Source organism: Paracoccus sp. JM45 (assembly GCF_003590715.1).
Classification (GTDB): Bacteria; Pseudomonadota; Alphaproteobacteria; order Rhodobacterales; family Rhodobacteraceae; genus Paracoccus.
This window is the reverse complement of record NZ_QQVY01000003.1, coordinates 111,487-222,892: the sequence shown is the minus strand read 5'-3', so window position 1 is coordinate 222,892 and position 111,406 is coordinate 111,487. Positions and strand designations below refer to the sequence as shown.

Sequence of the window (111,406 nt, the reverse complement as noted above, 5' to 3'; positions counted from 1 at the left end):
TCTGCGCGGGCAATTGGCACCCTTACAGACCGGCATCAACTGGCAGGGCCACCGCGTTCTGGCCTTTGCAGGTATCGGCCACCCCGAGAAATTCTTTACCACCCTGCGCGACCTTGGTGCCGATCTGATCCGCGCCGAACCGCTAGAGGATCACCAGCCTTTTACCCAATCCCTGCTGACGCGGCTGGAAACGGAATCGCGGATGCTGGGTGCGCAGCTGGTCACCACCGAAAAGGATGCCGCCCGTCTGCCGCGATCCTTCCGCATGAAGGTCATGGCACTGCCGGTGCGTCTGTCGCTGGACGATCCGGCGCCCTTGGACATTGCGCTGGACCGCTTGTTTCCGCCGAAGGTTTGAAATTCGCAGCGAAATGCCGATATAGGCAATCAGGACTTCCCGCCGAAAGGACCACATATGTCGCGCAATGCCCAAGCAAGGCTAAGCTTCTATCTGCTGCTGGTGCTGACGCTTTACGCCTCGGTTGTGGGGGTGGGATAAGGTTATGGCACAACGCTTTACGGGGCAGTTCTCGCCCAAGAACATCCTGCGCAACAATCTGCCAGACAGCGGGCCGGTTGTGCCGCCAACCCCGCGCCACCCGCATGAAAGCCGCCCCAAGTGGATCACGCTTGCGGCCTCGCCCTTTCTGCTGGGCGCGTTTTTTCAGGGCGCGACAGGGCTTGTCACCGATCTGGCCGCATTCGGCCTGATTGCCAGCGGCATGTGGATGACCCGCGAAGGACTGGTTGCACAGGCGATGTACGACGCCCGCCGCGTTGCCCGCCGCCCCGCCATCCCGCGCAAGCTGTTCGGCGGCGTTCTGGGTGGTCTGGGTCTGGGGCTTGGGGCGGCTGATCCCGGACTTTGGGCGCAGGCAGGGCTGATCGGCGGGGCGGGTCTGGTCCTGCACCAGATCAGCTTTGGGCTGGACCCTATGCGTGACAAGGGCCGTGAAGGCGTGGACAGCTTCCAGCAGGATCGCGCCCAACGTATGATCGACGAAGGCGAAAGCTATCTCGAACAGATGACCGATGCCATCGCCCGCGCGGGCGACCGTCGGGTTCAGGCACGTGTCGATATGTTTGCCGCCACCGTGCAGCATCTGTTCGACCGTGTCAGGGATAACCCCGGCGGACTGTCTTCGGCACGCCGCTATCTGGGTGTCTATCTGATGGGCGCGCGGGATGCGACGATCCGCTTTGCGGACCTTTATTCCCGAACACAGGATAAGGCAGCGCGTGCCAAATATACCGAATTTCTGGATGATCTGGAAAAAGATTTCATCGCACGTTCGGACCGCCTGCTTGATGGTGATCGTGACGCGCTGGACATCGAAATGTCGGTGCTGCGCGACCGTCTGGCCCGCGAAGGGCTGACAGGTGCCGCCACCTCGGTCACGCCTGACGATCCCCCTGCCCTGCAAAGCCAAGAGGCGCAGACGCTGGATGACCTGTTGAAAACCCCACAGAAAGCGCCACGCGACTGATGCCACGTTTTGCCCTGAAGATCGAATATGACGGCGCACCCTTTGCCGGTTGGCAGGCACAAGCCCGGCAAGTCACCGTCCAAGGCGCGATCGAGGCTGCCTTGGCCAAGCTGGACCCCGGCTTTGCGGCGGGCGCACGCATTGCCGCTGCGGGTCGCACAGACGCAGGCGTCCACGCCACCGGACAGGTCGCCCATGCCGAACTGATGCGCGACTGGGACCCCTTCCGCCTGTCCGAGGCGCTGAACTGGCATCTGAAACCCGCACCCGTTGTCGTGCTGCACGCGGCCAAAGTCGATGACGACTTCCATGCCCGTTTTTCCGCACTGGAACGTCGCTATACCTTCCGCCTGGTCAGCCGCCGTGCGCCAATGACCCATCAGCGTGGCAATGTCTGGCAGGTACTTTTGCCTTTGGATATCGACGCCATGCGCGAAGGTGCGGCGCATCTGATCGGGCTGCATGATTTCACGACGTTCCGGTCCTCGATCTGTCAGGCGAAAAGTCCTGTCAAAACGATGGATGAAATCTCGATCGAGGAACTGCCCATGCCTTATGGGACGGAATACCGGTTCTTTTTGCGGGCGCGGTCTTTCCTGCACAATCAGGTCAGGTCGATCGTTGGCACTCTGGAACGGGTCGGCGCCGGATCATGGCATCCTGATCGTGTGGCACAGGCGCTGGCTGATTGTAGCCGCGCCGCCTGCGGGCCGGTATGCCCGCCGCAGGGCCTGTATCTGTCAGGTGTGGGTTATCCCTTTGACCCGTTCGAAGGCGATTTGACCGGACGCGGCGAAGGGCCGATCGGCAAATAGGATTTTCCGCGGCGGCGGCGTCGCGGGCGTTCATCCTTGCGGGCGATGACGATGGCCAGCGTCCTCCACAAAATCCACAGATCCAGCCGCAAGGTGCGGTGGCGCTGATAGATCAGATCGATCTTCAGCTTGGCTGGCAGGCAGCGGCGGTAATAGGCAGCCTCGGTCGCGCGGGCGGATTTGCAGCGGGCCAGAATACGGTCTTCGTGGCGATGATAGATCAGCGTTGCCAGACCTGTGACCCCGGGGCGGCTGTGCAGCACCTGCGCATAAACAGCGGGGAAGCGTTCGACATATTCACGCAAGGGCGGACGCGGTCCGACAAAGCTCATGTCGCCGATCAGAATGTTGAACAGTTGCGGCAGTTCATCGATTCGCGACCGGCGCAGGAACCTGCCCATAGGGGTAATCCGCCACGCTTTATGCGCACCGGTCGCCCCGAAATCGCCTTCCTTGCACAGCATGGTGCGGAATTTCCACTGGGTGAACGGCGTGTCGGGGGTCTTCATGCGGTGGGCCGCATAAAAGATCGGACGACCCTGAAGGATCAGCAGAACCAGCGCGACAGCCAGCATCACGAATGACAAGGGGATCAGCAGGAACAGCGCAAAACAGATATCGAAGGCACGTTTGGACAGCGGCATAGGGTTCACGCCGGGTGCTTTCGCCTCGCCGATGAACCACGCCATTTTGGGCGCGGTCAGTTTTGCGGCGTCGGCCTTATCCCAGTCATGGTGGATCGTCACGATACCGTCCGCTTCCAAAGTTACATGCACAAGCACCCTATTTCCGCTAACACGGCTTGCATACAATGAAAACGGGGGCGGCGGTTTCCTGCGCAATCACTTGCACCAGCATGGCAGTTCGGCCACTGTTCAGGGGAAACAGAACAAGGCACATCCGAGAAGATGCGTAAATTTCTGGTCCTTCTGGACGACAGCAGAGAATGTCTGAACGCCATGCGGTTCGCGGCGATGCGGGCTGCCAACACCGGCGGTGCGGTGGTGATCATGTCGGTCATTGCCGCCGATGATATCCAGCACGGCTTTGGTGTCGCCGATGTCATGCGCGCCGAGGCCCGCGAAAGGATCGAGGCCCATTTCGAGGTTTTCGCCAAATGGATGCGGTCGCGTCCCAAGATAGAACCCGAACTGGTGATCCGCGAAGGCGACCCCGCCGAGGAGTTGCTGGCACAGATCGAGCAGGACGGAGAGATCGGCGTTGTCGTTTTGGGGTTGAACGGCGAAAAGGGCGGGCAGAATCCGGTCCTGTCGCGCCTGCTGCGCGATCCGACCTATCTGCCCTGCGCGATCACATTGGTGCCGGGCGATCTGTCGAAAGAACGGCTCGAGGCGATTACCTGACGGCTTGACCCGCGCCCTGCCCATAGCCATATCAGCTTCAAAGGAGCTGCCCCATGTTTATCCAGACCGAGACCACCCCGAATCCAGCCACGCTGAAATTCCTGCCCGGCGAAACGGTGCTGGGCAGTGGCACGGCCGATTTTCCCAATCCTGATACCGGCGCCAGTTCGCCCCTGGCGCGGCGCATCTTTGCCGTCGAAGGCGTGACCGGCGTATTCCTTGGCCGCGATTTTGTGACCGTCACGAAATCCGACGACCAGTTGTGGGACCACCTGAAACCTTCGGTTCTGGGCGCGATCATGGAACACTTCCAATCGGGTGCACCCGCCATCGAAGGGGCCGCGCCCGAAAGCGCAGGCCATGCTGCCCATGATGGTCCGGATGAAGAAATTGTCGGCCAGATCAAGGAATTGCTGGATACGCGTGTGCGCCCTGCCGTGGCACAGGATGGCGGCGACATCACGTTCCACGGTTTCGATCGCGGTATCGTCTATCTGCATATGCAGGGGGCCTGTGCAGGCTGCCCCTCGTCGACGCTGACGTTGAAGATGGGGATCGAGAACCTGCTTCGCCACTATATTCCCGAGGTGATCGAGGTCCGTCCCGTTGCCTGATCCGCTGATTCTTGGATTTGACACATCGGCCGCGCATTGCGCGGCCGCTTTGTTGCGTGGGCCGGATGTTCTGGTGCAGCGACAGGAAGACATGACTAAAGGACAGGCCGAACGCCTGATGCCCTTGCTGGAGGAGCTTCTGGCCGAGGCTGGTGTGACATGGAAAGATCTGACGGCATTGGGCGTCGGCATCGGGCCGGGAAATTTTACCGGCGTCAGGATTGCGGTATCAGCGGCACGCGCCCTGTCCTTGGCCCTGAAAATTCCAGCGATCGGCATCAGCGCGACCGAGGCGGCGGCATATGACCTGCCCCGCCCGTGTCGTATCATCATCCCCACGCGGGCCGATCAGGTCATCTGGCAGGATTTCACCATTGAACCGCAAGAAGGCAGCCGTCCGCAGCAAGCTGCGACCGGCGCGCTGCCGCCCGGCCCCGCGCCGGCTGCGCCGGCGGTTCCACCAGCCGTTGCCATCGCGCGGTTGGCGGCCTTGCGTGCAGGCGCCCCCGCTTTGCGTCCGGCGCCTTTGTATATGCGTCCTGCCGATGCGGCACCTGCGCGGGATGCACCGCCGTTGATCCTGCCATGAACTGCCCCGACAGGCTGGCCGACCTGCACGCCCGTTGCTTCACAACTCCGCGCCCGTGGTCCGCATCGGAATTCGCATCACTGATCATGACCAAGGGCGTCTTCCTTCTGGAGGAAAACGGCGGCTTCCTTCTAGGCCGCGCCATCGCCGGAGAAGCCGAGCTGTTGACCATTGCGGTTGACCCCGAACGGCAACGTGGCGGAATTGGCCGGCATCTTGTTGCCCGCTTTAGCAGCACGGCCCGCGATATGGATGCAACAGATGCCTTTCTTGAGGTCGCATCCGACAACCATGCAGCCAAGGCGCTTTATTTAGCCACAGGCTGGCTGGAAGCCGGTGTCAGACGCGGTTATTACGGTCCGCGAACGGATGCCATCGTGATGCGTCTGACGCTGCGTAGCGGCCAATAAGGCGGTTGACCGGCCCAGACTGATGCGCCCTAATCATGCTTATCGAACGGGCCTGCTGAATCGCCCGCAAAAACAGGATGAGGTTATTAATGTCTCTGATCAAATCGCTTCTAGCTGGTACGGCACTGACAGCACTGACAGCACTGACGACGGGCGTTGCCCTTGCCGAACCGGCGCTGATCTATGATCTGGGCGGAAAATTCGACAAATCCTTCAACGAGGCGGCATTTGCGGGCGCCACGCGTTGGGTCGAAGAAACCGGCGGCACCTATCGCGAACTGGAAATGCAATCCGAAGCACAGCGTGAACAGGCGCTGCGCCGTCTGGCCGAAGTCGGTGCAAACCCGATTGTCATGACCGGTTTTGCCTTCGGTGACGTTCTGACCCAGATCGCAGGCGATTATCCCGACACGAAATTTGCCATTATCGACATGGTGGTCGAGGCCCCGAACGTTCAATCCATTGTCTTCACCGAAGAACAGGGCAGCTATCTGGCCGGTGTTATGGCGGGCATGAAATCCGAAAGCGGCACGGTCGGATTTATTGGCGGTATGGATATTCCGCTGATCCATAAGTTCGAATGCGGCTTTGCGCAGGGTTTCAAATCGACCCAGCCCGAAGGCAACGTCCTAGTCAATTATACCGGCACCACGCCTGCTGCATGGAACGACCCGGTCAAAGGCGGCGAATTGGCCCGCGCGCAGAAATCGCAAGGCGCTGACGTGATCTATGCAGCGGCTGGCGGCACCGGCATCGGTATTTTGCAAGCTGCAGCCGACGAAGGCATCCTGTCGATCGGCGTGGACAGCAACCAGAACCACCTGCATCCCGGACAGGTTCTGACCTCGATGGTCAAGCGCGTGGACAATGCTGTTTTTGACGCATTCACCGCAGGCGACCAGCTGATGCCCGGCATCAAGGTCATGGATCTGGCCGCAGGTGGCGTCGATATTGTTGTCGATGATTCCAACCGCGATCTGGTGGATGCCGAAATGCAGACTGCCGTCGATGAAGCCAAGGCCGGCATTTCCGGCGGCGAAATTGCCGTCCACGACTATATGTCCGACAACGCCTGCCCGGCTTCGTAATGACAGCCGCAAGTGACATGATGGGGGGGCGGTCGGCCACGACCGCCCCCGCTGCAATCGAGCTGCGCGGCATCTCGAAGGCATTCGGGCCGGTTCAGGCAAATCGCAATATTAATCTTAATGTCCCCAAGGGCACCATTCACGGCATTATTGGCGAAAATGGTGCAGGTAAATCGACTTTGATGTCGATCCTTTACGGCTTTTACAAACCTGACAGCGGTCAGGTGCTGGTGAATGGCCAACCGATCAGCATCGCGGACAGCCAGACGGCGATCCGCGCAGGCATCGGCATGGTCTTCCAGCATTTCAAGCTGGTGCAGAATTTCACGGTGTTGGAAAACATCATCCTTGGCGTCGAAGACGGTGCGCTGCTGCGCCCCTCGCTGTCCAAGGCACGCGGCGTGCTGAAACAGCTAGCCGCCGAATACCAGCTGAACGTCGACCCCGACGAGGTGATCGAGAACCTCTCGGTCGGTCACCAGCAGCGGGTCGAGATCCTGAAGGCGCTGTATCGTCAGGCCGATATCCTAATTCTTGACGAACCGACCGGCGTGCTGACCCCCGCCGAGGCCGATCACCTGTTCCGCATTCTTGAAGGGCTGCGCGACGAGGGCAAGACCATCATCCTGATCACGCATAAACTGCGCGAAATCATGGATATCACCGACGACGTCAGCGTCATGCGGCGCGGGGAAATGGTCGCCTCGGTCAAGACATCCGAAACCAGCCCCGAACATCTGGCCGAGCTGATGGTCGGTCGCAAGGTGCTGCTGAACGTCGAAAAGACCCCTGCCGCCCCTGCCGCCCCTGCCGCCCCCGTGCTCGAGGTGCGCAACCTGACCATGACCGACGACGAGGGCGTCCAGCGCCTGCGCGGCATCGATCTGGACATCCGCGCGGGCGAAATTCTGGGCATCGCCGGTGTCAGTGGCAACGGTCAGACCATGCTGCTGGAAATCCTTGGTGGCTATCCCCCAAAAGGCAGCAAGGTCGCGGGCGAAATCCGCATGAACGGCCAGCCCCTGCCCATCGGCGGTCGCGGCTGCGACGCGGCACAGCGCCGCCGCGCAGGCATCGGCCACATCCCCGAGGATCGTCAGGTCGAAGGCCTGATTATGGATTTCGCCGCTTGGGAAAATGTCGCCTTCGGTTATCAGGATGCACCTGAATTCACCAAGGGCATGCTGATGGACAATGCCGCCATCAAGGCCGATGCGGAAGCCAAGATGGAACGCTTCGACGTCCGCCCGCGCAACGCCAATCTGGCAGCACGCAACTTTTCGGGCGGCAACCAGCAAAAGATCGTCGTGGCCCGCGAAATCGAGCGGAACCCCGACCTGCTGCTGATCGGCCAGCCGACGCGCGGCGTCGATATCGGCGCGATCGAATTTATCCACAAACGCATCATCGAATTGCGGGACGCGGGCAAAGCCATTCTTCTGGTCAGTGTCGAACTGGACGAGATTCTGGCCCTGTCGGACCGTATCACCGTCATGTTCGATGGCCGCATTATGGGCGAACGCCTGCCCGAAAACACCACCACCGGCGAATTGGGCCTGCTGATGGCGGGCGTTACCGATACCGCACATACCCCCGACGACGCAGGCATTCCCCCCGAATCCGCCCACGTCGAGACACTGCCGCAGGAGCCCGCATAATGGACAAGATGCCAAAATGGGCTGACGTGATCCTGACCCCGCTGATATCGCTGGTGCTTGCCATGGCGATATCGGCGCTGGTCATTCTGGCCATCGGGGAAAGCCCCGTCATGGCCATGAAAACCATGGTCGAGGGGGCGCTTGGTTCCAGCTATGGCTGGGGCTTCACGCTTTATTACGCCACGAATTTCATCTTTACCGGACTGGCCGTGATGGTCGCCTATCACGCCAGTCTGTTCAACATCGGTGGCGAAGGTCAGGCCGCCATGGGTGGCCTTGGGGTCGCGCTGGTACTGCTGTACCTGCCGCTGCCGCATTGGGCCATCGCCCTGCCGGTCGCGATGATTGGGGCGGCGGCTTTTGGCGCGGCATGGGCGTTTATTCCTGCCTATTTGCAGGCCAAACGCGGCAGCCACATCGTGATTACCACGATCATGTTCAACTTTATCGCCGCCGCGGCGCTGAACTATGTTCTGGTTAACAAGCTGCGCCCCGTGGGCAGCATGGACCCCGCCTCGGCCCGCTTTCCCGAATCGACCCATCTTCCCGCGCTGACCGATATTTTCGCCGGTCTGGGAATGGAATGGGGCAAGAACACGCCGGTCAATGTGACCTTCCTGATCGCCGTTCTTGCCTGCCTGCTGGTTTGGCTGCTGATCTGGCGCACCAAACTGGGGTACGAGATTCGCGTTCTAGGCAAATCCGAACCTGGTGCTGTCTATGCAGGCATCAGCCCCGTCAAGATCACCGTCATCGCGATGCTGATTTCTGGCGGGTTAGCCGGTTTGATGGCGATCAACAACGTCATGGGCGAATCCGAGCGTCTGGTTCTGAACGCGGTCGAGGGTGCGGGCTTTATCGGCATCGCTGTTGCCCTGATGGGCCGCAACCACCCCTTCGGCATCCTGCTGGCGGCGCTGCTGTTCGGCTTTCTGTATCAAGGGGGCGGGGAACTGGCGCTCTGGACCAGTATCCCGCGTGAATTGATCGTCGTCATTCAGGCGCTGGTCATCCTGTTTACCGGTGCGCTGGACAATATGGTCCGCATGCCGTTGGAGCGGTTGTTCCTGTCGATGCGACGCACGAACGGGGGCGCGAAATGAAACTGAAAGATTCACTGATTGCGCTGATTGTTCTGGCCATTTGCCTGATCTGGGCGTTTGTCGATGGCAATGCGGCATCCCAAGGCATCGGCAGCGCGATGCGCCTGATGACGCCCTTGCTGCTGGCCTGTCTGGCGGGACTTTATTCCGAACGCGCCGGCGTCTTCGACATCGGACTTGAGGGAAAGATGCTGATGGCGGCCTTTTCCGCCGCCTCGGTCGCTTATCTGACCGGCAGCGCGTGGTTGGGCCTGTTGGCGGGTATCGGCGGGTCGCTGGCCCTGTCGCTGGTCCATGGCCTTGCCTCGATCACCTTCCGCGGCAACCAGTTGATTGCCGGTGTGGCGATCAACTTCCTTGCCTCGGGGCTGACGGTGCTGGTGGGGCAGAACGCCTTCGGTCTGGGCGGGCGCACGCCTGCGCTGACGGGCGCGGGACGTTTTCAGCCCATCAACCTGCCGTTTGCGGAAACGCTGCGCGACGTGCCGGTGATCGGGCCGATCTATTCCGGGCTGATTTCGGGCAATACCATTCTGGTCTATGTGGCGCTGCTGATGGTGCCGGTGACGTGGTGGGTGCTGTTCCGCACCCGCTTTGGTCTGCGTCTGCGCGCCGTGGGGGAAAACCCTGCATCGGTCGATACGGCGGGTGTTTCGGTGACACGGCTGCGCTATGCCGCGGTGGCCATTTGCGGCATCCTGTGCGGCATTGCCGGTGCCTATCTGGCGACCGGCCTGTCGGCGGGCTTCGTCAAGGAAATGACTGCAGGTCGCGGCTTTATCGCCCTCGCGGCGCTGATCTTTGCCAAATGGCGCCCGTGGCAGGCGCTGTTCGCCACCTTCCTTTTCGGCCTGCTAGAGGCGATCGCCAACCTCTATCCGAACCTCGATCTGGGGATCATCACCATCCCGTCGATGTTCATGAACGCCCTGCCCTATATCCTGACCGTCATCATTCTGGCTGGCTTTGTGGGTCGCGCTGTCCCCCCCCGCGCCGGAGGAGAACCCTATGTCAAAGAGCGTTGAACTGGCCAATCTGATCCGCGAACGCGCCGGATCAGAGGCGCCCGAATTCGGTCTGATCCTTGGATCGGGGCTGGGACATCTGTCGGACACCGTAGACGGTGTTGCAATCCCCTATGACGACCTGCCCGGCTTTCCCCATGCAGGCGTATCGGGCCATGTCCCCAAGCTGGTCATAGGCCAGCTTGAGGGACGGCGCGTGGCCGTCTTTGGTGGCCGGTCGCATTACTATGAAGCAGGTCGCGCAGATGCCATGCGCCTGCCGCTTGAGGTGCTGCGCGATTTGGGCTGCGACAAACTGATCCTGACCAATGCCGCCGGTTCGTTGCGTTCCGACATCCAGCCCGGCGGGCTGATGCTGTTGAACGACCACATTGCTTTTGCGGGCACCAACCCGCTGATCGGCGAAAAGACCGATGCCCGCTTTGTTCCCCTGACCGAGGCGCATGATACCGTCATGCGTAGTGCCCTGTCCGCCGCTGCCAAGGCCGAAGGTGTCGAATTGAATGAAGGGGTCTACTGCTGGTTCTCGGGGCCCAGCTTTGAAACCCCTGCCGAAATTCGGGCAGCAAAGGTTCTGGGTGCCGATGCGGTCGGCATGTCCACCGTACCGGAAATCATTCTGGGACGTTTTCTGGGCATCCGCTGCGCCGCCATTTCGGTCATCACCAATATGGGCGCTGGCCTGTCGGACGAATCGATCAGTCACGACCATACAAAGGCCATGGCCCCCTTGGGCGCTGCCAAGCTGGAAAAGCTGTTACGACATTTCCTGCGCGACGCTGCCAACATTTAAGCAAAAACGCCGCCAAGAACCTTGGCGGCGTTTTTTACATACGGGCCAACGCTGCCTCGACCGCGCCTGCCGCGGCATCCAGATCGGACAGCCCTTGCAGCATAATTGTCCGGCCACAGCCATCATCGTGACGCGCCCGATGGCTGTTATAACGTGGGTCGTAATGGTCGCGCAGCAAGCCCTCGGACAGGCCTTGCCAGTCGCGTTCGAACAACATTCCGCGCCAGCTTTCGATGCGTTCTGCGGGATGCAGCGGCGCCATCAGGTCCAGAATACGTGACACACGGTCAGGGTCTTCGACCATATCCTCGTATGTCTTGGCGGTGAAGGCAGCGCGGGCCTGAACCGGAACCTGCAAATGCAGGCGCGGGGCGGTGCAGATCCCCTGCCACATGGCCTTGGGAACGGCGATCGAGCCGATACGGCTGCTTTCCGCCTCGACCAATACAGGGCGGGCGGGGTCCAACGCATCCAGCGCCACGGCCAGACGACCTTCGAACATCTTCTGGCTGGGTTGGCCACCCAGCATTGCGCCAAACAGGCTGCCGCGATGATTCGCCAGACCTTCAAGATCGATGACCTGATGCCCCAAAGCTGCCAGCCTGGAAAGGATCGCGGTTTTGGCGCTGCCGGTATTGCCGTCCAGCACGATGACAGGTGACAGGATCGGGCCGTTCTGGACCCGCTCGACCACCAACCGTCGCCACGATTTATAACCGCCTTGAATGCGGCTGACCCGCCAGCCGATCTGGCCCAGAATCTCGGCAAAGCTGCCAGAACGCTGTCCACCGCGCCAGCAATAGACCAAAGGACGCCAGCCACCCCGCTTGTCAGCCAACGCGCCCGAGATATGCCTGGCCGCATTCGCAGCCACCAAAGCAGCGCCGATTTTGCGGGCATCAAAGGGCGAGACCTGTTTATAGATTGTGCCGACACGTGCCCGTTCGGCATCATCCAGCACCGGCAGGTTGATGGCACCAGGCAGGTGGTCTTCGGCAAATTCCGCAGGGGCGCGGACATCGATAATGTCGTCGAACCCGTCAAAGCGCGGGTCCGACACGCCGTTCAATTCTACGGTCAAATCAGAAGACGTAGACGGGGGTACCGACGGGCACCTGATTGAAAAGGCTGATCACAGCTTCATTGCGCATCCGCAGACAACCGTTCGACACAGCCGATCCGATTGATCCGGGGTTGGTCGTGCCGTGGATACGGATCGCCGTGTCCTGACCGCGGTCGTTATACAGATACAGCGCACGGGCCCCCAAGGGGTTCTTGGGACCACCGGGCATGCCGTCTTCGTATTTCTTGTAAGCCTCGGGGTTGCGTTTGATCATATCCTGCGTTGGACGCCAGCTTGGCCATTCGACCTTGCGACCGATGGTGGCTTTGCCCTTCCAAACCAGTTCGGCCGAACCGACAGCAACGCCGTAACGGGTGGCGCGACCGGGGGCGGTAACGTGATACAGGAAGAAGTCCTTGCTGACGACAACGATGCTGCCAACCTCGAAATCGTCGCGGATCGCGACTTCGGTCGGCACATAGGGATCGGCAGCGGCAGGTGCTGCGGGCGCAGTTTGCGCCATCACAAGCGACGGCGCGGCGATCAGTGGCAGTGCCAGCGAGATCATCTGACGGCGGTTCATGGCGTTATTCCTCGTCCGGTGGTTTTTTTCTGGATACAGGGAAAACAGGTCCTGCCGCAACTGATACCCGTGTCATCAGTCGTGCATCCCTTGACCTGATGTCCCTTCCTTCACACATAACAGGCAAGGCGCACCGACGGTTCCTTGCCCGTTACGGGCACGACCCTCCGCCAGCGCGCGGTTTCCGACATGATGGTCGGACCATGAACTGAACGCCGAATTGGACATCCTATGACAAAAACTGCCGATCTTGATCTGTCTGTTCCGGACATCAATTGCGCGGCTTGTGCGGGCACGGTCGAACGCGCCCTGTCCGCATTGCCCGGCATCAGCAAGCTGTCGGTCAACCCTGCAACCAAGCGCGTTCATATGCGGGCCGAAGATACGCCTCTGCGCGACATCAGCGATGTCATGGAAAAGGCCGGCTATCCCGCACAACTGGCGACGACGCGGCTAGAAATCGACGGCATGCATTGCGCGTCCTGCCAAGGACGGATCGAGCGTGCCCTGACCGGAAACCCGCAGGTGGCCAGCGCACAGGTCAATCTTGCCACCCAGCAGGCACAAATCACCCATGCCCCTGCCCTTTCGGCGCAGGCACTAGCGCAAGTGGTCACTGATACGGGCTATCCTGCGACAGTCATCGAACCGAACGCCGCCCCGACCGCCCCAAAGAACGAGGCATCCGCCCTGCGCCGCCGCTTCCTGACCGCGTTGGTTCTGACCGTGCCCCTGTTCCTGACCGAGATGGGAGGCCATATAATTCCAGGCCTGCATGACCGTCTTTATGCCTTGGTGCCGATGCAGGTGGTCTGGATCGTGCAGATGCTGCTGGCACTGGTGGTTCTGGCCGGTCCGGGTCGCAAGTTCTTTACCACCGGCCTGTCCGCCCTGATGCGCGGCGCACCAGAGATGAACAGCCTTGTGGCTTTGGGATCGGGCGCGGCCTTTCTGTTCTCTGCCGTTGCAACCTTGGCGCCATCGCTGCTGCCCCCCGAATCCCGCCATGTCTATTTCGAGGCCGCTGCCGTGATCGTGACCCTGATCCTGATGGGGCGCTGGCTGGAAGCACGTGCCAAAGGTCAGGCCGGTGCCGCCATCCATAAGCTGATGGATCTGGCACCCGATACGGCAACCGTCCTGCGAAACGGCAAGGCGGTTAGAATTCCGACAGATAAGATTGTGACCGGCGACTTGTTGCTGCTTGCCGCTGGCGAACGCGTCGCATTGGACGGGGTCATTACAGAGGGATCTGGCCATATCGACGAATCGATGCTGACGGGAGAACCCGTCGCCGTCGTGAAATCCTCCGGTGACAGTGTCACGGGTGGCACTTTGAACGGTGCCTCGGCCCTGACCTATCGGGTGACGGCCACAGGCGCGGATACCGTTCTGTCGCGCATTGTCACGCTGGTCGAACAGGCACAGGCCGCACGTCTGCCTGTGCAGGCGCTGGTCGATAAGGTCACCCGCGTTTTTGTGCCGGTGATTATGGCGTTGTCGGTGCTGACTTTGATGCTGTGGCTGGCCTTCGGGCCGGGGCTTGCACAGGCCATTGTCGCAGCGGTTGCCGTGCTGATCATCGCCTGCCCCTGCGCCATGGGTCTGGCCGTGCCGGTCTCGATCATGGTTGGCACCGGACGCGGGGCGCAACTGGGCGTTCTTTTCCGTCAGGGCGACGCGCTGCAAAAACTGGCCAGCGCCAGAATCGTCGCCTTTGACAAGACCGGCACGCTGACCGAAGGCCGCCCCACGGTGACAGACATCCGGACCGCCGGGATCACCGAAGATCAGGCCCTGCGCCTGACCGCCGCCGCCGAGGTGCGGTCCGAACACCCCCTCGCCGCCGCCTTTCTGGCCCGCGCACAGAATATGGACCTGCCTGCAGCGCAGGATGTCACCGCCCAGGCAGGGCGCGGGATGACGGCACGGGTCGAAGGCCACAACCTGCTGATCGGCAACCTGAAAGCGCTTGAGGCTGCGGGGATTACGCCCGATGCGGGTCTGGTTGCCCATGCGACTGCCGCCGCCAATCAGGGGGCAACGCCTGTGCATCTGGTGATCGATGGCCGCCATAGCGCCAGCTTTGCCTTGGCAGACGCAGAACGCCCCGAGGCTGCTGACACCATTGCCGCCCTGCATGATATGGGCCTGAAAACCGCCATGCTGTCCGGCGATATGCCCGCAACCGCCAAAGCCGTCGGTACACGTCTTGGCATCGACCAGATCCAGGGTGGCCTAACCCCCGAGGACAAGCTGACCGTCATCGGACAGATGGGTGCAGATAACGTCTTTGTCGGTGACGGGATAAACGATGCCCCCGCATTGGCCGCCGCCGGAACCGGCATTGCAATCGGCACTGGCACCGATATTGCCATCCAGACCGCCGATGCGGTGTTGATGTCGGGCGATCCGCGCGGTGTTGTGCGCGCGATCACGCTGTCACGCGCAGTCATGCGGAACATCTACCAGAACCTTTTCTGGGCATTCGCCTATAATGTTGCGCTGGTTCCGGTTGCCATGGGGGTGCTGGTGCCTTTTGGTGGTCCACAGATGTCACCGATGCTGGGGGCCGGGGCAATGGCGTTTTCCTCGGTCTTTGTGGTCGGCAATGCCCTGAGACTAAGGAAAGCCGGATGAACCTGAACCGACGTCACCTGCTGGCCATGGGGGCGGCTTTGGCCACCACCGGGCCCGCCCGTGCCCAAAGCCTGCCCCGCCTGATGTGTTTCGGGGACAGCTTGATGGCAGGCTATGGGTTGCCATCCGCAAGGGGGCTGGTGCCGCAACTGGCGGATTACCTGCGGGATGCGGGTCAGAATACACAACTGATTAATGCAGGGATTTCGGGTGATACGACTTATGGCGGGCGGGTGCGAATCGGTTTGTCGATCGAACGCCATCAACCGGATGCGATTATCGTCGAATTGGGTGGCAATGACATGCTGCGGCAATTCGATCCCGTCAAATCGGGCAGGAATCTGGATGCGATCCTGACCACCGCAACGGAAGGCGGTCGCCCTGTCCTGCTGGTGGGCATCAATGCACCGGCAGGTGATGCCGACTGGCGACGCGCGTGGTCGCGGCTATGGCCGGCATTGGCCAATAAGCATCAGACATTGCTGTTGCAGGACCTCTATGCGCCGCTGGTCGAGGTAGCACCCGAAGATCGCGGGCCTTTGATGCAGCACGACGGCATCCATCCGTCTGATCTGGGGGTGCAGCGAATCGTCCAGCATCTGGGACCGGTGGCCGCCCAGCTGATGCAAAGGCTGGGCTGACCACCGGTTGCCTGTCAGTGATCGGCGTGTTCGTCAGCCGAGGTACCGCCATCTTCCGCACCGTGGCCGTCAGTGCGTTCGTTATCCAAGACTGCCGATACCGTTTCGGAACCACAATCACCAAAATCCAGCGTCAGATCGAAGGTGTCGCCATCTTTCAAAGGTCGCGTCAGTCCCAGCAGCATGACATGGTCAGAGCCGCGCTTCAGCATATGCGCCTCATGCGGGGGGATATCGATGCCGCCCTCGATCTTGCCCATCTTCATCACACCGTCTTCTTCGGTATGTGTGTGCAGCTCGACCCGCTCGGCCACGTCCGAGGATACGCCTTGCAGGGTGCACATGACATCGCGGTGGTTTTCCAACTGCATAAACACGGCGCCGGTCATCGGATTGGCGCTTCGGGCATAGATGTCGTTCACATGCATGCCGTCATGGGCAAAGGCAGCTAATGGTAACATGGTCGCAAAAGCAGTCAGGGTTATAGTCTTCATCGTCTTGATCCTTGATATCTGTCCTGAAATTCCGTGATCACGCGCCAAATACCGGAGGATCGCGCGCCCGCGTCATGGTCAGAACCGTCGGGACAGACAGTCGGAAGGCCGATGGCTGATACGTCGCGGCCATAGCTGATTGCTGGGGCGGAATCACGGCAGGCGCCGCAACGACAGCCAGCAGCGAAAGGGCCATATCGGGACAAAGATGTACCGTTGTCTGGCCCGTATCGGGCAGACGGGTCACGACAACACCGTGACCGGTACATAAAACCACCTCGGTTCCCAGCCGAACGGTGCCGCGGGCCGTGCCAAGGCCGATGCTGGTCAGCATCAGGACAAGGATCAGGGCAAGGCGGAGCGGTTTGAACATGCCCGCACGCTAGGGGATTGCGATCCAAACGTCAGCAGCCAATTTCTGCTGCCGCGTCACCGGGTCACAGACATGCAAAAGCCCCGCCAATGGCGGGGCTGTGCAGATCGGAACAGCTTGAAGCCTTCCCGGAAATCAGGCCGTCAGGACGGCTGCGTCAGCAGCATCATCCAGCTTCGAGATTTCGCGCTTGATCTTCAGCGCGCGATCCGAAAGCTCGGTGTCTTTTGCTTTTGCCAGGAACGCGTCCAGGCCGCCACGGTGATCGACCGAACGCAGCGCTGCTGCCGAAATGCGCAGCGAATAACCGCGGCCCATTTTTTCCGACATCAGGGTCAGCTGGTTCAGGTTCGGCAGGAACCGGCGACGGGTACGGTTTTTGGCATGGCTGACGTTATTACCGCTCATCGGGCCTTTGCCGGTCAGTTCGCAGACGCGCGACATGGTGTTTTCCTTTGTCTCAACTACGCGGGCGTTCCCGGCAAGGGGTCCGTCCCAATGTGAAAGGACGCCGCAAGGCAGCGCCCGAAATTCGTTTTGGGGTGATTACAGCGAGGGGCCGACTGCGTCAACCCTTGCTGGACAGATTCCCCGTGAAATCACGGTATCCACCTTCCAGCGCGATCAGTTTTTCCTTGCGCCACAGACCGCCCGCATATCCGGTCAATGTGCCGTCGGACCCGATCACCCGATGGCAGGGTACGACCAGCGCCAATCGGTTCGCACCATTCGCCCCCGCCACCGCGCGGACCGCATTGGGCTGTCCGATGGCTGTGGCCAGTTGACGGTAACTGCGGGTCTGCCCTGCAGGTATGTTGCGCAATTCCTGCCAGACACGTTGCTGGAATGCTGTGCCTGCCAGCAAGACCGGAATGTCTAACTGTCCATTTTCACCTGCAAAAAACGCGGTCAATGCGGCCTCGGTCAGGTCGGTAACCGGCGTGCGGCCCAGACCGATGCGGCCACCTGCCAACAGGGACAGCTTTCGCAGACCGGCAGGCAGCGCCTTGCGGTCTACAAACTCTAACAGGTGCAAGGCCGCGCTGTCGGCAATGACAATCATGCCCCCCAGCGGCGTCTGGATCCAGTCGGCCCGCAAGTCGGCATCCGATGCCATTTGATGGGGCGGATGACCGAACAATTGCGCGAAGGCCCGTCGAAACCCCGAGGCCGAATCAAACCCCGAATCCAGTTGTGCGTCGATCATCCGACCTCCCTTGTTCAATCTGGTGATTCCCTGACGCAGCCGTGCCGCCCGCGCCATCTGCAAAAAGCTTTGCCCGAAGTGATGCCGGAACAACCGCCGCACAGTGGACGGGTCATGCCCCCGCGCCGCTATGCCGTTTTCCGACCAGCGATGGTCGGGATTGTCGGACAATGCATCCATCAGATCGCGGATCACCGGATGTGCATCGGCCTGTGCACCCTGCGGCTTGCATCGCAGACAGGGGCGAAAACCGGCCTGACGGGCCGCGGCGGCGCTGTCAAACCACTGGCAATTGCGGGCCAGCGGCTTGCGGGCCGGACAGGTCAGCCGACAATAGATCCCGGTCGAGGTCACGCCAACCAGCGCCACCCCTTCATAGGCAGGATCACGCGCCAGCAGCGCCGCGTAAAGATGATCATGATCAGGCAAATCGCGCATCGGCTGTCCTTTCGCCCCTGATCATAAGTGATTCGCCGCGCGCATGGGGCGCGAAATCGGGCAGCTATTCGCGATGATCATCCAGCCAGTCCAGAATGTCCTGCGCGGCGCGGGCCGGTGGCAGATCCCCCTGCGCCACCTTTTGGCCCAAAGTATCGACGCGGGCCTTGACGTTCGGGCGGTCCAGCTTGGCCAGCAAACCGCCGCGCAATTCGGACCAGAACCACTGACGGGCCTGTTCGGCGCGGTTGCGATCAAGATGGCCATGGTCGCGTCGCCAGCCGGCCAGATGCAGCATTTGTGACCATGCTGCGTCCAGACCCGCCCCCGTCGTGGCCGAAACCGGCAGCGCCTTGGGAAAACCTTCGGGGTCCTGCGGGCGCTTTCGCAGTAACCGCAAGGCACCGGCATAATCAGCGACGGTTCGTGTGGCGGGCGACAGCAGATCACCATCCGCTTTGTTTACCAGTATCAGATCGGCCATTTCCATAATGCCGCGCTTGACGCCCTGCAATTCATCCCCCCCCGCCGGGGCCAGCAACAGGATGAACAGGTCCGACATATCGGCAACCAGCGTTTCGGATTGCCCCACTCCGACCGTTTCGATGATGACAATGTCATAGCCCGCAGCCTCGCACAGGCGGATGGCTTCGCGTGTGCGGCGCGCCACCCCGCCCAGATGCGTGTTCGAGGGCGAGGGCCGGATAAACGCGCGCGGGTTGCGGGCAAGGGTTTCCATCCGCGTTTTATCGCCAAGGATCGACCCGCCCGAACGGGTCGAGGACGGATCGACCGCCAGAACTGCGACGTTCAGACCCTGTTCGGTCAATTTGGTCCCGAACGCCTCGATAAAGGTGGATTTCCCGACACCGGGCGTGCCGGACAACCCGATCCGCAGGGCCTGCCGGTCGGGCAAACCTGCAATTAGGTCCTGTGCCATCTGCCGATGATCGGCACGAGTTGATTCGACCAAGGTAATCGCCCGTGATAAGGCACGACGGTCACCTGTGATCAGCGGTGTCAGAAGGTCTTGCATCACCTTACCCCAAGGCCCGGAAATCATTCCCGCCAGAGTGGACCACCCGGGCATAGGCGACAATCCCCACTGCGCCTTGTCATACTAGTCGACAAGAGGTAAAATTCTCTCCTTCGAAAGCCCGAGGGAACCGGCAATGTCCAGACTGTCCCGGCGCACTGTCTTTGCGATACTTGCCGCGCTGGCTTTGCCACGCAGTGGCGCAGCGGCGCAATTTAACCCCGACTGGAACGCAACACCATTGCGGCTGATGATGATAACCGAACCCGCTTGCCTGTTCTGCCGTGCGTGGCGCGCCGAAATCGGGCCCGGATTTGCGGCATCACCCATAGGTCGTGCCGCCCCGTTGTTCGAGGTTGATCTGAACGGTCCCTATCCCGATGGCCTTGCACTTGCACGCAGACCACGGCTGACACCAAGTTTTATCCTGCTGCACAAGGGTACCGAAGTCGGGCGCATCGAAGGCTATGTCGGGCAGCAACATTTTTATCCGGCACTGGAACAGATGATGTCGCAGGCAGGCTTTGATTCGACCGGCAAGGAAATTCAACGATGACACAGACAAATCATGTGATCACCCTCCGCCATCAGGTAGAAGGCGAACCGACGCCCCGGAAACCCAACGACGTTCAGGATATGATGCAGCGGGTCAATCAGGCCAGCGGACTGATGAAGGCCCTGGCGCATGAGGGACGGTTGATGATTCTGTGCCATCTGTCGGCGGGGGAAAAGACGGTTGGCGAATTGGAACGCCTGCTGGGACAACGACAGGCTGCGGTCAGCCAACAACTGGCACGACTGCGGACCGAAGGGCTGGTGCAGTCGCGTCGTGTCGGCAAGGCGCGGCTTTATTCGGTATCGGACCCCCGCGCAGCCGAGGTTGTGGCCCTGATGTACCGGCTGTTCTGCGCGGATTAGCTGGCCGCCTGACACCACAAGTGACAGATATTTATGCCCCCAAGCGGGCAGCAGGCTTTTGTCGGCGCGCGGCTTGGGCTAGTCAGTCCTTCATTCAATTTCCGCGAAGGTGGCCGACATGCATGACATCCGTGCGATCCGAGAAAACCCCGAAGCATTCGAAGCGGCGCTGAACAAGCGCGGTCTGGAAGGGCTGACCTCGCAGATCCTCTCGCTGGACAGCGAAAGACGCGCGCGCATTCTGGCCGCTGAAACCGCGCAGGCCGAACAGAACAAAGCCAGCAAGGAAGTCGGCGCGGCAAAAGCCAAGGGCGACGAGGATGAATTCCAGCGCCTGCGCGGTCTTGTGGCCGAAAAGAAAGCCGCCATCGCCCAGATGCAGTCCGAGGCGGACGATCTGGACACCCAACTGCGCGACCTGCTGCTGGGCATCCCGAACCTGCCCTTGGACAGCGTGCCCGTGGGCCGCGACGAAGATGACAATGTCGAATTGCACCGCTGGGGCACCCCGCGCACGCTGGACTTCAAACCGGTCGAGCATTTCGAAATTGCAGGCGTCGTCCCCGGCATGGATTTCAAGACCGGTGCCAAACTGTCCGGCAGCCGTTTTGTCGTGCTGAAAGGTGCCATTGCGCGTCTGCACCGCGCCTTGGCCCAATTCATGCTGGACCTGCATGTCACCAAGCACGGGTTGGAAGAAACATGGACGCCGGTTCTGGTTCTGGAAGACATGATGCTGGGCACCGGCCAGCTGCCGAAATTCGGCGAGGACAGCTATAAGACCCGCGAAGGGTATTGGCTGATCCCGACATCGGAAGTCACGCTGACTAATACCGTCAACGGCGATTTGATGGATCAATCCACCCTGCCCCGCCGCATGGTGGCCCACAGCCAATGCTTCCGCTCCGAGGCGGGTAGTGCAGGTCGCGATACCACCGGCATGTTGCGCCAGCACCAGTTCGAAAAGGTCGAGATGGTGTCGATCACCGATGCCCAAAACGGTCTGGACGAACACGCCCGCATGACCCGCTGCGCCGAATCCGTCCTAGAGGCGCTGGAACTGCCCTATCGCACCATGATTCTGTGCACCGGTGATATGGGTGCGGGTGCGCGCGTGACGCATGACCTTGAAGTCTGGCTGCCCGGTCAAAACCGCTATCGCGAGATTTCCAGCGTCAGCTATTGCGGCGATTATCAAGGCCGCCGCATGAACGCGCGCTATCGCCCGGACGGTGGTGGCAAGACCGAATTTGTCCATACGCTGAACGGTTCGGGTCTGGCTGTCGGCCGCACGCTGATTGCCGTGCTGGAAAACGGCCAGCAGGCAGATGGTTCGGTTACATTCCCCGCAGCACTGCATCCTTATCTGGCAGGTGCCACGACACTGACTGCTGACGGGCAGTTGATATAATAAAGACAAGGCCGCGCTTTCTGCGCGGCCTTCGCGAAACTGCCGACACGTGGCGCGCGTTGGACTGGATGAATAGAACAGGCCCCATAATCCAGCTTCTGACATCCATCGTTCTTATTATTTCAGGAACCATGTTTGCAACGCGCGCAGTGCAGATGCCATTGCTGACCTTGCGGGCCCCGCGCCTGTCAGGGCCCATCCTGCCGCCGCCCCTTCAGATCGATCTGGATGCGGCAACAAAAATCCCGCAGATGTATCTGGACCCGCTTAACCTGCTGATGTGGGGGCTGTTGATTGCCCTTTGGGCCATGCTTTTGCTGGATGGAATCGGGCAGATCATCGATCCCAGCGAAACCTCGGTGGCGCGTCAGGTCCACGGTGCGGTCTGGCCGTTTTTCAGTGCGGCCATACTGACGGGTGCCATCTGGCCATGGCTGCTGGATTCCGCCCCCGAGGTGATGTTGCTGGGCAGTGCTGCCACCGCCGGTCTGGCCATTGCTGCAGCGCGACGATCGGCAGGGCGCAAACGCCCCGCCATCAGCTTTTTTGCGGGTTGGGCGACAGCAGTGCTGTCGGCCGGTCTGGCAGGTTTCGGATCAGCCCGTTTCGGCCTGCCGGTGCAGGCGTTATCGGCTTTGGCCATTCTGCCCGGTGCCGCCATCGGTATGGCCGCCCAGATGTGGATCGGACCCAGCATCGGATATTGCAGCGCGATGATCTGGGCCTTTTGCGCGTTCACTATCACCACCATGGGCAGCGATCCGGTGGTTGCTGTGGCCGCAGTCATGGGCATATCCGCGATGGCCGCCGTATTAGTCCGCGCTGCGACCTGAACGTAAAAAAGGGGCCCGCAACGGACCCCCTTTTTTTCAGCTGTCTTTCGGCTTTTGCCGGTTCTTGTGTTTGGACAAGGCGCCGGATTGGCTCATCTTTGCGTTCTGGGCTTTCGCCTTGAAGGGGTTATCGCCCCCCTGATCGCGGAAGAAGATCCGGATCGGCGTTCCCGGCATATCGAAATCAACCCGCAGACCATTGACTAGATAGCGCTGATAGCTGGTCGGAATCTTGTCGGTATGGGTCGCCTTGACAACGAATGCAGGCGGACGTGTTTTGACCTGCGTCATATAGCGCAAACGGATGCGACGGCCACCCGGCGCGGGGGGCGGATGGCTTTCGGTCATTGCACCCAGCCATTGGTTCAGACGCGCGGTCGAAACGCGACGGTTCCAGACCTCATGCGCCTTGACCACGGCGTTGTGCAAACGATCAAATCCCTTCCCCGTGCGGGCCGAGACTGTGACAAGCGGCGCACCACGCAGCTGCGGCAGCAGCTTTTCGAAATTGGCGCGCAATTCGTTCAGCTTATGGGGTTTGTCTTCTTCAAGGTCCCATTTATTCGCAGCAATAACAACAGCACGACCTTCGGTTTCGGCAAAATCCGCGATCCGCAGATCCTGCTGTTCAAAGGGGATATCGACGTCCAGCAGAACAACCACAACCTCGGCAAAGCGGACGGCACGCAGGCCGTCGGCAACCGACAGCTTTTCGACCTTATCCGTCACCTTGGCACGCTTGCGCATGCCTGCGGTGTCGAAAATCCGCATCGGTGTGTCCATGAACGTCGTGGTCACACTGATCGAATCGCGAGTAATGCCAGCCTCGGGGCCGGTCAGCAGGCGGTCTTCGCCGATGATCTTATTGATCAGCGTAGACTTACCAGCATTCGGACGTCCGATCACGGCCAGCTGCAAGGGACGGCTTTCCGAAGGACGCCATTCCTCTTCGCCTTCGCCGCTTTCGGCATCTTCATCCGACAGGGCAATATCGACCACAGCCTCGATCGGCGCGGGACGTTCCGCGTCGATCCGGTCGGCCAGCGGCATCAGGACACGGTACAGATCGTCCATGCCTTCGCCGTGTTCGGCTGAAATCATCAGCGGTTCGCCAAGGCCCAAAGCATAGGCCTCCATTGCGCCGGCTTCACCGGCCTTGCCTTCGGATTTATTGGCCGCGACGATGACATGCTTGGCACGACGGCGCAGGATTTCGGCGAAATATTCATCCGCTGCTGTGACGCCAACGCGGGCATCGACCACGAACAGACAGATATCAGCCTCATCCACGGCACGTTCCGTCAGGCGGCGCATACGGCCCTGAAGGCTGTCATCTTCGGCGATTTCAAGACCGGCGCTGTCGATGACGATGAACCGCAGGTCGCCTAGACGGCCCGCGCCTTCGCGCAGGTCGCGGGTGACGCCTGGTTGATCGTCAACCAGCGCCAGCTTTTTGCCGACAAGACGGTTGAACAGAGTGGATTTGCCCACATTGGGCCTGCCGACGATGGCGAGTGTAAATGTCATTTCAACGCATGCAACTGGCCGTTGCGTGCAACGACGTAAAGGGTTTGACCGGCAACGACGGGGGCAGAGGCAGCGCCTCCGGGGATTTCACCCTGACCGACCAACGCACCGGACGCGGGATCGAAGGCACGCAACATGCCATCACTGGAGGCAACATACAACCGCCCACCTGCAAGGACAGGTCCGTAATGTGCATAGATCTTTTGCTGCTTCTTGGCCCGGTCATCGGTGTAATAGGGCATCGTCTTGCGCCAGATCACTGCGCCGGTGGCAGCATCCAGACGCACAAGTTCGGCCTGATCATTGACTGCAAAGACGGAACCGCCGGCCACAATAACCGGACTGTTGGCACCTTCGGCTGTGGTCCAGTCCTGCAAGCCGCTGGCCATATCAACAGCCTCGATCCGCCCCGAGGACGTACCGGCATAGACGCGGCTGCCCGAAATAACCGGATCGCCGGTGATATCGCGGATCACGGCAATACTGCGGCCATTGCGCGTGCCGCCGATCTGGGTGGCCCAATTGTTCAGGCCGGTGTTGCGATCAACCGCCAGCATCTGTCCCGAGGAGAAGGGGAAGATCACCGTATTGCCCTGCACCGCAGGCACAGCAACGCCCATAACCCCCGATCCGGAGGCCGTGCCCGATGTCTGCCACAGCACCTTGCCATCGCTGGCCCGCACAGCCCAGCCGACCGAATTTCGTGCCGCAACGTAAACAACACCGTTCTGCACCGCAGGACCGCCACTGATTGCGGCATCCACGCGCTGGCGCCACTGGATGGCACCGGTTCCGGCATCAAGCGCGACCAGTTCACCAAAGCCGGTGGTCACGAAAATCTGGCCACCTTCATAGGCAAGACCACCACCCGATGCGCTGTCGGGATTTTCCTGCACAGGGGTAACATCCGTGCTCCAGGCGCGACCGCCGTTCAGGGCGGTGGCGGTCACGGTGGCGCGGCTGTCCAGCGTAAAGACGCGACCTGCGGCAACAACGGGATCCGCGGTGATACGGTGGCCGCGGTTGTCGCCTTCGCCGATGGTGGCCGACCAGATGCGGTTCGTCCCCGCCCCCAATTGCACATGACCCGGCGCATGGGCGACATTGCCACCACGATGCGTCCATTCGCCATTCGTCACAGGGGCCGCAAGCGACAGCGCCGTGCTGGAGACACCCGCAGGTCCCTGAACCGCCGGTCCATCCGGAGAGATCACGGCCAGCGGATCAAGCCGTTCGCCCGGCAAGATGTCGTCTTTGCCGCAGGCGGCCAGTCCAAGTCCTGCGGCAATCGCCAAGGTCAGTCGCAGCGTGGCGGTCATCCTCGCCTCTCCCCTCGTCCAGTCGTGTTTCCGGCCCCTCAGTTGGGGGCGGTCATCGCATCAATCTGTTCAGGCTCGACGCCCAAGGCAATCATCATCTCGGACAGGCGGCGACGCAAGCTTTCGCTTAGGCCGTCTTTCTGCTGGATCTGACGGATCAGGGTAATGGCATCCTCGGACCGGCCTGCCCCCACAAGGGCGACGGCCTTTTGTTCCAATGCCAGCAGTTCGAAAGGTGCCCCCGGACGCGAGATGCGCGTCAGTGTGGCGTCACGTTCGGCAGGGTCCATGTCCTGCCCTTCCAGCATCACCAGCTTTAGCTGGGCCAGATCACGCAGGGTCGTTCCGGCAGCGTCATCAGCCGCCACATCACGCAAGGCGGCGGCGGCGTTGTCTTCGTTGCCGGCAGCAATCCATTCATTCGCAGACAACAGGCCCGACAAGGCCTTGCGACCCTCGGAACCTGCAGGGTCGATGGCCTGAATGGCTGCGGGGTCCTGCGCCTCGACCGCGGCCAGAACAGCATCGCCCCAGTTTTCTGCGGCAGCGCGGTCACGCGACTGGCTGTATTCACGCCATGCGGCACCGCCGACAATCAGCAGGATTGCAAGAATACCGATCCAGCCATAGCGGCGGAAACTGCCGTAAAGCTTGTCCCGGCGCAATTCGTCGGTGACTTCGTCGATGAAGCTGTCGTTCTGGTTGGCCATGCCCGCCTTCGTCCGATTGGTTCTGCCGTTTCAACGGTCTTATACCGCCAATGTGGGAAAAGCCAATGCCGCCGCGCACCCCTGTCGATCACGCCTTCGCGGCTGCATGAAAAAAGGCCCGCCGATGATGCGGCGGGCCTTTCTGTGATAAAGATCAACGGATCACATGCGCGATGCAACGTTTTCCCAGTTCACCAGATTGTCCAAGAAGTTTTCCAGATATTTCGGGCGGACATTGCGGAAGTCGATGTAATAGGAGTGTTCCCAGACATCGCAGCCCAACAGCGCGGTCTGCCCAAAGCACAACGGGTTCACGCCGTTTTCGGTCTTGGTGACTTCCAGTTTGCCATCTGCATTTTTGACCAGCCACACCCAGCCCGAACCGAACTGGCCAACACCTGCGTCGGTGAATTTCTTCTTGAACGCATCGACCGAACCGAAGCTGTCAACGATTGCCGTTTCCAGTTCTGCGGGCATCGGACCGGGATTCGGACCCATCATTTCCCAGAACTGGGCGTGGTTCCAATGCTGGCTGGCATTGTTGAAGATGCCGTTCTGCGCCACAGCGTCCTTGTTATAGGTGCCCGTGACGATGTCTTCCAGCGACTTGCCTTCCCACTCGGTGCCGGCGACCAGCTCGTTCAGCTTGGTAACATAGGCGTTGTGGTGCTTGTCGTGGTGGTATTCCAGCGTTTCCTTGGACATGCCAGCGGCAGCAAGGGCGTCGTGCGAATAGGGAAGTTCGGGAAGGGTAAAGGCCATTTTGCGGTCCTTTCAAAAGGTTTAGGTCTTCGATCGCGGCGCAAGGTCGCGCATTCACATCACCAACGCAAGGGTTCTTGGGCAGTTCCAAGTTTTGCAGGAATGAAGCGCCCGCCCCCCTTAGCGCGGTGCCAGCTGGCTGCCCGCAATCGCGGCATTCTGCAGGATCAGTTCCAGATAATCGGCGGTGGATCGGAAACCGAACAGGCGAAACCCGTCGCCATGCCGCCAGACCGCAATCGCCGTTTGTGCGGCACGGCTGCGGCGCAGGTGGCCGGTCGGCATGGCCGCAGCATCGACAGGCACCAGTTTGGAAATCACATCCGCCGCATCCGGACCGGTAACATCGAAAACCGCACGCGCGTCCGACATATCGACGATTAACCCGTGTTCGCCGGTCAGCGCCTGTTCCAGCGCCGTCATCGCCCCGGGGGTTTCGGCGGCGGGCAGCATCAGCATCAGTTCGTCCGGTGACATCCATGCAAGGATGCGCGTCCCGTCACCGGTCATACCCGCGGTGTCGGGAATGGCAAGGCCCACGCCTTCGGCAATGGCGTCGCCTGCGCGGTCCAGATCGGCACGGATGGTGATCATGCCAAGGCCGGTCTGGCGGGTGATGGTGGCCAGCGGATTAGCCATTCAAACGGCCTCCTTCTTTGTCAAAGAACACCGGATCGACGATCCGCGCCTGCATCACCTCGCCCGAGGGCATGGGGAAATCCAACACCTGACCCATGCGGCCGGGGCCGTGTTTGACCAACCCCATCGCAATCGGTCTGTCCAGCGTCGGCGAATGATAGCTGGAGGTGACGCGCCCCTGCACGCGACGCTGGCCGTTGGGGTTGAGGCCCTGATCCACCGCATAGGCCCCGTCGGGAATGACATCGCCATTCAGGCTTTCCAGCCCCACCAGTTTCCAGCGGTTGCCATCCGTCATATGGCTGCGGCTTTGGGCGCGCTTGCCGATGTAATCGGTCTTTTTCTTGGAAATCGCCCAATCCAGACCAAGATCCTGCGGGATGATCGTGCCGTCGGTTTCATCCCCGATCATGATAAAGCCCTTTTCGGCGCGCATGATATGCATCGCCTCGGTGCCATAGGGGGTGATGTTCAGGTCATGGCCCGCATGGTGCAGCTGTTCCCACAGTTCCAGCCCCCGGTTGGCAGGGACGGCGATCTCATAGCTAAGCTCGCCCGAAAAGCTGATGCGGAAGACACGCGCCGGAATGCCCGTAATATCGCCCTGCGCCCAAGTCATGAACGGCAATGCGTCCTGTGACAGGTCGATGCTGCCCGACATGCGGTCCAGCAATTCGCGCGCCTTGGGACCGGCGACGGCGATCTGCGCATATTGTTCGGTGACATTGGCGGTATAGACCTGCCAGTCCCACCATTCGCATTGCAGCCAATCCTCCATATGGCCGTGGATATGGTCCGCGCCGCCGGTGGTGGTGTGGCACAGCCATGTGTCATCAGACAGGCGCGCCACTACGCCGTCATCCATTAGAAAGCCGTTTTCGCTGCACATCAGCCCGTACCGGCATTTGCCGACCGGCAACGTGGACATCATGTTGGTGTACAGCATGTCCATGAAACGGCCCGCATCCGGCCCCTTGACGATGATCTTACCAAGGGTCGAGGCATCCAGCGTCCCCACCGCATTGCGCACCGCCATGATTTCACGGTTGACCGCTGCATGGCGATCCTCGGCCCCGCGGGGATAGCAATAGGCCCGGCGCCAATGCCCGACCGGTTCCCAGGACACGCCGTGGTTTTCGTGCCAGTCGTGCATCGGCGTCTTGCGCAGCGGCTGGAATGCGTCGCCCTTGGCCTCGGCTGCGATGGTAGCAAGGGTCAGCGGCGTATAGGGCGGGCGGAAGGTCGTCGTGCCCGTCGCCTGAATGGGCTGGTTCAGCGCATTGGACAGCACGGCCAACCCGTTGATGTTCGACAGCTTGCCCTGATCGGTGGCCATGCCAAGCGTGGTATAGCGCTTGGTATGTTCGACCGAGGCATAACCTTCGCGCGCGGCCAGTTCGACATCGGTGACCTTCACGTCGTTCTGGAAATCCAGCCACATTTTGGCCCGCAGCTTGTACGGGGCATTGGCGGGCATGACCCAGACAGGCTGGGTCGCGCCTTCGGTCTGCTCCAGACCCGTGGCACAGCGCAGATCGCCATTGGCGGCCCCCACGACCGTGACATTGCCGGTGCCATCCGCGCCCAAGGGCGGGCGGTCGGGATCGGGGCGGAACATCGCCTGCGCGTCGTCCCAGACCAGCTTGCCACCGCAATGGCTGTACAAATGCACAACCGGCGACCAGCCGCCCGACATGGCAACCACATCACACTCGATCGTCTGGGTCGGCGTACCGTCACCGGACTGGTCACAGATGACCACTCCTTCGACATTGCGGCTGCCCTTGACCTTGGCGATGCCGCTGCCGGTCAGGACGGTAATCCCCGCACGACGCGCCGCATCAGGCAGATCGCCAATGGCCTGCGGGCGTGCGTCGATAATTGCGGGCACATCCAGCCCTGCCGCAACAGCGGTCAGCGCAGTGCGATAGGCGTCGTCATTATTCGTGACAACCACAATCCGTTGCCCCGGCGCGACGCCGAAATCAGCGATAAAATCGCGTACGGATGATGCAAGCATCACCCCCGGTACATCGTTGCAGGCAAAGGATAACGGACGCTCCAACGCGCCGGTGGCGGTGATGACCTGCCCCGTCCGGATACGCCACAGGCGTTGACGCGGGATGCCCTGGTTCGGATCGTGATCGGCCAAAGCCTCACGCGCGATCAGATAGCCGTGGTCGTAAAGCCCCGTCGCCATAGTGTTGCGGCGCATGGTAACATTGTCGCGGGCACGCAGATCGGCCAGCAGGGCGTCAATCGCCATCTGACCGCCATCATGGTCGTTGGGCGTCCGTCCGCCCCAATGCGCGGTCTGTTCCAGCACCAGCACCTGTCCGCCCGCATCAGCCGCATCGCGCGCCGCTGTCAGACCCGCGATACCGCCACCAACGACGACCGTATCGGCAAAGCTATAGGCCTGTTCATAGCGGTCGGGATCGGGGTCGGTCGGCGCACGGCCCAGACCCGCGCTGTGGCGGATGACGGGTTCAAACACATGTTTCCAGAAAGGGCGCGGATGGATGAAGGTCTTGTAATAAAAGCCCGCCGGCAGGAACGGCGACAGCCAGTTGTTCACCGACCCGATATCGGCTTCAAGGCTGGGCCAGCAGTTCTGGCTGCGCAGGATCATCCCGTTGGTCAGCGCGGTGGTTGTGGCACGCTGGTTCGGCTCGAACCGGCCACCTTGGCCCAGACCGAACAGGGCGTTGGGTTCTTCGGCACCCGACGCCAATGGGCCGCGCGGGCGGTGATATTTGAACGACCGGCCCATCAGCATCTGGCCATTGGCCAAAAGCGCCGAGGCAAGCGTATCCCCCGTCAGGCCACGCAAGTGACGCCCGTCAAAGCGGAAAGGGACCTGAAGCGCACGGTCGATCAGACGGCCACCGGCAGGCAGGCGGAAGGGGGGCATATGGGTCATTATTCGGCCGTCCAGTCAGGGTTCCAATCGGGGCGGGACTTGCGGATCGCCGCAACGATGTCAGCAGGCGGATGGGCGTTCTGCGACTTGTAAGTACCAAACACCTGCAACGTCGCCGTACAACGGGCCGCCAGAAACCACTTGCCGCAGCCATAGGCATGACGCCAGCGTTCGAAGTTGACGCCCTTGGGGTTTTTGCGGGCGAACATATAGGCCTCGAATTCCTCATCGGTGCCGGTCGGACCAACGCGGGTCAGATGCGCCTCTCCTCCGGGATGCAATTCGGTTTCCTCGGCAGTGATGCCGCAATAGGGGCAGGTCAGCGTCAGCATCGGGTAATCCTTGCGAAGGCCGTGATTGGATATGCAAAAATACCGCAGCGGCAGGACCGTGCGGCACAGGTGGTGGCGATGTCAGGAAATACGGGTCCGGAGGCGTCATACCCCCGAACCGGAGTGCAGTCAGTTAGCCTAGTTTGCAGGCTCCGCAGGTGCTGTTTCCGCAGGCACGTCCGCTTCTGGTGCGGCATCGACGCTGATGTTGGTATCGCCCCCCGCATCGGCAGGTGCCGGATCGGCAACCTCTCCGCCCGCCATGAAGAAGAACAGGAAGGCGACAACGACGACAATGCCGCCGACGATGAAATAAAGTGCGTTATTGTTGCGGTCAGCCATGGCTTTCCCCTTCGGTCACATCTGTTACCTGTGACCAAGCTGTTGACCACCATATAGGTTCCGCAAACACCCCGCATCGGCGCAATCATGTCTAATGTGCCACGCCAGCGGCGACGGATTCGTCGATAAATCGCCCCTCGCGAAAGCGGTTCAGACCGAAATCGGCGGCCAGCGGACCGGGGGTGCCTTTGGAGACCAATTCAGCCATTGCCCAACCGGACCCGGGAATCGCCTTGAACCCGCCGGTGCCCCAGCCACAATTGACGAAAATACCGCCGACAGGGGTGGTGGAGAGGATGGGCGACCGGTCACCCGTCATATCGACAATACCACCCCATTGGCGCAGCATCTTCAGACGGGACAGCATCGGAAATGTCTCGATCAGGGCGCGGACGGTTTCCTCGATATGCTGCCATGACCCGCGTTGGGTGAAATTGTTGAAACCGTCGGTGCCGCCCCCGATGACCATTTCACCTTTGTCCGATTGGGACAGATAACCATGCACGGTATTGGCCATCAGAACGACATCCATACAGGGCTTGACCGGTTCACTGACTAGCGCCTGCAAGGCAACGCTTTCGATCGGCAGCCTGAAACCCGCCATTTCCGCCAATTGGCTGGAATGACCTGCCACGACCATCGCCAGCTTGTCACAGCCGATACGCCCCTTCGAGGTGTTGACGGCCCGAACCTGTCCGCCGTCGGTTTCGACGCCCGTCACCTCGCAGTTCTGGATGATGTGCATGCCCATGTCGGAACAGGCGCGGGCATAGCCCCATGCGACCGCGTCATGGCGCGCCGTGCCGCCACGGGCCTGATACAGCCCGCCCAGCACGGGATAGCGCGGGCCATCAAGGTTGATGATCGGAACCAGATCCTTGACCCGCTGCGGGTCCAGCCATTCGGTGCTGACCCCTTGCAGATTGTTGGCATAGACGGTGCGCTTATAGCCGCGAACCTCATGTTCGGTCTGGGCCAGCATGATCAGACCGCGCGGGCTGAACATGACGTTATAGTTCAGGTCTTGCGACAGTCCTTCATACAGCTTCAATGCCTTATCATAAATCGCCGCCGAAGGATCCTGCAGATAATTCGACCGGATGATGGTCGTATTGCGACCGGTATTTCCGCCACCCAACCAGCCCTTTTCGATGATCGCGACATCGGTGATGCCGAAATTCTTGCCCAGATAATAGGCGGTTGCCAGCCCGTGCCCGCCTGCGCCGACAATCACCACCTGATACCTGTCACGGGGCGCGGGGCTGGCCCATGCACGGTTCCAGCCCGAATGCTGGCGCAGCGCCTGCTTCGCGATGGCAAAGACGGAATAGCGGCCGGATTTGGGTGCGTCGGACATAATTGCTTCCACAGGTGAATCACCCGCAGCATGGCCGCGAAGGGATCGCGCGCCAAGGCGGCATGCGGCAGATCACGTCAAAATGCGACATGCGACGATCTGGCGGGCACATCCGCGTGTCTGCACCACTGGCAACGCTTTTGATTCTGTCCGAACACCGCTAGGGAAGAAGCCCAACGGAGGATGCCGATGTTCTGGATTTTGGCTGCGGGCCTGACCGCAATTGTCGCCTTTACCATTCTTGCGCCCATCTGGCGGGGGCGGTCGGATGCCGCGGCGCAACCCGCCGCAGCCTATGACCTGCAAGTCTATCGCGACCAGCTGTCCGAGGTGGACCGCGATCTGGACCGCGGCGTCATCCAGCCCGAGGACGCACAGCGCCTGCGCGCCGAAATCGGCCGCAAGGTGCTGGATGCCGACAAGCGGCTGTCACAGGCCGGACCCGCAAAATCATCGGGCGGCATTCTTTGGGCAGCCGTGATCGTTGCGGTTGCCATGGCGGGCACGGTCGCGCTCTATCTGCGCGAAGGGGTTGTGGGTGCCCGCGACATGCCGATGGGCGAACGTATTGCCGCTGCGGATACCGCCTATCACAACCGCCCCGACCAGACGCAGGCCGCCGCCCTTGCACCTGCCTTGCCCGCCCCCGACCTGTCGCAGGTCGATACCGAGTTTCTGGGCATGATCGACCAGTTGCGCGATGCGGTGGCACAAAACCCCGATGATCCGACCGGCCTTGACCTGTTGGCCAGCAACGAAATGCGCCTTGGCAATCTGTCAGCCGCATTGGCCGCACAGGACCATCTGGTGCAGGCGCTGGGCGATCAGGCCGATGACGTCCAGCTGATGCAACTGGCGACGCTGATGATCAATGCCGCAGGTGGCATCATCACCCCGCAGGCCGAGGCAGTGCTGGTCCGCGCCCTGAAGCTGAACCCCGACCAACCGCAGGCACGCTATCTGCAAGGGGTGCTGCTGATCCAGAATGGCCGCCCCGACCGCGCCTTTCCCATCTGGCAGCAGCTGCTGGAACAAGGGCCCGACGATGCCCCCTGGCAACCCACCATCCGCAACGCGATCGGGGAATTGGCATGGCTTGCAGGACATGCCGATTACGTTCCACCCGCCCCCGCTGTCCTGCCCGGGCCCGACGCCGATGCGGTGACAGCCGCAGGCGATCTGACTGAAAGCGAACGTCAGGATATGGTTGCGAATATGGTCGACGGGCTGCAACAACGCCTTGCGACCGAAGGCGGCACACCGCAGGAATGGGCCCGCCTGATCGGATCGCTGGCGGTGCTGGACCGCAGCGATCAGGCCGCCGAAATCCTTTCCGAAGCGCGCAGCCGCTTTGCCGACAGCCCGCAGGCCCTCGACACGATCGAAGAGGCCGCAAGAACCGCAGGAATGACCGAATGATTTTCGAAGATATCGCCGAAATGGCAACCATCCTGCCTGCAATGGGGGCGCTGGCCGGGCTGGACCTTGGCACCAAAACCATCGGTGTCGCTGTCAGTGACAGCATGCGTCAGGTCGCATCACCGATCACGGTGATCAGACGACAGAAATTCACCCTTGATGCCGAGGCGTTGCTGGTCATCGCCAAGGATCGCGGCCTGACCGGCCTGATCCTTGGCCTGCCCCGCAATATGGACGGCAGCGAAGGCCCCCGCGCCCAATCCACACGCGCTTTCGCCCGCAATCTGTCGCGCCTGACGGATCTGCCGATCGGCTATTGGGACGAACGCCTTTCCACCGTCGCCGCCGAACGCGCCCTGCTCGAGGGGGACACATCCCGCAAACGCCGCGCCGAGGTGATCGATCAGGTCGCCGCCGGATATATCCTGCAAGGTGCGCTGGACCGCCTGCGGTATATCGCCCGCTAACGCCCAGCGGCAGCGACCGGGACGGGCTTTGCCCGTCCCGTCCCCCCGTTTGCAAACCCACCCGAGGCCAGAATGACCGACAGCCCCTGCATCCAGATCTGCCAGATCGATGCCGACCATGACATCTGCATCGGCTGCTTTCGCACGCTGGATGAAATTGCGTCATGGGGCATAATGACGCCACAAGCGCGCAGGGCGGTTATGGACCGCCTGCCAGACCGCGAACGCCGGCTGGATCCCCTCCGTTAAGAGGTCATGCCCTTGCGCGGATCATAGCCATGCGTATCGCGCCATTTTTCAATAAAAATTTCCAGCTCGGGGTCGATCTTCGACGGCATAGCTACACGCAGCTCGACGTGTTGGTCGCCACCATTCACCCCCCTGCCCCGTAGCCGCAATTTCTGGCCCGAGGTCGCCCCTTTCGGAATCGACAGGTTCACCGCGCCATCAATCGTCGGCGCGGCAACTTTGCCGCCCAGCACAGCCTCGTCCAGACTGATCGGCAGAACCAGCAGGATATCGTCGCCATCGCGTTTGAAATGCGGATGCTCGGCCACGGCGACATCCAGATAGGCATCGCCCGCTTCGCCACGTCCGATACCCGCTTCACCCTTGCCGCGCAGTCGGATGGTCTGGCCATCGCGCACCCCTTTCGGGATTGTCACCTCAAGCGTGCCGCCCGATGGCAGCGTGATGCGGCGTGACCCGCCTTTAGCTGCGGTCAGAAAGTCGACCCGCAACGGCAGACGCACATCCTGACCGCGCTGGTCGCTGCGTCCGGCGAAACCGCCAAAGCCGCCGAAACCGCCCGCCCGTTGACCTTGGCGCTGACCGAACAGATCCGCAAAGACATCTGCCAGATCTGGGTCCTGCGCCTGCCCGCCAAAGCCGCCCCCGAAGGGATTGCCGCCACCGGGCTGCTGGCGCCACTGACGTTGGGTGGCGCGTTCCTGACCCTGCGCGTCGATCTGGCCCGAATCAAAGCGTTGCCGTTGTTCGGGGTCTTTCAGCAGATCATATGCCGCCGAGGCCGCCGTAAACCGCGCCACGGCCGCCGGATCGGAATTCAGATCCGGATGGTCGGTTTTGGCAATCCGACGATAGGCCTTCTTTATCTCGTCAGCGGTTGCGCTGCGGGATACGCCCAGTGCTTGATACGGATCGCCTGCCATGATCGGCCTTTCATCTTCTGTTACCTCATCGACAAGATAGAGGCGCGTTTGCCTGCATCAATAGGGTAACGCATGGGCCCGATGCAAACGATCGATCCCGCGCACCAGTTCATCCGGCAATTCGCGGTCAAAACCGGCGATCAGATGCGCCAGCTGACTGGTCGAGGTCGCCCCGATGATCGGCACCACCTTGAAGGGCCGCGTCAGCTGCCAGGCAATGACCATATGGATCACATCCCAGCCATGTTCTGCCGCCAAAGCGCCATAGGCGGCGGCGGCTTTCATCGCGCGCTTGGTTTTTCGGCCACCCAGATTGCCCTGCCCGCCAGTCGCCTTGTCAACGGCTGCGCGGCTGGCTTCGGGAACAGCGCCATCGGCGTATTTCCCGGTCAGCAAACCCGCCGCCAGCGGGGAATAGGACAACAGCGTAACGTCCTCGTTCACGGCAGCTTCGGCCAGATCGGTGTCATAGAGACGATAGAGCGGTGAATATTCGTTCTGGATCGCGGCCATGCGTGGCCCATCCGTGCGGTCAGCCACATCGCACCAGCGCGCCAGACCCCAAGCGGATTCATTCGACAGACCGACACTGCGCAGCTTGCCTGCGCGCACGGCATCAGACAGGGCATGAAGCACATCTGCCATATGATCCAGCGTTTTGGCCTTATCCTGCCCCGAGGGATCGAAGTTCCAGTTCTGTCTGAAACCGTATGAGCCGCGGACAGGCCAATGCAGCTGGTAAAGATCGATATAATCCGTCTGCAAGCGCTGAAGCGAGGCGTCGATGGTTTCACGCACCGTCGCCCCGTCATAGGGCTTTCCAGCACGGATTTTCTGGTTAGGTCCGGTGATCTTGGTGGCAATCTGGACCTTGTCGCGATTGCCGGACTTTGCCAGCCAGCGACCGATCACCTTTTCCGAACCGCCCATGGTTTCGGCCCGCACAGGGTTGACCGGATACATTTCGGCACAATCCATAAAGGTCATACCGGCATCAACTGCCATGTCCATCTGGGCATGCGATTGCGCTTCGTCGGTCTGGTTTCCGAAGGTCATCGTGCCAAGGCAGATCTGGCTGACCTCGACATTGCTGCCGCCTAAATTGACGCGCTTCATAGATAGCTTCCCATTACCGGATATTCACATGCAAGCTAGCGGACGTGACGACGGGCGCAAGCAACTAAGGCGCAATGCTCCGGTCGTAAAAAAAGGGCACCCTTTCGGATGCCCTCTACAATGCAAATAAGGATTTATTAATCCGTACTCTTTAAAAACGGTATTTCTGATCGGCAATCTAGGCGAGCGGTCGGGATTGGGCTATAGCCCCATAGGGCTATGTGACCATATCGCAACGTGGTCAGGTATGCCCCCATTGACGCGAATCTATTAGGAAAAATACCAATTCTGGTATACTAGTCTGAAGCAACCCAGCATGATGACATCCAAAACGCACGGTTTTATGCCATTACAATCACTTACCCAGATTGAAACTGCCTTGGACAGGCTGTCACCGCGCGGTTATATGGTCGGATATCACGTCCGTTTTTCGCGGCCTGTCAGACGGATCTGCACGTATCCCGGCGACTGGCTGGCGGCCTATACCCGGCAGAATATGATTGTTGCGGACCCGTCGGTTGTATGGGCGGTTTTGCAGGAAGGTACGATCCGCTGGGACGATCTGGCCGAACAAATCGGCGACCCTATCAATGTTATCCCCACCGCTGCAGAATACGGATTGCACTTTGGTGTCACCCTAAGCTGTGGGCCAGCTTCGTCCCGCTCCATGATGGGGGCAGCACGATCAGACCGGAATTTTACCGACGCCGAAATTACAAAAATGTATGATCTGCTCGTACAGGGCCATGATATTCTTGCCCGATCCACTGCCATGCGACCCATTCTGGTCGAGGCGCTGGACGCAATTGCCTGCGGTATGACCTATGAACAGGCTTGCGCGCATCTGGGCATTTCGCGCACGGCCCTGCGTTACAGGTTGCATACGGCGCGTAATGTCCTTGGTGCCGAAGAAAACTCCGAGGCGATCCTGAAGGCCATCGATCTGGGCCTACTGAACAGCAATACATATTCGGGCTTTGTCAAAGGGCTGCCGTTTAGTCCGTCATCGACTGACACGTGATTTTCGCCACCGGCGCAGGTTCCAGTTCTTGAACAGACCACGTTCGTCGATCGATTCGAAAATCTGATCAGGCCCTTCGGGGTCAAGAATTTCGTTTTCGGCCAGCCATTCGTGAAAACCGTTCAGCTCGGGGATTTCGAAGGGAATCATTGTGCGACCATGCCCGCGGGTGCGGCAATTGCTTTCGATCAACCGGATCAGGCTGTCGTCTTCGGCCAGTACGTCCCCAACTTGCTGCAAAGACATTTCAAGATGTTCGGCCAGAAGATCATTGCGTAAATCGGTGATCTGGTCGCGCAGTTCGTCCTGTCCATCCTGCTCGGCCGCAATAACAACATCGCATTCCGTATCAAGACGCATGGACCGGTTGTTGAAATTCGACGAGCCGACACGAAGATAGGTGTCATCGACAATCGTTACCTTGGCATGGCAATAAATCTCTGCACCTGCATCCGTGACCGGATGGAAGATGCGGAAACGGTCGCGGTGGTCCAGTTGCTTCAACGCCTCGAACAGCTGGGCGCGGGCGGTATCCATGGCAATCGGTTCCAACCACCCCTGCGCGGTGATCGGGTTGACGATGACAATCTCGGGCGGGTCTTCTTCGACCAGTCGCTTGGCAATCGCCTGTGCCACCTTGCGCGAGGCGAAATACTGGCTTTCGGCATAGATCCGTCGCTTGGCGCTGGCGATCAGGTCCAGATACATCTGTTCGATCTCGAACGAGGGTTCGACTTCGGGAATGTCGGGGCGGGTCCGTGCGATTGCTACATCGACATCACGGAATGTCGGGGACAAACCCTCTGGCCAGCAATCCGTCGTCGCATCCACAGGTTGCAGTTCCTTGCCCGATGCGATGCGCCAGCGGTCACGCGCCAGATCACCCATGGCGCGGGCCGCAGGTCCATCAAACGCGCTGGTTGCATCATGCCAGGGCGGCATTGCTTTGCCTTTGGGACTGACGCGGCGCGGGTCATCATCCTTGTGCTGACGGGTGTCCCACCGGCCTTCGGTGATATCGATTCCCCCGCAAAAGGCGATGCAATCGTCAATCACCACAATTTTCTGATGATGGGAGCTGGCCAATGGATGCTTTGAATCCAGCCGCAATGTGATCCGCGGATGGGCTTTCCATCGCAGCACGGTCAGGAATGTCGACCTGCTGAACATGGTTTTGAAAGCACCGGTATCCCAACGCAGCAAGCGCACGTGTAGCGATGGCCGGTTTTTTGTCAGCCACATGACAAAGTCGCCCAGCTTGGCCGGACCGCCATCATCACTGGCATCGCCAAGCTTGATTCTGGCGTCAAAATCCCAGCCAACCATCAGGATGCTGTGGCGCGCCTGCAGCATAGCACGCCGGACGGCACGGAAATAATCATCTGCATCCGCGATGACGGCGAAACGCCCCGCCTGTTCGACCCGCCAGCAATTCTGCCCAGGACGTGCCAGTCGCCTGTCCATCCGATCTTCCCCATCTCTCTGATACATCAACTGTTTGTGCCCTATAGGCGCAGACCCAACTTGGTCACAAAGCCATCGTTCCACAAGGACGCAAACCATCACATTGCATAAACTTTACAAAATCATTGACGCGCGTTAAATTTTACATTAAATTATTGTGAAATTATTCGCCCGTTCAGAAGTGAGTGTCATGCCCCAGAAGAAGATACGCAATATGGACGAGCTTGCAAAAGTTAGCGGCATTTCCCGTCCAACCCTTTCGAAATACTTCAATGATGCCGCCAGCGTTCGCGACAGCACCCGTGTCAAAGTCGAAAAAGCCCTTCAGGTTTTCGACTTTCGCCCGAATGTTTACGCCATTAACCAGAACCGCCGCCGCACACGCAATATCGGCATTGTGGTTCCCTATCTGGCCGACCCGTTTTTTACCGAAATCGGGCGAGAGGTCGAACTGGCCTGCATCCGCGCGGGCTACAGCCCGATCCTTCTCAGCTCTCATGGCAGCCCTCAGCTGGAACTGGACAATCTTGAATCGCTGCGTTCGCTGAAGCCCGCGGGGGTTCTTCTGGCACCCTGTGGTGATACTTCCGACAAAAACGCCATTGCCTCTTTCGCGCGTGAGATTCCGGTTGTTCTGTTCGACTCGAATATTCCTAATATTGGTGAGGCGTTTGTCGGTTCGAACAATGACTTCAGCATCTCGCTGATGGTGCAATATCTGTGTCGCAGCGGCCAGCCGCCCTGCTTTTTCGAAATGAAAACACCCTCGAACCCGAACGCATTGACGCGCCGCCAAGCCTATCTGGACAGCATGGCCAAGCAGGGCGAAACGGCCCATGTTTTCCAGGTCGAAGGTCAGGGCTGGAACTTCGAGGAAATCGGCAGCACGGAAGGTGGCCGTCTTCTGGCGCAGGGGTCGTTCCCAACCAATACAGTGCTTTGCAGCAATGACCGTCTGGCCATCGGCATGCTGGCCGCGGCCTATAAGCAAAACATCCGCGTCGGTCTGGATGAAAAATCCACCGTCAGGATTGCCGGCCATGACGACCACCCTTTCGCGCGTTACACCTGCCCGCCGCTGACGACCATCGCACAGGATTACGTCGCCATCGCGCAGGGGGCTGCCGATATCCTGTTCCAGATCATCGACACGGAAACACCCCCTTCATCGCGCGTCGAGACGCTGCTGGAAGGCCGCCTGATCATGCGGGATTCCGCGTGATTTCGCATCATGATTTACGCGCGTAAAGTTTAATTTGACGCCACCCCGCATCGCCTGATAAGCCAAGCCGGAATTTGGACGATAAGCGCCGCTTTCCGTATGATCTTGGCAGATCCGGCCCCCTATCGCAGAACAAGGAATTCGGGACATGACCAATCTGATCGCCCTCGGCGATGCCACGCTTGACCAGCTGACCATCGCACATCCCGAATATGACCGTAAGGCACTGACCGCCGGCATCGTTCATATTGGCGTCGGCAATTTCCACCGTGCCCACCAGTCGTGGTATCTACATCGTCTGATGCAGGCCGGACAGGCGCATGACTGGGCAATCATCGGTGCGGGCGTGCGTCCGGCGGACCGCAATATGCGCGACCGCCTGCTGGCACAGGATTGCCTGACGACCCTTGTCCAGCTGACACCGGAACAATTGTCGGCCGAGGTTGTCGGCTCGATGATCGACTATCTGCCGATCGATGACGACAATGCCGCGCTGATCCGCCAGATGTCCGATCCGGCCATCCGCATCGTATCCCTGACCGTGACCGAGGGCGGCTATTACCTTGATCCCGTCACCAAGGCGTTTGACGCCGGACATGACGATATTGTCCATGACGCGGCAAACCCGACCACGCCGCGCACCGCATTCGGCGCCATGGTTGCGGCCCTTGCCGCACGCAAAGCAGCAGGCACCGGCCCTTTCACCGGCCTGTCCTGTGACAACCTGCAGGGCAATGGCGATATCCTGCGCCAGACCGTCGTGTCGCTGGCCCGCCTGACCGACGCCGATCTGGCCGATTGGATCGACACCAACGTCACCTTCCCGAACTCGATGGTCGATTGCATCGCCCCCGCCACCGGACCGGACGAACTGGCATTGGTGCGTGATCTGGGCATTGATGACAAAGCCCCTGTCACCCATGAACCCTTCCGCCAATGGGTGATCGAGGATGCCTTCTGCGCGGGCCGTCCCGATTTCTCGGCTGTTGGTGCGACTTTTACCCCCGACGTCCACAGCTATGAGACGATGAAGATCCGCATCCTGAACGCGGGCCATCAGGTTCTGGCCAATGTCGGCGATCTGTTGTCGGTCAAGACCATTTCGGGCTGCATGCAGCATCCGCTGATCAAGGCAATGTTCGAACGCGTCGAACATACCGAAATTGCACCGACCGTGCATGAAGTCCCCGGCATGACCCCTGCCGCCTATGTCGATCTGATCACGCAGCGTTTTTCGAACCCGCGTATTGTCGACACCACCCGCCGCGTCGCTTTTGACGGTTCGTCGCGCCACACCGGCTTTGTGCTGCCGATCCTGCGCGACCAGCTGGTCGCCGGTCGCAGCGTGGAAGGTCTGGCACTGGTCGAGGCACTTTGGGCCCGCATGGCCGCCGGCACGCGCGAGGATGGATCGGTGATCGAGCCGAACGACCCCTTCTGGGACAGCATAGTTCCGGTCGCATTGGCCGCCAAGGACCGCCCCGCGGCATGGCTGGAACAGTCGCGCATCTATGGCGATCTGGCGCAGGCTACGCCCTTCGTGGACGCCTTCACGCACTGGCTGACGATGATCTGGTCCGACGGGGCCGAGGCTGCGATGCGTAGCTATACCACCGCCTGATGAAAAAGCCCCCGCAGCATCTGCGGGGGCTTTTTTCATATGCATCTGGACGACGCGGTGCCGGCAACAGATAAGTCGCACTTGCGCTAAAGTTCGGCGGGACCAAGAACCGCACCCGTTAATCCACATTTGAATTTACTGAAAAATGCGCGGCAAGGGCTTCATGCAAGGTGTATTCTGATGCCTGCAATACCTGTCACATCTGCGACCGCAGATAGAGAACACAACGCATTGCGAGATGTCCTACAGTCATTTCCGGAAGGGGAAGACTGGTAGCGGAAGAGGGACTTGAACCCCCGACACGCGGATTATGATTCCGCTGCTCTAACCAACTGAGCTACTCCGCCACAAGTGGGGCCGATTTAGATCGAGTTGCGGGGAGCGTCAAGCGGATATTGCAAGATTTTTTGCCAATCCGCTAATTTTTCCGCAGCCACTTGGCACAATGTAAAACGCCGCCTGCCGGTATGCGGCAGGCGGCGTTATCACAGGGTCTGTCGTGGGGGATCAGCGGGCCTTAACGACCTGCACCAGCGGCATGACGTCCGACATTTCAGGGCCGTGTGCCTGACCGGTAATGGCCTTGCGCAGCGGCATGAACAGGCCCTTGCCCTTACGGCCTGTGGCGGCCTTTACAGCGGTGGTCCATTCACCCCACGTCTGGTCGGTATAGGGTGGCGGCGGCAGCATGGTCATCGCCTGTGCGATAAATTCTGCATCCTCGGGGTCGATCTGCGGTTCGGCGCCTTGACTGAAGATCTGCCACCATGCGTCCAGATCCTCCAGACGGGTGATGTTCTGCGAAGCAACGCGCCAGAAACGTTCGGCCAGATCGGCGGGAACGCCAAGGGCGGCGATGCGGTCCGCGACCTGATCGAAGGGCAGCGACTGGTTGCGTTCACGGGTCAGCGGCCACAGATCCTCGGCGTCAAATTTCGTGGGCGAGGCCCCGAATTGCGCCAGATCAAAGCTTTCGGCCAGTTCATCCAGCGACACCAACGTGACGGGTTGGCCCGATCCCAGACGGCCCATCAACGCCAGCAACGCCTCGGGGGCGACGCCGTTTTCGCGCAGATCTTTCAGCGACAGGGCACCGATTCGCTTGGACAGTTCCTCGCCTTTGGCACCGGTCAGCAGGCTGTGGTGGGCAAAGCTGGGGGGTGTGCCGCCGATGGCCTTGATGATCTGGATCTGGGTCGCCGTATTGGTGACATGGTCCGAACCACGCACGATATGGGTCACGCCCATATCGGTGTCATCCACGCTGCTGGCAAAGGTATAAAGAACCTGACCATCTGCGCGCAGCAACACAGGGTCACTGACCGAAGCCGCATCAATGGAAATATCGCCAAGGATGCCGTCATTCCATTCGATCCGTTCCAGATCCAGCTGGAAGCGCCAATACCCCTGACGCCCTTCGGCGCGCAGACGGTCCTTATCGGCATCCGACAGGTTCAGGCCCGTGCGGTCATAGACCGGCGGCTTGCCCATGTTCAGCTGTTTCTTGCGCTTCAGGTCCAGCTCGGTCGGGGTTTCGAAAACCTCGTAAAAACGTCCCGACGCACGCAGGTCGGCGGCGACGTCGTTATACCGTTCCAGCCGCAGCGACTGGTGCTCGACGCGGTCCCAATGCAGGCCCAACCAGTCAAGGTCGCGCTTGATCCCGTCCACATATTCCTGCTTGGACCGTTCCTGATCCGTATCATCCAGGCGCAGGATGAACTGGCCGCCGTTCTTGCGGGCGATCAGATAGTTGAACAGAGCAGTGCGCAAATTCCCGACATGGATATGGCCGGTGGGCGATGGTGCGAAGCGGGTGATGGTCATTGGGGCGTCTCCTGTTACCAGTTGCTCTTTCACAGAAGGCGGTTTTTGTCCATATCATGGGGGCAAAGATGGAGGCACGGATGAGTGACTGGGACGGGCTATCAGCCCCCGACGCGGCTGCAATCGAAACCATAGCCCGCACGGCCATGGACGCATTGCCCGCTGAATTCGCACCTGCCGCCGCGCAGGTTGCCATCCGCGTGGCCGAATTCGCCCCCGAGGAGATGCTGGACGAATTGCAGATCGACGATCCGTTCGAACTGACCGGGATCTATGATGGGATACCGGTGACGCAGAAATCGGTAGGCGACCAGCCCGACGGTCCTGACATCATCTGGCTGTTCCGCCGCCCCATCATCGATGAATGGGCCACACGCGGCAATATCGGCCTGCCCGAACTGGTCATCCATGTGGTGACCCATGAAATGGCGCATCACTTCGGCTGGTCCGATGATGATATCGCCGCCATAGATCGCTGGTGGGAATGAGCGGCCAGCCCCCCATCCTGACGGTCACCCTGAACCCCGCGCTGGACCTTTCCACTGCGACAGGTCAGGTCCGGCCCGACCAGAAGCTGCGCTGTGACAAGCCCGCCATCGAACCGGGCGGTGGCGGCATCAATATCAGCCGTGCCATCAAGATCATCGGCGGTCAATCGACGGCGATGGTGGCGCTTGGCGGGGCGACCGGCACACGGTTGTACGATATGCTGAAAGCCTCGGGGTTGTCGCTGGTCCGGTTGACCGCCCCCGGTGAAACGCGCCAGTCGCTGGCCGTCACCGACCGTGACACGGGCAGCCAGTACCGCTTTGTGATGCCCGGCCCCGAATGGCATATGACCCATATCGCCACCGCTCTGGCCACCATTACAGAAACCGCTATGGCGGGCGGCTGGGTGGTGATGTCGGGATCAAATCCACCCGGTATGGCGGCGGGGTTCGAACAGATGCTGACGGTGCGTCTGAAGGATGGACGGGCACGGCTGATGGTCGATGCCGCGGGCGAGGCTTTGCAGGCGCTTGCGGGATCATCCAGCCCTGTGGACGTCCTGCGAATGGACACCCACGAGGCCGAGGCACTGTGCGGTCGCCCCCTGCCCTTGCGCAGCGACACCGCGCAATTTGCCACCGATCTGGTACGCAATGGCGCGGCCCATACAGTGATCGTGGCGCGCGGGGCAGACGGGTCCGTGGCGGCGACCAGCGATGGCGCATGGCACGCAGCTGTGGCCCCCGTCGATGTCGTCAGCACAGTTGGCGCGGGCGACAGCTTTGTGGCAGGCTTTGTATTGGCCATGGCCCGCGACTGGCCTGTGTCCGAGGCGCTCGCCCTTGGCACTGCCGCCGCATCCTCAGCCGTTATGAAGCCGGCTGCCGAATTATGTGATGCCGATGATGTACGGCATTTCTATTCGCAACGGGCCGTCACAAAGCTTTAGGCCCAATAAAAGAGGCCGCCCCGAAGGACGGCCCTGAATTCCTGATGCGCCGGAATATCAGGCGGCTTCGGCTTCTTCGGCCTCGGCTGCCATGCGGCGTTCGCTTTCTTCACGCGACAGCGCGACCGAAGTGCGGACACCTTTGGAAACAAATTCCATCAAACCTTTTACAACCCGTTCGTTCGGGTCAATGCCTGCACAGGACAGGACTTCGCGGCCATCGCGCGAACGTGCCCAACGGGCAATCTGTTCGGGGCCGTTACCATATTTCTTGTCATCGGCAATTGCATCATCAAGGGCAGCCAGAACCACAGCTGCAAACAACTTACGGGCCCGCTGGCCCTGTTCAAAATTGAAGGCCGAGCCGTCAACAAAATCGCGCATCATGTTTCGTCCATCTCTTGCGGCGCTGTCAGGCAAACAGGGCCATGGGGAAAAACTTGGCGTTTCCCCTGTTTCTTGAATTCCGTTTCTCCGACGGTGTCGCCTGCCTTAGACCCTTGGACCGCCGATTCGGTATCCCTTCAATCGCATGTCAGCCATGTCTTTAACGCATAACGCCAGAATTGCGGGTTTTTTTAACCTGCCGACGTGGCGTCCGTGACTTGATGCAACAGATCGCATCTTGACAACGCCGCCGATCCGCATTGGTTGCCTGATGCTTCATGCCTCGATATAGGGGGCTGAGACTGTCGTTCAACATATGGGCGGCCGGAATTTTCCATAAACTCACAAGAGCATCCCATGCCCAAAATCAACGGCAATGAAATTCGTCCCGGCAATGTGTTGGAACATGATGGCGGCCTTTGGGGCGCCGTGAAGGTCAACCACGTCAAGCCCGGCAAGGGCGGCGCCTTTGCACAGGTCGAAATGAAGAACCTGCGCGATGGTCGTAAACTGAACGAACGTTTCCGCAGCGAAGATAAGGTCGAACGCGTCCGTCTGGACCAGAAAGACCAGCAATTCCTGTATGAATCAGACGGCAAGCTGGTGTTCATGGACAATGAGACCTTTGAACAGACCGAACTGGATGCCGACCTGCTGGGCGACCGCCGCCCCTTCCTGCAGGACGGTATGATCGCCACGATCGAATATTACGGCGAAGAAGCCCTGTCCGTTTCGATCCCGCAAAAAGTCACCTGCATCGTCGCCGAGACCGAGCCGGTCGTCAAAGGCCAGACGGCAGCCAACAGCTATAAGCCGGCAACTTTGGACAATGGCGTCCGCGTCATGATTCCGCCGTTTGTCGGCGAAGGCGAAGCGATTATCGTCAACACCGAGGTCTCCGAATACAGCGAACGCGCCTGATTTTTGATAATCTGACGACGTTTTTCCGGACGCCCCGCAATGAAAATTGCGGGGCGTTCCGCATCCTCCATACCAGTCAACTTGATGTGAGCCTGCGTCCTTGCGCTGGTTTACCCCCCTGCGCGGGGACAATCTGCCCCCATCAGAAAGGTCACGCATGAGCAGCATCCTGAATCTTCTGGGTCGCATCCTGATTGCTGTGCTGTTTCTGGGCGGGGCCGCGCAAAAGCTGATCGACCCGACACAGGTCGAAACCATGATCCGCAGTCTGGGCCTGCCCGCCGAGCTGGTCTGGCCCGTCGCGGCCTTCAACCTGATTGCGGGACTGGCGTTGATCTTCGGGCCTTGGGTCCGCGGATGGGCGCTGCTGCTGGCAATCTATTGTATCGGCACCAGCTGGTTCCACTGGCAGCTGCGCGATGACCCGTGGCAGGTCACCATCGTCGTGAAGAACTGGGCCATTGCGGGTGGCTTGTTGATTTTGGCCGCCCAAGGGCCGGGGCGACGCGTACGCTGGCGTTGATCAGAACAGGCTCAGCTGGCCGTCATCGGGTTCGGCATCAAACCCCGACAGCGTAATCCCCAGCAGCCGCACCCCGCGCGGGTCCGGCAGCACCCCTGCCGCAAGATCACGCGCCACGGACAGCATCTGGTCACAGCCGGTCACCGCCCCACCCAGGCTGCGTGCCCGCGTGATCTGTTGAAAGTCGCTGAACTTGACCTTCAGGGTGACAGTGCGGCCCTGCAATCGGTGCTTGGCAACATGCGCCCAGACCTTTTCGGCCAAAGGGGCCAAGGCATCACAAGCCGCCTCTAGCGTCATCAGATCGGCCGAGAATGTATTTTCCGCCCCCACCGACTTGCGGATACGGTCAGGACTGACCCGCCTGTAATCCACCCCGCGCGAGATGTTCCAGTAATAGCGCCCTGCCTTGCCGAACCGCCGCAGCAGGAAATCCAGATCCTGTGCGCGCAGGTCGGCACCGGTCTGGATGCCCATCGCAAGCATCTTGGCGACCGTCGCAGGCCCGATGCCATGAAATTTTCCGACCGGCAGGGACAGGACGAAATCCGGCCCCTTATCGGGTGTAATCACGCATAAGCCGTCCGGCTTGTTCTGATCGGATGCCAGCTTGGCCAGAAACTTATTATAGCTGACGCCCGCGCTGGCGGTCAGACCGGTCACAGACCTGATACGGGCGCGGATGGCCTTTGCCACCTGCGTGGCGGTCTGGTCCGGCCCAAGATGGTCGGTAACGTCCAGATAAGCCTCATCCAGCGACAAAGGCTCGACCAAGGGGGTGTGTTCGGCGAAAATCTCGCGGATCTGCTGGCTGACGGTGCGGTACACCTCGAACCGGTGGCGCACGAAGATCAGATCGGGGCAAAGGCGCGCCGCAGTGACCGATGGCATGGCCGAGCGGACGCCGAAGACCCGCGCCTCGTAACTGGCGGCGGCAACGACACCGCGTGCCGCCGATCCGCCGACCGCCACCGGCTTGCCGCGTAATTCCGGAAAATCGCGCTGCTCGACCGAGGCAAAGAACGCATCCATGTCGATATGGATAATCTTGCGCAGCGGCGGGGCTGCGCCGTCATTCATTCAGGGAACAGCCGCGCGTCTGCGGCCTGCATTTCGTCCGTCACGCGGTCATGGCGGACATAGGCGATGGCACGCCCGCCTGATTGCGTGAACACTGTCCCGACATCCTTGCCATTCGCGGTGATCACCGTGCCAACGGGGGCCTGCCCTTCGATCCGCAGCCCCTTCAGCCCTTTTCGCAATTCGGTTTTATGCTTCATGCGGGCGGTGACCTCTTGCCCGACATAGCACCCTTTGCGGAAATCGACGCCGTTCAGACGCTCGAACCCGTTTTCAAGGATAAAGCTGTCGTTCGGGATCAGCTCGACCAGCGTTTCAGGAATCAGATGGGTGACACGGACGGCGTCCCAATCGGTGCCGTCATCGGCAGGCAGATCGGCGGGGGCACCGTAAAGCCGCCAGCCCAACGCCGGATGACGGGGGTCGGTGATGGCACCGTCCGGCGCCTCACCCGTGCCGCGTGCGACGGCCAGATCGGTCAGTTCGACATCCACTTTGGCGCGCAGCTTGTACATCGTCAGCCGCCGCGCCAGATCATCGGCCAATGCTGCATCGACATCGACCAGCAGGACATCGCCATCCGGCACCACCAGAAAATCGGCCAGATATTTGCCCTGAGGCGTCAGGATCGCCGCCCAGCATGGTGCGCGGGTCACATCATTGGTCACCAGCCCCTGAAGAAAGGCGACACGGTCGGGGCCGGTCAGGCGGATGATTTTGCGGGTCATTCCTGTTCTCCGAATTGAAGGGCAACAAGGTTGGCATAAGCACCACCTGCTGCCATCAATTGGTCATGGTTGCCCTGTTCGACAACCCTGCCCCCGCCCATCACGACGATCTTATCGGCATTGCGGATAGTCGACAGGCGATGCGCGATCACCAAAGTCGTGCGGCCCTTGGACAGGCTGTCCAGCGCATCCTGAACCAGACGTTCGCTGGCGGTGTCCAACGCGCTTGTCGCCTCGTCCAGCAGCAGGACGGGGGCGTCGCGCAGCAATGCGCGGGCAATGGCGACACGCTGGCGCTGGCCACCTGACAGGGACGACCCGCGCGGACCCGCCGCACTGGCCAAGGTGCGCTGATCATCAAGGAAGTCGTTCACATGCGCGGCCTTCAAGGCTTGTTGCAGGTCTTCCTCGGATGCATCGGGGCGACCCATCAGGATATTGTCGCGCAGGCTTTCGTCAAACAGCGCCGATTCCTGCGCCACGGTGGAATACTGGTCGCGCAGCAGGCCAAGGTCGAAATCCTGCACCGGCACGCCGCCCATCATGACCCTGCCGCTGTCGGCATCGACCATCCGCGTCAGCAGGTTGAAGACGGTCGACTTCCCCGCGCCCGACGGGCCGACAAGCGCGGTCGTCTGCCCCGCCTCGGCGGTCAGGGACAGGCCGTGCAGCACCGGCTGGCCGTCATAGGACAGCCAGACGTCGTCCAATTCGATCCGGGTGGAATCGGGCGCGGTTTTGCGCGGTCCCGATACGACCGTCGGCTTGGTATCAAACACCTGATAGATGCGTTCCAGACTGGCCGCAGCGGTCTGCCATGTGCCTGCCAGACCGCCCAGACGGCGCATCGGCTGGAAGGCCAGCGCCAGCGCGGTAAAGAACGACATAAAGTCCCCGACGCTGCGTTCGCCTTCCATCACCTCGTTCCCGCCAAGGGCCAGCACGGCGACAAATCCGATGCCCGTGACAATATCGGTCAGCGCCGGAATCACACTGGAGGTCGCAGCCACCTTGGTTTCCGATTTACGGATACGCCCGACGATTTTTGCAAAACGCGCGGTCTGGTCGGCCTCGGCGCGGTTCAGCCGGATCGAGGCGATGCCGTGCAGCACCTCGTCCAGTCTGGTGGCGCGCAGGCTGGCGTTGGCGCGGTTCTGGCGCACCTTGCGGCGGATGTATCGCTGGACCAATGCAGCGGGCATGATCAGGATCGGCGCGCCGATCAGCGCCCCCATTGTCCAGACGGGATCGATGGTCAGTGCCACCCCGAACAGCATCAGCAGCGCCATCGCATCGCGCGTGGCACCGGTGATCAGCGTCGCCCAGACCCCCTGAACGGCAATCGTATCCCCTTGAATGCGTTCAATCATCGCACCGGGGGAATTTTCGCGGAAAAACCTTTGGTCCAGCGTCAGGATATGCGCCAGAAGTTCGGTCTGCATCGCGGTCGATACCGACAGCGACACCCGCGTCAGCAAAGCACGGCTGGCAATCAGCGTCAGCGCCCGCAGCAGGAAGATGCCGAAGATGGCGGTTCCCACCCACCAGATCGCGCCGGGCTGCTTGCCGATAAAGACCAGATCGAACAGCGGCTTCAACATCCAGCTGATCAGCGCCAGCGTCGATCCTTCGACCGTCATCAGCAAGAACGCACAGATCATGCCGACCTTATGGGGACGCAGATATCCGTCCCACAAGCGGCGCAGCATGCCGGGAACCTTGCCCGCTGCGGGGGCAGGCTGCGCCCCCGAAACCGAGGCGGAAATCAATTGGGCGGGGCTGTCTTTGCGCGGATCCACGGGTCTGGTCGGCCTTTCCGTCACGGGTGTGGCCCATCCCGAACGCGGATGTGACCATATGTTAAGCTGCTTTACCGCGTTCCACCCCCCACCCACAAGGCCACCGCATCGCGCGGTTGACGCAAGGCGACCCTCGGCCTACCGATCTTGCACGATGTGAAGGATGCAAAAGATGAGCCTTGCCCACGGTCACGACCTGATTGCCATTCCCGGCCCCTCGCCTGTTCCGGCGCGGGTGCTGAACGCCGCGCACCGCGCCTCGCCCGATATCTATGATGACGGGCTGGCGGAATTTAACCTGTCGGTCATGGCCCAGTTGAAGCGACTGGCAGGTACGACCCAGAACCTTGCCCCTTATATCGGCAACGGCCATGCGGGCTGGGAAGCATCTGCCGCCAATCTGTTCGACTGCGGTGATCATGTGCTGGTCATCACCTGCGGCCACTTTGGCAGGTCGTGGGCCCAGATGCTTGAGGAAATGGGAATCAAGGTCGAACGGCTGGATTTCGGCAATCTGCCATCGGATCCCGCCCGTCTGGCCGAACGTCTGGCACAGGACCGCAACCGCACAATCCGCGCGGTGATGGTGTGCCAGACAGATACCGCCAGCGCGACCATGGCCGATATCCCCGCCCTGAAGGCCGCGATGTCGGGCCACCCCGCATTGCTGGTGGTGGATGCCATCGCGTCGCTGGGTTGTGCGCCTATGAAGATGGATGAATGGGGCGTCGATGTCCTGATCGCGGCCAGCCAGAAGGGGATGATGTGTCTGCCGGGCACCAGCTTTGTGTGGTTTTCGGATCGCGCCGCAGAACAGGGCCGCAAACAGGGCGTGTCGCCCTATTGGAACTGGACGTTGCGGGCGCAATCACAGGCGCTGTGGCGGTTCTGGGGCGGCACCCCGCCCGTCCAGCAGATCTTTGCCCTGCACGAAGCCCTGACCATGATCATGGAGGAAGAAGGGCTGCCCGCCGTCTGGACCCGCCATGCCCGTCTGGCCCGCGTCGTCTGGGCCGCGGTGGATGCATGGGGCGCGAATGGCAGTGGCATCGCCCTGCCCGTGCGTGATCCGCAGACGCGCGCCCTGTCGGTCACCGCCGTCACCATGCCCCGCGCGGATGAATTGCGCGCTTGGGTGACGCGCGAATGTGGTGTGACACTGGGCGTGGGTCTGGGGGCCGACGATCCTGCGGGGGCTTTGCGGATTGCCCATATGGGGCATTGCAACGCCGCAATGATGATGGGGGCCCTTGGCGCGATCGAGGCTGGCCTGACCGCGCTGGACATCCCCCACGGCCATGGCGCGCTGGAAGCTGCGGCCACCAGCATCGCCCGCTTTTAAAGGCAACTTATGATGGCCAGCGGATCATGGTGACGGTCGTGTCGCCATATTTCCGCTGGTCAAGGATTTTTGCCGTCACCGGCACCAGCGGCGGGCGTGATTCTTCCCAGACGATTGTCGCACCGGCGGCAATAAAGCCCCCCGCGGCAGCCGAGGCCAAGGCAGCCTCTCCCTTGCCGGTCGCATAGGGCGGATCAAGGAAGATCAGCGAAAAAGGTGCTTCCGGATTGGGGCCCATTTTCGTGGCATCGCGTCGCCACAGCTGGGTCACATCCCCCGCCCTTGCGCGTTCGACATTCTGGCGGATCAACTGGCGTGATTTCTGACCGTCATCCACGAATGCTACCTGCGCTGCGCCACGCGACAAAGCCTCCAGCCCCAGCGCACCGGTGCCTGCAAACAGGTCCAGCACCCGCGCATCGGGAATGGGATTGCCGTGGCTGCCGTTCACCAGCAGGTTGAAGATGGATTCGCGCACGCGGTCGGTCGTGGGGCGCAGATGGGCGGCGGGATCACCATCGCCGACATCGGCCAGCTTCAGGCCGCGCATAGATCCTCCGACAATCCTCATGAAATCGCCCGGTAACGAACGGGAATGATTGACGTCATCACATCAGGGCCTTCAGGTCGGTTGCATTTACGATATCTTCGGGAGCGGGACTGCGGCCAGCCTCGATAAGGCGCTTGCCGATCATATAGGCGCGGGCATCGTTCAGCGCATCCACGGCAATCAGCTGCCCCGCACGGAAATACCAGACCGAGGCACAGTGATCCCCCTGCCCCCGCCGCATCACCACATGATCATGACCGGCATTCAGACCGGCGATCTGCAATTTGGCGTCGAACTGATCGGACCAGAACCATGCTTTGGGCGCATAATCGCGCGACTGCCCCAGCATATTATCAGCCACGCATTCGGCCATGTCGATGGCCCCGCCCACGCTTTCCAGCCGCAGCCGTCCACCCTGATGCGGGAAGCTGGCGCAATCGCCCGCCGCCCAGATAGCAGGATCAGATGTGCGGCCCGTGGCGTCGGTGGCAATGCCGTTATCCAGAACCAGCCCCGCCGTTTCCGCCAGCGCGATCCGTGGCAGCACGCCGATGCCCATGATCACCAGATCGGCGGGAAGAACCTGGCCGTCATTCAACGCAACGCCGGTGACATGATCCGTCCCGTCAAGATGGCTGATGCCCGTGTTTTCCAAAATGGTGACGCCATTGGCGCGATGCAGTGCCGTGACCAGCTGCGATGTTTCGGCAGCAGCAACACGTCCCAGAATACGGGGGGCGGCCTCGACCAAAGTCACGTTCAGCCCCAGCTTGCGGGCGACAGCCGCTGCCTCCAGCCCGATATAGCCGCCACCGATCACCACCAGATTGCGTCCTGCGGTCAGTTCCAGCGACAGCGCGTCGATATCGGCCAGATCGCGGATCACATGGGTGCCCGCCAGATCACCGCCCATCGCGGCTGGCAAACGCCGCGGGGCTGCCCCCAGCGTCAGTGCCAGCGCATCATAGGGGTATTCGCCCCGATCCGTGGTCACGGTCCGCGCCTTGGCATCAATCGACACCGCAGCCTCGCCGGTGCGCAGATCGATCTTCTGATCCTGCCACCATTCGGGACCGCGCAGGGTCAGCCGGTCCAGCGCCATGTCGCCCAGCAGATAGGCTTTGGACAATGGCGGGCGCTGATAGGGGGCCGCCGGTTCATCACCGATCACCGTCAAAGGGCCGTCATGCCCCTTTGCCCGCAGACGCGCCGCCATAGAGGCCGCCGCCTGCCCCGCCCCAAGGATCACGATCCGCATATTACCGGCCTTCCGCTGTCATCTGGTCTGTCATCGGGTCGCACCCTATAGTCGCCGCGAATCCGTTGCAATTCAGGAGAGACCGATGACCATCACGGCCGGAGACAAGCTGCCCCAAGGACAGTTGCTGCGTGTGGGCGAAAATGGCCCCGAAAGCATTTCCACCAGCGAACTGGCACAGGGCCGCGTCGCCCTGTTCGGTCTGCCCGGTGCCTTTACCGGCACCTGCACCAACGCCCATATGCCCAGCTTTGTGCGCACCGCCGATGATTTCCGCGCCAAGGGCGTGTCGCGCATCGTCTGCATCACGGTCAACGACCCCTTTGTGGCCGCCGCATGGGCCGAACAGACCGGTGCGAAAGATGCCGGCATCGAGGTTCTGGCAGATGCCGATGGCAGCCTGACCAAATCGCTTGGCCTTGATTTCGACGCACCCCCTGTCGGCTTTTCGGGTCGTTGCAAGCGTTTCGCATCACTGGTGACCGATGGCACCTTCGACGTCATCGATGTCGAGGATTCCCCCGGCACCTGCAGCGTCAGCGCCGGCGAAGCCCTTCTGGAAAAAGTCTGAAACGACGCTGGCCGGGGGAATACCCTTCGGCCAGTTTCCGCCCGCCGCCTTGGATCATCAGGCTATGCGTGACACACCGTCGCCAAAGACACGCATGGAGGATCATTTGTCCATCAGAACCATGGCCCTGCTGGCCGCGCTGACGCCCCTGCCCGCCATTGCCGCCGACGTCACGCTGAAAATTCCCTGCGACGATTTCGGCACCGCGCTCAGCGGGTCGCTGCAAAGCATGCAAAGCGGGACGCCGCTGGATGTAATCCACGACTACATCGCCTCGCGCGAGGATTGGTCCAAGGGCGAATTCGGGCAGTATATGCAGGGGCTGATGGCATTTACGGTTGATAACGTCGCAGACCGGATCATGGATCCCCTTGTCGCGCCCGTCGGCATGATGACCCAATGTTACCGCAAGAAAGCCGAAATCCGCGGCGTTGACTTCACCGGATGGTAGGTCAGCCTTTACGGAACGGGGTCCAATCGGCCAACGCCTGAATTTCCTGCCCCATCGCGTCGCGTTCCTGATCCAGATAGTTTTCCAGCGCCTTCAGAAAGCCCGCATCCTGCACCCAATGCAGCGAATGAATCGGGACCGGTTCATACCCGCGGGCCAGCTTGTGGTCACCCTGCGCCCCCGCCTCGACCCGCGACAGACCGTGGGCGATCGCTTGGTCGATGGCTTGGTGATAGCACAGTTCAAAGTGCAGAAACGCATGATCCTCGGTGCAGCCCCAATAGCGCCCATAGATTGCGTCAGGCCCGATAAAGTTCAGCGCCCCCGCGATCGGTTCGCCATCCTGTTCGGCCAGCACCAGCAGGATATCGTCACGCATCGTTTCCTGTATCAGGTCGAAAAACTTGCGCGTCAGATAGGGCTGGCCCCATTTGCGCGCGCCCGTGTCCTGATAGAATTCCCAGAAGGCGTCCCAATGACGGGGTTCCAGATCGTCGCCCGTCAGGTGGCGGATGGTGCCGCCAAAGCCTTGGGCGCGGGCGCGTTCCTTGCGCAGATCCTTGCGCTTGCGCGACGACAGCGCGGCAAGGAAATCATCATAGCTGGCATAGCCCTTGTTCAGCCAATGGAACTGCTGGGTGATGCGCGGCAGAAAGCCCGCTGCTTCGCCCAAAGCAGCCTCGGCTTCCGTGCAGAAGGTGATATGCGCGCCCGATGCCTGAACGTGGCCGGTGACCTGCATCATGCCCTGCAACAATGCCATACGCGCCGTATCATCGCGGGCCAGCAGGCGCTGCCCCGTGGCGGGCGTAAAGGGCACCGCCGATTGCAGTTTCGGGTAATAGCGTCCGCCCGCACGGGTATAGGCCTGCGCCCATGCCTGATCGAAGATGTATTCGCCCTGACTGTGGCCTTTGGCGTAAAGCGGTGCGGCCCCGACGATCTGGCCGTCGCTTTCGACGGTCAGATGCAGCGATTGCCAGCCGGTGCCCGTGCCGACCGATCCAGATTGTTCCAGCGCCAGCAGAAAGCGGTGTGTCGTGAAGGGATTGCCATCGCCCAGACCGTCCCAAACAGCCGGGTCGATTTCTGCAATAGACGGATGGGTCGTCAGGGTCAGCATGTCGTTCATGCCACGGAAGATAGGGCGTGATGCGGGGAATGTCAGGGGTTGGATGTGGTCAGGACGTCGCATTCGCGTGACATCCTGATAATCGCCTTAAATCGCGGCGCTATAACCTTCGAAGGTGATGTTACTGGCCACGCGGCGGGCAGCGGCTTCCTCCTCTGCAGATCTGACCGTCCAGCACAGGACCGGCACGCCTTGTGCCGCCAGCGCGTCCACACGCGGATTGTCCAATGTGTTCCTGTCATGCGAAATGAACGAGGCACCGCAGCGGTCGAAATCCAGAATGGCCGACAGTTCGGCGCGGCGTTCATCAGGCACCAAAGGCCAGTGTTTCGCACGGTAATCGCAAGTCGTCAGCCCGACGGCGATATGGGGGGCTGCCTCGTGGAAGGCCGCAACCGTATGCGGGTTGAACGACATCATCGCGACGTCACCCTGATAGGTTTCCAATGCTTTGGCCACCTGCAGTTGCAGATCGCCGATATCGGGACCGCAGGCACCGTCCTGATCCTTGATCTCGATCAGCAGGGGAACCTGACCTGCGACCACCTCCAGAAATTCGGCTAGCGTCGGGACCGGTTCGTCACTGCCCAGCAGGCGGAAACCCTGCACGGCCTGCAGCGGCGTTTCGGAAATCAGACCGGACTGGCCGGTCAGGCGCGTTAAAAAATCGTCATGGAACACCATCGGTGTGCCATCGGATGCAGGCTGGATGTCCAGTTCGATCCCGTAGCCTGCATCAATGGCAGCCCGCGCTGCCGCAAGGCTGTTTTCCGGGACACCTGCCCCGTGCAGGCCGCGGTGGGCAATGGGGGCGGTCAGGAAGGCTTGCGGCAGCGCAGTCATCACTTCACCTCGAAGATGGCTTCGATTTCGACAGCCACGCCGAAGGGCAGCGACGGCGCGGACACGGCAGCGCGCGAATGGCGGCCTGCGTCACCGAAGACCTCGACCATCAGGTCCGAACAGCCGTTGATGACCTTGGGCTGGTCGGTGAAATCGGGGGTCGAATTCACAAAACCGGTCAGTTTGACCACACGGGTCACGCGATCCAGATCGCCAATGGCGGCTTTCAGCTGCGCGATCAGCGCCAGACCGCAACGACGCGCGGCCGCGACACCGTCATCAATGCTGGTGCCATCGCCCAACTTTCCGGTGATCAGGCCATTGTCATCGGCGCTGATCTGACCCGAGATGAAGACCAGATTGCCGGTCTGCACGAAGGGCACGTAATTGGCGGCAGGCATGGGGGCTGCAGGAAGGGTGATGCCTTTATCGGCCAGGGTTGCTTCGATGCTCATGATATCCTCGCTTGGGTTGGCGTCGGGCGGACCCTAGCAAGGCAAGCCTCAGGCGACCAGAGCCTCGGCGTGTTTCAGATCGACGCTGACCAGCTGGCTGACCCCCTGTTCCACCATGGTCACCCCGAACAGCCGGTCCATGCGCGCCATTGTCACCGCATGATGGGTGATGACCAAAAAGCGCGTATCCGTGCGGCGGGTCATTTCATCCAGCAGATCGCAAAAGCGGCTGACATTGGCGTCATCCAGCGGGGCGTCCACCTCGTCCAGAACACAGATCGGGGCGGGGTTGGCCAGAAAGACCGCAAAGATCAGCGCCATCGCGGTCAGCGTCTGTTCGCCCCCCGACAGCAGCGACAGGGTCGACAGACGCTTGCCGGGCGGTTGGCACATGATTTCCAGACCGGCATCCAGCGGGTCGTCGGATTCGACCAGAACCAGCCGCGCTTCGCCCCCGCCGAACAGCGTCGTGAAAAGGGTGGCAAAATTGGTGTTGACCGTTTCGAAAGCTGCCAGCAGGCGGTCGCGGCCTTCGCGGTTCAGGCTGCCGATACCGGCGCGCAGCTTGCGGATGGCTTCTTCCAGATCGGATTTCTGGGCAGCCAGCTGGTCGCGTTCGGATTCCAGTTCTTTCTTGTCATCCTCGGCCCGCAGGTTGACGGCCCCAAGGGCATCGCGTTGGGTCCGCAGACGAGCGATCTGATGTTCCAAGGCATCGGCGGGGGCATTCTTGTCAATGTCGCCAAGACCCGCCAGCAGATCGGCGGGCGACAGGTCTGTTGCCTCCAGAATGCGGGCGCGGGCGTTTTCTTCGGCGGCGGTCGCCGCCTCGGCGCGGGCCTCCTCGGCGGCGCGGGTTTCGCGGGCGTCCGAGGCGGCACGCGCGGCGTCGCGTTCGGCATGGGCAACTGCGCGGGCGGCATCATCGGCAACTGTCAAAGCGTCGCGGGCGCGCGACAGACGCGTCTGGGCTGCGGCGTCGCGTTCGGTCAACGCCGCGCGGCGTTTGGCAAGGGTTGCGGGCTGCGCCTGTGCGCCTGCCAGTTCATCCTGCGTGGCGTCGCGGCGGGTGACCAATTCAGCGGCGCGGCTGCCCGCCTGTTCCAGACGGGTCTGCCAGCCCGCAGCCTCGCGCTCGATCGCGCCTAGGCGTTTCAGACGGGCATCTTCGTCACGGCGCAATTCGTCCAAAGCGGCGCGGCGGGTCATAGTGGCGATCCGCGCGGCTTCGACGCTGGTGCGGGCGTGTTCGACGGCGGTTGCGGCGTCATTGCGGTCCGGCAGGGCGTCCAGTTGGTCCTGCGCGTCATCCAGACGGGTGCGGGCATCTACGGCATCGGCCTGATGGCGGGCCAGTTCGTTGCGCGCAGCCTCGGCGCGGCTGCCCGCCAGCGCCAGTTCGGATTCGGCACGGGTCGCGGCGCGGGATGCTTCGGACAGCAAGCGCTCAGCCTCTCGCCTTGCATCGCGGGCGGATTTTTCCGTGCCGGCAGCATCGGCAAGCGCAGTCTGGGTATCCTCATGCGCGTCGATGGCAGTGGCAGCGCGGGCTTGGGCCTGTTCGGTCTGTTCGGTAATTTCGGCAAGTTCATTGACCTTTTGCAGATGCAGTGCCGCATGGGACGATGCCTCGCCCGCCAAGACGCAAAGCCCGTCCCAGCGGAACAGATCCCCATCGGGGGTGACCAGACGCTGGCCCGGATGCAGATCTGCCTGAAGGGTCGCTGCGGTCCTGATATCCACGACCAATCCGGTTTGCGACAAACGGCGGGCCAGCACATCGGGGCCCGCCACATGCGGTGCCAATGGCTGGACCTGCACGGGCAAGGGTCGGGGCGCATCCCAATGGGGCAGCATATGCCAGCCCGATCCATCGCGGGACACACCTGCCTGAAGATCATCACCAAGGGCCGCGCCAAAGGCCGCCTCGTATCCCCGTGCGACCTGAACCTGATCCAGCAAGGACGTGCCGCCAGACCGGCCACGTTCGACCAGACGGCGCAGGGCGGCCATTTCGGCGGCCAAGGCGCCTGCCTCGCCCTCGGCCTGCGCGCGCAGGGCACGGGCGGCGGCTTCGCCGGTTTCCAGATCGGATCGGGCAGCTTCAGCCCCTGCCAAAGCTTCTTCCGCCGCATCGACGCGGTCGCGGGCCTGATCCTGCGCGGCGTCGGCCTGTTCCAGTGCCGCTTGGGCATCGACACCGGCCGCGGTGGCCAGCGCGGTGGCGGCATCGGCTTCGGCAGCGGCGCGTCCGGCGCGGTCGAACATGGCCCGCAGATCGGCAGCCAGCCGTTCGGCGGATTGATGCCGCGCCGCAAGTCGGGCTGATTCGTCAGTCAGTTCGGCCAGTCGGCCTTCGATGTCATGCAGCGTTTCGGTGGCTTCTTCGGCCAAGGCAGTGGCCGCATCCAGACGGTCGTCAAAGCCCTGCCCTGCGGCCTCCATCTGCGCCCTTTCATCAGCCAGCCGCGCCACCACATCACCGGCATCGCTGTTCAATGCCTGTTCGCGGTCGATATCGCGGTCCAGCTGGGCGATGCGGGCTGTCAGTGCAGCGATGGCAGCATCGGCGCGCGATTCGGCCTCATCCAAGGCCTCACGCTCGACCACGATGCGGGACAGGATGGCGGCGGCGACCTGTTCTTCTTCGCGCAGCGGGGGCAGCATGTCATCGGCTTCGATGCGGCGGGCCTCGGCGTTGGTTGCGGCGGCTTGGGCAAGGCCCGCTACGTGGATGGCGCGGGCCAGCGCATCGGCGGCAGCATGACGGGCGGCCTCGGCCTCGGCCCAACGGCGATACAGCAGCACGCCTTCGGCCAGACGCAGGGCCGCGCCGATGTCACGGTATTTCGCGGCGGCACGCGCCTGACGGGCCAGTGATGCCGCCTGCGTGGTCAACTGGTCCAGCGTGTCATCGACCCGCGACAGGTTCAGTTCGGCGCCGTTCAGCTTCAGCTCGGCCTCGTGGCGGCGCTGGTACAGACCGGAAATACCCGCAGCCTCCTCCAGAATGCGGCGGCGGCTTTTGGGTTTGGCGTTGATCAATTCGCTGATCTGGCCCTGACGCACCAGCGCAGGGCTGTGCGCACCGGTCGAGGCATCGGCGAACAGCATCTGCACATCACGCGCCCGCACATCCTTGCCTGCAATCTTATAGGCGCTGCCTGCATCACGGGTGATGCGACGGATGATGTCGAAACGGTCGTCATCGTTAAAACCGGCGGGGGCAAGGCGGTCGTGGTTGTCAATGGTCAGCGACACCTCGGCGTGGGCACGCGCGCCGCGGTGCGAGGTGCCGGCGAAGATCACATCCTCCATCCCGCCGCCGCGCATGGCGGATGGACGGTTTTCCCCCATGACCCAACGCAAGGCTTCCAGCAGGTTGGATTTGCCACAGCCGTTAGGTCCGACCACACCTGTCAGCCCTTCGCGGATGACCAGATCGGTCGGGTCCACAAAGCTTTTGAAGCCGTTCAAACGCAGGCGGTCAAAGCGCAAAGGTCAGATCCGTCAGATAAATGATGGTGGACGATTGTTCCTGCATGGCACTTCCAAGTCAACAGCACCGCAAGATATCGCGGAATGGCGGCAAATATCCACAAGATGCATCGCGCGCAACCCCGCCATGCCAATCGCCCCACTGGCGCGATGGCCGGACCCGCGATAAGTTCGCCCGCATGATACAGACACTTGCCATTATCCTGTCTTTCCAACTGGTCGGAGAGGTTATGTCCCGCGCAGCCGCCCTGCCCCTGCCGGGGCCTGTGGTCGGGATGCTGCTGCTGGTCGCAACCTGCATCACCCGTCCACGGCTAGCCGACCGCATCCGACCAACGACATCGGGGCTGTTGTCACATCTGTCGCTGTTTTTCGTGCCTGCGGGTGTCGGCATCATCGCCCATTGGCAATTGCTGCGCAGCGATGGTTTGGGGATTGCGGCGGCTGTCATGATCTCGACCATATTGGCGATTGCGGCGGGGGCATTGGCCTTTACTTGGGTCGCACGCATGACAGGGTCCGAAGAACCCGACGCCCTGAAGGATCAGGGGCATGAGTGACCCCTTACTGATCTGGTCCTATCTGGCGCAGGGGCCGCTGGTCTGGCTGACGGCCACGCTGGTCGCCTATCTGATCGGGGACGCCTGCTTTCGTGCCGCGAACCGCAAAAGCTGGGCCAATCCCGTGCTGGTGGCCGTGATCCTGCTGGCGGTCCTGCTGATCGGCACAGGCACCGATTACGCCACCTATTTCGAGGGTGCGCAATTCGTCCACTTCATGCTGGGGCCAGCCACCGTCGCATTGGGCCTGCCGCTTTATGACAACCTGCCACGGGTGCGCAAAGCCGCGCTGCCGATGATCGCGGGATTGCTGGCGGGGTCGGTGACGGCCATCGTGTCGGCCCTGTTGATCGCGCGGGCTTTTGGCATCACCGGATCCGTGCTGGCATCGCTTGCGCCCAAATCGACCACCGCCCCTGTGGCCATCGGCATTTCCGAACGCATCGGTGGCCAGCCGACGCTGACGGCCGCATTGGTGCTGCTGACAGGCATCTTCGGTGCAATCATCGTGACCCCCATGCTGAACGCAATGCGGATCCGTGACTGGCGCGCGCGCGGGTTTGCCATCGGTGTGGCTGCCCATGGAATAGGCACGGCGCGGGCTTTCCAGATCAACCAGACCGCAGGCGCATTTTCGGGGATCGGCATGGGATTGAACGCGGTTTTGACGGCAATCATTGCCCCCATAGTACTGAGCCTTTTCGGCTGACCTTAGGTTAATTGATCTTTATTAAATGCACATGTTGCAATTTTTTGTAGGAACAAAAGCCCCTCCAACTTAGGGTTGTCTTATTCTACCAAAGACTTTCCGTCTGCGCTTATTGCAGCGGCCGCGACCGACAGCATTACTGGGTCGCGGCCGTATTTTTATCCTTCGGGGAAATAGTTGATGTGGACGATATCTGCCGACACGCCGGTTCCCAGGGGTGCAACCATGGCAGCGCCTTTATCCATGCGGATAACATAACCACCATCGGGGTAATCGCCGAAACCGTCCTGGTTCAGCAGTTGTTCGGCATCGCCACCCACCAGACGCAAGGCGATATCATTGGCTGTCTGCATGGCATCGCCGCTGTCTTTCACGATGATGGTGCAGTGATCCAGAATATCGTCAAATCCGATCTTGACCGAGGCGTTGATCTGGTCCGGCCCTGTAAAGCTGCCATAGACCAGTGGATCGGCATCGGTGATTTTCTCGTCTCCGAAATCGGCTGAATCCGATAGCGCCTTGATCGAGGCCTTCAGATCACCGCCGGTTCCTGTGCACATCGACTGGAAATAGCCGACCGCTTTGTCCAACCGCGCATCAGCGGGTTGTTCGGCCACGGCTGCGCCTGCCGACAGACAGAGTGCAGCGGATGCCAGAAAGCCAAATGCGTTGTTCATAATAGGTCCAATTCATAATGCAGATGCATGTTGCGATTATGACTTGAAACCGAATGGTTCAAGGAAGGGTCGGCCAGAGGCATGATTTCGGCAAAATCACGCCAGAAATGACACCGCTATTTTGCCTTGGGGCGGAACGCCTTGATGCGGGCGGGGTCGGTCTCGATCCACGCGGCGCCCATCAGGTCCAGACAATAGGGCACGGCGGCAAAGACAGCGTTCAGGCAGGTCGCGATGGCCGATGGCTTGCCGGGGATGGTGATGATCAGCGTCGCACCACGGATCACGGCAGTCTGACGCGACAGGATGGCGGTCGGAACCTCGGCCAGACTGGCGCGGCGCATTTCCTCGCCAAAGCCGGGCAGTTCCTTATCGGCGATGTCCGACACAGCCTCGGGGGTCAGGTCGCGCGGCGCGGGGCCGGTGCCGCCCGTCACAAGGATCAGGTCAGCCCCGCCATCGGCCAGTTCGCGCAGCTTATCGGCCACAGTGGCCCGACCGTCGGGGATGATGTGGCGCGCGATCTCCATCGAGGAGGTGATGGTGTCTCGCAGCCAGCTTTCGGCACCGGGGCCGCCCTTGTCTTCGTAGATGCCAGCAGACGCGCGGTCGCTAACGGTGACGATGGCAATGCGGGCGGCCCGGGCGGTCATTTCGCGACGCGGGCGTTGCGGTTGGCGATCAGCTTCAGGCGCAGGGCGTTCAGCTTGATAAAGCCTGCCGCGTCTTTCTGATCGTATGCACCGGCGTCGTCTTCGAAGGTCACATGGGCTTCCGAATACAGCGAGTGGTCCGACCAGCGGCCTACGCAGGTCGCCAGACCCTTGTACAACTTCAGACGGACGGTGCCGGTCACATGTTCCTGCGACTTGTCGATGGCGGCCTGCAGCATTTCACGCTCGGGGCTGAACCAGAAGCCGTTATAGATCAGCTCGGCATAGCGGGGCATCAGGCTGTCCTTCAGGTGGCCTGCGCCGCTGTCCAGCGTGATCTGTTCGATGCCGCGATGCGCCTCCAGCAGGACGGTGCCGCCGGGGGTTTCATAGATGCCGCGCGATTTCATGCCGACGAAACGGTTTTCGACGAAGTCCAGACGACCGATGCCGTGGGCACCGCCCAACTCGTTCAGCTTGGTCAGGATCGTGGCGGGCGACATCGCCTCGCCATTGATGGCAACCGCATCGCCCTTTTCGAAGGTGACTTCGATGAATTCGGGGGTGTTCGGCCCGTCTTCGGGGTTAACCGTGCGCTGATAGACATATTCAGGGGCCGCTTCGGCGGGGTTTTCCAGCGCCTTACCTTCGCTGCTGGTGTGCAGCATGTTGGCATCGACGCTGAAGGGCGCTTCGCCGCGCTTGTCTTTGGCGATCGGGATCTGGTTCTGTTCAGCGAACTCGATCAGCTTGGTGCGGCTGGTCAGGTCCCATTCACGCCAGGGCGCAATGACCTTTATGGCGGGGTCCAGCGCATAGGCCGACAATTCGAACCGGACCTGATCGTTGCCCTTGCCCGTCGCGCCATGCGCCACGGCATCGGCACCATGCTTTTGCGCCAGTTCGACCAACCGTTTGGAAATCAGCGGACGCGCAATCGAGGTGCCCAGCAGGTACAGACCTTCGTACAGCGCATTGGCGCGGAACATCGGGAAAACGAAATCGCGGACGAATTCCTCGCGCAGATCCTCGATGTGGATATTCTCGGACGGAATGCCCAGCAGTTCCGCCTTGGCGCGGGCGGGTTCCAGTTCCTCACCCTGCCCCAGATCGGCGGTGAAGGTGATGACCTCGCAACCGTATTCGGTCTGAAGCCACTTCAGAATAATCGAGGTGTCCAAACCGCCCGAGTAGGCAAGGACGACTTTTTTCGGCGCGTCGGTCATGCAATTAACCCTTCATCGAATTTTCGCAGGGAATACGGCGTTCTGTCCGTTGTCACAAGGGTTTGAGGGCGATTAGGGTCCAAGGACATTCATTAAGGTTGTTTTATGCTGGCATTTCGCCTTTTGCGCCATTCGGTGCTTATTCTTGTCCATAATTTCAGCGCGGCTTTCAGGATATCGATTCCCTATCTGGTCGTGCTGTTTGCCAGCCAGCTGGTCATGCTGGAATACCGAACAACCCTGTCATCGGATTTCGCAACCCTGCCCATGTGGATGGCATGGGCTATGGTCGCCCTGCCCTTGGCTGCACTGCTGGTTTATCTGGCCACGGGCGTCGCATGGCACCGCCATGTGCTGCTGAACGAAGCGCCACGTCTGATGATGCAAGGGCGCCCCCGGCAGGTTCTGTCCTATGTCGGGACCGGTTTTCTGGTCGCCTTACTGGTTATGGTCACGATGATGATCCTGATTGCCGTGTCATCTGCGATGTTCGGCTATCATCCCATGGGATATGCGACAGGCATCGTCAGCTTGGTCGTTCTGACATTATTCTATCTGGTCATCACGGCGCTGGTCCTGCGGCTGGCCACAGCCTTGCCCGGGGCCGCGCTGCGCCATCCACGGCCGATCAGGACCGCTTGGAAAGGCACAGGCGGACATATGGGCAGCTTCCTGCTGTTCGGCCTTTTCAGCATGGTCTTGCAGGCTGTGGTGGGCCTGTCGGCATCGGCAGTGATCGCTGTGACGGGATCGACCGTTGCCGCGACGATGGTCTGGGGTGTCATGTCATGGGGCTCGACGATGCTGGCTTTGTCGGTGCTGACAACACTTTGGGGCTATTTTATCGAAAAGCGCGATCTGCGCTGAACCCTTGCCAATCGGGCGCTTTCGCGGCATTGGCGACATATGGAAAACTTTGTCGCCTCCGTCCGTCTGGCCGAGGCCGCGCTTCGCGACCTGTTCGAGCCTACTCCGTTGCAACGCAATGACCACCTGTCGGCCAAATACGGCGCTGACATCTGGCTCAAGCGCGAGGATTTGACGCCTGTGCGCAGCTATAAGCTGCGAGGTGCGTTCAATGCCATGCGCAAACTGGTCGGGGATGGCCCCGGCCATTTCGTCTGTGCCAGCGCAGGCAATCACGCGCAGGGCGTGGCCTTTGCCTGCCGTCATTTCGGCGCACGCGGCACGATCTTTATGCCCGTGACCACGCCCCAGCAGAAAATCGACAAGACCAAGATTTTCGGTGGCGATGCAATCCGCGTGGTCCTGACCGGCGATTATTTCGACCAGACGCTGGCCGCGGCCCAAGCCTTTTGTGCCGATGAGGGCGCGCAGTTCCTGTCCCCCTTCGACGCACCGGACGTGATCGAAGGTCAGGCCACGGTCGCTTCGGAAATGATGGCACAACTGGGCCGCGCGCCTGATATGGTCGTTCTGCCCGTGGGCGGGGGCGGTCTTTCCGCAGGCGTCACCACCTATCTAAAGTCCGAGGCACCGGACACCCGCTTTGCCTTTGCCGAACCTTTAGGCGGTGCCAGCCTGCAAGCAGCCCTGCGCGCCGGCGCCCCCGTCGCCCTGCCCGCCGTGGACAGTTTTGTCGACGGCGCTGCGGTGGCCCGCATCGGCGCCCTGCCGTTCGAGGCTTTGTCGCGCTTTACCCCCGATAATGTCTATCTGGCCCCAGAAGATCGCATCTGCCGCACCATGCTGGAAATGCTGAACACCGAAGGCGTCGTTCTGGAACCCGCAGGTGCCTTGGCCGTCGACGTGCTGGAGGATCTGGGCGATCTGACCGGCAAGACCATCGTTTGCATCTGTTCGGGCGGCAATTTTGACTTTGAACGCCTGCCCGAGGTCAAGGAACGTGCCCAACGCTATCAGGGCATCAAGAAATACTTCATCCTGCGGATGCCGCAGCGCCCCGGCGCCCTGCGTGATTTTCTGGAAATGCTGGGCCCCGATGACGATATCGCGCGTTTCGAATATCTGAAGAAATCGGCACGCAATTTCGGCTCGGTCCTGATCGGGATCGAAACCAGCGCACCTGCCAATCTGTCATCGCTGATGCTGCGTCTGGAACAGGGTGGCTTTGCCTATCGCGATATTACAAACGACCAGATCCTGTCGGAATTTCTGGTCTGACATCTGCCAACCGCTTTCAAAACGGCCCCGCATGTCGGGGCCGTTTCTATATGGAAGTTGTGGAAATATTTTTCTGAAGGGCGTCGCGCTTTACCCGCTGTTTACGGGATGGCGGTTACAGATCGTGCATGAAAGCCGCGAACATCCCCCTGCCGACCCCAGATAACGCCAGCGCCCCGATCCGGCGCAGGGCTTTGCTGGTCGGCAACAGTCCTGACCACAGCACCCGCGTGGCAGGCATATTGGCCCAGCGCGGCTATCTTATCACCCAAGCGGATCATGCCGAAGACGCATTGGCGATCTGTCAGGACCTGACGCCCGATCTTATCGTATCGGATTGGACATTGACGGGCATGTCGGGGCTGGAATTCTGTCAGGCATTCAGGAAACTTGACCGCGCGTCCTATGGCTATTTTGTCCTGCTGACGATGAACCGCGATCAGGACGATCTGGCAGCGGGCCTGCAGGCGGGCGTTGACGATTTCCTGACCCTGCCTGTGTCCGCACAGGAATTACTGGCCCGCATTGCCGCCGCCGAACGCATCCTTCGGATCGAGGATGAATTGCGTGGCAGCAACACCCAGTTGCGTGCGGCCTTGGCGCAGCTGAATGAAACCCAGACCGCTATCGAACGCGACCTGCGCGAGGCGCGCAAACTGCAACAGGGCCTTGTTCGCGAAAGATCGGGCCGTTTCGGCAAAACCGAAATCAGCCTGCTGTTGCGGCCGGCGGGTCATATCGGTGGTGATCTGGTGGGATTCTTTCCGATCAGCGCGGACAGGATCGGCATCTATGCGTTGGATGTTTCGGGGCATGGGGTGACTGCGGCGCTGTTAACGGCGCAGCTTTCGGTGCATCTGTCGGGATCATCGGATCAGAATGTCGCCCTGCGCGGGGCACAAAGCGGCGGCGATGCCGTCGGCCCCACCGCCTTGGCGCATTTCTTCAACAATATGATGCTGGAGGAGATGAACACCGACAGCTATTTCACCATGATCTTTGCAGAATTGAACCACAGCACGGGTGCGCTGCGGATGGTTCAGGCAGGGCATCCCCATCCGGTACTGCAACGCGCTGACGGGTCGATCACCCATCTAGGTCAGGGCGGCATGCCGATCGGGGTCTTTGACAATCCGGTGTTCGACGAAATCCACGTGCAGTTGGCCCCCGGTGACCGCCTGCTGATCGCCTCGGACGGGTTGACCGAGGCGACGGCCCCGAACGGTCACCAATTGGGAAACGAGGGGTTGGAGGCGATCCTTCGCACCAACGCCTTCCTGAAGGGCCATCCGTTTCTGGAAAGCATGGCATGGTCGGTGTCCGAATATTGCCGTGGCGAAAGGCAGGATGACATCTCAGCCGTCTTGCTGGAAATGCGCGAAGACGCCCAATTGGTCCGCCTGCCCCGCAAACCGGCGCGTTAACAATGGCCGCCAGCCCCAAGCCATGTTTTCAACGCAAAGCGTGACCCCGGATCACCCAGCAGATCCAGCGCCTTTTGTGGCGTGACCCAATGGGCAGTATGGCCCGGTTCGGTCGGGGCACCGCGTTGCAGGACCGGACGGGCCTGCCAGACCATGCACAGCTTTTCCGCATAAAAGTTATAATCGGGCATCCAGCAAAAGCGGCGATAGCTGCACAGGACACGAGGGGCACCGATGCTCCACCCTGTTTCCTCGAACACTTCGCGGTGCAGGGCCGCAATGGCTGATTCGCCCGCATCGATGCCGCCACCGGGCAATTGATATTCAGGGATCGGGGCGGATTGATGGGTTAGCAGCAACCGCCCCTCGCGCACCAGAATCGCATAGGCACCGGGGCGGCGGCGGTAATGCTGGCCGCTGATGGGGGGCTGTCCGAAACGCGGGATCATGGTTCACCTGTCTGTTGCACCCCCCTGATATCGCGGGCCACGATCAGGTGAAAGCCGCCCCTTGGGATCGGCGGAAAAACCCCTATATTGGGCGCAACCGGGCCCGCCTTGGGCGGAGCCGATGACACTTCAAGGATCAATGATGAACGACATCAACCAGATAGCCTGGGACGACAGCATTTTGCCTTTCCAGTTGGACCGCTCGGACATTCGGGGGCGCGTTGTGCGTCTGGATGGCGTGCTGGATCACATCCTAACGCGTCACGATTATCCGCCTGTTGTCAGCGCCTTGGTCGCCGAGGTCGCGTTGCTGGCGGCATTGATCGGTCCGACCGTCAAACTGCGCTGGAAGCTCAGCCTGCAGATCCGTGGCAATGGCGCGGTCCGCACGATTGCCGCCGATTACTTTGCCCCCGAAGCCGAGGGCCAGCCTGCGAAAATCCGCGGCTGGGCTAGCTTTGATGCGGACCGTCTGGACAACCGTCCGCCCTTTGAACAAATCGGCGAAGGATATTTTGCCATCCTGATCGATCAGGGCGCGGGCAGCACCCCCTATCAGGGTATTACGCCTTTGTCGGGAGGGTCGCTGTCGTCCTGTGCGCAAACCTATTTCGCGCAATCCGAACAGCTGCCGACGCGGTTCCAGCTGGCCTCGGGGCTGTCGCAAAGCACCGGTAAGATGGCCGGATGGCGCGCCGGTGGTGTCATGCTGCAAACCCTACCCGCCCAAGAGGTGAATATCTCGGAAGGTGGCAGCGGCGAAAACGGCCTGATCGAGGCGGCGGATATTCTGCAAGGTGCCGAATCGGAAAACTGGAACCGTGCCAACATCCTGCTGGATACGGTCGAAACGCTGGAACTGATCGGCCCGACCGTCAGTCCCACGGATCTGCTGCTGCGTCTGTTCCACGAAGAAACTCCGCGGGTGCATGATTCCCAGCCGGTCAAATTCGGCTGTTCATGTACCTCGGATCGGGTGCGCGATACGCTGGCCATCTATTCGGCCAAGGACATCACGCATATGACAACGCTTGAAGGCATCGTCACCGCCGATTGCCAGTTCTGCGGGGCGCATTACGAATTCGACCCGAACAGCCTCGGGTTCGAAGCGACCGTCGACCCCGAAGGCAATCCGGTGCCCCCCGAAGACAAGGCCGCCGAGTGAACCTGAATTGGTCCGAAACCCACCTGTCCTTGGCGCTGCAATCGGCGGCAAGGGCAAGTTCGGATTTTGATCTGAACCCCGAGGTCAAGGTGCCGGACGCGCCTTTGCGCCCTGCAGGCGTTCTGGCGGCCTTTCATGCCGATGACGGACGGCTGGTGCTGACCAAGCGCGCATCAGGCTTGCGGCACCATCCGGGACAGATCGCCCTGCCCGGTGGCAAGGTTGATCCCGGTGATGTCGATGCCGCCGCCGCCGCTCTTCGCGAAGCGCAGGAAGAAGTTGCCCTTGATCCCGCGCAGGTCCGCGTCCTTGGGTGTCTGCCACCACACCGCACGGTGACCGGTTTTTCCATCACCCCCGTCATTGCCATCATCGACGGCCCCTTTACCCCCATCCCCGAACCCGGCGAGGTGCAAGAGGTTTTCCACCTGCCCTTCCGCCACATCAGCAATCCCGCCTGTTATCGCGTCGAAAGCCGTCGCTGGCGGGGTGGGTGGCGCAGCTATTATGCGGCACCCTTTGGTCCCTATTATTTATGGGGGGCGACGGCGCGCATTCTGATGGGATTGGCGGAAAGGATGAACGCCTGATGCAGATGCCCGACCAGATCATGCAGGATGCCGCCGTGATCCGTGTGCTGGATGCGCTTCAGGCACAGGGTAACCGCGCCTATCTGGTCGGCGGCGCGGTGCGCAATGCCCTGCTGGATGAAGCGGTGGATGACATCGACATTGCCACGGACGCCACGCCGGATCAGGTGATGGCATTGGCCAAAGCGGCGGCCATGCGCCCCGTTCCCACCGGTATCGACCATGGCACTGTCACCGTCGTTCACGACGGTCGCGGGTTCGAGGTGACAACCTTTCGCCGCGATGTCGAAACCGATGGACGCCATGCCGTCGTTGCCTTCACCGATGATCTGGCCCAAGACGCCGCACGACGCGATTTCACCATCAACGCGCTTTACGCCGATGCATCAGGTGAAATTCTGGACCCGATGGGTGGGTTGCAGGATCTGGCCGCGCGCCGTTTGCGTTTTGTTGGCGACCCGAACCTTCGCATCACCGAAGATTACCTGCGTATCCTGCGCTTTTTCCGGTTCTTTGCCCGCTATGGCCGGCACGCCGATCCACAGGCCCTGCAAGCCTGTGCCGATCACAAGCATGGCCTGACCAGTATCGCCCGTGAACGCATCGGGGCCGAGGTGAAAAAGCTGCTGGCGGCCCCCGACCCTGCCCCCTCGGTCGCACTGATGGCGCAGACGGGTGTGCTGGACCTGTTGCTGCCCAATGCCAATCTTGCTGTACTGTCCGCCTTGCTGCGCGCCGAAGGCGACCAGCCCCCTGCGTGGCCGCGCCGTCTTTCAGCCCTGAATCCGCGCGATCCGGCCACGGCGTTGCGCCTGTCGCGAACGCAGGCCAAAACCCAGACCGTCCTGCGCGCGGCCATTGATAACAACTGGACCGTTGATCAGGCGGCCTACCAGCTGGGGGCGGATATCGCGACCGATTATGCGCTGCTGCAATCGGCAGGCGGGCTGGATCTGCCGCAGGACTGGCGCGAACAGATATCACAAGCCGCCTCTGCCAAAATGCCCGTCAGCGCCGCCGACCTTCCCGAACTGCAGGGACCGGCCTTGGGTCGCGGATTGAAAACAGCCGAAACGGCGTGGATCGCCTCGGGGTTTGCGCTGCCTGCCCCTGCCCTGATCGACATGGCCTATCTGGCCGGAAAAGAGCTTTTATGAGCATTCACGCAAGATTTGGCCGTATGGTCGACGCCTTCCGCCCCGCGAATGGTGCACCCCCACGCAGCCTGATGGCGTTTTTCAGATGGTGTCTGTCGGGTGCATGGAAGGGCTTGGGCTTTGCGGCCTTCACCTCGGCGATGGGTGGGGCGGCGGATGTTATTTCGGCGATGTTGCTGGGGATGGTGGTCGATGCGGTCACGGGCAGTTCGCCGGGCACGTTTTGGGCGGAAAACTGGACGACCGTGGCGCTGTTTGCCGGTTTCTTCCTGTTGTTGCGGCCTGCCATTTTCGGCCTGTCGACAGCCAGTTCAAACGTCATCATCGGGCCGAATGTCCTGCCGCTGGTGCTGTCGCGCCTACACCGCTGGACCATGGGTCACGCCATCGATTTCTTCGACAATGATTTCGCGGGCCGTCTGGCACAAAAGCAGATGCAGACCGCCCGTGCCGTAACCGATGTCGCAACCGAGATGGTGAACGTGGTGGCCTTCGCGCTGGCCTCGGTCATCGGATCGGCGGCGTTTTTGCTGGCGGTGGATGGCTGGGGCGTAGTGGCGCTGCTGGTCTGGCTGGTCGCCTATTTCGCGCTGATCCGGTTCTTTCTGCCGCGCATCCGCGCCAAATCGGGGGCGCGCGCCTCGGCTCGTGCGAATGTGACGGGTCAGGTTGTCGATACCATTACCAATATCAAAACCGTCAAACTGTTCGCCCATGATCGCCACGAAGACCGCGTTGCCCTTGGCGCGATGGCAGGTTTTCGCGAAAGGGCGCTGGATTTCGGCGTTGTCAGCACATGGTTCCGCTTGTCGCTGATGATCGTGGCGGGCATTCTGCCGGTGGTTCTGGTCGGTGGCAGCATCCTTTTGTGGCGTCAGGGCGCAGCCTCGGTCGGTGATGTGGCGGCATCGGGCGCGATTGCCATGCGTCTGTCGCAGATGACCGGCTGGGTCAGCATGGCGCTGATGGGCATCTGGGGCAATGTGGGCGAGATCGAGGACGGCATGCGGACCCTGTCCCCGCCCCACAGCCTGACAGATGCGCCCGATGCCATCACGCTGGATCGCGTGCAGGGGCAGGTCCAGTTCGACCACGTGGGCTTCGCCTATGGCCGTGAAAAAGGCGGGATCGACGATTTGAACCTGACAATTAAGGCGGGCCAGAAGATCGGCATCGTCGGTGCATCAGGGGCGGGAAAATCCACCTTGGTGGCGCTGCTGCTGCGGCTTTATGATGTCGAAAAAGGTGCCGTGCGGCTGGACGGACATGATTTGCGCGATGTCACACAGGAAAGCCTGCGCCGCCAGATCGCCATGGTCACGCAGGAAACAGCGATGTTCAACCGCTCGGCCCGCGACAACATCCTGTATGGTCGCCCCGATGCCACGCCCGAAGATGTCATCGCCGCCGCCAAAGCCGCCGAGGCGCATGAGTTTATCCTGACGCTGGAAGATTACGCCGGACGCACCGGCTATGACGCGCATCTGGGCGAACGCGGCGTGCGCCTGTCGGGCGGGCAACGCCAACGGATTGCCTTGGCACGCGCTTTCTTGAAGGACGCGCCGATTCTGGTGCTGGACGAAGCCACCAGCGCCCTAGACAGCGAAATCGAGGCGCAGGTTCAGGACGCCCTGACCCGCGCCATGCAGGGCAAGACGGTTCTGGCCATTGCCCACCGCCTGTCCACCATTGTCGAGCTTGACCGCATTCTTGTGATCGAGGATGGACAGATCCTTGAACAGGGCACGCATTCCGAATTGCTGGCGCTGAACGGAACATATGCAAGATACTGGGCGCGGCAGTCAGGCGGCTTCCTTGGTACAGATGAGGCTGCGGAGTAAAATGGGTGTTTGGACAGTGCAGCGGCTTGGCCGCAAAGGTGACGGCGTTGCAATCAACGGTGATGAACGCGCCCTTGCCGCACTGACCTTGCCCGAAGAAGTGATCGAGGGCGAGGCAACCGATGGCCATATCGCCGCTCCGCGCATTATCACCCCCTCTGACCAGCGGGTGCGTCCGATCTGCGGGCATTACCGTGCCTGCGGGGGCTGTTCCTTGATGCATGCGTCCGACAGTTTCACAACGGCTTGGAAGCAACAGGTGGTCGAAACCGCGCTGGCCGCACAGGGGTTGTCCGCACCGGTTGCATCGGTGCATGTATCACCTCTGAAATCGCGCCGTCGCGCGGTCCTGTCGGGAAAGCGCACCAAGAAAGGTGCGTTGGTCGGCTTTCACGCCCGCGCATCCGGCGTCATCGTCGATCTGGCCGAATGCCACGTCATGCGCCCGCAAATCACCGCCGCCCTGCCCTTGTTGCGTCAAATCACAATCGCCGGTGCCTCGCGGCAGGCGGAACTGACCTTTACCGTGATCCACGGCCCAGCAGGTCTGGATGTCGCGGTACGTGGCGGCAAGCCCATGGACCCCGCTCTGTTGCAGATTATGGCAGGCTTTGCCGAACAGGGTGATCTGGCGCGGCTGGATTGGGATGGCCAGACCATCACCCGCCGCCCTGCATATCTGCCGATGGGCCGCGCACAGGTGGTCCCGCCCCCCGCTGCATTCCTGCAAGCCACCGCAGAAGGCGAAGCCGCCTTGTTGTCTGCTGTACGCGACACCGTTGACGATGCTGGCCGCATTCTGGACCTGTTTTCGGGCTGCGGGACGTTCAGCCTGCCCTTGGCCGAACGTGCCAGCGTCCATGCGGTCGAGGGGCTGGCGGCACCGTTAAAGGCGCTTGATTCGGCATGGCGGCAGGCCCCGGGGCTGAACACGGTCACGACACAGGTGCGTGACATCGCCCGCCGCCCCCTGTTACCCGACGAGCTGGCAAAATTTGACGCAATCGTGATCGACCCCCCGCGCAACGGGGCCGAGGCACAGACCCGCCAGATTGCCGCCGCGCGTGTTCCCCTTATCGCCTCGGTTGCTTGCGATCCGGTGAATTTTGCCAAAGATACGCGCATATTGACCGATGCCGGATATAAAATCGACCGGCTGTGGATCGTGGACCAGTTCCGGTTTTCACCCCACGTCGAAATGGTCGCAGCATTAACGCTTTGCTAGTCACCGTTGCGATAGATGTGGTATCCGCAAATCTATAAAACAAAAAAACGTCAGAGGCAGTGATGAGCAATACCACCCGGCGGACATTCACCATTTCGATGCTGGCTGTTCTGGCAGCCTGTGGCAAACCGCCAAAGGAAAAGCCGAACTTTGTCCGCTATTCCGGCCCGCAAGTGACGCAGGTGCAGGTCGTCAAAGGCCAGCGCCGGATGTATATGTTCAGCGGCAAGACCGTAGTCAAAGCCTATGACATCAGTCTGGGCAATGTTCCCGTCGGTCACAAGCAATTCGAAGGTGACGGCAAAACGCCCGAGGGTGTGTATTTCATCGACCGCTTCAACCCCCGCAGCGCGTTCCACCTGTCGGTCGGTATTTCCTATCCGAACGAGGCGGATCGCGCCTATGCCGCATCAATGGGCCGCAGCCCCGGTGGCGATATCTTCATCCACGGTCGCGGCCCTGCAGGCAACAACCTGTTCCCGAGCCGGCACGACTGGACCGCAGGCTGCATTTCGGTCACGGACGAAGAGATCGAGGAGATCTATGCGATGCTGCTGCCCGGCACGCAGGTGGTCATCTATTCCTGAACCGCATCACAACCGACGTTTTTGAAAAGCCCCGATCCGGTGATCGGGGCTTTGTTATTCCGGCCTATTGCGATGCGGTCAGAAGCGTCCACCAGATCTTGCCCGAGGGTTCTTTATACCACGAAAAGCCCAATTGCGTTGCATTCGGGTCCATGACGACATCCCGCGTGTCACGGTCGCTCATCCATGCCGAAAGGGTCTGGATTTCGGTTTCGTATGATTCCGAGATGTTTTCCCCGACCAGCTTGCCCGTAAAGCCCTGCCGCTGCACGCGGTCCAGGGGTGATGATCCGTCGGACCCCCAATGCCACGCCCGATTCTGTGCCGACATATCGCGCGAATGGGCAAGGGCTGCCGCATCCAGCTGGGCATTGGGCGTCAAGCCGTTCAGGCCGATATTGCCCCGTAAGGTGTTGATCTGCTGCAACACCCGACCCGCGATTGCGGCGTTGTCATCGACCGGAACGGCTGCCTCGACGGGGGCTTGTGCGGCGACCGGCACGGGCTGGTTTTGCAGATAGCGCGGGGCGCATGCCGTCAGCGCAACAACGGAAAGAACCGCGATCAACCTGATTTTCTTCAATTTACCGGCTCCCTCTTAACTCTTTTGTCACTGGTCTTAGCGAAGGCGCACCCTGTCTTCAAACGCAACTCTGCGTGAGAAGGCCCGATGGCCACCGCTTGCGAATAAACGCCGGTTTGATTTGCCGCAACAGGGGGCAGAGGTTATGTTTGCCCTCTCAAACCCCGCCTTCCAGAAGCGGTGACCGAAACCCGAGGACATGTGCAAAATGAGCAAGCCTTCTTCCTTCAACCGCCGCGCCTTTATCGGATCGGCCGTCGCTTTGGGTGCAGCGGGCCTTGCCATGCCTGCATTGGCCCAAGATGCAGCTGCCAATACCGGCCCGCAGCATAATATTTCCAGCTTCCGGATGCAGGACTGGCGTCCGCATTTCCAGAACCTCAACAATGGCGCGATCCTTTGCGACCTGACATCGCGCGCGGTGCATTACTGGTCCGAAGACGAAAGCACCTATCACGTCTATCCCTCGTCCATTCCGGTCAGCACGGATCTGACCCGCACGGGGCGGACCGAAATCATCAAGAAGGTCGAAGGTCCGACATGGGCCCCCACCCCCTCGATGAAGGCCAGCAATCCCGAATGGCCCGATTTTGTCCCTGCGGGTCCCGACAATCCCTTGGGCACCCATGCGCTGTGGCTGTCTTGGCAATATTATCGCATCCACGGCACCCATGACACGCGCAAGATCGGTCGCAAGTCGTCGAACGGTTGTATTGGGCTATATAACGAACATATCGCCCAGCTGTTCGGGCTGGCCAAGGTCGGCACGCAGGTTCTGGTGATGTAATTCAAAAGGAGGCCAGCGCGGCCCCCTTTTTCATATTATGCGACGGGTTCGACCCAGCCGCCGATATTGTCACGGATCACACCCAGCATAACCTGGATATGCGCCGGATCCTCGTTCAGGCAGGGGATATACTGGAATTCATGGCCGCCGGCCTCTTCGAAGGCTTCGCGGATCTCTCCGTTGATTTCTTCCAGCGTCTCGATGCAATCGGATGAAAACGCGGGCGAGATGACGGCGATATCCGTGTGCCCCTGTTTCGCCAGTTCGGCAACATGTTCCACGGTATAGGGCTTCAGCCATTCCTCGCGGCCGAAGACCGACTGGAAGGCGGTGTCGATGATGCCGTCTTCCCAGCCCAGCTCCTCTTTCAACAGGCGCGAGGTTTTCTGGCACTGGCAGTGATAGGGGTCGCCCTGCATCAGATAGCGTTTGGGCATCCCGTGATAGGAGGCGACCAGCTTTTTCGGCACTTTACCGTTCAACGCGCGGCGCACGCTGTCGGCCAGCGCCTTGATGTAATCGGGACGGTTCACATAGGGTTCGCAGGTGCGAACGGCAGGCTGCCATGTCTGTTCCATCAGCGCGCGGAACAGCTGGTCGTTGGCCGTGGCCGAAGTCGGGCCTGCGTATTGCGGATAAAGCGGCAGGAACACGATGCGGCGGCATCCGGCATCGATCATTTTTTGCAGCACATCATGGGTCGAGGGGTTGCCATAGCGCATGCAAAACTCGACCATCACCTGATCGCCCCATTCGTTATGGGCCGCTTCGCGCAGGGCATTCGTCTGCGCCTTGGTGATGGTCATCAAGGGGCTTTCGTTTTCCTCGTGGTTCCAGATCAGCTTGTAATTCTTGCCGGAACTGAAGGGCCGCTTGGTCAGGATAATCCCCTGCAACAGCGGCTGCCATTTCCAGCTGGGCAGATCGACAACGCGCTTGTCGGACAGGAATTCGCTAAGATAGCGGCGCATCGATTTGTAATCATAGCCGTCGGGCGTGCCCAGATTGGCAATCAGGATGCCGGTCTTGGCGGGTTTGATCTTGGGGTGGTCTGCGGGCGCATGTGCTGGCGTCATGGGTTTCATTTCCTGAGTGCATTCAAGGCATCGGCAAGGGCGGTTTTGGCGCTTCCCGGTCGTAGCGGCTTGGGCTGACTGTCCGAAGGCGCCCATCCGGTCAGAAAGACCAGATCGAAGCCGACGTTGATACGGGACGGATCGTCGCGGTCAGGATGATGGGCGGCAAGGATCGCGGCGGCACGACCGATGACATCGCGCCGGGTCGGGCGGCGCAGGCGGGCGTTCATGGCATTGCCTTCGCCCATTGCGCGCAGGTCATGCCCCAGATGGACCAGATCACGATAGCTGGCGCGTTGCGACAACAGATCGGCCACAGGCAGGGCCAGGCCGGCGCGTTGCAACAGGCCGCCCATATCGCGGATCTCGCCCATGGGCAGGATACGGGGTGACAGACCGCCAGTGATTTCGGCTTCTGCCTGCCCCAGTGCCGCGCGCAGTTCCGACAGGGTCTGATTACCGAAGCAAACGCCGATGAACAGCCCGTCCTCGCGCAGGGCGCGGCGGCATTGGGCAATCTGGCCAATCGGGTCTTCGGCCCAATGCAGCGACATGGCGTGGATCACCAGATCATGCGCGCCCTGTTCCAGATCCAGTACCGGATCATCGGCCACGACCCGCGCCTGCGGGAAGCGGGGCCCCCAGATGTCCGGAAAACCGGTCACAAGGGCGGGGGCTGTAAAGGTTCTGTTAACCTCGATCAGCCTATCGTCGATCTCATCCGCGGCAATCTGGTGGAACAGATCGACAAACCCCGTCCGGCGCGCGCGGTCACGTTGGCGCAACAGGGCGGCTTGATCGGTCAGGGCGGGGCGCGTGGTATCTTGGGGGATCTTCATGGGGCTTGAACATAGGGTGCTTTCGGGGGCGATGAAAGTCGCACTGCATCTGCTTTATCCGCCACAGTGCCTGTCTTGTGGGACAGGTGTCGCCGATGGCGGTGCAGGCGCTGTGCATCTGTGTGCTTCCTGCTGGACCGAGGCCCAGTTTATCACAGGTGCGTTATGTGATTGCTGCGGGGTGCCCCTGCCCGATGACGGCACGGGGGACGAACAGGTGCTGGTCTGCGATGACTGCCTAACAAGCGTGCGTCCGTGGTCGCGGGGCCGTGCGGCGATGGTCTATGACGGCACCGCACGCAAGCTGGTGCTGGCGCTGAAACATGGCGACCGGCTGGATCTGGCCCCCGCGATGGCGGGCTGGCTGGCACGGGCGGCACGGCCCTTGGTGATGCCCGACCAGATTGTGGCCCCCATTCCGCTGCATCTGCGGCGCCTGATCAAGCGCAAATACAACCAATCCGCCCATGTCAGCGCCCGCGTGGCGCGCGATCTGGGGTTGGAGCATCAACCCGACCTGCTGTTTCGCACCCGCCATACCCCGGCACAGGACCATCGCGGGGTCAGCGACCGCTTTGCGAATATGACACAGGCGCTGGATGTCCATCCCCGCCGCATCGCGGGACTGCAGGGGCGGCCCGTGCTGTTGATCGATGATGTGATGGCATCGGGGGCGACGGTGACAACGGCAGCAATGGCGCTTTTGCAGGCAGGATCGGGTCCAGTTTCGGTTGCGGTTCTGGCACGTGCGGTCAAGGATCACTAGATAGGGATGCGAACCACCCGAAAGGACCATCATGGCACAGCCAAAGATCCAGATCTATACGACCCGCACCTGCCCCTTCTGCGTCCGCGCCAAAGCGTTGCTGGACCAGAAAGGTGTCAAATATGACGAAACCGATGTGGGCGCGGATGCCTCGAAGCGGGCGGCGATGACCCAGCGCGCCAATGGCAAGCGCAGCGTTCCGCAGATTTTCATCGGTGACACCCATGTCGGCGGCTGCGATGAACTTTATGCGCTGGAACGCGCGGGCAAGCTGGCCCCGATGCTGAAGGGCGCTGCCTGATGTTGCCCGCGTCGCTGACCGTGGGGCTGATCCAGCTGACGGTCGGCGACGCACCGCTGGACAATCTGGAACAGACCATCCCGCTGATCCGGCAAGCCGCCGCCCAAGGCGCGCAATTCGTCCTGACCCCCGAGGCGACGAACCTACTGTCCCCCGACCGCAAATGGCAGCGCAAGACCCTGCACCCCGAAGCCACCGACCCGACCCTTGCCGCCCTGCGGGCCGAGGCAAAATCGGCGGGCATCTGGCTGCTGATCGGGTCGCTGGCGCTGTTGACCGACGATGCTGATGGCCGATTTGCCAATCGCAGCCTGCTGATCGACCCGCAGGGCGATATCGTCGCGCGCTATGACAAGCTGCATATGTTCGACGTGACCATAAGCGAAACCGAATCCTATCGCGAAAGCAGCGCCTATCGTCCTGGTGACAGGGCTGTTCTGGCGAAGGCAGCCGATGTGCCGGTCGGCATGACGATCTGCTATGACCTGCGCTTTCCGCATCTCTATCGGCAATTGGCACAGGCGGGGGCACGGATATTGACCGTGCCTTCGGCATTCAATCCGGTGACCGGCGAGGCGCATTGGGAAACCCTGCTGCGGGCCCGCGCGATCGAAACCGGCTGTTTCATTCTGGCCCCTGCCCAATGCGGCACACATCCCGCCCCCAATTCCCCCGACCGACCCCCGCGCCGCAGCCATGGCCATTCACTGGTCATCGACCCATGGGGAAAATTACTGTCCGATGCAGGTGTGACGCCCGGTATATCCGTTGTTTCCCTTGACCTTAGGGCCGTTGACAGGGCACGGTCGTCCATCCCGTCCCTGACACATGATCGGCCCTTTGCGGCACCGGAACCTTATGACGACACCTGCCCCCCAGACTGACCCTGCGACCGACCGGCTGGCTGCCAGCCTGTTCGCCGAGGTTCTGATTGCGGAACAGCTGTCGCGCAACCTGATCAGCAAGGCACTGCCGGGCGGGATGCAGATCTCTCACTTTTCAGTGCTGAACCTGCTGGCCCATGTGAACGAGGAACGCACCCCCGCCCAGCTGGCCCGTGCGTTTCACGTGACGCGCGGGGCGATGACCAACACCCTGTCGCGGCTGGAATGGGCGGGGCACGTGCATATCCGCCCCGATTGGGATGATGCGCGGCGCAAGTTTGTCTCGCTCAGTCCGGCGGGACGGGCGGCGCGGGACAATGCGCTGGCATCCTTTATGCCGCTGATCGCGGGCGTGGTCCGCAAGATCGGGGCCGAGCGTGTGCGCAGCGCCCTGCCCGTCCTGCGCGAAATGCGCGTCCAGCTGGAAGGCAGCGATTAGGCCTTTCGCGCCGTCAGGATATAATTCACCGACATATCGCGGTCCGACAGCCGCCAGCCATGGGTGACGGGGTTAAAGACCATCCCGCGACGATCGACCGTATCCAGATTAGCGGCACCGGCTTTTTCCGTCAGCTCATCGGGTGTGATGAAGCGTGACCAGTCATGCGTGCCGCGCGGCAGCCAGCGCAGGATCCATTCAGCCCCCAAAATCGCCGCCCCGAAACTGCGGGCCGTGCGGTTCAGCGTGGAAATAATGACCAGCCCCCCTAGACGCACCAGCCGTTCGCAAGTGGCGATAAAGGCGGCGGGGTCAGCGACATGCTCGACAATCTCCAATGCCAGAACGACATCGAAGATTTCGCCGGCCTCTGCCATCGCCTCGGCGGTGGTGGCGCGGTAATCGATGGTCAACCCCTGCTGGTCGGCGTGGGTTTGTGCCACATCGATATTGACCTGCGTGGCATCCGCGCCCGTCACATCGGCCCCCAGCCGCGCCATGGGTTCGGCCACAAGACCGCCCCCGCAACCGATATCAAGGATACGCAGGCCCTTCAGCGGTGCATTGCCTTTCAGGTCACGGGCAAATTCGATCGACAACTGGTCGGTGATATAATCCAGCCGCAGCGGGTTCATCAGATGCAGGGGGCGGAACTTGCCCTTGGGGTCCCACCATTCGGCGGCCATCGCCTCGAATTTGGCAATTTCAGCGGGGTCGATGCTGGTCATTTTTGGGCAGTCCTTCTAGCAGGCGACGTCAACAGGGCTTATAGTATCAGCATGGACCGATTGGCAGGACAAATCTCCGCGTCACATGGCCGCCTTCATCCGGCGGTCGAACCCTATGCGCGACATACCATCGAAGTGGGTGATGGCCACAGCCTTTACGTCGAGGAATGCGGCAACCCCGAAGGCCGCCCTGTGGTCGTGCTGCATGGCGGGCCGGGTGGCGGATGCAGCCCCTTTATGCGCCGCTTTTTCGACAGCGCGCATTTTCGCGTGGTGCTGTTTGACCAGCGCGGCTGCGGACAGTCGACACCCGCCGCGTCAGTTCAGGCCAATACCACGCAACATCTGGTCAATGACATTTCCCTGATCCGCGAACATCTGGGCATTGACCAATGGTTGCTGTTCGGCGGCAGCTGGGGCGCAACGCTGGCTTTGGCTTATGCCGAAACGCATCCCGACCATGTCACCGGCCTTGTGCTGCGCGGCGTATTTTTGGGCATGCAGACCGAACTGGACTGGTTCTATGGTGGCGGGGCGGCGCGCTTCTTTCCCGAACTCTGGGACCGGTTTCAGGAACCCATTCCGCAGGCCGAACGCGACGATATGATCGGCGCCTATCACCGCCGCCTGTTCGACGATGACACAGGCCGCCAGACACGATTTGCCCAGCCGTGGCTGATGTGGGAAAATGCGCTGGCGGGGCTGCAATCCTCGGCCTCGGGGCATGCGCCGCCGGAATATGCCCGTGCCTTTGCGCGGCTCGAGAATCACTTTTTCAGCCATAAGTGCTTTCTGGACGAAGGGCAGTTGCTGCGCGACAGAGGCCGGATCGAACATCTGCCCGCCGTGATCGTGCAAGGCCGCTATGACATGGTCTGCCCGCCTGCCAGCGCCTATGCACTGGCGCAGGGTTGGGCGGATTGCCAGCTGCGCTTTGTGCCTGCATCGGGGCATGCGCTGTCGGAACCACGTATTACTGCCGAACTGGTCACTGTCATGGACACCATCCGCGACGAGGACCGCATCAAGAACCGGACACCCCGTACATGAGCCTGAACCTGTTTCTGATCTTCATGCTGGCCAGCGCGGCCGCGGCCGCCACCGGCATCATCTTCCGTCCCGGCGCATGGTATGAAAGCCTGCAGAAACCGTCCTTTACCCCGCCCAAATGGGCCTTCCCCGTCGCGTGGAGCACGATCTATCTGCTGTCGGCCATTGCCGCCGCGCGGGTGGCCCTGTTGCCCGGGGCTGGTGTGGCGCTGGCGCTTTGGGCGGCACAAATCGCGTTGAACACGCTGTGGACGCCGGTTTTCTTTGGCGCACGTCGCATGGCTGTGGCGATGGGCGTCATCGGCGTGCTTTGGGTGGTGGTCGCGGCAATGGTCGTGCAATTCTGGGCGCTTGACTGGCGGTCGGGGCTGCTGTTGCTGCCCTATCTGGCGTGGCTTTGTGTGGCCGCCGGCCTGAACTGGCGCATCTGGCGCGACAATCCGGGGGCCGGCGCGCGCTAAGGCAGCTTGCATTCGCGGGGCTGCGGCGCTATATGGCCTTACAACAGCGGTGCAGGGGTCCAAACCCTGCCCACCGGAACTTCCGCATGGGGCCCGCTGACGGCCCCTTTTTCATGTCCGAAAGGATCCCATGTCGAACGATCTGATCGCCAAGACGGCCATTGACCGTCGCCTGGCCGAAATCATCACGCCCGTGATCGAAGATCTGGGCTACGAATTGGTGCGTGTGCGCCTGCAGGGCGGCAAGACCGCCACGCTGCAGATTATGGCCGACCGTCCCGAAGGTGGCATCAACGTGGATGATTGCGCGGTCATTTCAACCGCCCTCAGCGCCACTTTGGATGTGCAGGACCCGATCGAGGATAACTATTACCTCGAAGTGTCCTCGCCCGGGATCGACCGTCCCCTGACCCGTCTGAAAGACTTCGAGAACTTCGAAGGCTATGAGGCGCGGCTGGACATCAACCAACCCATCGACGGGCGCAAACGCTTCAAGGGTTTGCTGACCGGTGTCGAAGGCACCGAGGTCCTGATCAACATCGAGGATCAGGGAAAGACCCATACCATCGGGCTGGAATTCGACCTGCTGGCCGATGCCAAGCTGGTCCTGACCGACGAGCTGATCAAAGAAATGTTGCGTCAGAAGAAAGAAGCCGGAGTCGAGATCGACAATCTGGACGAATCTGCCTTCGACGAGATCGAAACCGACGATAACGAAGGTGCCGACGGCGCCGCTACCAAGGAGTGAGTTGATGGCGATTACATCTGCCAACCAGCTTGAACTGTTGCAGACGGCGGAAGCCGTTGCCCGCGAAAAGATGATCGAACCCGAACTGGTCATCGAAGCGATGGAAGACAGCCTCGCGCGTGCCGCAAAGTCCCGCTATGGCGCGGAAATGGACATCCGTGTGTCCATCGACCGCAAGACCGGCAATGCCACCTTCACACGCGTTCGCACCGTGGTCGAAGACGATCTGGTCGAAAACTATCAGGCCGAAGTCACGGTCGAACAGGCACGTCCCTATCTGGACAACCCGCAGGTCGGTGATGAAATCATCGATCAGGTTCCCCCCGTCGAACTGGGCCGTATCGCCGCACAATCCGCCAAGCAGGTCATCCTGCAGCGCGTGCGCGAAGCCGAACGTGACCGCCAGTACGAAGAATTCAAGGATCGCGCCAACACCATCATCAACGGTGTCGTCAAGCGCGAGGAATACGGCAATATCATCGTCGACGTCGGCCGTGGCGAGGCGATTCTGCGTCGCAACGAAAAGATCGGTCGCGAAAGCTATCGCCCCAACGACCGGATCCGCGCCTATATCAAGGATGTGCGCCGCGAGACCCGCGGGCCGCAGATCTTCCTGTCGCGCACCGATCCGCAGTTCATGGCCGAACTGTTCAAGATGGAAGTGCCTGAAATCTATGACGGCGTGATCCAGATCAAGGCTGTGGCCCGTGATCCGGGATCGCGCGCCAAGATTGCTGTCATCAGCAACGACAACTCGATCGATCCGGTCGGCGCTTGCGTCGGTATGCGCGGCAGCCGTGTTCAGGCGGTCGTCGGTGAACTTCAAGGCGAAAAAATCGACATCATTCCGTGGAATGAAGATCCGGCCACCTTCCTTGTGAACGCATTGCAGCCCGCCGAGGTCAGCAAGGTCGTTTTCGACGAGGAAGCCAACAAGATCGAAGTCGTTGTTCCCGACGAACAGCTGTCGCTGGCCATTGGCCGTCGCGGCCAGAACGTCCGTCTTGCCAGCCAGCTGACCGGCATGGACATCGACATTCTGACCGACGAAGAAGAATCCAAGCGTCGTCAGGCCGAATTCAACAGCCGCACCGCACTGTTCATGGAAGCACTGGATCTGGACGAATTCTTTGCCCAGCTGCTGGTGGCCGAAGGCTTTACCAATCTGGAAGAGGTTGCATTCGTTGAAGCCGACGAACTGCTGACCATCGACGGCGTCGATGCCAGCACCGCATCCGAATTGCAGGCTCGTGCCCGTGACGTTCTGGAAGCCAAGCATAAGGCCGCCATGGACAAGGCCCGCGAATTGGGCGTCGAGGACAGCCTTGTTGAATTCGAGGGTCTGACCCCCTACATGATTGAGGCATTGGCAAAGGACGGCATCAAGACGCTGGAAGATTTTGCCACTTGCGCCGATTGGGAACTGGCCGGCGGCTGGACCACGGTGAATGGCAAGCGCGTCAAGGATGAAGGTCTTCTTGAACCCTTCGAAGTTTCTCTGGAAGAAGCGCAGGTCATGATCATGACCGCACGCGTGCTTTTGGGCTGGGTCGACCCGACCGAGCTGGAAGAGAATGCCGATGACGTCGACACCGACGAAGATGACAACGATGACGAGGAGGCCGGGGCCTGATCGCCCCGGATGTGTGCACAGCTTGAGCCGTGGTGGACGTGATAAGGACCGGACCGAAGATCCGGAGCGCAAGTGCATTGTCACTGGCGAAACGCAACCCAAACGTGGCCTGATCCGTTTCGTGATCGGGCCCGATGACCAGGTCATTCCGGATCTGGCCGAAAAGCTGCCCGGTCGGGGTATCTGGGTCACGGCGGATCGCGCTGCGATCGACAAAGCTGTGGCAAAGGGATTGTTTTCCCGCGCCGCCCGCACCCCTGTCAAAGCACCCGAAAATCTGGGTGACATGACAGAAGCGGGCGTCGGACGCCGACTGGTGGAACTGGTGTCGCTGGCCCGCAAAACGGGTCGCGCGGTTGCTGGCTTCGAAAAGGTTAAGGGTTGGCTGGCCGAGGGGCGCGCAAAGGTGCTTCTTCAGGCCAGCGACGGGTCTGATCGCGGCAAAGGCAAGCTGTGGACGCCCACCGGCGGACGCTGGTTTGGCTGCATGACGGCCTCAGAATTGGGTTTGGCATTTGGCCGTGATCATGTCATACACGTCGCGCTTGCGGCGGGTGGCCTGACGGACAAGGTGATCTTGGAAGCCGGCAGACTGACGGGTCTGCGCGGGCATGACGACGGCAATACGGCCGTCGGGAAGGAATAAGACGCAGATGAGCGATAAAGACGATAAAAAACCCTTGGGACTTGGCGGCGCAGGCCGTTCGGGTCAGGTCAAGCAAAGCTTCAGCCATGGCCGCACGAAAAGCGTGGTTGTGGAAACCAAACGCAAGCGCGTCGTGGTGCCAAAGCCGGGTGCCGGACAATCCACGATTGATAAAGCGAAAAATCCGCTGACCGCACGTATGGCAGGTGACCCCTCCAAGCGTCCGGCCGGTATTTCCGACGTCGAAATGGAACGCCGCCTCAAGGCACTTGCCGCCGCCAAGGCGCGCGAGGCCAGCGATGCTGCCGAACGTATCGCGCAGGAAAAGGCCCGTGACGAGGAACGCGCACGTCGCCGTGCCGAAATCGATGCGAAAGCAGCCGAAGAACGCCAGCGCGAAGAAGCCCTGAAGGCGAAAGCCGAAGAAGAGGCACGCGTCGCCCGCGAAGCAGCCGAAGCCGCCAAGCGCAAGGAAGCTGCACCCAAGCGCGAAGACCGTGCCAAACCCGCAGCGGCCAAAGACGCTGCGCCGGATCAGGCATCCATCGAAGCAGCAGCTTCGCGCGCCGAAACCAAAGGTGTTTCGCTGAACGTGGCTCGCAAGCCCGAACGCGAAAAGACCGACCGCGACAAGAACAGCAAAACCGCACGCGACGACAACCGTCGTTCGGGCAAGCTGTCGCTGAATCAGGCGTTGAACGGCGAAGCCGGTCGCCCCCGCAGCATGGCCGCAATGAAGCGCAAGCAGGAAAAAACCCGCCAGAAGGCAATGGGTGGAAGCCAGCGCGCCGAAAAGCAATTCCGTGAAGTCAAACTGCCCGAAACGATTGTCGTGCAGGAACTTGCCAACCGGATGACCGAACGCGCCGCAGATGTCGTCAAGACGCTGATGAAAATGGGCATGATGGTTTCCATGAACCAGCCCATCGACGCCGAGACCGCCGAACTGGTGATCGAGGAATTCGGCCATAAGGCTGTGCGCGTCAGCGACGCTGACGTGGAACAGGTCATCAACACTGTTGACGACAAAACCGAAGATATGCAGTCGCGTCCCCCGATCATCACGATCATGGGTCACGTCGACCACGGCAAAACCTCGCTGCTGGATGTGATTCGCAAGGCGAACGTGGTGTCGGGCGAAGCTGGCGGCATCACCCAGCACATCGGTGCCTATCAGGTCACGACCGAAAGCGGCGCTGTGCTGTCCTTCCTGGATACGCCGGGCCATGCGGCCTTTACCTCGATGCGTGCACGTGGTGCTCAGGTCACGGATATCGTGGTTCTGGTCGTCGCAGCCGATGACGCGGTGATGCCGCAGACGATCGAAGCCATCGCCCATGCGAAAGCAGCCGGCGTGCCGATGATCGTTGCGATCAACAAGGTCGACAAGCCTGCCGCCGATGTGAACAAGGTCCGCACGGATCTGTTGCAGCACGAAGTGGTCGTCGAAGCGATGTCAGGCGATGTGCAGGACGTCGAGGTATCGGCGAAAACCGGTCTGGGCATCGACCAGCTGCTGGAAGCCATCGCCCTGCAGGCCGAGATTCTGGAACTGAAGGCCAACCCCGATCGAGCTGCCCAAGGTGCCGTCATCGAAGCCCAGCTGGACGTTGGCCGTGGCCCTGTCGCGACCGTCCTAGTCCAGCACGGCACCCTGAAGCGCGGCGACATCTTTGTTGTCGGCGAACAATGGGGCAAGGTCCGCGCCTTGATCAACGACAAGGGCCAGCGCGTCGAAGAAGCCGGTCCGTCGGTTCCTGTCGAAGTTCTGGGCCTTAGCGGGACGCCGGAAGCCGGTGATGTGCTGAACGTCGTCGATACCGAAGCCCAAGCGCGCGAGATTGCCGATTACCGTCATCAGCATGCAAAGGACAAACGTGCCGCGGCAGGCGCCTCGACCACGCTGGAACAGCTGATGGCCAAGGTAAAAGCAGATGTGAACGTCGCAGAACTGCCGGTGGTCGTGAAGGCCGACGTGCAGGGTTCCGCCGAAGCCATCGTGCAGGCGCTGGAAAAAGTCGGCAACGACGAAGTCCGCGTCCGCGTCCTGCATTATGGTGTGGGTGCGATCACCGAATCCGACATCGGCCTTGCCGAAGCCTCGGGCGCACCGGTTATCGGCTTTAACGTCCGTGCCAACTCTCCGGCGCGCAGTTCGGCCAATCAGAAGGGTGTCGAGATCCGCTATTACTCGATCATCTATGATCTGGTGGATGACATCAAAGCTGCTGCCTCGGGTCTGCTGTCCGCAGAAGTCCGCGAAAACTTCATCGGCTATGCCTCGATCAAAGAGGTCTTCAAGGTCACCGGTATCGGCAAAGTCGCCGGTTGTCTGGTCACCGAAGGTGTCGCCCGCCGTTCGGCTGGTGTGCGCCTGCTGCGTGACAACGTGGTGATCCACGAAGGCACGCTGAAGACGCTGAAGCGCTTCAAAGACGAAGTCAAAGAAGTGCAATCGGGTCAGGAATGCGGTATGGCATTCGAGAATTACGATGATATCCGCGCAGGCGACGTCATCGAAATCTTCGAACGCGAAGAGGTCGAGCGTAACCTGTAAAGGACGCCGGATCAGATACAGGAAAAGGGGCGGCCTACGGGCCGCCTCTTTTTTCATGTCGTTTCCAGATCAGTGCAGTCCAAAGAAAAAGGGGCGACCTTTCGGTCACCCCTTCTTCAGCGTGTTTCAACGGCGCACGCTCCCCTTGCGCCGGATACGCTTATCTGCCGATCGGCTTACCTTCATAGGTACGGCTTCCCACCCGCACCAGAATGTTGCCGCCGGTCGTCGAACCTTCGAAAAGGCCCTGGATCGAGATGTAGCTTCCAACCGAAATCGTACGAATCATGTCAATACCCCTTGTGCTCCCAGTATCTAGATAGTCATGAAATGGTTAAAAAGCAGTACACAACTTCCTCATCTAAGACTTTTTTAGGCAGCCTGACAACAAAAAGCTGTGTAAAACTGTCATTAAAGCCACATCTGTAGGGCGGGGATCAGCGGAATATCTGCTGCTGGCATGGGATAATCGCGCAATTGCTGGGCGCGAACCCACTTTAACGACTGACCTTCACGGGGCTGAACGATGCCATCCCACCTGCGACAGGCGAAAACCGGCATCAGCAAATGGAAGTCGTCATAGCTGTGGCTGGCAAATGTCAGGGGGGCCAGACAGCTGTTCCATGTCTGGATGCCCAATTCCTCGTCCAGCTCCCGAATCAGGGCGGCTTCGGGGGTTTCACCGGCTTCGACCTTGCCGCCGGGGAATTCCCACAGGCCCGCCATCGGTTTGCCCGGCGGGCGCTGTGCCAGAAGCACGCGCCCGTCGGTGTCGATCAATGCGACCGCAGAGACCAGAACCGTTTTCACGACCGGTAATCCGCGTTGATGTCGATATAGCCATGCGTCAGGTCGCAGGTCCAAACGGTCCGTGCCCCCTGCCCCAACCCCATATCGACGCTGATCAGCAATTCATCGTTTTGCATATAGGCGCTGGCAGCAGCCTCGTCATAGCTGGGTGCACGCCAGCCGTTTTCGGCCAGAACCATATCGCCAAAGCTGATTCGCAAACGATCGCGGTCCGCCTCGGCGCCGGATTTGCCGATGGCGGCCACAATGCGGCCCCAATTGGCGTCCTGCCCCGCGATGGCCGTTTTGACCAAGGGCGAATTGGCGATGGCCATCCCGATCTTATGGGCATCCGCATCATCGACAGCGCCTGTAATGGCGATCTCGACGAATTTGGTGGCACCTTCACCGTCGCGCACGACCAGATGCGCCAATTCGCGCATGACGTCATGCAGGGCGGCGGTAAAGGCACGCGCCGTATCACTTTCCAGATCGGTGATCGGCGCAGCCGTGCTGCGACCTGTGGCCGCCAGAATCAGCGCGTCCGAGGTCGAGGTATCACTGTCCACGGTGATCGCGTTGAAGGTCGTGTCCAGTCCACCCGACAGCATCTGCTGCAACAGCGGTGCAGGAATGCTGGCATCGGTAAAGATATAGACCAGCATCGTCGCCATATCCGGCGCGATCATCCCCGAACCCTTGGCAATGCCGGTGATCTTGATGTCACCACCCTGCCCAGCAAATGTTGCCGAAGCCCCTTTTGCAAAAGTATCGGTCGTCATGATGGCATTGGCCGCCGCAGCGACACCACCCTGATCCAGTCCCGCGGCCAGGTCACCGATGACCGCCACGATGCGGTCATGCGGCAGCGGTTCACCGATCACACCGGTCGAGGATGAAAACACCCGCCCGATCGGCAGATCCAGCGCCTGTGCCACAGCCCCCGTCACCGCATCGACAGATTCCTGTCCGCGCGCGCCGGTAAAAGCATTGGCATTGCCGGAATTGACAATGATCGCGGCACCGGCACCATCGTCTTCGGTCGCGGCCAGTTTGGACTGACAATCCAGCACGCAGGCCGCACGGGTCGAGGAGCGCGTGAACGCCCCTGCCACCGATGACCCCGGTGCGATGCGAATCAGGGTCACATCGGTACGGCCCTGATATTTCACGCCTGCGGCAGCGCTGGCGAATTCGACGCCCTCGATCACCGGCAGGTCGGGAAATGCGGCAGGTGCCAAAGGCGAAACCGGAAGACCGGCCTTGCCCATTATTCGGCCTCCAGCAGGTCTGCGTTGTTCAGCAGCGCAGGATCGACGCCTTCGGTTTTTTCGATTTCGGCATCGGCAGTAATGCTTTCGATTTCCGATTCGACCTTTTCACGGCGGACCATCTGGACCAGCTGGTCGCGGACATCGTCCATCGTGGGCGCTTCGCGCAGGCGGCTGTCGTTCAGTTTGATCAGATGCCAGCCGAATTCGGTTTCCACAGGGTCAGAGATCTGGCCTTTTTCCATACCGGCAACGGCCTCGCTGAAGGGGGCAACCATCTGGTCGGCAGCAAACCAGCCCAGATCACCCTTGTTCGGACCCGAAGGACCGGTCGAATGCTGTTCGGCCATTTCACCGAAATCGGCACCGTCATCCAGCTCGGCCTTGATTTTTTCGGCTTCTTCCTTGGTTTCAACAAGGATATGGGCAGCGCTATATTCTGTCACGTCTTCGGCATCTGCGAACATGCGGTCATAGGCGACCTGCAATTCGTCGTTGGTCGGTTCGGCTCCCGCGATGGCGGTGACAGCGGCGGTTGCCAAGGCGTTGCGGCGCTGCAATTCGACCTGCGCGCGGATGCTGGCGTTTTCGGTGGCGGTTCCGGCCACAGCCGTCTGACGCACCAGCTGGTCCAGCATCATGTCGAACAGTGCCTGATCAGGCATATTTGCCATATTCGGGTCCTGAACCGACTGTTTCATGATGATCATCTGGCCAAGGGTAATGTCCTGTCCGTTTACCGTGGCAACAACGGTATCAGCGGTTTCACCGGCGGCCCATGCAGCAGGGGCGGTCAGCATCGGCGCCGCGACAAGGGCGGCGGCCAGCAGGGTCGGTTTGAACATGGGAAATTCCTTTGCACATCATGGCATCAGTCCCTTGTGTCGGGACCGTGCCAACATTGACAGTCAGGCGGGCGCGCCCTACATCCCGAAGCAACTCCGTGGAAGGCACCGCCGCCGCGTTCATTCTGGCCCCTGATACGGCAATGCGGTCGGTGCGGGCAAGTAGGCTGCGGTCACTCGTCTTTCCCAACAACGTGATTGCGAAGGTAACATGCTCGGCATCGGAAATCTGGCAAAGATGGTTTTTGGGACTCCCAATGACCGAATGGTCAAAGGGACGCGTCCGCTTGTGGCGCGCATCAACGCGCTTGAGGAAGACTTCAAAGCGCTCGACGATCAGCAACTGATCGACAAGACACATGAATTCAAGGACCGTGTGGCCAAGGGTGAAACTCTTGATGCCATTCTGCCCGAGGCATTCGCCAACTGTCGCGAAGGTGCGCGCCGCGCCCTTGGCCTGCGGGCCTTCGACGTGCAGCTGATGGGCGGGATCTTCCTGCACCAAGGCAATATCGCGGAAATGAAGACCGGCGAGGGCAAGACCCTTGTCGCCACCTTCCCCGCATATCTGAATGCACTGTCGGGCAAGGGCGTCCATGTCGTCACGGTCAACGATTACCTGGCCAAGCGCGATTCCGAATGGATGAGCAAGGTCTTCGCCCAGCTGGGTCTGACCTGCGGCGTCGTTGTTCCCTTCCAGCCCGAAGGCGAAAAGCGCGAGGCCTATGCCGCCGACGTCACCTATGCGACGAACAATGAACTGGGCTTTGACTATCTGCGCGACAATATGAAGGGTAGCGTCGCCGAAATGGTGCAGCGCGGCCATAATTTTGCTATCGTCGATGAAGTCGACAGTATCCTGATCGACGAGGCACGGACGCCGCTGATCATTTCCGGCCCCTCGCAGGACCGTTCGGACCTGTATCGCGTGTTGGACGGCTATGTCCCCCTGCTGACCGAAGAACACTACAAGCTGGACGAAAAAGCCCGCAACGCGACCTTTACCGAAGAAGGTAACGAGTTTCTGGAGCAGCGCCTGTCCGCCGATGGTGTGCTGCCCGAAGGCCAGACGCTGTATGATCCGGAATCGACGACCATCGTTCACCATGCCAACCAGGCCCTGCGCGCACATAAGCTGTTTCTGAAAGACCAGCATTATATGATCCGCGACAATGAAGTGGCGCTGATCGACGAATTCACCGGTCGTATGATGAAGGGTCGCCGCCTGTCGGACGGGTTGCACCAGGCAATCGAGGCCAAAGAAGGCGTCGAGATCCAGCCCGAAAACGTCACGCTGGCGTCAGTCACTTTCCAGAACTATTTCCGCCTTTACGAGCGCCTGTCCGGCATGACCGGCACCGCATCGACCGAGGCCGAAGAATTCGCCGAAATCTATAGCCTTGGCGTGGTCGAGGTTCCGACCAACCGCGGCATCGCGCGGATCGATGAACATGATCGCGTGTATCGCACGGCAGCCGATAAATATGCCGCAGTGATCGAGGCGATCAAAGAGGCCCATGCCAAGGGCCAACCGACGCTTGTCGGCACCACCAGCATCGAAAAATCCGAGATGCTGTCGGAATTGCTGAAAAAAGACGGTGTTCCGCACAGCGTCTTGAACGCCCGCCAGCACGAGGCCGAGGCGCAGATCGTGGCCGATGCCGGTAAGGCGGGCGTCGTGACCATCGCCACCAACATGGCTGGTCGCGGCACCGATATCCAGCTGGGCGGCAACGTCGAAATGAAGGTGATGGAGGCGTTGAACGCCGACCCTGATGCCAATCCCGACGAATTGCGCGCCCGCATCGAGGCGGAACACGCCGCCGAAAAGGAAAAGGTGCTGGCCGCTGGCGGTCTGTTCGTTCTGGGCACCGAACGCCATGAAAGCCGCCGGATCGATAACCAGCTGCGCGGTCGTTCGGGCCGTCAGGGCGACCCCGGTCGTTCGTTGTTCTTCCTGTCGCTGGACGATGACCTGATGCGGATTTTCGGGTCCGAGCGTCTGGACAAGGTCCTGTCCTCGCTTGGCATGAAAGAGGGTGAGGCGATCGTCCACCCTTGGGTCAACAAGTCGCTGGAACGCGCACAAGCCAAGGTCGAGGGCCGCAACTTCGACATCCGCAAGCAGCTGCTGAAGTTCGATGACGTGATGAACGACCAGCGCAAGGCCATCTTTGGCCAGCGCCGCGAAATCATGGACAGCACCGAGGTCGGCGAGATTACCGCCGATATGCGCCATCAGGTGATCGACGATCTGGTCGAAGACTTCATGCCCGCGCGCAGCTATGCCGACCAATGGGACGCAGAGGGTCTGAAGACCGCCATCCGCGAACGCCTGAACATGAACCTGCCGGTGATTGAATGGGCCGCCGAGGAAGGCGTCGATCAGGAAACCATGCACGAGCGGATCGTCGAAGCGACCGATGCCTATATGGCCGAAAAAACCGCAGGTTTCGGCCCCGAGAATATGGCCCAGATCGAAAAACAGGTTCTGTTGCAGATGATCGACCAGAAATGGCGCGAACATCTGATGACGCTGGACCATCTGCGTTCGGTTGTGGGTTTCCGTGGCTATGCACAGCGTGACCCGCTGTCGGAATATAAGACCGAAGCTTTCCAGCTGTTTGAATCGCTGCTGGACGGGTTGCGCTTTGACGTGACCCAGCGTCTGGCACAGATTCGCCCCTTGTCGGATGCCGAGCGTCAGGAAATGCTGAACCAGATGTCGGAACAGCAGGAAGCGGCGCAGAGCGACCTGACGATGGAGCATGGCGACGAGGAACAGCAAAACAGCGAGGAATCGCTGCTGGCCCCAATGCCCGGCTTTGACGAGAATGATCCTGCGACGTGGGGCAACCCCAGCCGCAACGACCTGTGCCCTTGCGGGTCGGGCAAGAAGTTCAAGCATTGCCACGGCGCAATCGCATAATGTGATCGCGGGGCCATTTGCGTCCCGCGACAACTTTCGCACCCTGCGGGCGGGGGCTTCACCCCCACCACGTCAGGACGCGAAGGACCGCCTTGCGGTCCTAGCCAAGCCGGTCGGGCAGCTGCCAACCACGCAGCAAATCATCGGCTGACATCGGCTTTTTTCCTGACCTTTGTGCTTGCAGCACCTGAATGGCACCCGTCCCGCATACGATGGTGAAATCGGGCAGAACTTGTCCCGGATGGCCGGAAGCGTCGGAGAGCTGGCTGCGCAGCAGTTTTACCCGCTCACCCGCAATATCGCACCATGCCCCCGGAAAGGGAGACAACCCGCGGATCTGGCGGTCAATTTCCGTTGCGGGTTGGGTCCAATCAATCCGAGCCTCGGATTTGTCGATCTTTGCGGCGTAGGTAATGCCGCCTTCGGGCTGGGGTTGCGCGCGCAAAGGCAGGCGGGCCAGCACATCCACCACCAGTTCAGCGCCCATCGCAGACAGGCGGTCATGAAGGTCGGCGGTGGTTTCCTGAACACCGATCGGGGTCTGTGCCTCGGCCAGAACGGGGCCGGTATCCAGTCCGGCCTCCATCTGCATGATGGCGACACCTGATGCAGCATCCCCTGCAAGGATCGCACGATGGATCGGGGCGGCCCCGCGCCAGCGTGGCAAAAGCGAAGCGTGGATGTTGATGCAGCCCATATTGGGCGCATCCAGAACCGGCTGCGGCAATATCAGACCATAAGCCACGACCACGGCAATATCGGCATCGAGGGCGGCGAAATCCGCCTGATCTTCGGGGCTACGCAGCTTTTCGGGGTGACGGACTGGCAGACCCAATTCGTTCGCCGCGACATGGACCGCAGACAGCCGCGCCTTTTGCCCCCTACCCGCCGCGCGGGGCGGTTGGGTATAGACGGCCACAACCTGATGCAGGGCGGCGATGGCCCGCAGGGCAGGCACGGAAAAATCGGGCGTTCCCATAAAGATCACGCGCATATGACAGACTCCTTTGCCTTGATCGAAGGGGTTGGGGGATCAGCGGCGCGCCAGCTTGCCCGATTTTTGCACCAGCATCTTGCGACGCAGCGGCGACAGGTGGTCGACGAAGGTCATGCCGTTCAGATGGTCGATCTGGTGCTGGACGCTGGTCGCCCAGAGGTGTACGAAATCACGTTCCTCGATCTGGCCGTCCGCGTTCAGAAACCGCACGGTGACGGCGCGGGGGCGGCTGATCTTTGCATGGACACCGGGCAGATTGGGGCTGGCTTCGTCATGGTCACGGAACTGGACGCTTGCATGCAGGATTTCGGGGTTGGCCATACGGACGGCCTGCCCGCGCTTGTCGGATGCATCGACCACGGCCAGACGCATCATAATGCCGATCTGGTTGGCGGCAAGTCCAACGCCGGGCATGGCATCCATGGTTTCGATCATATCGTCCCAGATCATGCGAACGGTTTCGGTGATCTGATCAACAGGTTCGGCGGCACGGTGCAGGCGCGGGTCGGTATAGGGAATAAAAGGGCGAACGGTCATCACTTAGTCCTTCAGGATCAGGTGGCCGTCCAGATGGTCGGCCTCGTGCTGCGCGATCCGCGCATCGGGACCGCTTAGTTGCCGCATGTGGTGGCGGCCATTCAGATCATACCAGCCCATGGTAATGGCAACGGGTCGGGTCACCGCCACGGGGCAGTCGGGAATCGACAGGCATTGTTCCGTGGCCGTTTCGGTTTCGGGGGACCGCCAGATAATTTCAGGGTCTAGCATCACCTGCGGATTAGCACGGCCTGCTTTCCATCCGGCGTCCATGACAAACACCCGTCGCAAGACCCCGATCTGCGGGGCAGCCAATCCGCGACCGCCTGCGGTATACATGCTTCCCAGAAGATCGGCAGCAAGGCCCGCCAGATTATCCCCCGCCAGATATCCGGCAGGATCGCAGCGCTGGAACAGGCGGGGGTCGGGATATTGCAAGATGGCATGCACCATCCCCGAGGCCAGATCACCCGTCAAAACGGGCGCAACCGGCGCTGCGGGGATGGGGTCTTCAGCCACGTGCCTGCTCTTTCTTGTATTTGACCATCTTGCGGGTGATCATCTGGCGCTTGATCGCGGACAGATGGTCGATGAACAGGATGCCATCCAGATGGTCCAGTTCATGCTGGGCGCAGGTGGCCCACAGTCCGTCGAATTCGCCGGTCTGCGTCTTGCCGTCCAGACCCAGCCATTCCATCCGCAATTCGGCGGGGCGGGTCACTTCGGCATATTGGTCAGGGATCGACAGACACCCTTCGTCATAGGTGTTCAGCCCTTCCGAGATCCATGTGATCTGCGGATTGACCATCACAATGGGTGCGGCTTCCGCATCGGGATCGCGGGTAGCATCCATGACGAAGATGCGGGCATTGATGCCGATCTGGGGCGCGGCCAGGCCGATGCCGGGCGCCTCGTACATGGTGGCCAGCATATCGGTGGCCAATGTCTCGATCTCGGGCGTGATGCGCGCGATCGGTTCCGCCACTTTTTTAAGCCGCGGGTCGGGATGTATCAGGATTGATCTAAGGCTCATATCCGCGATTTAGGGCATGGCTTCACCATAAGCAATAACAGGCGTATGCAGGAAACGAACCCAAACCCGCGAGGATCCCATGAGCCAGCCTGATTTCGACCAGATCATCGACCGCAAAGGCACGCATTGCAGCAAGTGGGACGACATGCAGGCGGTTTATGGTGTCGATCCCGATGACGGGCTGGCGATGTGGGTGGCCGATATGGATTTCCGTCCGCCGCAAGCGGTTCAGGATGCGGTGGAAAAGGTCGCGGCCAATGGCATCTATGGCTATCCCGGCGCACATCGTCCCTATCTGGATGCGATCTGCTGGTGGATGCAGAACCGCCACGGCTGGACGATCCAGCCCGATTGGGTGCTGACCTGTGCGGGGTTGGTCAATGCGGTGGCCATGGCGCTGAATGCCTTTACCGCCAAGGGCGACGGGGTGATCCTGATGTCGCCGGTCTATCATGCCTTTGCCCGCATCATCCGCGCGCAGGATCGTGATCTGGTGGAATTGCCGCTGGCGCTGCATGACGGCCAGTACCGGATGGATTGGGACGCATGGGAACCCATGCTGAAGGGCCACGAAAAGATGCTGGTTCTGTGTTCGCCCCATAACCCCGGCGGTCGCGTCTGGACCGCCGAGGAACTGCGTCAGGTCGCCGATTTCTGTCTGCGCCATAATCTGGTTCTGGTGTCCGACGACATCCACTGCGATCTGGTCATGCCCGACAGCCCGCGTCACCAGATGATGGCCAATGTTGCCCCCGAGATTCAGGACAGGCTGATCACGCTGGTGGCAGCGACCAAGACCTTCAACATGGCCGGTGCCCATATCGGCAATGCGATCATCGCCGATCCCGATCTGCGGGCGCGGTTCAAGGCGGCGCTGATGGCGGCAGGGGTTTCGCCCGGCATTTTCGGAATGGATATGGTCGCCGCTGCGTTTTCGCCCCAAGGGGCGGCGTGGGTCGATGCGCTGGTCGACTATCTGGACGGCAACCGCAAGATTTTCGACGCAGGGGTAAATGCGATACCCGGTCTGAAATCAATGCCCTTGCAGGCCACCTATCTGTCATGGGTCGATTGTTCGGGCACCGGTATGACGCCCGCCGAATTCACCGCCCGCGTTCAGAAAGGGGCCCGTATTGCGGCCAACCACGGCGCGACATTCGGTCTGGGCGGCGACAATTTCCTGCGCTTCAACATCGCGACACCGCGGGCACGCGTCAAAGAGGCCGTGCAGCGGCTGCAGGATGCCTTCGGCGATCTGCAATAAGGCGCCTGCGTTGCAACCATCCGAAACCCGTCATATACAGCCCATCAAACCGAACGCCCGGAGCATCACCCATGGTCTATCTGGATTTCGAAAAGCCGCTCGCTGATATCGAGGGCAAGGCCGAGGAACTTCGCACCATGGCCCGCAAGGGCGAAGGTGCTGTCGACGTCGAAAAAGAGGCCACCGCCCTTGATAAAAAGGCCGGCGACCTGCTGAAAGATCTGTATAAAACGCTGGACCCCTGGCGCAAAACGCAGGTCGCACGTCACCCCGACCGCCCCCATTGCAGCCAGTATATCCAAGCGCTTTTCACCGATTACACCCCCCTTGCGGGCGACCGCGCCTTTGGCGACGATCATGCCGTGATGGGTGGCCTTGCGCGTTTCGACGATGCGCCCTGCGTGGTGATCGGCCATGAAAAAGGCAACGACACCAAGTCGCGCATCCACCATAACTTCGGCATGGCCCGTCCCGAAGGCTATCGCAAGGCGATCCGCCTGATGGATATGGCCCATCGCTTCGGCCTGCCGGTGATCACGCTGGTCGATACCCCCGGTGCCTATCCGGGCAAGGGTGCCGAAGAACGCGGCCAGTCCGAAGCGATTGCGCGCTGCACGATGAAATGTCTGGAAATCGGCGTGCCTATGGTCAGCGTTGTCATTGGCGAAGGCGGATCGGGCGGCGCTGTCGCTTTTGCAACGGCCAACCGCATCGCGATGCTGGAACATTCGATCTATTCGGTGATTTCGCCGGAAGGCTGCGCCTCGATCCTGTGGAAAGACAGCGACAAGATGCGCGACGCAGCCGAGGCGCTGCGCCTGACCGCGCAGGATCTGAAAAAGCTGGGCGTGATCGACCGCATCATTCAGGAACCGGTCGGTGGCGCACAGCGTGCACCCATCGACGCCATTACCAAAGTAGGTGAGGAAATTGCCCTGATGCTGGCCGATCTTGCCGGAAAATCGCCCGCTGATCTGATCAAGGACCGCCGTTCCAAGTTCCTGACTATGGGTTCGCATTCACTGGCGGCCTGAAACACGGCAATGTGACCTGAAGGCAACAGCCGCCCGTTACGGGCGGCTGTTTGCAATTGCAGACTTGCCCGATCTGCAAAAAATCGGGCAGCTTTCCCCTTGCCCGCAACATGCATGAAAAGGAGGGGCGTTTATGAATGATATCCAACGCTTCCCCCGTTCGATGCATCAGGCCAGCCAATCGCGACAAAGCGTAACGCTGACCGCCTGATTCAGGGCAATCCAACCGGTACCATGACCTGACCGACCGCCGTGGCGCGGCCTGTCCGCATGGCATCATTCCATCAAAATTCTATCCCTGCTGGCCATGGCACCCCCATGTCCGGCGTTTCAAAGGACAGCAACAATGATTGCGCAACTGCATCCGCAGGCCAATGCCCTGCACCCCGCCCTGCATCGTTTGATCCTGCGTCATGGTGCGCGGGCGGTGATATTCGCCCTGTTCCGTGCGATGATCATCAGACGGAAGAAACGGCCAAGGCCGCCCGATCCCTATCACCTCAGCCCGCATATGCGGCGGGACATCGGGCTTGCCCCTTTGCCGCCGCATGTGCCGCGGTATTACGAATTGCGTTAATGAACGCCGGGGCGGGGCTGATAGGCCACGCCCTTCAAACCCGCCTCGGCCATCAATTTGTCCGAGGCGGTCTCGATCCGGTTTTCAAGCCGCCCAAGAAATCCTGCCTGCTGTTCCTCGGGGGGGATGACCGGCAGGAATTCGACAACCGCGCGGCCTTTCAGGATAACCCAGCCACTGCGCGGCCAGAACATGCCCGCATTGACCGCCACCGGCACAACCGGCAGACCCGTCGCCGCGCGAATGGTCGCAACCCCCTGCTTATAGCGTTTGCGCTGCCCCGGCAGGGTCCGCGTGCCTTCGGGATAGATGATCAACTGGCCCAACCCGTCACCCTGCATCCGTTGCCTGATTTCGGACGAGATATGGCTCAGGGCGTCGCGTCCGCGATCACGGTCGATGGGGATGCAGCCGACTTTCCATGCATACCAGCCCATGACAGGCACCCGCATGATTTCACGCTTCATGATAAATGCGCGGCGGGGCACCGCATCGGCAATGACCAGAATATCCCAGAAGCTTTGGTGCTTGGCCGCGACGATACAATCTTCGGTCGGTGCCGTTCCACGGATTTCGCAGACCAGCCCCAGATGCCGCTTGGCCGCCCAGATCAGATGGCGGTTCCAGCGCGTTGCCACGCTGTTTGCACCGACACGCCCATGACGCAGCTTTGGCAGTCCAATCAGTCCGATCAGCACGGTTGCGACGGCGATGTGGATATAGAAGGTCACGTTCCGGACATATTGTCCGAAGGTCGGAGCCTCTGGCACAGCCGAGGTCATCGCACATCCTCCAGCATTTTCAGTGCGGCCCAACGGGTGGCGAAAAAGCCGACGGCAGCGGCGACGAACGGGATGGACAGCGGCATCAGCCAGTCCCACCCCTGAAATCCAAGTCCGGTCAGAAAGCCGCCCGCCGCACTGGCATCCGGCAGGATCGAGACTGCGGCCACGCCGGCCACTGTCCCGATGGCCGATCCAAAGGCGGAACGGCGGGTAAAGCGGCGCACGAAGGCCGTGGCGATGGTCAGATCGCGCGCGCCGATCAGGCGCAGCACACGGATCACCTGCCCGTTGGCGGCCAAAGCTGCCTTGGCTGACAGCGTGATCATAGCAGCCGAGGCCGCCGTGATCAGGATCAATGACACAATGCCCAACATCCGCAGCCGTTTGGCCGCCGACACCAGCGGACGCCGCCATTCGGTGTGATCGTCCAGAACAGCACCCGGCACCTCGGCCTCCAGCCGCAGGCGCAGGCCTTCGGCGTCGAAGTCGTTATCGGTGATAGGCAGGTCGATCAACGCAGGCACCGGCAGGGCATCGACTGGCATGTCCGGGCCGAACCATGGTTCCAGCAAGCGGGCCAGTTCTTCCTGTGGCAGCTGGCGGGGTTCGCCTGCCCCAGGGGTCGTGCGCAGCAATTGCAGCGTGGATTGGACCATGCCGTCCTGCTGGTCCGCAGGCGCACTGACGCGCACCGTGACCGAACCGGCAAGCTCCGATGACCAGTGATCGGCCAGACGGCCCGTGGCCAGCGCCAAGGCCAGCGCAAAAACCGCCAGAAAGGCCATCGCGCCTGCCGAAAACAACGTCAGTTGTGCGGTAAATCCGGTCGGCGGAACGATCCGGTCGCCCTTGCCGCCTTCGTCACGCAGCAGGCTTTTGCATAAAGCCAAAAGGTTCAGTGCCAAAGAGTTGCCCCGTTTCACAAATCAGCCCCCGCCAACTGCAAGTTCCCGCCCGAGATCCGCAGAACCCGCGCCGTTACCTGCGCCTTGGTGGCGCGGATCAGGTTCAGGTCATGGGTCGCCACCAGAACGGTCTTGCCCGATTTGTTCAGCTCTATCAGCAATTGCATCAGCCGCATCGACATATCCCAGTCCAGATTGCCGGTCGGCTCATCCGCCAGAACCACATCGGGCGACAGGATCACCGCGCGCGCCAATGCAGCCCGCTGGCGTTCACCGCCCGACAGCGACGGCGGCAAGGCGCGTGCATGTTGCGACAGTTGCACCCAGCCCAGCAGGTCGCGCAGGGCATCCATATCCACCGGCTCGTGCGCGATGGATAAGGGCAGGGCGATGTTTTCCGCGACAGGCAGATGGTCCAGAAACTGCGGTTCCTGATGGACCACCCCGACACGACGGCGCAAATCCGCAATATCGTCGCGCGACAGGTCGCGCAGTTCATGTCCATAGGCCGTCATCTGCCCTGCCGTCGGCAGCAGATCGGCATAACACAGACGCAACAGCGTCGTCTTGCCAGACCCTGACGGTCCGGTCAGGAAATGAAACATGCCCGGTTGAAGACTTAACGTCATTCCCGACAACAGCTCGGCCCCGCCGTGATAGCCGAATCCGACATCCCGCATCTCGATCAAGCGCCACCTCTTTTCCGTTTCAGCCCGTCTTATGCGGGACATTGCGTCCGGCGCGTCTTGGAAGCCGGACCTTCGCTTGATAGAACAGCCACAAGACGATTGCGAGGGTGGCATGGCTGAATTTAGGTTGAACTGTCCCGGCTGTGGCGCGGAATACGTGCTGCCGCAGGATGCCATTCCCGTCGCCGGTCGTGAAGTCGAATGCAACCGCTGCGACCATGTCTGGCACGCCCGACGCCCTGTCATCCACGCGGGCCCGCTGGATCTGGCATCTTTCACCACGGGGAATGGTGACGGGGATACTGCAGCCCCCTTGCCCCTGCCCCCCGCCAGCAAGCGTCTTTCCCCCGATATCCTTGATATCCTGCGCGACGAGGTAGAGCACGAACGCCGCCAGCGCGAGGCCGAGGCAAACCCCGCCCCCCCCAAGCCCGAACCCGCCAAAGCAGTCTTGCCCGATTTGTCGGATAACGACTGGCCCGCCACCACAGTGACCCTGCCCGCCGAGCCTGCGCGCAAGAAACCGCGCGTGATCCCCGATTTTGCGCAGAAATCGCCCAGCGTCATCCGGCATCTGCCCGCCCGTGCCCCCATTCCGGCCCCCAAGCCGCAGGTTCTGCAAGCGCAACCGGCCCCTGAACAGGTCATCCAGCCCGCAGCGCCAGCAGCGGTGGCGCAACCTCCGCGCGACGGATATCGCACCGGTTTTGCCCTGTCATTGCTGGTCGCGGCCTGTTGTATCGGCCTTTACGTGGCCACGCCCAAACTGGCGGCTCAGGATGCGCCATTGTCCGGACAGCTAACACAAATGCGGGCCGGTGTGGATCAGGCGCGGCTGTGGCTGGCCGATCAGGTTTCACGCCCCGACAGCTGATCGCGTCCTTAGAACCGGCTGCGCAGCCGGTCCAGATAATCCAGTTCATCCTTCGGCCGCGACGGATCGCCCATACGGCGGCGGATATCTTCCAACAGCTCTAATGCGCGCGATGCGGGGTTTGGCCCCCCTTCGCCCAATTCGCTGCGGCTGGCGTTTTGCCGACCAAGCGGATCACGGCCCTGCTGGCCCTCATCTGCGCCGCCGGTGTCCTGCCCGCCAGGGCTTTGACCGGGTTGCTGACCTTCGTAACCGTTTTCCCCCTGCTGGCCATCTTGCGCCTGACGTCCCTGTTCGGCCAGCATATCGCCCATGGATTGCATGCCGTCGCGCATCGACTGGATCGCATCGGCCTGACGTTGCAGCGCACCACCTTCATCGCCCTCGCGTAGCGCTTGTTCGGCATCTTCCATCGCGCGTTCGGCCTGATCCAGCTGGCGGCGGGCCTCATCCCCGCGCTCCGATCCCTGCCCCGGCAATAAACCGCGCTGCTGTTCCAGATCTTCACGCAGGGCGCGCTGGCGGTCGGCCAGATCACCGTTGCCGCCTTCGGTCCGGCCTTCGCGGAACTGGCGCTGCGCTTCGCGGAAGGCTTCGTCCGACAGGCGCTGCTGGTCGCGCAGGGTATCGGCCAGACGGTTCATCGACTGGCTGCCTTCGGACCCTTCGCCCTGCTGGCCCTGTGACTGGCGGACCTGAAGGTTTTCCATCATGCGGTTGAACTGGTCCAGCAGCTGTTCAGCCTCGGCCATGCGGCCCTCGTTCATCAGGCGCTGGATTTCCTCGGTCATCTGGCGGATCTGGTCGCCGGTGATCTGCTGGCCTTCTTCCTGCCCCTGATCGGGGCTGTCAGCCTGTTGCGCTTCGCTTTGTTCGGCCAGCATGCCGGTGTAATCCTGCGTGGCCTGACGCAGCTGGTCCATCAACTGCTGGATTTCATCCGGGCTGGCGCCGTTGCGAATAGCCTCGGACAGCTTTTCCTGCGCGTCGCGCATGGCCTGCAAAGCATCGGACAGACCCCCATCCTCAAGCTGGATGGCCGATTGCCACAAGGTTTCGGCCAGACGGTCACGGGCTTCGGCGGGAAGATCACCCGATTCCAACAGGTCCACAGCGATACGCAATTCCGCATAGAGATCATCGGCGACAAAACCGTCAGGCTGCCACGTCAAGGCGCGCAAAATCTCGGCGCTGCGGCGGGCGTTGTCGCGCGACCACAGCAGATCGCGGCGCATTTCGACCAGCGAGGCCGCCAGCGGATTAAAGAACCGCCGCCCCGGCAGAACCGTTGCGCGCGGGGCCGATTGGCCGACCTGTTCGATCCCGTCCACTGCTTTCAACGTCACTTTGACCGGCAGGTTCGCCCAAGGATGGCGGGACAGATCCTGTACCAATTGCCCCTGGATCTGCTGGCGGTTGCGGCCCTGGACCGGCAATGGAAGATCCAGCGGATCGCGCGGGTCGGGATCGATGGCCAGACCAAAGCGGCGGTCCACCTTGGCCAGATCCAGATCAATGACCGCATCGGCGCTGATCACGCCGTGATCGTCACTGGCGGTAAAATCCTGTATCATCCGCCCGTCAGCGCGGCGTGCAGCCGCTTGGCCCAAAGCGACGTCGGGGGCATGATCCTCCAGCACCGTCAGATCAAAGCGGCGGTCCATGACCTGCACGCTGCCGGATTTTTCGGCGCGGAAGACCGGTGCCTGCGGATCATCGCCCTGCAGCTGGCCGATATCCTGCTGGACCGTGCCGTCCCCCCCATAAAGACGGAATTGCAGGAGGCTGCCCTTGGGCAGTTCCAGAACCTCGCCCTCGGGCATGGCGTTCAGATAGATGGCGGGGCGGCGGGTATAGGCGGGCGGCTCGGCCCAGCCTTCCCATGCAGGGCCGCCCTGAACAGCGGCTTGGGCAGTGTTGCGGGGGGATATGGTCGAGGCGATGGCTCCGATCCCCTGCCCCATCTGGCCGATACCGCCAAAAATCAGCGCCATTACAACAGCAACCAATCCGGCCAGCCGCAGTGCAAAAGGGTCACGCCGCGCCAGATCGGCATCGGGGGGAACAGCGCGGGCATGTCGGGACGCCGCCTGCATTTGCGCCAGATGCGCCGCCCACAGCGCCCCTTCGCCACCGATGGCCGCGCGGTCGGAAAGCGCTGTCAAAGGCCGCCCCGGCAAGGTCCGGTCCAACCGCAGCAGGGCATCGGAAAGATGCACCCGATGAAAGCGCAGACCGCCAATGATTGCGGCAGCAATAACCAGAACCAGCCAAATCCCCGCAATCCACGGCAGAACCGCCAAGGGCATTGCCTGAACGCCACCAAGCAAAAGCGCCGCAAAACCCACGCACAGCAAAACGACCAGAGGCAAGAAGGCGGTAATCAGACGTTCCCAGTTCATCCCCCATCGTGTCAGAGTCAGCGCGCGCTGGCCCGCCCGGCTCATTCGTGGGGAAATATCCTCGGGGGTCCGGGGGCAGACAGCCCCCGGCCTTTCGGTTTTATCCTGAGATCGGATCAAAGCCATTCGGGGATGCTATCCCGCGCCAGCATTTCCTCAAACGTCGGACGTGCACGGATGACGGCGAATTGATCGCCATTGACCAGCACCTCGGGGACCAAGGGCCGCGAGTTGTATTCCGAGGCCATTACGGCCCCATATGCCCCCGCTGACCGGAAGGCGATCACGTCACCTGCCTGCATGGCGGGCAGTTGTGCCCCCTTCTGGAAGGTATCACCCGATTCGCAGACCGGTCCCACCACGTCATAAGACTGGACCCCTGCCCCGACCGCAGGTTCGACCAGCGGCACGATGTCATGATGTGCGCCATACATCGCAGGGCGTAGCAGGTCGTTCATGGCGGCATCGACGATCAGGAAATCACGATCCTCGCCGTTTTTGACATAGATGACTTCGCTCAGCAGAACACCCGCATTGCCGACGATATTCCGGCCCGGTTCGATCTCGATCTCACATCCCAGATCACCGACCGTGTCGCGGATGACCTGACCGTATTCCAGCGGCAAGGGCGGCGCATTGTTGTCGCGGCGGTAAGGAATGCCCAAACCGCCCCCCAGATCAAGGCGGGTGATGGTATGACCGTCTTGGCGCAGGGTGTGGGTCAGTTCGGCCACCTTCAGATAAGCGTCGCGGAACGGTTCCAGATCGGTCAGCTGGCTGCCGATATGCACATCAACGCCAACAACCTTAAGGCCCGGCAGGGTTGCAGCCTCGGCATAGACTTCGCGGGCGCGGGCAATCGGAATACCAAATTTGTTTTCCGATTTGCCAGTTGCGATTTTTTCATGCGTCTTGGCATCGACGTCAGGGTTGACGCGGATGGCAATCGGAACCGTCACGCCCAGCCCTTCGGCCACAGCCGACAATGCGCGCATTTCCGGTTCGGATTCGACGTTGAACTGGCGGATGCCGCCGCGAATGGCCAAGGCCATCTCAGCAACCGTCTTGCCGACGCCCGAAAACACGATGCGGTCACCGGGAACGCCTGCAGCCTTGGCACGCAGATATTCCCCGCCCGACACCACGTCCATGCCCGCGCCCAGATCGCCCATCAGCTTTAGCACAGCCAGATTGGAATTCGATTTGACCGCAAAGCAGACCAGATGGTCGGTCCAGTCCAGCGCCTGCCGGAACAGGCCGAAATGGCGGGCCAGAGTGGCCGCGGAATAGACATAAACAGGGGAACTGACCTCGGCCGCGATGCGCGACAAGGGGACATTCTCGGCATGCAATTCGCCGTTCTGATACAGGAAATGGTCCATTACAACTGCGCCGAGACGCCAACGCGGGCATCGCCGCTGATGGTGACACCGCTTTCGGCTTTTTGCGCCGGACGTACGGGCGATCCGTCAACGCCACAGGCGGACAGCGCCATGACGGCCAACAGGGACAGGCGAATGATCATGCCAGTTTCTCCTTCCAGCGGGCGATCTGGGCGCGCACCTGATCAGGCGCGGTCCCGCCATAGCTTTGGCGCGAAGCGACCGAATTATGGACGCCCAGAACGTTAAACACGTCCTGTGTAATGTAGGCATGAACCGACTGCATATCGGCCAACGTCAGGTCAGGCAGATCAATGCCTTTGTCTTCGGCCATCGCCACCAGCGATCCGGTGACATGGTGGGCATCGCGGAACGGCAGACCCAATTCGCGCACCAGCCAGTCGGCCAGATCGGTCGCGGTGGAAAATCCGGTCGAGGCCGCGGCCTCCAGTTTATCCGTATTGGCGGTCAGGTCCGACAGCATCCCCGACATGGCAGCCAACGCCAGCCTCAGGTGGTCGGCGGCGTCAAAGACCTGTTCTTTGTCTTCCTGCATATCCTTGGAATAGGCCAAGGGCAGGCCCTTCATCACCGTAAACAGCGCGACCGTCGCGCCCAAGATACGGCCAATTTTCGCACGGATCAGTTCGGCGGCATCGGGGTTGCGCTTTTGCGGCATGATCGACGAACCGGTGGACCATTTGTCCGACATCGACACAAAGCGGAACTGGGCGGATGACCAGATCACCAATTCCTCGGCCAGACGCGACAGGTGGACGGCGCAAATGGACGCCGCCGACAGGAACTCCAACGCGAAATCACGGTCGCTGACGGCATCAAGGCTGTTGGCCATAGGACGGTCGAACCCAAGTGCCTGCGCGGTGGCGTGGCGGTCGATGGGATAACCGGTGCCTGCCAGCGCCGCTGCGCCAAGGGGTGATTCGTTCATACGGTTGCGCGCATCCTGAAACCGCGACAGATCGCGCCCGAACATTTCGACATAGGCCATCATGTGATGCCCCCATGTGACCGGCTGGGCGGTTTGCAGGTGGGTAAAGCCGGGCATAACCCAATCGGCGCCAGCCTCGGCCTGCGTCATCGCGGACCCGATCAGGGCGCGCAAACCGCTGATGGCGGCGTCGCATTGGTCGCGGACCCACAGGCGGAAATCGGTGGCAACCTGATCGTTGCGCGACCGGCCCGTGTGCAAACGGCCCGCAGGTTCGCCGATAATTTCCTTCAACCGTGCCTCGACATTCATGTGAATGTCCTCGAGCGCGGTCTTGAACGGGAAATCTCCGCCCTCAATTTCTGACAAGACGGTGAGCAGGCCTTCCCTGATCGCTGTCGCATCGTTATCGCTGATGATGCCTTGGGCTGCCAACATGGCGGCATGGGCCCGGCTGCCCGCGATATCCTGGGCGTAAAGCCGTCGGTCGAAACCGATCGAGGCGTTGATCGCCTCCATGATCGCATCGGGTCCGGCGGCAAAGCGCCCGCCCCACATGCTGTTGGCGGCATCAGTGCTGTCGGGCCGGTCGGTCATTTGTCAGTCCTTCGGAGGTCACATGCTGCGTTACGCCCTGCTTTATACGGCACTTGTTTTCGGTGCAAACACCGCCTTTGCACAAACGCCAGATTGGCAGGCTGCCAAAGACAACGGTTTGGAAAAGCTGGTGGTCGTGCAGGATGCCGCGCCAATCAGCGAAAAAGAATTTACCGACCCCGACGGCGGCACCCACACTTTTGCCGATTATCGGGGAAAAGTCATCCTTGTGAACTTCTGGGCGACATGGTGCGCCCCCTGCCGCGAGGAAATGCCCGCGCTGGACCGTTTGCAATCCGAACTGGGCGGCGATGATTTTCAGGTGGTCACAATCGCCACCGGCCGCAATGCGCCTGAACGCATTTCCGCGTTTTTTGACGAAGTCAGCGTGGAAAACCTGCCTGTCCTGCTGGACCCGCGCCAGATGATTTCCCGCGACATGGGGGTCGTCGGTCTTCCCGTTTCTGTGCTGATCGACCGCGAAGGTAATGAAATTGCCCGCTACCTGGGCGATGCCGAATGGGATTCGGATACGGCCAAGACGCTGATTACCCAGCTGACAACGCCCTGACCGCGTCATGCCGGTGACAGGGGGTGATGTGGTCGTTCACCATCCCCGTCGCCTGCATGAAGGCATAGGTGATCACCGGCCCGCAGTAATTGAAACCGCGCTTCTTCAACGCCTTGGACATCGCATGTGATTCGGGTGTGTCTGTCGGCACGCTGGCCATATCCGGCCATGCGTTCTGGATCGGCGCACCACCGACAAAGGACCACAACCAAGGCGCGAAGCCCTGATCCGCCTCGATCTGCAGAAACAGGCGGGCGCTGCGAATAGTCGAAGTGATCTTGCCACGGTGACGCACGATGCCCGGATTGGTCAATGCACGGGCGATGCGGTCATCATCCCACAGCGCGACCCGCGCGGGGTCGAACCCGTCGAATTCCTGCCGGAATGCCGGACGTTTACGCAAAATGGTGATCCAGCTAAGCCCCGCTTGAAACCCGTCCAGCACCAGCTTTTCCCATAAGGCACGGCTGTCATATTCCGGCACGCCCCAGTCGGTATCGTGATAATCGACATATAACGGATCGCTTCCGCACCAGCTGCACCGAGAAAGCATCCGTTAACCCTAAGTTGAAAAAGCCCCTGACGATTCATGCCAGATTAAGTCATCATGCGCAGACTGCAAGCAGAGCTGACAGAGATGGGGCGCGCCGTGAGCGACAGATTCAAGAACAACAGTTCGCCGCTGGAAGATGCGATCCAATTTCAGGATCGCATTACTTTGTCGGCGGTGACAATCGCGGTGGAAAAGGCCAGCGCGGTACTGGCCTTCCAGCCGATCGTACAATCACAAAGCACCAAGGTGCCCGCGTTTTACGAAGGGTTGATCCGCATTATCGACGACAGCGGCAGGCTTGTTCCGTTGCGCGATTTCATGCCGCAGGCAGAAACAACCGAACTGGGCCGCAAGATCGACTGCCTATCTTTGTCGCTGGGACTGAAAACACTGGTCGAGGACCCCTCGTTAAGATTGTCGATCAATATGTCGGCACGCTCGATTCAGTATCCCGACTGGATCAACACCCTGCGTCGCGGCATTTTCGATGATCCGATGGTGGGCGAACGGCTGATTCTGGAAATCACCGAAAGCTCGGCCATGGGAATGCCGAACGAGGTGCAGGGTTTCATGGCCGAGGTTCAAAGCTATGGCATCAGTCTGGCACTGGACGACTTCGGGGCGGGCTATACCTCGTTCCGATACTTACGTGATTTCTGCTTTGATATGATCAAGATCGACGGCCAGTTTATCCGCTCGATCGCGGCAAATCCCGACAACCAGATCCTGACCCGCGCCTTGCAATCCATCGCCCATCATTTCGACATGTTTACGGTCGCTGAATCTGTCGAAACGGCTGATGATGCCAGCTTTCTGATCGATCTGGGGATCGACTGTCTGCAAGGTTACTACTTTGGTGCGCCGACCATTGCCCCGCCGTGGAAAAAGCCGCCATCGCGGGCTGTGCGTTAAATAAAGTCAAATAGCTGTCATCCGACAACGCTTGACCTTACGTCGTTAAACAGCATCCTGACCCTGAAGGCCGGCCGGTCCGGCACCAAGGGAAGGAGCCCGTCATGTCCAAAGCCGTTATCGTTTCCGCTGCCCGCACCCCAGTCGGCAGCTTTATGGGGGCATTCGCAAATGTCCCCGCGCACGATCTGGGTGCCGCCGTCCTGAAAGAAGTCGTTGCCCGCGCCGGTGTTGATCCTGCTGAAATCAGTGAAACCATTTTGGGGCAGGTTCTGACCGCCGCACAGGGCCAGAACCCCGCACGGCAGGCGCATATCAACGCCGGACTTCCGCAGGAATCAGCGGCATGGCTGATCAATCAGGTCTGCGGTTCGGGCCTGCGTGCTGTGGCCTTGGCTGCTCAGCAAGTGATGCTGGGGGACGCAAATATCGTTCTTGCGGGCGGTCAGGAAAGCATGTCGCTGGCAATGCATGCCACCTATCTGCGTGCCGGTCAGAAGATGGGCGATATGCAGATGATCGATACGATGATACGCGACGGATTGTGGGACGCCTTCAACAATTACCACATGGGCCAGACGGCTGAAAACGTCGCTGACAAATGGCAGATCAGCCGTGACCAGCAGGACGAATTTGCCGTCGCGTCACAGAATAAGGCAGAAGCGGCACAGAAAGCCGGTCGCTTCGCGGACGAGATTGCCGCCTATACCGTCAAGACCCGCAAAGGCGAAACGGTTGTCGATCAGGATGAATACATCCGTCACGGCGCCACGATGGAAGCGATGCAGAAGCTGCGCCCGGCCTTT

General features: G+C 61.0%; 116 protein-coding genes, 1 tRNA gene and 1 pseudogene (2 of these 118 running past the window's edge). 62 read left to right on the top strand and 56 right to left on the bottom strand.

Annotation, left to right across the window (positions count from 1 at the left end; genetic code table 11):
• The 3 genes from lpxK to truA form a co-directional block, all read left to right on the top strand.
• A protein-coding gene (lpxK, locus tag DWB67_RS06730; protein ID WP_255418580.1) for a tetraacyldisaccharide 4'-kinase crosses the window boundary here: on the top strand, window positions 1-358 show its 3' portion. It extends 632 nt beyond the left edge of the window; 358 of the gene's 990 nt are visible here — the last part of the coding sequence; the start codon falls outside the window, past its left edge; it ends in the stop codon at window positions 356-358.
• A 145-nt stretch (window positions 359-503) separates the two neighbouring features.
• Window positions 504-1,487 carry a 5-bromo-4-chloroindolyl phosphate hydrolysis family protein gene (locus tag DWB67_RS06725; protein ID WP_119806756.1) on the top strand — a complete coding sequence of 328 codons (984 nt, stop codon included), beginning with the start codon at window positions 504-506 and terminating at the stop codon, window positions 1,485-1,487.
• The gene (gene truA, locus DWB67_RS06720) at window positions 1,487-2,302 is read left to right on the top strand and encodes a tRNA pseudouridine(38-40) synthase TruA (protein WP_119806755.1); all 816 of its coding nucleotides are present in this window, start codon (window positions 1,487-1,489) and stop codon (window positions 2,300-2,302) included. Before DWB67_RS06725 ends, truA begins: the two co-directional genes overlap by 1 nt.
• Here the strand turns inward: truA and DWB67_RS06715 are convergent.
• Window positions 2,239-3,048: a sugar transferase gene (locus DWB67_RS06715; RefSeq protein WP_119806915.1), complete on the bottom strand. Its 810-nt coding sequence runs from the start codon at window positions 3,046-3,048 to the stop codon at window positions 2,239-2,241. The genes truA and DWB67_RS06715 overlap by 64 nt on opposite strands.
• Before the next feature lie 162 nt (window positions 3,049-3,210).
• Between DWB67_RS06715 and DWB67_RS06710 the strand changes: the two genes are divergently transcribed.
• The 9 genes from DWB67_RS06710 to DWB67_RS06670 all read left to right on the top strand — a co-directional run bounded on the left by DWB67_RS06710 (window position 3,211) and on the right by DWB67_RS06670 (window position 10,946).
• A complete protein-coding gene (locus DWB67_RS06710; protein WP_119806754.1) occupies window positions 3,211-3,666 on the top strand; it encodes a universal stress protein in 456 nt (151 codons plus the stop codon).
• A 53-nt stretch (window positions 3,667-3,719) separates the two neighbouring features.
• Window positions 3,720-4,280 (top strand): NifU family protein, encoded by a 561-nt coding sequence (locus DWB67_RS06705; protein WP_119806753.1) that lies wholly within the window; start codon window positions 3,720-3,722, stop codon window positions 4,278-4,280.
• Window positions 4,273-4,869 carry a tRNA (adenosine(37)-N6)-threonylcarbamoyltransferase complex dimerization subunit type 1 TsaB gene (tsaB, locus tag DWB67_RS06700; protein WP_119806752.1) on the top strand — a complete coding sequence of 199 codons (597 nt, stop codon included), beginning with the start codon at window positions 4,273-4,275 and terminating at the stop codon, window positions 4,867-4,869. Before DWB67_RS06705 ends, tsaB begins: the two co-directional genes overlap by 8 nt.
• A complete protein-coding gene (locus DWB67_RS06695; RefSeq protein ID WP_119806751.1) occupies window positions 4,866-5,279 on the top strand; it encodes a GNAT family N-acetyltransferase in 414 nt (137 codons plus the stop codon). The genes tsaB and DWB67_RS06695 overlap by 4 nt, the downstream gene beginning before the upstream one ends.
• Window positions 5,280-5,368: 89 nt before the next feature.
• Entirely contained in the window at window positions 5,369-6,367 is a 999-nt protein-coding gene (locus tag DWB67_RS06690; RefSeq protein WP_119806750.1) for a BMP family protein, read from the top strand.
• Window positions 6,367-8,025: an ABC transporter ATP-binding protein gene (locus tag DWB67_RS06685; RefSeq protein ID WP_119806749.1), complete on the top strand. Its 1,659-nt coding sequence runs from the start codon at window positions 6,367-6,369 to the stop codon at window positions 8,023-8,025. Before DWB67_RS06690 ends, DWB67_RS06685 begins: the two co-directional genes overlap by 1 nt.
• Window positions 8,025-9,128, top strand: a complete 1,104-nt coding sequence (locus DWB67_RS06680; protein WP_119806748.1) for an ABC transporter permease — start codon at window positions 8,025-8,027, stop codon at window positions 9,126-9,128. Before DWB67_RS06685 ends, DWB67_RS06680 begins: the two co-directional genes overlap by 1 nt.
• Window positions 9,129-9,226: 98 nt before the next feature.
• Window positions 9,227-10,153 carry an ABC transporter permease gene (locus DWB67_RS06675; RefSeq protein ID WP_119806914.1) on the top strand — a complete coding sequence of 309 codons (927 nt, stop codon included), beginning with the start codon at window positions 9,227-9,229 and terminating at the stop codon, window positions 10,151-10,153.
• On the top strand, window positions 10,137-10,946 hold the full coding sequence (locus tag DWB67_RS06670; protein ID WP_119806747.1) for a purine-nucleoside phosphorylase: 810 nt from the start codon (window positions 10,137-10,139) through the stop codon (window positions 10,944-10,946). The genes DWB67_RS06675 and DWB67_RS06670 overlap by 17 nt, the downstream gene beginning before the upstream one ends.
• 34 nt (window positions 10,947-10,980) lie before the next feature.
• Here DWB67_RS06670 and mnmH read toward each other — a convergent pair whose 3' ends face one another.
• A complete protein-coding gene (gene mnmH / locus DWB67_RS06665; protein ID WP_119806746.1) occupies window positions 10,981-12,027 on the bottom strand; it encodes a tRNA 2-selenouridine(34) synthase MnmH in 1,047 nt (348 codons plus the stop codon).
• 1 nt (window position 12,028) lies between these two features.
• Window positions 12,029-12,592: a L,D-transpeptidase gene (locus DWB67_RS06660; RefSeq protein ID WP_119806745.1), complete on the bottom strand. Its 564-nt coding sequence runs from the start codon at window positions 12,590-12,592 to the stop codon at window positions 12,029-12,031.
• A gap of 231 nt (window positions 12,593-12,823) precedes the next feature.
• On the opposite strand from DWB67_RS06660, the gene DWB67_RS06655 reads away from it, so the two are divergent.
• Both DWB67_RS06655 and DWB67_RS06650 read left to right on the top strand, forming a co-directional pair.
• Complete coding sequence (locus DWB67_RS06655; protein ID WP_119806744.1) at window positions 12,824-15,232, top strand: heavy metal translocating P-type ATPase; 2,409 nt, start codon at window positions 12,824-12,826, stop codon at window positions 15,230-15,232.
• Entirely contained in the window at window positions 15,229-15,873 is a 645-nt protein-coding gene (locus DWB67_RS06650; protein WP_255418579.1) for an arylesterase, read from the top strand. Before DWB67_RS06655 ends, DWB67_RS06650 begins: the two co-directional genes overlap by 4 nt.
• Before the next feature lie 14 nt (window positions 15,874-15,887).
• On the opposite strand, the gene DWB67_RS06645 is transcribed toward DWB67_RS06650, so the two are convergent.
• From DWB67_RS06645 to meaB, 5 genes are all read right to left on the bottom strand, one after another.
• Window positions 15,888-16,367, bottom strand: a complete 480-nt coding sequence (locus tag DWB67_RS06645) for a copper chaperone PCu(A)C (protein ID WP_119806743.1) — start codon at window positions 16,365-16,367, stop codon at window positions 15,888-15,890.
• 37 nt (window positions 16,368-16,404) lie between these two features.
• Window positions 16,405-16,740: a hypothetical protein gene (locus DWB67_RS06640; RefSeq protein WP_119806742.1), complete on the bottom strand. Its 336-nt coding sequence runs from the start codon at window positions 16,738-16,740 to the stop codon at window positions 16,405-16,407.
• A gap of 135 nt (window positions 16,741-16,875) precedes the next feature.
• On the bottom strand, window positions 16,876-17,184 hold the full coding sequence (rpmB, locus tag DWB67_RS06635; RefSeq protein WP_119806741.1) for a 50S ribosomal protein L28: 309 nt from the start codon (window positions 17,182-17,184) through the stop codon (window positions 16,876-16,878).
• Between the two features lie 124 nt (window positions 17,185-17,308).
• Window positions 17,309-18,385: a bifunctional transcriptional activator/DNA repair enzyme AdaA gene (locus DWB67_RS06630; RefSeq protein WP_119806740.1), complete on the bottom strand. Its 1,077-nt coding sequence runs from the start codon at window positions 18,383-18,385 to the stop codon at window positions 17,309-17,311.
• Window positions 18,386-18,449: 64 nt separating this feature from the next.
• Window positions 18,450-19,421: a methylmalonyl Co-A mutase-associated GTPase MeaB gene (gene meaB / locus DWB67_RS06625; protein WP_119806739.1), complete on the bottom strand. Its 972-nt coding sequence runs from the start codon at window positions 19,419-19,421 to the stop codon at window positions 18,450-18,452.
• A 136-nt stretch (window positions 19,422-19,557) separates the two neighbouring features.
• Between meaB and DWB67_RS06620 the strand changes: the two genes are divergently transcribed.
• The 4 genes from DWB67_RS06620 to DWB67_RS06605 all read left to right on the top strand — a co-directional run bounded on the left by DWB67_RS06620 (window position 19,558) and on the right by DWB67_RS06605 (window position 22,583).
• A complete protein-coding gene (locus tag DWB67_RS06620; RefSeq protein WP_255418578.1) occupies window positions 19,558-19,977 on the top strand; it encodes a SoxS protein in 420 nt (139 codons plus the stop codon).
• Window positions 19,974-20,339 carry a helix-turn-helix transcriptional regulator gene (locus DWB67_RS06615; protein WP_119806738.1) on the top strand — a complete coding sequence of 122 codons (366 nt, stop codon included), beginning with the start codon at window positions 19,974-19,976 and terminating at the stop codon, window positions 20,337-20,339. The genes DWB67_RS06620 and DWB67_RS06615 overlap by 4 nt, the downstream gene beginning before the upstream one ends.
• A 118-nt stretch (window positions 20,340-20,457) precedes the next feature.
• On the top strand, window positions 20,458-21,750 hold the full coding sequence (gene serS / locus DWB67_RS06610; RefSeq protein ID WP_119806737.1) for a serine--tRNA ligase: 1,293 nt from the start codon (window positions 20,458-20,460) through the stop codon (window positions 21,748-21,750).
• A gap of 155 nt (window positions 21,751-21,905) precedes the next feature.
• Window positions 21,906-22,583, top strand: a complete 678-nt coding sequence (locus DWB67_RS06605) for a hypothetical protein (protein WP_182911511.1) — start codon at window positions 21,906-21,908, stop codon at window positions 22,581-22,583.
• 36 nt (window positions 22,584-22,619) lie between these two features.
• On the opposite strand, the gene der is transcribed toward DWB67_RS06605, so the two are convergent.
• The 9 genes from der to DWB67_RS06560 all read right to left on the bottom strand — a co-directional run bounded on the left by der (window position 22,620) and on the right by DWB67_RS06560 (window position 32,494).
• Window positions 22,620-24,110 (bottom strand): ribosome biogenesis GTPase Der, encoded by a 1,491-nt coding sequence (der, locus tag DWB67_RS06600; protein ID WP_119806735.1) that lies wholly within the window; start codon window positions 24,108-24,110, stop codon window positions 22,620-22,622.
• A complete protein-coding gene (locus DWB67_RS06595) occupies window positions 24,107-25,429 on the bottom strand; it encodes a PQQ-like beta-propeller repeat protein (RefSeq protein ID WP_119806734.1) in 1,323 nt (440 codons plus the stop codon). The genes der and DWB67_RS06595 overlap by 4 nt, the downstream gene beginning before the upstream one ends.
• Before the next feature lie 38 nt (window positions 25,430-25,467).
• A complete protein-coding gene (locus tag DWB67_RS06590; RefSeq protein WP_119806733.1) occupies window positions 25,468-26,139 on the bottom strand; it encodes a tetratricopeptide repeat protein in 672 nt (223 codons plus the stop codon).
• 162 nt (window positions 26,140-26,301) lie between these two features.
• Window positions 26,302-26,901 carry a superoxide dismutase gene (locus tag DWB67_RS06585; RefSeq protein ID WP_119806732.1) on the bottom strand — a complete coding sequence of 200 codons (600 nt, stop codon included), beginning with the start codon at window positions 26,899-26,901 and terminating at the stop codon, window positions 26,302-26,304.
• Window positions 26,902-27,021: 120 nt separating this feature from the next.
• Window positions 27,022-27,540, bottom strand: coding sequence for a sarcosine oxidase subunit gamma (locus DWB67_RS06580; RefSeq protein WP_119806731.1), 519 nt, complete (start codon window positions 27,538-27,540; stop codon window positions 27,022-27,024).
• A complete protein-coding gene (locus tag DWB67_RS06575) occupies window positions 27,533-30,463 on the bottom strand; it encodes a sarcosine oxidase subunit alpha family protein (protein ID WP_119806730.1) in 2,931 nt (976 codons plus the stop codon). Before DWB67_RS06575 ends, DWB67_RS06580 begins: the two co-directional genes overlap by 8 nt.
• Window positions 30,463-30,795, bottom strand: a complete 333-nt coding sequence (locus tag DWB67_RS06570; protein ID WP_119806729.1) for a sarcosine oxidase subunit delta — start codon at window positions 30,793-30,795, stop codon at window positions 30,463-30,465. The genes DWB67_RS06575 and DWB67_RS06570 overlap by 1 nt, the downstream gene beginning before the upstream one ends.
• Window positions 30,796-30,933: 138 nt before the next feature.
• Window positions 30,934-31,137: a hypothetical protein gene (locus DWB67_RS06565; protein ID WP_119806728.1), complete on the bottom strand. Its 204-nt coding sequence runs from the start codon at window positions 31,135-31,137 to the stop codon at window positions 30,934-30,936.
• A 91-nt stretch (window positions 31,138-31,228) separates the two neighbouring features.
• Window positions 31,229-32,494 carry a sarcosine oxidase subunit beta family protein gene (locus DWB67_RS06560; protein WP_119806727.1) on the bottom strand — a complete coding sequence of 422 codons (1,266 nt, stop codon included), beginning with the start codon at window positions 32,492-32,494 and terminating at the stop codon, window positions 31,229-31,231.
• Window positions 32,495-32,683: 189 nt separating this feature from the next.
• On the opposite strand from DWB67_RS06560, the gene ccmI reads away from it, so the two are divergent.
• The 3 genes from ccmI (at window position 32,684) to DWB67_RS06545 (ending at window position 34,629) form a co-directional block, all read left to right on the top strand.
• Entirely contained in the window at window positions 32,684-33,913 is a 1,230-nt protein-coding gene (ccmI, locus tag DWB67_RS06555) for a c-type cytochrome biogenesis protein CcmI (RefSeq protein ID WP_119806726.1), read from the top strand.
• Entirely contained in the window at window positions 33,910-34,380 is a 471-nt protein-coding gene (ruvX, locus tag DWB67_RS06550) for a Holliday junction resolvase RuvX (protein ID WP_119806725.1), read from the top strand. Before ccmI ends, ruvX begins: the two co-directional genes overlap by 4 nt.
• A gap of 72 nt (window positions 34,381-34,452) precedes the next feature.
• Window positions 34,453-34,629 carry a DUF1289 domain-containing protein gene (locus tag DWB67_RS06545; protein WP_119806724.1) on the top strand — a complete coding sequence of 59 codons (177 nt, stop codon included), beginning with the start codon at window positions 34,453-34,455 and terminating at the stop codon, window positions 34,627-34,629.
• Here DWB67_RS06545 and DWB67_RS06540 read toward each other — a convergent pair.
• Both DWB67_RS06540 and DWB67_RS06535 read right to left on the bottom strand, forming a co-directional pair.
• Window positions 34,626-35,552 (bottom strand): DnaJ C-terminal domain-containing protein, encoded by a 927-nt coding sequence (locus tag DWB67_RS06540; protein ID WP_119806723.1) that lies wholly within the window; start codon window positions 35,550-35,552, stop codon window positions 34,626-34,628. The two genes, DWB67_RS06545 and DWB67_RS06540, sit on opposite strands and share 4 nt — an antisense overlap.
• Before the next feature lie 57 nt (window positions 35,553-35,609).
• Window positions 35,610-36,668: an aldo/keto reductase gene (locus tag DWB67_RS06535; protein WP_119806722.1), complete on the bottom strand. Its 1,059-nt coding sequence runs from the start codon at window positions 36,666-36,668 to the stop codon at window positions 35,610-35,612.
• Window positions 36,669-36,987: 319 nt separating this feature from the next.
• On the opposite strand from DWB67_RS06535, the gene DWB67_RS06530 reads away from it, so the two are divergent.
• A complete protein-coding gene (locus tag DWB67_RS06530) occupies window positions 36,988-37,689 on the top strand; it encodes an autoinducer binding domain-containing protein (protein ID WP_182911510.1) in 702 nt (233 codons plus the stop codon).
• Here the strand turns inward: DWB67_RS06530 and DWB67_RS06525 are convergent.
• The gene (locus DWB67_RS06525; protein ID WP_182911509.1) at window positions 37,672-39,153 is read right to left on the bottom strand and encodes a phospholipase D-like domain-containing protein; all 1,482 of its coding nucleotides are present in this window, start codon (window positions 39,151-39,153) and stop codon (window positions 37,672-37,674) included. The two genes, DWB67_RS06530 and DWB67_RS06525, sit on opposite strands and share 18 nt — an antisense overlap.
• 190 nt (window positions 39,154-39,343) lie before the next feature.
• Between DWB67_RS06525 and DWB67_RS06520 the strand changes: the two genes are divergently transcribed.
• Together DWB67_RS06520 and DWB67_RS06515 are read left to right on the top strand one after the other, a co-directional pair.
• Window positions 39,344-40,375: a LacI family DNA-binding transcriptional regulator gene (locus DWB67_RS06520; protein WP_119806720.1), complete on the top strand. Its 1,032-nt coding sequence runs from the start codon at window positions 39,344-39,346 to the stop codon at window positions 40,373-40,375.
• A 148-nt stretch (window positions 40,376-40,523) separates the two neighbouring features.
• Window positions 40,524-41,996, top strand: coding sequence for a mannitol dehydrogenase family protein (locus DWB67_RS06515; protein ID WP_119806719.1), 1,473 nt, complete (start codon window positions 40,524-40,526; stop codon window positions 41,994-41,996).
• Between the two features lie 270 nt (window positions 41,997-42,266).
• Here the strand turns inward: DWB67_RS06515 and DWB67_RS06510 are convergent.
• Both DWB67_RS06510 and gltX read right to left on the bottom strand, forming a co-directional pair.
• Window positions 42,267-42,343 (bottom strand) — tRNA-Met (locus DWB67_RS06510).
• Window positions 42,344-42,503: 160 nt separating this feature from the next.
• The gene (gltX, locus tag DWB67_RS06505; protein ID WP_119806718.1) at window positions 42,504-43,823 is read right to left on the bottom strand and encodes a glutamate--tRNA ligase; all 1,320 of its coding nucleotides are present in this window, start codon (window positions 43,821-43,823) and stop codon (window positions 42,504-42,506) included.
• An 80-nt stretch (window positions 43,824-43,903) separates the two neighbouring features.
• Between gltX and DWB67_RS06500 the strand changes: the two genes are divergently transcribed.
• Both DWB67_RS06500 and DWB67_RS06495 read left to right on the top strand, forming a co-directional pair.
• Window positions 43,904-44,311: a metallopeptidase family protein gene (locus DWB67_RS06500; RefSeq protein WP_119806717.1), complete on the top strand. Its 408-nt coding sequence runs from the start codon at window positions 43,904-43,906 to the stop codon at window positions 44,309-44,311.
• Window positions 44,308-45,261 carry a 1-phosphofructokinase family hexose kinase gene (locus tag DWB67_RS06495; protein ID WP_119806716.1) on the top strand — a complete coding sequence of 318 codons (954 nt, stop codon included), beginning with the start codon at window positions 44,308-44,310 and terminating at the stop codon, window positions 45,259-45,261. Before DWB67_RS06500 ends, DWB67_RS06495 begins: the two co-directional genes overlap by 4 nt.
• 57 nt (window positions 45,262-45,318) lie before the next feature.
• On the opposite strand, the gene DWB67_RS06490 is transcribed toward DWB67_RS06495, so the two are convergent.
• Window positions 45,319-45,645, bottom strand: coding sequence for a DUF6280 family protein (locus DWB67_RS06490; RefSeq protein ID WP_042251710.1), 327 nt, complete (start codon window positions 45,643-45,645; stop codon window positions 45,319-45,321).
• Window positions 45,646-46,005: 360 nt separating this feature from the next.
• Here DWB67_RS06490 and efp point away from each other — a divergent pair, with 360 nt between their 5' ends.
• Window positions 46,006-46,569 (top strand): elongation factor P, encoded by a 564-nt coding sequence (gene efp / locus DWB67_RS06485; RefSeq protein ID WP_119806715.1) that lies wholly within the window; start codon window positions 46,006-46,008, stop codon window positions 46,567-46,569.
• A gap of 157 nt (window positions 46,570-46,726) precedes the next feature.
• Window positions 46,727-47,092 carry a DoxX family protein gene (locus tag DWB67_RS06480; protein WP_119806714.1) on the top strand — a complete coding sequence of 122 codons (366 nt, stop codon included), beginning with the start codon at window positions 46,727-46,729 and terminating at the stop codon, window positions 47,090-47,092.
• Here the strand turns inward: DWB67_RS06480 and dinB are convergent, their stop codons facing one another.
• Genes dinB through DWB67_RS06465 form a run of 3 tightly spaced genes read right to left on the bottom strand, consistent with a single transcriptional unit; the run spans window position 47,093 to window position 50,609 of the window.
• Window positions 47,093-48,172, bottom strand: coding sequence for a DNA polymerase IV (gene dinB, locus DWB67_RS06475; protein ID WP_119806713.1), 1,080 nt, complete (start codon window positions 48,170-48,172; stop codon window positions 47,093-47,095).
• Window positions 48,169-48,900: a folate-binding protein YgfZ gene (locus DWB67_RS06470; protein ID WP_119806712.1), complete on the bottom strand. Its 732-nt coding sequence runs from the start codon at window positions 48,898-48,900 to the stop codon at window positions 48,169-48,171. The genes dinB and DWB67_RS06470 overlap by 4 nt, the downstream gene beginning before the upstream one ends.
• Window positions 48,897-50,609 (bottom strand): ABC transporter ATP-binding protein, encoded by a 1,713-nt coding sequence (locus tag DWB67_RS06465; RefSeq protein WP_119806910.1) that lies wholly within the window; start codon window positions 50,607-50,609, stop codon window positions 48,897-48,899. The genes DWB67_RS06470 and DWB67_RS06465 overlap by 4 nt, the downstream gene beginning before the upstream one ends.
• A gap of 262 nt (window positions 50,610-50,871) precedes the next feature.
• Here DWB67_RS06465 and DWB67_RS06460 point away from each other — a divergent pair, with 262 nt between their 5' ends.
• Window positions 50,872-52,041 carry an alanine--glyoxylate aminotransferase family protein gene (locus DWB67_RS06460; protein ID WP_119806711.1) on the top strand — a complete coding sequence of 390 codons (1,170 nt, stop codon included), beginning with the start codon at window positions 50,872-50,874 and terminating at the stop codon, window positions 52,039-52,041.
• Window positions 52,042-52,048: 7 nt separating this feature from the next.
• Here DWB67_RS06460 and rsmD read toward each other — a convergent pair whose 3' ends face one another.
• Window positions 52,049-52,612, bottom strand: a complete 564-nt coding sequence (gene rsmD / locus DWB67_RS06455; RefSeq protein ID WP_119806710.1) for a 16S rRNA (guanine(966)-N(2))-methyltransferase RsmD — start codon at window positions 52,610-52,612, stop codon at window positions 52,049-52,051.
• Window positions 52,613-52,649: 37 nt separating this feature from the next.
• Window positions 52,650-53,849, bottom strand: a complete 1,200-nt coding sequence (locus tag DWB67_RS06450; RefSeq protein WP_119806709.1) for an NAD(P)/FAD-dependent oxidoreductase — start codon at window positions 53,847-53,849, stop codon at window positions 52,650-52,652.
• Window positions 53,850-53,934: 85 nt separating this feature from the next.
• On the opposite strand from DWB67_RS06450, the gene DWB67_RS06445 reads away from it, so the two are divergent.
• Complete coding sequence (locus DWB67_RS06445; protein WP_119806708.1) at window positions 53,935-54,420, top strand: peroxiredoxin; 486 nt, start codon at window positions 53,935-53,937, stop codon at window positions 54,418-54,420.
• A gap of 106 nt (window positions 54,421-54,526) precedes the next feature.
• Complete coding sequence (locus DWB67_RS06440; RefSeq protein ID WP_147385914.1) at window positions 54,527-54,871, top strand: hypothetical protein; 345 nt, start codon at window positions 54,527-54,529, stop codon at window positions 54,869-54,871.
• A gap of 1 nt (window position 54,872) precedes the next feature.
• On the opposite strand, the gene DWB67_RS06435 is transcribed toward DWB67_RS06440, so the two are convergent.
• From DWB67_RS06435 to DWB67_RS06420, 4 genes are all read right to left on the bottom strand, one after another.
• Window positions 54,873-56,003: a GNAT family N-acetyltransferase gene (locus tag DWB67_RS06435; RefSeq protein WP_119806909.1), complete on the bottom strand. Its 1,131-nt coding sequence runs from the start codon at window positions 56,001-56,003 to the stop codon at window positions 54,873-54,875.
• A gap of 87 nt (window positions 56,004-56,090) precedes the next feature.
• The gene (locus tag DWB67_RS06430; protein WP_119806706.1) at window positions 56,091-56,846 is read right to left on the bottom strand and encodes a glycerophosphodiester phosphodiesterase family protein; all 756 of its coding nucleotides are present in this window, start codon (window positions 56,844-56,846) and stop codon (window positions 56,091-56,093) included.
• Complete coding sequence (locus DWB67_RS06425) at window positions 56,846-57,301, bottom strand: RidA family protein (RefSeq protein ID WP_119806705.1); 456 nt, start codon at window positions 57,299-57,301, stop codon at window positions 56,846-56,848. The genes DWB67_RS06430 and DWB67_RS06425 overlap by 1 nt, the downstream gene beginning before the upstream one ends.
• Window positions 57,302-57,349: 48 nt before the next feature.
• On the bottom strand, window positions 57,350-60,799 hold the full coding sequence (locus DWB67_RS06420; protein ID WP_119806704.1) for an AAA family ATPase: 3,450 nt from the start codon (window positions 60,797-60,799) through the stop codon (window positions 57,350-57,352).
• A 179-nt stretch (window positions 60,800-60,978) separates the two neighbouring features.
• Here DWB67_RS06420 and DWB67_RS06415 point away from each other — a divergent pair, with 179 nt between their 5' ends.
• Window positions 60,979-61,359, top strand: coding sequence for a CidA/LrgA family protein (locus tag DWB67_RS06415; RefSeq protein WP_119806908.1), 381 nt, complete (start codon window positions 60,979-60,981; stop codon window positions 61,357-61,359).
• A complete protein-coding gene (locus DWB67_RS06410; RefSeq protein ID WP_119806703.1) occupies window positions 61,352-62,068 on the top strand; it encodes an LrgB family protein in 717 nt (238 codons plus the stop codon). The genes DWB67_RS06415 and DWB67_RS06410 overlap by 8 nt, the downstream gene beginning before the upstream one ends.
• A 158-nt stretch (window positions 62,069-62,226) precedes the next feature.
• Here DWB67_RS06410 and DWB67_RS06405 read toward each other — a convergent pair whose 3' ends face one another.
• From DWB67_RS06405 to DWB67_RS06395, 3 genes are all read right to left on the bottom strand, one after another.
• Window positions 62,227-62,745: a hypothetical protein gene (locus DWB67_RS06405; RefSeq protein WP_119806702.1), complete on the bottom strand. Its 519-nt coding sequence runs from the start codon at window positions 62,743-62,745 to the stop codon at window positions 62,227-62,229.
• A gap of 116 nt (window positions 62,746-62,861) precedes the next feature.
• The gene (mog, locus tag DWB67_RS06400; RefSeq protein WP_119806701.1) at window positions 62,862-63,398 is read right to left on the bottom strand and encodes a molybdopterin adenylyltransferase; all 537 of its coding nucleotides are present in this window, start codon (window positions 63,396-63,398) and stop codon (window positions 62,862-62,864) included.
• Entirely contained in the window at window positions 63,395-64,624 is a 1,230-nt protein-coding gene (locus DWB67_RS06395) for an argininosuccinate synthase (protein WP_119806700.1), read from the bottom strand. Before DWB67_RS06395 ends, mog begins: the two co-directional genes overlap by 4 nt.
• 105 nt (window positions 64,625-64,729) lie before the next feature.
• On the opposite strand from DWB67_RS06395, the gene DWB67_RS06390 reads away from it, so the two are divergent.
• The 3 genes from DWB67_RS06390 (at window position 64,730) to DWB67_RS06380 (ending at window position 68,193) form a co-directional block, all read left to right on the top strand.
• Window positions 64,730-65,491, top strand: a complete 762-nt coding sequence (locus tag DWB67_RS06390; protein ID WP_119806699.1) for a hypothetical protein — start codon at window positions 64,730-64,732, stop codon at window positions 65,489-65,491.
• Window positions 65,492-65,530: 39 nt separating this feature from the next.
• On the top strand, window positions 65,531-66,769 hold the full coding sequence (gene ilvA, locus DWB67_RS06385) for a threonine ammonia-lyase IlvA (RefSeq protein ID WP_119806698.1): 1,239 nt from the start codon (window positions 65,531-65,533) through the stop codon (window positions 66,767-66,769).
• Window positions 66,770-66,897: 128 nt separating this feature from the next.
• On the top strand, window positions 66,898-68,193 hold the full coding sequence (locus tag DWB67_RS06380; protein WP_119806697.1) for a PP2C family protein-serine/threonine phosphatase: 1,296 nt from the start codon (window positions 66,898-66,900) through the stop codon (window positions 68,191-68,193).
• Here the strand turns inward: DWB67_RS06380 and DWB67_RS06375 are convergent.
• A complete protein-coding gene (locus tag DWB67_RS06375; RefSeq protein ID WP_119806696.1) occupies window positions 68,190-68,642 on the bottom strand; it encodes an NUDIX hydrolase in 453 nt (150 codons plus the stop codon). The two genes, DWB67_RS06380 and DWB67_RS06375, sit on opposite strands and share 4 nt — an antisense overlap.
• 142 nt (window positions 68,643-68,784) lie before the next feature.
• On the opposite strand from DWB67_RS06375, the gene DWB67_RS06370 reads away from it, so the two are divergent.
• From DWB67_RS06370 to DWB67_RS06345, 7 genes and pseudogenes are all read left to right on the top strand, one after another.
• A complete protein-coding gene (locus DWB67_RS06370) occupies window positions 68,785-69,807 on the top strand; it encodes an Hsp33 family molecular chaperone HslO (RefSeq protein ID WP_119806695.1) in 1,023 nt (340 codons plus the stop codon).
• Complete coding sequence (locus DWB67_RS06365) at window positions 69,804-70,397, top strand: CoA pyrophosphatase (RefSeq protein WP_255418577.1); 594 nt, start codon at window positions 69,804-69,806, stop codon at window positions 70,395-70,397. Before DWB67_RS06370 ends, DWB67_RS06365 begins: the two co-directional genes overlap by 4 nt.
• Window positions 70,343-70,831 (top strand): annotated as a pseudogene (locus tag DWB67_RS18615) (hypothetical protein); the annotation flags it as partial. The gene DWB67_RS06365 and the pseudogene DWB67_RS18615, both read left to right, overlap by 55 nt.
• Before the next feature lie 114 nt (window positions 70,832-70,945).
• Window positions 70,946-71,554 carry a hypothetical protein gene (locus DWB67_RS18610; RefSeq protein WP_370453577.1) on the top strand — a complete coding sequence of 203 codons (609 nt, stop codon included), beginning with the start codon at window positions 70,946-70,948 and terminating at the stop codon, window positions 71,552-71,554.
• On the top strand, window positions 71,551-73,395 hold the full coding sequence (locus tag DWB67_RS06355) for an ABC transporter ATP-binding protein (protein ID WP_119806693.1): 1,845 nt from the start codon (window positions 71,551-71,553) through the stop codon (window positions 73,393-73,395). Before DWB67_RS18610 ends, DWB67_RS06355 begins: the two co-directional genes overlap by 4 nt.
• A gap of 1 nt (window position 73,396) precedes the next feature.
• On the top strand, window positions 73,397-74,620 hold the full coding sequence (locus DWB67_RS06350; protein ID WP_119806692.1) for a class I SAM-dependent RNA methyltransferase: 1,224 nt from the start codon (window positions 73,397-73,399) through the stop codon (window positions 74,618-74,620).
• A 62-nt stretch (window positions 74,621-74,682) separates the two neighbouring features.
• The gene (locus DWB67_RS06345) at window positions 74,683-75,207 is read left to right on the top strand and encodes a murein L,D-transpeptidase family protein (RefSeq protein ID WP_119806691.1); all 525 of its coding nucleotides are present in this window, start codon (window positions 74,683-74,685) and stop codon (window positions 75,205-75,207) included.
• Window positions 75,208-75,271: 64 nt separating this feature from the next.
• Here DWB67_RS06345 and DWB67_RS06340 read toward each other — a convergent pair whose 3' ends face one another.
• On the bottom strand, window positions 75,272-75,775 hold the full coding sequence (locus DWB67_RS06340) for a CAP domain-containing protein (protein WP_255418576.1): 504 nt from the start codon (window positions 75,773-75,775) through the stop codon (window positions 75,272-75,274).
• A 214-nt stretch (window positions 75,776-75,989) separates the two neighbouring features.
• Between DWB67_RS06340 and DWB67_RS06335 the strand changes: the two genes are divergently transcribed.
• Complete coding sequence (locus tag DWB67_RS06335) at window positions 75,990-76,577, top strand: L,D-transpeptidase (RefSeq protein ID WP_370453574.1); 588 nt, start codon at window positions 75,990-75,992, stop codon at window positions 76,575-76,577.
• A gap of 35 nt (window positions 76,578-76,612) precedes the next feature.
• Here the strand turns inward: DWB67_RS06335 and hemH are convergent, their stop codons facing one another.
• Both hemH and DWB67_RS06325 read right to left on the bottom strand, forming a co-directional pair.
• On the bottom strand, window positions 76,613-77,653 hold the full coding sequence (hemH, locus tag DWB67_RS06330; RefSeq protein ID WP_119806906.1) for a ferrochelatase: 1,041 nt from the start codon (window positions 77,651-77,653) through the stop codon (window positions 76,613-76,615).
• A 5-nt stretch (window positions 77,654-77,658) separates the two neighbouring features.
• A complete protein-coding gene (locus tag DWB67_RS06325) occupies window positions 77,659-78,492 on the bottom strand; it encodes a methyltransferase domain-containing protein (RefSeq protein WP_119806688.1) in 834 nt (277 codons plus the stop codon).
• Window positions 78,493-78,523: 31 nt separating this feature from the next.
• On the opposite strand from DWB67_RS06325, the gene DWB67_RS06320 reads away from it, so the two are divergent.
• The 4 genes from DWB67_RS06320 to DWB67_RS06305 are packed head-to-tail and all read left to right on the top strand — an operon-like array spanning window position 78,524 to window position 80,882.
• Window positions 78,524-79,258, top strand: coding sequence for a ComF family protein (locus tag DWB67_RS06320; protein ID WP_119806905.1), 735 nt, complete (start codon window positions 78,524-78,526; stop codon window positions 79,256-79,258).
• Window positions 79,259-79,289: 31 nt separating this feature from the next.
• Complete coding sequence (grxC, locus tag DWB67_RS06315; protein ID WP_119806687.1) at window positions 79,290-79,559, top strand: glutaredoxin 3; 270 nt, start codon at window positions 79,290-79,292, stop codon at window positions 79,557-79,559.
• Window positions 79,560-79,573: 14 nt separating this feature from the next.
• The gene (locus DWB67_RS06310) at window positions 79,574-80,443 is read left to right on the top strand and encodes a carbon-nitrogen hydrolase family protein (protein ID WP_119806904.1); all 870 of its coding nucleotides are present in this window, start codon (window positions 79,574-79,576) and stop codon (window positions 80,441-80,443) included.
• Complete coding sequence (locus DWB67_RS06305) at window positions 80,418-80,882, top strand: MarR family winged helix-turn-helix transcriptional regulator (protein WP_119806686.1); 465 nt, start codon at window positions 80,418-80,420, stop codon at window positions 80,880-80,882. Before DWB67_RS06310 ends, DWB67_RS06305 begins: the two co-directional genes overlap by 26 nt.
• On the opposite strand, the gene ubiG is transcribed toward DWB67_RS06305, so the two are convergent.
• Window positions 80,879-81,610: a bifunctional 2-polyprenyl-6-hydroxyphenol methylase/3-demethylubiquinol 3-O-methyltransferase UbiG gene (gene ubiG / locus DWB67_RS06300; RefSeq protein ID WP_119806685.1), complete on the bottom strand. Its 732-nt coding sequence runs from the start codon at window positions 81,608-81,610 to the stop codon at window positions 80,879-80,881. The genes DWB67_RS06305 and ubiG overlap by 4 nt on opposite strands.
• 51 nt (window positions 81,611-81,661) lie before the next feature.
• On the opposite strand from ubiG, the gene pip reads away from it, so the two are divergent.
• The 6 genes from pip (at window position 81,662) to infB (ending at window position 88,705) form a co-directional block, all read left to right on the top strand.
• Window positions 81,662-82,660, top strand: coding sequence for a prolyl aminopeptidase (gene pip, locus DWB67_RS06295; protein ID WP_119806684.1), 999 nt, complete (start codon window positions 81,662-81,664; stop codon window positions 82,658-82,660).
• On the top strand, window positions 82,657-83,121 hold the full coding sequence (locus DWB67_RS06290; RefSeq protein WP_119806683.1) for a TspO/MBR family protein: 465 nt from the start codon (window positions 82,657-82,659) through the stop codon (window positions 83,119-83,121). The genes pip and DWB67_RS06290 overlap by 4 nt, the downstream gene beginning before the upstream one ends.
• Before the next feature lie 130 nt (window positions 83,122-83,251).
• Entirely contained in the window at window positions 83,252-83,869 is a 618-nt protein-coding gene (rimP, locus tag DWB67_RS06285) for a ribosome maturation factor RimP (RefSeq protein ID WP_119806682.1), read from the top strand.
• A 4-nt stretch (window positions 83,870-83,873) separates the two neighbouring features.
• Window positions 83,874-85,502 carry a transcription termination factor NusA gene (nusA, locus tag DWB67_RS06280; RefSeq protein WP_119806681.1) on the top strand — a complete coding sequence of 543 codons (1,629 nt, stop codon included), beginning with the start codon at window positions 83,874-83,876 and terminating at the stop codon, window positions 85,500-85,502.
• Between the two features lie 22 nt (window positions 85,503-85,524).
• Entirely contained in the window at window positions 85,525-86,148 is a 624-nt protein-coding gene (locus tag DWB67_RS06275) for an RNA-binding protein (RefSeq protein ID WP_119806680.1), read from the top strand.
• 7 nt (window positions 86,149-86,155) lie between these two features.
• Window positions 86,156-88,705, top strand: coding sequence for a translation initiation factor IF-2 (gene infB, locus DWB67_RS06270; RefSeq protein ID WP_119806679.1), 2,550 nt, complete (start codon window positions 86,156-86,158; stop codon window positions 88,703-88,705).
• A gap of 160 nt (window positions 88,706-88,865) precedes the next feature.
• Here infB and DWB67_RS18290 read toward each other — a convergent pair whose 3' ends face one another.
• The 4 genes from DWB67_RS18290 to DWB67_RS06255 all read right to left on the bottom strand — a co-directional run bounded on the left by DWB67_RS18290 (window position 88,866) and on the right by DWB67_RS06255 (window position 91,610).
• Complete coding sequence (locus DWB67_RS18290) at window positions 88,866-88,994, bottom strand: hypothetical protein (RefSeq protein WP_255418575.1); 129 nt, start codon at window positions 88,992-88,994, stop codon at window positions 88,866-88,868.
• A 122-nt stretch (window positions 88,995-89,116) separates the two neighbouring features.
• Window positions 89,117-89,515, bottom strand: coding sequence for a (deoxy)nucleoside triphosphate pyrophosphohydrolase (locus DWB67_RS06265; RefSeq protein ID WP_119806678.1), 399 nt, complete (start codon window positions 89,513-89,515; stop codon window positions 89,117-89,119).
• Window positions 89,512-90,765: a bifunctional glutamate N-acetyltransferase/amino-acid acetyltransferase ArgJ gene (gene argJ, locus DWB67_RS06260; protein WP_119806677.1), complete on the bottom strand. Its 1,254-nt coding sequence runs from the start codon at window positions 90,763-90,765 to the stop codon at window positions 89,512-89,514. The genes DWB67_RS06265 and argJ overlap by 4 nt, the downstream gene beginning before the upstream one ends.
• Entirely contained in the window at window positions 90,765-91,610 is an 846-nt protein-coding gene (locus DWB67_RS06255; RefSeq protein ID WP_119806676.1) for a peptidylprolyl isomerase, read from the bottom strand. Before DWB67_RS06255 ends, argJ begins: the two co-directional genes overlap by 1 nt.
• Before the next feature lie 211 nt (window positions 91,611-91,821).
• Here DWB67_RS06255 and secA point away from each other — a divergent pair, with 211 nt between their 5' ends.
• Window positions 91,822-94,539 carry a preprotein translocase subunit SecA gene (gene secA, locus DWB67_RS06250; protein ID WP_119806675.1) on the top strand — a complete coding sequence of 906 codons (2,718 nt, stop codon included), beginning with the start codon at window positions 91,822-91,824 and terminating at the stop codon, window positions 94,537-94,539.
• 100 nt (window positions 94,540-94,639) lie between these two features.
• Here the strand turns inward: secA and fmt are convergent, their stop codons facing one another.
• The 4 genes from fmt to def (DWB67_RS06230) are packed head-to-tail and all read right to left on the bottom strand — an operon-like array spanning window position 94,640 to window position 97,106.
• Window positions 94,640-95,533, bottom strand: a complete 894-nt coding sequence (gene fmt / locus DWB67_RS06245; protein ID WP_119806674.1) for a methionyl-tRNA formyltransferase — start codon at window positions 95,531-95,533, stop codon at window positions 94,640-94,642.
• Window positions 95,534-95,572: 39 nt separating this feature from the next.
• Window positions 95,573-96,073, bottom strand: a complete 501-nt coding sequence (gene def / locus DWB67_RS06240; RefSeq protein WP_119806673.1) for a peptide deformylase — start codon at window positions 96,071-96,073, stop codon at window positions 95,573-95,575.
• 3 nt (window positions 96,074-96,076) lie between these two features.
• On the bottom strand, window positions 96,077-96,592 hold the full coding sequence (locus tag DWB67_RS06235; protein ID WP_255418574.1) for a peptide deformylase: 516 nt from the start codon (window positions 96,590-96,592) through the stop codon (window positions 96,077-96,079).
• Window positions 96,585-97,106, bottom strand: coding sequence for a peptide deformylase (gene def / locus DWB67_RS06230; RefSeq protein ID WP_119806672.1), 522 nt, complete (start codon window positions 97,104-97,106; stop codon window positions 96,585-96,587). Before def (DWB67_RS06230) ends, DWB67_RS06235 begins: the two co-directional genes overlap by 8 nt.
• A gap of 79 nt (window positions 97,107-97,185) precedes the next feature.
• Here def (DWB67_RS06230) and DWB67_RS06225 point away from each other — a divergent pair, with 79 nt between their 5' ends.
• From DWB67_RS06225 to DWB67_RS06215, 3 genes are all read left to right on the top strand, one after another.
• Window positions 97,186-98,370, top strand: coding sequence for a MalY/PatB family protein (locus DWB67_RS06225; protein ID WP_119806671.1), 1,185 nt, complete (start codon window positions 97,186-97,188; stop codon window positions 98,368-98,370).
• Window positions 98,371-98,441: 71 nt separating this feature from the next.
• On the top strand, window positions 98,442-99,404 hold the full coding sequence (locus tag DWB67_RS06220) for an acetyl-CoA carboxylase carboxyltransferase subunit alpha (RefSeq protein WP_119806670.1): 963 nt from the start codon (window positions 98,442-98,444) through the stop codon (window positions 99,402-99,404).
• A gap of 346 nt (window positions 99,405-99,750) precedes the next feature.
• Window positions 99,751-99,981, top strand: coding sequence for a hypothetical protein (locus tag DWB67_RS06215; RefSeq protein WP_119806669.1), 231 nt, complete (start codon window positions 99,751-99,753; stop codon window positions 99,979-99,981).
• Here the strand turns inward: DWB67_RS06215 and DWB67_RS06210 are convergent.
• From DWB67_RS06210 to DWB67_RS06200, 3 genes are read right to left on the bottom strand one after another with little or no spacing between them, the layout of a single operon-like run.
• Complete coding sequence (locus DWB67_RS06210; RefSeq protein WP_119806668.1) at window positions 99,978-100,763, bottom strand: 1-acyl-sn-glycerol-3-phosphate acyltransferase; 786 nt, start codon at window positions 100,761-100,763, stop codon at window positions 99,978-99,980. The genes DWB67_RS06215 and DWB67_RS06210 overlap by 4 nt on opposite strands.
• Entirely contained in the window at window positions 100,760-101,671 is a 912-nt protein-coding gene (locus DWB67_RS06205; RefSeq protein WP_182911507.1) for an ABC transporter permease, read from the bottom strand. The genes DWB67_RS06210 and DWB67_RS06205 overlap by 4 nt, the downstream gene beginning before the upstream one ends.
• Before the next feature lie 14 nt (window positions 101,672-101,685).
• Window positions 101,686-102,360 carry a cell division ATP-binding protein FtsE gene (locus tag DWB67_RS06200; RefSeq protein ID WP_119806666.1) on the bottom strand — a complete coding sequence of 225 codons (675 nt, stop codon included), beginning with the start codon at window positions 102,358-102,360 and terminating at the stop codon, window positions 101,686-101,688.
• A gap of 112 nt (window positions 102,361-102,472) precedes the next feature.
• Between DWB67_RS06200 and DWB67_RS06195 the strand changes: the two genes are divergently transcribed.
• Window positions 102,473-103,234, top strand: a complete 762-nt coding sequence (locus tag DWB67_RS06195) for an MJ0042-type zinc finger domain-containing protein (protein WP_182911506.1) — start codon at window positions 102,473-102,475, stop codon at window positions 103,232-103,234.
• An 8-nt stretch (window positions 103,235-103,242) separates the two neighbouring features.
• Here the strand turns inward: DWB67_RS06195 and DWB67_RS06190 are convergent, their stop codons facing one another.
• The 4 genes from DWB67_RS06190 to argH all read right to left on the bottom strand — a co-directional run bounded on the left by DWB67_RS06190 (window position 103,243) and on the right by argH (window position 108,564).
• Window positions 103,243-105,681, bottom strand: coding sequence for a DUF4175 domain-containing protein (locus tag DWB67_RS06190; RefSeq protein ID WP_370453573.1), 2,439 nt, complete (start codon window positions 105,679-105,681; stop codon window positions 103,243-103,245).
• A 71-nt stretch (window positions 105,682-105,752) separates the two neighbouring features.
• Window positions 105,753-107,018: a diaminopimelate decarboxylase gene (gene lysA / locus DWB67_RS06185; protein WP_119806664.1), complete on the bottom strand. Its 1,266-nt coding sequence runs from the start codon at window positions 107,016-107,018 to the stop codon at window positions 105,753-105,755.
• Window positions 107,018-107,161, bottom strand: a complete 144-nt coding sequence (locus DWB67_RS06180; protein ID WP_119806663.1) for an argininosuccinate lyase — start codon at window positions 107,159-107,161, stop codon at window positions 107,018-107,020. The genes lysA and DWB67_RS06180 overlap by 1 nt, the downstream gene beginning before the upstream one ends.
• The gene (gene argH / locus DWB67_RS06175) at window positions 107,158-108,564 is read right to left on the bottom strand and encodes an argininosuccinate lyase (RefSeq protein ID WP_119806662.1); all 1,407 of its coding nucleotides are present in this window, start codon (window positions 108,562-108,564) and stop codon (window positions 107,158-107,160) included. The genes DWB67_RS06180 and argH overlap by 4 nt, the downstream gene beginning before the upstream one ends.
• Window positions 108,565-108,586: 22 nt before the next feature.
• On the opposite strand from argH, the gene DWB67_RS06170 reads away from it, so the two are divergent.
• Entirely contained in the window at window positions 108,587-109,135 is a 549-nt protein-coding gene (locus tag DWB67_RS06170) for a TlpA disulfide reductase family protein (RefSeq protein WP_255418573.1), read from the top strand.
• Here DWB67_RS06170 and DWB67_RS06165 read toward each other — a convergent pair.
• Window positions 109,113-109,688 carry a DNA-3-methyladenine glycosylase I gene (locus DWB67_RS06165; protein ID WP_119806661.1) on the bottom strand — a complete coding sequence of 192 codons (576 nt, stop codon included), beginning with the start codon at window positions 109,686-109,688 and terminating at the stop codon, window positions 109,113-109,115. The two genes, DWB67_RS06170 and DWB67_RS06165, sit on opposite strands and share 23 nt — an antisense overlap.
• Before the next feature lie 84 nt (window positions 109,689-109,772).
• Between DWB67_RS06165 and DWB67_RS06160 the strand changes: the two genes are divergently transcribed.
• Entirely contained in the window at window positions 109,773-110,600 is an 828-nt protein-coding gene (locus DWB67_RS06160) for an EAL domain-containing protein (protein WP_119806900.1), read from the top strand.
• A 104-nt stretch (window positions 110,601-110,704) separates the two neighbouring features.
• Window positions 110,705-111,406, top strand: the 5' portion of a protein-coding gene (locus tag DWB67_RS06155; protein ID WP_119806660.1) for an acetyl-CoA C-acetyltransferase. The gene runs 471 nt beyond the window's last position; 702 of the gene's 1,173 nt are visible here — the first part of the coding sequence; the start codon lies at window positions 110,705-110,707; the stop codon falls past the right edge of the window.

Excerpts from the sequence above, each read along its gene's own strand:
- DWB67_RS06725 (WP_119806756.1), top strand. The coding sequence starts at position 504 with ATGGCACAACGCTTTACGGGGCAGTTCTCGCCCAAGAACATCCTGCGC.
- truA (WP_119806755.1), top strand. The coding sequence starts at position 1,487 with ATGCCACGTTTTGCCCTGAAGATCGAATATGACGGCGCACCCTTTGCC.
- DWB67_RS06710 (WP_119806754.1), top strand. The coding sequence starts at position 3,211 with ATGCGTAAATTTCTGGTCCTTCTGGACGACAGCAGAGAATGTCTGAAC.
- DWB67_RS06705 (WP_119806753.1), top strand. The coding sequence starts at position 3,720 with ATGTTTATCCAGACCGAGACCACCCCGAATCCAGCCACGCTGAAATTC.
- DWB67_RS06695 (WP_119806751.1), top strand. The coding sequence starts at position 4,866 with ATGAACTGCCCCGACAGGCTGGCCGACCTGCACGCCCGTTGCTTCACA.
- DWB67_RS06690 (WP_119806750.1), top strand. The coding sequence starts at position 5,369 with ATGTCTCTGATCAAATCGCTTCTAGCTGGTACGGCACTGACAGCACTG.
- DWB67_RS06685 (WP_119806749.1), top strand. The coding sequence starts at position 6,367 with ATGACAGCCGCAAGTGACATGATGGGGGGGCGGTCGGCCACGACCGCC.
- DWB67_RS06680 (WP_119806748.1), top strand. The coding sequence starts at position 8,025 with ATGGACAAGATGCCAAAATGGGCTGACGTGATCCTGACCCCGCTGATA.
- DWB67_RS06675 (WP_119806914.1), top strand. The coding sequence starts at position 9,227 with ATGCGCCTGATGACGCCCTTGCTGCTGGCCTGTCTGGCGGGACTTTAT.
- DWB67_RS06670 (WP_119806747.1), top strand. The coding sequence starts at position 10,137 with ATGTCAAAGAGCGTTGAACTGGCCAATCTGATCCGCGAACGCGCCGGA.
- DWB67_RS06660 (WP_119806745.1), bottom strand. The coding sequence starts at position 12,592 with ATGAACCGCCGTCAGATGATCTCGCTGGCACTGCCACTGATCGCCGCG.
- DWB67_RS06655 (WP_119806744.1), top strand. The coding sequence starts at position 12,824 with ATGACAAAAACTGCCGATCTTGATCTGTCTGTTCCGGACATCAATTGC.
- DWB67_RS06650 (WP_255418579.1), top strand. The coding sequence starts at position 15,229 with ATGAACCTGAACCGACGTCACCTGCTGGCCATGGGGGCGGCTTTGGCC.
- DWB67_RS06645 (WP_119806743.1), bottom strand. The coding sequence starts at position 16,367 with ATGAAGACTATAACCCTGACTGCTTTTGCGACCATGTTACCATTAGCT.
- DWB67_RS06640 (WP_119806742.1), bottom strand. The coding sequence starts at position 16,740 with ATGTTCAAACCGCTCCGCCTTGCCCTGATCCTTGTCCTGATGCTGACC.
- rpmB (WP_119806741.1), bottom strand. The coding sequence starts at position 17,184 with ATGTCGCGCGTCTGCGAACTGACCGGCAAAGGCCCGATGAGCGGTAAT.
- DWB67_RS06630 (WP_119806740.1), bottom strand. The coding sequence starts at position 18,385 with ATGCGCGATTTGCCTGATCATGATCATCTTTACGCGGCGCTGCTGGCG.
- meaB (WP_119806739.1), bottom strand. The coding sequence starts at position 19,421 with ATGCAAGACCTTCTGACACCGCTGATCACAGGTGACCGTCGTGCCTTA.
- DWB67_RS06620 (WP_255418578.1), top strand. The coding sequence starts at position 19,558 with ATGTCCAGACTGTCCCGGCGCACTGTCTTTGCGATACTTGCCGCGCTG.
- DWB67_RS06615 (WP_119806738.1), top strand. The coding sequence starts at position 19,974 with ATGACACAGACAAATCATGTGATCACCCTCCGCCATCAGGTAGAAGGC.
- serS (WP_119806737.1), top strand. The coding sequence starts at position 20,458 with ATGCATGACATCCGTGCGATCCGAGAAAACCCCGAAGCATTCGAAGCG.
- DWB67_RS06605 (WP_182911511.1), top strand. The coding sequence starts at position 21,906 with ATGCCATTGCTGACCTTGCGGGCCCCGCGCCTGTCAGGGCCCATCCTG.
- der (WP_119806735.1), bottom strand. The coding sequence starts at position 24,110 with ATGACATTTACACTCGCCATCGTCGGCAGGCCCAATGTGGGCAAATCC.
- DWB67_RS06595 (WP_119806734.1), bottom strand. The coding sequence starts at position 25,429 with ATGACCGCCACGCTGCGACTGACCTTGGCGATTGCCGCAGGACTTGGA.
- DWB67_RS06590 (WP_119806733.1), bottom strand. The coding sequence starts at position 26,139 with ATGGCCAACCAGAACGACAGCTTCATCGACGAAGTCACCGACGAATTG.
- DWB67_RS06585 (WP_119806732.1), bottom strand. The coding sequence starts at position 26,901 with ATGGCCTTTACCCTTCCCGAACTTCCCTATTCGCACGACGCCCTTGCT.
- DWB67_RS06580 (WP_119806731.1), bottom strand. The coding sequence starts at position 27,540 with ATGGCTAATCCGCTGGCCACCATCACCCGCCAGACCGGCCTTGGCATG.
- DWB67_RS06575 (WP_119806730.1), bottom strand. The coding sequence starts at position 30,463 with ATGACCCATATGCCCCCCTTCCGCCTGCCTGCCGGTGGCCGTCTGATC.
- DWB67_RS06570 (WP_119806729.1), bottom strand. The coding sequence starts at position 30,795 with ATGCTGACGCTGACCTGCCCCTATTGCGGCATCACTGCCGAGGAAACC.
- DWB67_RS06565 (WP_119806728.1), bottom strand. The coding sequence starts at position 31,137 with ATGGCTGACCGCAACAATAACGCACTTTATTTCATCGTCGGCGGCATT.
- DWB67_RS06560 (WP_119806727.1), bottom strand. The coding sequence starts at position 32,494 with ATGTCCGACGCACCCAAATCCGGCCGCTATTCCGTCTTTGCCATCGCG.
- ccmI (WP_119806726.1), top strand. The coding sequence starts at position 32,684 with ATGTTCTGGATTTTGGCTGCGGGCCTGACCGCAATTGTCGCCTTTACC.
- ruvX (WP_119806725.1), top strand. The coding sequence starts at position 33,910 with ATGATTTTCGAAGATATCGCCGAAATGGCAACCATCCTGCCTGCAATG.
- DWB67_RS06545 (WP_119806724.1), top strand. The coding sequence starts at position 34,453 with ATGACCGACAGCCCCTGCATCCAGATCTGCCAGATCGATGCCGACCAT.
- DWB67_RS06540 (WP_119806723.1), bottom strand. The coding sequence starts at position 35,552 with ATGGCAGGCGATCCGTATCAAGCACTGGGCGTATCCCGCAGCGCAACC.
- DWB67_RS06535 (WP_119806722.1), bottom strand. The coding sequence starts at position 36,668 with ATGAAGCGCGTCAATTTAGGCGGCAGCAATGTCGAGGTCAGCCAGATC.
- DWB67_RS06530 (WP_182911510.1), top strand. The coding sequence starts at position 36,988 with ATGACATCCAAAACGCACGGTTTTATGCCATTACAATCACTTACCCAG.
- DWB67_RS06525 (WP_182911509.1), bottom strand. The coding sequence starts at position 39,153 with ATGGACAGGCGACTGGCACGTCCTGGGCAGAATTGCTGGCGGGTCGAA.
- DWB67_RS06520 (WP_119806720.1), top strand. The coding sequence starts at position 39,344 with ATGCCCCAGAAGAAGATACGCAATATGGACGAGCTTGCAAAAGTTAGC.
- DWB67_RS06515 (WP_119806719.1), top strand. The coding sequence starts at position 40,524 with ATGACCAATCTGATCGCCCTCGGCGATGCCACGCTTGACCAGCTGACC.
- gltX (WP_119806718.1), bottom strand. The coding sequence starts at position 43,823 with ATGACCATCACCCGCTTCGCACCATCGCCCACCGGCCATATCCATGTC.
- DWB67_RS06500 (WP_119806717.1), top strand. The coding sequence starts at position 43,904 with ATGAGTGACTGGGACGGGCTATCAGCCCCCGACGCGGCTGCAATCGAA.
- DWB67_RS06495 (WP_119806716.1), top strand. The coding sequence starts at position 44,308 with ATGAGCGGCCAGCCCCCCATCCTGACGGTCACCCTGAACCCCGCGCTG.
- DWB67_RS06490 (WP_042251710.1), bottom strand. The coding sequence starts at position 45,645 with ATGCGCGATTTTGTTGACGGCTCGGCCTTCAATTTTGAACAGGGCCAG.
- efp (WP_119806715.1), top strand. The coding sequence starts at position 46,006 with ATGCCCAAAATCAACGGCAATGAAATTCGTCCCGGCAATGTGTTGGAA.
- DWB67_RS06480 (WP_119806714.1), top strand. The coding sequence starts at position 46,727 with ATGAGCAGCATCCTGAATCTTCTGGGTCGCATCCTGATTGCTGTGCTG.
- dinB (WP_119806713.1), bottom strand. The coding sequence starts at position 48,172 with ATGAATGACGGCGCAGCCCCGCCGCTGCGCAAGATTATCCATATCGAC.
- DWB67_RS06470 (WP_119806712.1), bottom strand. The coding sequence starts at position 48,900 with ATGACCCGCAAAATCATCCGCCTGACCGGCCCCGACCGTGTCGCCTTT.
- DWB67_RS06465 (WP_119806910.1), bottom strand. The coding sequence starts at position 50,609 with ATGCTGCGCCGCTTGTGGGACGGATATCTGCGTCCCCATAAGGTCGGC.
- DWB67_RS06460 (WP_119806711.1), top strand. The coding sequence starts at position 50,872 with ATGAGCCTTGCCCACGGTCACGACCTGATTGCCATTCCCGGCCCCTCG.
- rsmD (WP_119806710.1), bottom strand. The coding sequence starts at position 52,612 with ATGAGGATTGTCGGAGGATCTATGCGCGGCCTGAAGCTGGCCGATGTC.
- DWB67_RS06450 (WP_119806709.1), bottom strand. The coding sequence starts at position 53,849 with ATGCGGATCGTGATCCTTGGGGCGGGGCAGGCGGCGGCCTCTATGGCG.
- DWB67_RS06445 (WP_119806708.1), top strand. The coding sequence starts at position 53,935 with ATGACCATCACGGCCGGAGACAAGCTGCCCCAAGGACAGTTGCTGCGT.
- DWB67_RS06435 (WP_119806909.1), bottom strand. The coding sequence starts at position 56,003 with ATGAACGACATGCTGACCCTGACGACCCATCCGTCTATTGCAGAAATC.
- DWB67_RS06430 (WP_119806706.1), bottom strand. The coding sequence starts at position 56,846 with ATGACTGCGCTGCCGCAAGCCTTCCTGACCGCCCCCATTGCCCACCGC.
- DWB67_RS06425 (WP_119806705.1), bottom strand. The coding sequence starts at position 57,301 with ATGAGCATCGAAGCAACCCTGGCCGATAAAGGCATCACCCTTCCTGCA.
- DWB67_RS06415 (WP_119806908.1), top strand. The coding sequence starts at position 60,979 with ATGATACAGACACTTGCCATTATCCTGTCTTTCCAACTGGTCGGAGAG.
- DWB67_RS06410 (WP_119806703.1), top strand. The coding sequence starts at position 61,352 with ATGAGTGACCCCTTACTGATCTGGTCCTATCTGGCGCAGGGGCCGCTG.
- DWB67_RS06405 (WP_119806702.1), bottom strand. The coding sequence starts at position 62,745 with ATGAACAACGCATTTGGCTTTCTGGCATCCGCTGCACTCTGTCTGTCG.
- mog (WP_119806701.1), bottom strand. The coding sequence starts at position 63,398 with ATGACCGCCCGGGCCGCCCGCATTGCCATCGTCACCGTTAGCGACCGC.
- DWB67_RS06395 (WP_119806700.1), bottom strand. The coding sequence starts at position 64,624 with ATGACCGACGCGCCGAAAAAAGTCGTCCTTGCCTACTCGGGCGGTTTG.
- DWB67_RS06390 (WP_119806699.1), top strand. The coding sequence starts at position 64,730 with ATGCTGGCATTTCGCCTTTTGCGCCATTCGGTGCTTATTCTTGTCCAT.
- ilvA (WP_119806698.1), top strand. The coding sequence starts at position 65,531 with ATGGAAAACTTTGTCGCCTCCGTCCGTCTGGCCGAGGCCGCGCTTCGC.
- DWB67_RS06380 (WP_119806697.1), top strand. The coding sequence starts at position 66,898 with ATGAAAGCCGCGAACATCCCCCTGCCGACCCCAGATAACGCCAGCGCC.
- DWB67_RS06375 (WP_119806696.1), bottom strand. The coding sequence starts at position 68,642 with ATGATCCCGCGTTTCGGACAGCCCCCCATCAGCGGCCAGCATTACCGC.
- DWB67_RS06370 (WP_119806695.1), top strand. The coding sequence starts at position 68,785 with ATGAACGACATCAACCAGATAGCCTGGGACGACAGCATTTTGCCTTTC.
- DWB67_RS06355 (WP_119806693.1), top strand. The coding sequence starts at position 71,551 with ATGAGCATTCACGCAAGATTTGGCCGTATGGTCGACGCCTTCCGCCCC.
- DWB67_RS06350 (WP_119806692.1), top strand. The coding sequence starts at position 73,397 with ATGGGTGTTTGGACAGTGCAGCGGCTTGGCCGCAAAGGTGACGGCGTT.
- DWB67_RS06345 (WP_119806691.1), top strand. The coding sequence starts at position 74,683 with ATGAGCAATACCACCCGGCGGACATTCACCATTTCGATGCTGGCTGTT.
- DWB67_RS06335 (WP_370453574.1), top strand. The coding sequence starts at position 75,990 with ATGTGCAAAATGAGCAAGCCTTCTTCCTTCAACCGCCGCGCCTTTATC.
- hemH (WP_119806906.1), bottom strand. The coding sequence starts at position 77,653 with ATGACGCCAGCACATGCGCCCGCAGACCACCCCAAGATCAAACCCGCC.
- DWB67_RS06325 (WP_119806688.1), bottom strand. The coding sequence starts at position 78,492 with ATGAAGATCCCCCAAGATACCACGCGCCCCGCCCTGACCGATCAAGCC.
- DWB67_RS06320 (WP_119806905.1), top strand. The coding sequence starts at position 78,524 with ATGAAAGTCGCACTGCATCTGCTTTATCCGCCACAGTGCCTGTCTTGT.
- grxC (WP_119806687.1), top strand. The coding sequence starts at position 79,290 with ATGGCACAGCCAAAGATCCAGATCTATACGACCCGCACCTGCCCCTTC.
- DWB67_RS06305 (WP_119806686.1), top strand. The coding sequence starts at position 80,418 with ATGACGACACCTGCCCCCCAGACTGACCCTGCGACCGACCGGCTGGCT.
- ubiG (WP_119806685.1), bottom strand. The coding sequence starts at position 81,610 with ATGACCAGCATCGACCCCGCTGAAATTGCCAAATTCGAGGCGATGGCC.
- pip (WP_119806684.1), top strand. The coding sequence starts at position 81,662 with ATGGACCGATTGGCAGGACAAATCTCCGCGTCACATGGCCGCCTTCAT.
- DWB67_RS06290 (WP_119806683.1), top strand. The coding sequence starts at position 82,657 with ATGAGCCTGAACCTGTTTCTGATCTTCATGCTGGCCAGCGCGGCCGCG.
- rimP (WP_119806682.1), top strand. The coding sequence starts at position 83,252 with ATGTCGAACGATCTGATCGCCAAGACGGCCATTGACCGTCGCCTGGCC.
- nusA (WP_119806681.1), top strand. The coding sequence starts at position 83,874 with ATGGCGATTACATCTGCCAACCAGCTTGAACTGTTGCAGACGGCGGAA.
- infB (WP_119806679.1), top strand. The coding sequence starts at position 86,156 with ATGAGCGATAAAGACGATAAAAAACCCTTGGGACTTGGCGGCGCAGGC.
- DWB67_RS18290 (WP_255418575.1), bottom strand. The coding sequence starts at position 88,994 with ATGATTCGTACGATTTCGGTTGGAAGCTACATCTCGATCCAGGGCCTT.
- argJ (WP_119806677.1), bottom strand. The coding sequence starts at position 90,765 with ATGGGCAAGGCCGGTCTTCCGGTTTCGCCTTTGGCACCTGCCGCATTT.
- DWB67_RS06255 (WP_119806676.1), bottom strand. The coding sequence starts at position 91,610 with ATGTTCAAACCGACCCTGCTGGCCGCCGCCCTTGTCGCGGCGCCGATG.
- secA (WP_119806675.1), top strand. The coding sequence starts at position 91,822 with ATGCTCGGCATCGGAAATCTGGCAAAGATGGTTTTTGGGACTCCCAAT.
- fmt (WP_119806674.1), bottom strand. The coding sequence starts at position 95,533 with ATGCGCGTGATCTTTATGGGAACGCCCGATTTTTCCGTGCCTGCCCTG.
- def (WP_119806673.1), bottom strand. The coding sequence starts at position 96,073 with ATGACCGTTCGCCCTTTTATTCCCTATACCGACCCGCGCCTGCACCGT.
- def (WP_119806672.1), bottom strand. The coding sequence starts at position 97,106 with ATGAGCCTTAGATCAATCCTGATACATCCCGACCCGCGGCTTAAAAAA.
- DWB67_RS06225 (WP_119806671.1), top strand. The coding sequence starts at position 97,186 with ATGAGCCAGCCTGATTTCGACCAGATCATCGACCGCAAAGGCACGCAT.
- DWB67_RS06220 (WP_119806670.1), top strand. The coding sequence starts at position 98,442 with ATGGTCTATCTGGATTTCGAAAAGCCGCTCGCTGATATCGAGGGCAAG.
- DWB67_RS06215 (WP_119806669.1), top strand. The coding sequence starts at position 99,751 with ATGATTGCGCAACTGCATCCGCAGGCCAATGCCCTGCACCCCGCCCTG.
- DWB67_RS06210 (WP_119806668.1), bottom strand. The coding sequence starts at position 100,763 with ATGACCTCGGCTGTGCCAGAGGCTCCGACCTTCGGACAATATGTCCGG.
- DWB67_RS06195 (WP_182911506.1), top strand. The coding sequence starts at position 102,473 with ATGGCTGAATTTAGGTTGAACTGTCCCGGCTGTGGCGCGGAATACGTG.
- DWB67_RS06190 (WP_370453573.1), bottom strand. The coding sequence starts at position 105,681 with ATGAGCCGGGCGGGCCAGCGCGCGCTGACTCTGACACGATGGGGGATG.
- lysA (WP_119806664.1), bottom strand. The coding sequence starts at position 107,018 with ATGGACCATTTCCTGTATCAGAACGGCGAATTGCATGCCGAGAATGTC.
- DWB67_RS06180 (WP_119806663.1), bottom strand. The coding sequence starts at position 107,161 with ATGATCATTCGCCTGTCCCTGTTGGCCGTCATGGCGCTGTCCGCCTGT.
- argH (WP_119806662.1), bottom strand. The coding sequence starts at position 108,564 with ATGACCGACCGGCCCGACAGCACTGATGCCGCCAACAGCATGTGGGGC.
- DWB67_RS06170 (WP_255418573.1), top strand. The coding sequence starts at position 108,587 with ATGCTGCGTTACGCCCTGCTTTATACGGCACTTGTTTTCGGTGCAAAC.
- DWB67_RS06165 (WP_119806661.1), bottom strand. The coding sequence starts at position 109,688 with ATGCTTTCTCGGTGCAGCTGGTGCGGAAGCGATCCGTTATATGTCGAT.
- DWB67_RS06160 (WP_119806900.1), top strand. The coding sequence starts at position 109,773 with ATGGGGCGCGCCGTGAGCGACAGATTCAAGAACAACAGTTCGCCGCTG.